Origin of the sequence: Vibrio sp. 11-4(1), from assembly GCF_013048625.1 — a bacterium.
Classification (GTDB): Bacteria; Pseudomonadota; Gammaproteobacteria; order Enterobacterales; family Vibrionaceae; genus Vibrio; species Vibrio diabolicus.
In genome coordinates, this window is sequence record NZ_VHSY01000002.1 from 173,014 (window position 1) to 288,356 (window position 115,343).

The 115,343-nt window shown below is 44.3% G+C and carries 105 protein-coding genes, 2 tRNA genes, 2 pseudogenes and 1 riboswitch (2 of these 110 only partly in view); of the genes and pseudogenes, 54 read left to right on the forward strand and 55 right to left on the reverse strand.

The window, feature by feature from the left end; all coding sequences use genetic code 11:
- The 8 genes from FKN16_RS04240 to FKN16_RS04275 all read left to right on the forward strand — a co-directional run.
- On the forward strand, positions 1-215 hold the 3' end of the coding sequence (locus FKN16_RS04240) for an iron-containing redox enzyme family protein (RefSeq protein ID WP_164666126.1). Its footprint begins 469 nt before the window's first position; 215 of the gene's 684 nt are visible here — the last part of the coding sequence; the start codon falls outside the window, past its left edge; its stop codon occupies positions 213-215.
- Positions 216-223: 8 nt separating this feature from the next.
- The gene (locus FKN16_RS04245) at positions 224-1,018 is read left to right on the forward strand and encodes an SDR family oxidoreductase (protein WP_170902076.1); all 795 of its coding nucleotides are present in this window, start codon (positions 224-226) and stop codon (positions 1,016-1,018) included.
- A gap of 14 nt (positions 1,019-1,032) precedes the next feature.
- Complete coding sequence (locus FKN16_RS04250; RefSeq protein ID WP_053807342.1) at positions 1,033-1,668, forward strand: tetratricopeptide repeat protein; 636 nt, start codon at positions 1,033-1,035, stop codon at positions 1,666-1,668.
- Between the two features lie 3 nt (positions 1,669-1,671).
- A complete protein-coding gene (locus tag FKN16_RS04255) occupies positions 1,672-2,328 on the forward strand; it encodes a response regulator (RefSeq protein WP_170902077.1) in 657 nt (218 codons plus the stop codon).
- Positions 2,318-3,730: an ATP-binding protein gene (locus FKN16_RS04260; RefSeq protein ID WP_170902078.1), complete on the forward strand. Its 1,413-nt coding sequence runs from the start codon at positions 2,318-2,320 to the stop codon at positions 3,728-3,730. The genes FKN16_RS04255 and FKN16_RS04260 overlap by 11 nt, the downstream gene beginning before the upstream one ends.
- Before the next feature lie 186 nt (positions 3,731-3,916).
- Positions 3,917-5,866 (forward strand): LTA synthase family protein, encoded by a 1,950-nt coding sequence (locus tag FKN16_RS04265; protein WP_170902079.1) that lies wholly within the window; start codon positions 3,917-3,919, stop codon positions 5,864-5,866.
- Positions 5,867-6,008: 142 nt separating this feature from the next.
- A complete protein-coding gene (locus FKN16_RS04270) occupies positions 6,009-6,374 on the forward strand; it encodes a VOC family protein (RefSeq protein WP_005393412.1) in 366 nt (121 codons plus the stop codon).
- Between the two features lie 100 nt (positions 6,375-6,474).
- On the forward strand, positions 6,475-6,858 hold the full coding sequence (locus tag FKN16_RS04275; RefSeq protein ID WP_005393414.1) for a hypothetical protein: 384 nt from the start codon (positions 6,475-6,477) through the stop codon (positions 6,856-6,858).
- Positions 6,859-6,949: 91 nt separating this feature from the next.
- Here the strand turns inward: FKN16_RS04275 and FKN16_RS04280 are convergent, their stop codons facing one another.
- Together FKN16_RS04280 and FKN16_RS04285 are read right to left on the reverse strand one after the other, a co-directional pair.
- Entirely contained in the window at positions 6,950-7,684 is a 735-nt protein-coding gene (locus FKN16_RS04280; RefSeq protein ID WP_046874891.1) for a hypothetical protein, read from the reverse strand.
- Between the two features lie 31 nt (positions 7,685-7,715).
- On the reverse strand, positions 7,716-7,874 hold the full coding sequence (locus tag FKN16_RS04285) for a hypothetical protein (protein ID WP_005377784.1): 159 nt from the start codon (positions 7,872-7,874) through the stop codon (positions 7,716-7,718).
- Between the two features lie 528 nt (positions 7,875-8,402).
- Positions 8,403-8,502, forward strand: a riboswitch (glycine riboswitch).
- A 122-nt stretch (positions 8,503-8,624) separates the two neighbouring features.
- On the opposite strand from FKN16_RS04285, the gene FKN16_RS04290 reads away from it, so the two are divergent.
- Positions 8,625-10,001, forward strand: coding sequence for a sodium:alanine symporter family protein (locus FKN16_RS04290; RefSeq protein ID WP_170902080.1), 1,377 nt, complete (start codon positions 8,625-8,627; stop codon positions 9,999-10,001).
- A 114-nt stretch (positions 10,002-10,115) separates the two neighbouring features.
- Here FKN16_RS04290 and FKN16_RS04295 read toward each other — a convergent pair whose 3' ends face one another.
- Together FKN16_RS04295 and FKN16_RS04300 are read right to left on the reverse strand one after the other, a co-directional pair.
- Positions 10,116-10,682 (reverse strand): hypothetical protein, encoded by a 567-nt coding sequence (locus FKN16_RS04295; protein ID WP_005393418.1) that lies wholly within the window; start codon positions 10,680-10,682, stop codon positions 10,116-10,118.
- Positions 10,682-11,317, reverse strand: a complete 636-nt coding sequence (locus tag FKN16_RS04300) for a LysE family translocator (RefSeq protein ID WP_164666133.1) — start codon at positions 11,315-11,317, stop codon at positions 10,682-10,684. Before FKN16_RS04300 ends, FKN16_RS04295 begins: the two co-directional genes overlap by 1 nt.
- A 223-nt stretch (positions 11,318-11,540) precedes the next feature.
- Between FKN16_RS04300 and FKN16_RS04305 the strand changes: the two genes are divergently transcribed.
- Positions 11,541-13,013 carry a carboxypeptidase M32 gene (locus tag FKN16_RS04305; protein WP_170902081.1) on the forward strand — a complete coding sequence of 491 codons (1,473 nt, stop codon included), beginning with the start codon at positions 11,541-11,543 and terminating at the stop codon, positions 13,011-13,013.
- A gap of 70 nt (positions 13,014-13,083) precedes the next feature.
- Here FKN16_RS04305 and FKN16_RS04310 read toward each other — a convergent pair whose 3' ends face one another.
- On the reverse strand, positions 13,084-14,034 hold the full coding sequence (locus FKN16_RS04310; RefSeq protein WP_041853039.1) for an LpxL/LpxP family Kdo(2)-lipid IV(A) lauroyl/palmitoleoyl acyltransferase: 951 nt from the start codon (positions 14,032-14,034) through the stop codon (positions 13,084-13,086).
- A gap of 696 nt (positions 14,035-14,730) precedes the next feature.
- Between FKN16_RS04310 and FKN16_RS04315 the strand changes: the two genes are divergently transcribed.
- Positions 14,731-16,158: an APC family permease gene (locus FKN16_RS04315; RefSeq protein WP_170902082.1), complete on the forward strand. Its 1,428-nt coding sequence runs from the start codon at positions 14,731-14,733 to the stop codon at positions 16,156-16,158.
- A 74-nt stretch (positions 16,159-16,232) separates the two neighbouring features.
- Here the strand turns inward: FKN16_RS04315 and FKN16_RS04320 are convergent, their stop codons facing one another.
- Both FKN16_RS04320 and FKN16_RS04325 read right to left on the reverse strand, forming a co-directional pair.
- Entirely contained in the window at positions 16,233-16,589 is a 357-nt protein-coding gene (locus FKN16_RS04320) for an SMR family transporter (protein ID WP_005393429.1), read from the reverse strand.
- 152 nt (positions 16,590-16,741) lie between these two features.
- A complete protein-coding gene (locus FKN16_RS04325) occupies positions 16,742-17,128 on the reverse strand; it encodes a hypothetical protein (protein ID WP_047008701.1) in 387 nt (128 codons plus the stop codon).
- Positions 17,129-17,468: 340 nt separating this feature from the next.
- Between FKN16_RS04325 and metA the strand changes: the two genes are divergently transcribed.
- The 7 genes from metA to FKN16_RS04360 all read left to right on the forward strand — a co-directional run bounded on the left by metA (position 17,469) and on the right by FKN16_RS04360 (position 27,575).
- Positions 17,469-18,410, forward strand: a complete 942-nt coding sequence (metA, locus tag FKN16_RS04330) for a homoserine O-succinyltransferase (protein WP_006741610.1) — start codon at positions 17,469-17,471, stop codon at positions 18,408-18,410.
- Between the two features lie 178 nt (positions 18,411-18,588).
- Complete coding sequence (gene pilW, locus FKN16_RS04335; RefSeq protein ID WP_053807335.1) at positions 18,589-19,314, forward strand: type IV pilus biogenesis/stability protein PilW; 726 nt, start codon at positions 18,589-18,591, stop codon at positions 19,312-19,314.
- Between the two features lie 268 nt (positions 19,315-19,582).
- A complete protein-coding gene (locus tag FKN16_RS04340; protein WP_150918590.1) occupies positions 19,583-20,512 on the forward strand; it encodes a phosphate/phosphite/phosphonate ABC transporter substrate-binding protein in 930 nt (309 codons plus the stop codon).
- Positions 20,512-22,671, forward strand: a complete 2,160-nt coding sequence (locus tag FKN16_RS04345; RefSeq protein WP_170902083.1) for a GGDEF domain-containing phosphodiesterase — start codon at positions 20,512-20,514, stop codon at positions 22,669-22,671. Before FKN16_RS04340 ends, FKN16_RS04345 begins: the two co-directional genes overlap by 1 nt.
- 145 nt (positions 22,672-22,816) lie before the next feature.
- Complete coding sequence (locus tag FKN16_RS04350) at positions 22,817-25,996, forward strand: response regulator (RefSeq protein ID WP_170902084.1); 3,180 nt, start codon at positions 22,817-22,819, stop codon at positions 25,994-25,996.
- Positions 25,997-26,005: 9 nt separating this feature from the next.
- Positions 26,006-26,482, forward strand: coding sequence for a hypothetical protein (locus FKN16_RS04355; RefSeq protein WP_005393443.1), 477 nt, complete (start codon positions 26,006-26,008; stop codon positions 26,480-26,482).
- A 1-nt stretch (position 26,483) separates the two neighbouring features.
- Positions 26,484-27,575 (forward strand): sulfate ABC transporter permease, encoded by a 1,092-nt coding sequence (locus FKN16_RS04360; protein ID WP_170902085.1) that lies wholly within the window; start codon positions 26,484-26,486, stop codon positions 27,573-27,575.
- Positions 27,576-27,619: 44 nt separating this feature from the next.
- On the opposite strand, the gene FKN16_RS04365 is transcribed toward FKN16_RS04360, so the two are convergent.
- The 5 genes from FKN16_RS04365 to FKN16_RS04385 form a co-directional block, all read right to left on the reverse strand.
- Positions 27,620-28,234 (reverse strand): sugar O-acetyltransferase, encoded by a 615-nt coding sequence (locus FKN16_RS04365; RefSeq protein WP_114322405.1) that lies wholly within the window; start codon positions 28,232-28,234, stop codon positions 27,620-27,622.
- Between the two features lie 208 nt (positions 28,235-28,442).
- Complete coding sequence (locus tag FKN16_RS04370; protein ID WP_170902086.1) at positions 28,443-28,754, reverse strand: hypothetical protein; 312 nt, start codon at positions 28,752-28,754, stop codon at positions 28,443-28,445.
- A 208-nt stretch (positions 28,755-28,962) separates the two neighbouring features.
- Entirely contained in the window at positions 28,963-29,397 is a 435-nt protein-coding gene (locus FKN16_RS04375) for an Mpo1-like protein (protein WP_012841889.1), read from the reverse strand.
- 77 nt (positions 29,398-29,474) lie between these two features.
- Entirely contained in the window at positions 29,475-29,828 is a 354-nt protein-coding gene (locus FKN16_RS04380) for an MmcQ/YjbR family DNA-binding protein (RefSeq protein ID WP_170902087.1), read from the reverse strand.
- 24 nt (positions 29,829-29,852) lie between these two features.
- A complete protein-coding gene (locus tag FKN16_RS04385; protein WP_005393451.1) occupies positions 29,853-30,335 on the reverse strand; it encodes a MarR family transcriptional regulator in 483 nt (160 codons plus the stop codon).
- A 109-nt stretch (positions 30,336-30,444) separates the two neighbouring features.
- Between FKN16_RS04385 and FKN16_RS04390 the strand changes: the two genes are divergently transcribed.
- The gene (locus tag FKN16_RS04390) at positions 30,445-31,332 is read left to right on the forward strand and encodes a DMT family transporter (RefSeq protein WP_170902088.1); all 888 of its coding nucleotides are present in this window, start codon (positions 30,445-30,447) and stop codon (positions 31,330-31,332) included.
- 173 nt (positions 31,333-31,505) lie between these two features.
- Here FKN16_RS04390 and FKN16_RS04395 read toward each other — a convergent pair whose 3' ends face one another.
- On the reverse strand, positions 31,506-33,002 hold the full coding sequence (locus tag FKN16_RS04395) for an EAL domain-containing protein (RefSeq protein WP_170902089.1): 1,497 nt from the start codon (positions 33,000-33,002) through the stop codon (positions 31,506-31,508).
- 390 nt (positions 33,003-33,392) lie between these two features.
- Here FKN16_RS04395 and FKN16_RS04400 point away from each other — a divergent pair, with 390 nt between their 5' ends.
- Both FKN16_RS04400 and FKN16_RS04405 read left to right on the forward strand, forming a co-directional pair.
- Positions 33,393-33,839 (forward strand): DUF3291 domain-containing protein, encoded by a 447-nt coding sequence (locus tag FKN16_RS04400; RefSeq protein WP_046874876.1) that lies wholly within the window; start codon positions 33,393-33,395, stop codon positions 33,837-33,839.
- A 222-nt stretch (positions 33,840-34,061) separates the two neighbouring features.
- A complete protein-coding gene (locus FKN16_RS04405; RefSeq protein ID WP_074191235.1) occupies positions 34,062-34,358 on the forward strand; it encodes a YkgJ family cysteine cluster protein in 297 nt (98 codons plus the stop codon).
- A 138-nt stretch (positions 34,359-34,496) separates the two neighbouring features.
- Here FKN16_RS04405 and FKN16_RS04410 read toward each other — a convergent pair.
- The 8 genes from FKN16_RS04410 to hppD form a co-directional block, all read right to left on the reverse strand.
- Positions 34,497-34,573 (reverse strand) — tRNA-Val (locus FKN16_RS04410).
- A 33-nt stretch (positions 34,574-34,606) separates the two neighbouring features.
- Positions 34,607-34,683: transfer RNA gene (locus FKN16_RS04415), tRNA-Val, on the reverse strand.
- A gap of 173 nt (positions 34,684-34,856) precedes the next feature.
- A complete protein-coding gene (locus tag FKN16_RS04420; RefSeq protein WP_005377830.1) occupies positions 34,857-35,195 on the reverse strand; it encodes a hypothetical protein in 339 nt (112 codons plus the stop codon).
- A 120-nt stretch (positions 35,196-35,315) separates the two neighbouring features.
- Positions 35,316-35,975 (reverse strand): DUF2726 domain-containing protein, encoded by a 660-nt coding sequence (locus FKN16_RS04425; protein ID WP_134646748.1) that lies wholly within the window; start codon positions 35,973-35,975, stop codon positions 35,316-35,318.
- Positions 35,976-36,169: 194 nt separating this feature from the next.
- Positions 36,170-36,838 (reverse strand): maleylacetoacetate isomerase, encoded by a 669-nt coding sequence (gene maiA, locus FKN16_RS04430; RefSeq protein WP_139060207.1) that lies wholly within the window; start codon positions 36,836-36,838, stop codon positions 36,170-36,172.
- A gap of 21 nt (positions 36,839-36,859) precedes the next feature.
- Positions 36,860-37,897 (reverse strand): fumarylacetoacetate hydrolase family protein, encoded by a 1,038-nt coding sequence (locus FKN16_RS04435; RefSeq protein ID WP_170902090.1) that lies wholly within the window; start codon positions 37,895-37,897, stop codon positions 36,860-36,862.
- 9 nt (positions 37,898-37,906) lie between these two features.
- The gene (locus tag FKN16_RS04440) at positions 37,907-39,037 is read right to left on the reverse strand and encodes a homogentisate 1,2-dioxygenase (protein ID WP_170902091.1); all 1,131 of its coding nucleotides are present in this window, start codon (positions 39,035-39,037) and stop codon (positions 37,907-37,909) included.
- Positions 39,030-40,103 (reverse strand): 4-hydroxyphenylpyruvate dioxygenase, encoded by a 1,074-nt coding sequence (hppD, locus tag FKN16_RS04445; protein ID WP_005377835.1) that lies wholly within the window; start codon positions 40,101-40,103, stop codon positions 39,030-39,032. The genes FKN16_RS04440 and hppD overlap by 8 nt, the downstream gene beginning before the upstream one ends.
- A 538-nt stretch (positions 40,104-40,641) precedes the next feature.
- On the opposite strand from hppD, the gene FKN16_RS04450 reads away from it, so the two are divergent.
- The 7 genes and pseudogenes from FKN16_RS04450 (at position 40,642) to FKN16_RS04480 (ending at position 49,420) form a co-directional block, all read left to right on the forward strand.
- A complete protein-coding gene (locus FKN16_RS04450; protein WP_170902092.1) occupies positions 40,642-41,748 on the forward strand; it encodes a M20/M25/M40 family metallo-hydrolase in 1,107 nt (368 codons plus the stop codon).
- A gap of 262 nt (positions 41,749-42,010) precedes the next feature.
- Positions 42,011-43,621: pseudogene (locus FKN16_RS04455) on the forward strand (peptide ABC transporter substrate-binding protein).
- Positions 43,622-43,765: 144 nt separating this feature from the next.
- On the forward strand, positions 43,766-44,686 hold the full coding sequence (gene oppB / locus FKN16_RS04460) for an oligopeptide ABC transporter permease OppB (RefSeq protein ID WP_005377838.1): 921 nt from the start codon (positions 43,766-43,768) through the stop codon (positions 44,684-44,686).
- Between the two features lie 9 nt (positions 44,687-44,695).
- Positions 44,696-45,628 carry an ABC transporter permease subunit gene (locus FKN16_RS04465; RefSeq protein ID WP_145532198.1) on the forward strand — a complete coding sequence of 311 codons (933 nt, stop codon included), beginning with the start codon at positions 44,696-44,698 and terminating at the stop codon, positions 45,626-45,628.
- A gap of 10 nt (positions 45,629-45,638) precedes the next feature.
- Positions 45,639-46,622: an oligopeptide/dipeptide ABC transporter ATP-binding protein gene (locus FKN16_RS04470; RefSeq protein WP_170902093.1), complete on the forward strand. Its 984-nt coding sequence runs from the start codon at positions 45,639-45,641 to the stop codon at positions 46,620-46,622.
- A gap of 9 nt (positions 46,623-46,631) precedes the next feature.
- On the forward strand, positions 46,632-47,624 hold the full coding sequence (locus FKN16_RS04475; RefSeq protein WP_170902094.1) for an oligopeptide/dipeptide ABC transporter ATP-binding protein: 993 nt from the start codon (positions 46,632-46,634) through the stop codon (positions 47,622-47,624).
- Positions 47,624-49,420 (forward strand): aminopeptidase P family protein, encoded by a 1,797-nt coding sequence (locus FKN16_RS04480; RefSeq protein ID WP_170902095.1) that lies wholly within the window; start codon positions 47,624-47,626, stop codon positions 49,418-49,420. The genes FKN16_RS04475 and FKN16_RS04480 overlap by 1 nt, the downstream gene beginning before the upstream one ends.
- Positions 49,421-49,580: 160 nt before the next feature.
- Here the strand turns inward: FKN16_RS04480 and FKN16_RS04485 are convergent, their stop codons facing one another.
- Positions 49,581-52,025 (reverse strand): collagenase, encoded by a 2,445-nt coding sequence (locus FKN16_RS04485; RefSeq protein WP_170902096.1) that lies wholly within the window; start codon positions 52,023-52,025, stop codon positions 49,581-49,583.
- Positions 52,026-52,327: 302 nt separating this feature from the next.
- Between FKN16_RS04485 and FKN16_RS04490 the strand changes: the two genes are divergently transcribed.
- Positions 52,328-52,762 carry a hypothetical protein gene (locus FKN16_RS04490; protein ID WP_150918561.1) on the forward strand — a complete coding sequence of 145 codons (435 nt, stop codon included), beginning with the start codon at positions 52,328-52,330 and terminating at the stop codon, positions 52,760-52,762.
- A gap of 120 nt (positions 52,763-52,882) precedes the next feature.
- On the opposite strand, the gene FKN16_RS04495 is transcribed toward FKN16_RS04490, so the two are convergent.
- The 7 genes from FKN16_RS04495 to FKN16_RS04525 all read right to left on the reverse strand — a co-directional run bounded on the left by FKN16_RS04495 (position 52,883) and on the right by FKN16_RS04525 (position 60,694).
- On the reverse strand, positions 52,883-53,731 hold the full coding sequence (locus FKN16_RS04495; protein ID WP_005393492.1) for an ABC transporter permease: 849 nt from the start codon (positions 53,729-53,731) through the stop codon (positions 52,883-52,885).
- Between the two features lie 2 nt (positions 53,732-53,733).
- On the reverse strand, positions 53,734-55,014 hold the full coding sequence (locus FKN16_RS04500) for an ABC transporter permease (protein ID WP_170902097.1): 1,281 nt from the start codon (positions 55,012-55,014) through the stop codon (positions 53,734-53,736).
- Entirely contained in the window at positions 55,011-56,132 is a 1,122-nt protein-coding gene (locus tag FKN16_RS04505) for an ABC transporter ATP-binding protein (protein WP_170902098.1), read from the reverse strand. Before FKN16_RS04505 ends, FKN16_RS04500 begins: the two co-directional genes overlap by 4 nt.
- 73 nt (positions 56,133-56,205) lie before the next feature.
- A complete protein-coding gene (locus FKN16_RS04510) occupies positions 56,206-57,120 on the reverse strand; it encodes a dihydrodipicolinate synthase family protein (RefSeq protein ID WP_170902099.1) in 915 nt (304 codons plus the stop codon).
- 56 nt (positions 57,121-57,176) lie between these two features.
- The gene (locus FKN16_RS04515; protein ID WP_170902100.1) at positions 57,177-58,151 is read right to left on the reverse strand and encodes an ornithine cyclodeaminase family protein; all 975 of its coding nucleotides are present in this window, start codon (positions 58,149-58,151) and stop codon (positions 57,177-57,179) included.
- An 87-nt stretch (positions 58,152-58,238) separates the two neighbouring features.
- Complete coding sequence (locus FKN16_RS04520; protein WP_170902101.1) at positions 58,239-59,312, reverse strand: ABC transporter substrate-binding protein; 1,074 nt, start codon at positions 59,310-59,312, stop codon at positions 58,239-58,241.
- A gap of 125 nt (positions 59,313-59,437) precedes the next feature.
- Entirely contained in the window at positions 59,438-60,694 is a 1,257-nt protein-coding gene (locus tag FKN16_RS04525; protein ID WP_170902102.1) for an FAD-dependent oxidoreductase, read from the reverse strand.
- 109 nt (positions 60,695-60,803) lie between these two features.
- Here FKN16_RS04525 and FKN16_RS04530 point away from each other — a divergent pair, with 109 nt between their 5' ends.
- The 6 genes from FKN16_RS04530 to FKN16_RS04555 all read left to right on the forward strand — a co-directional run bounded on the left by FKN16_RS04530 (position 60,804) and on the right by FKN16_RS04555 (position 67,330).
- Positions 60,804-61,805, forward strand: a complete 1,002-nt coding sequence (locus FKN16_RS04530; RefSeq protein WP_005389764.1) for a 4-hydroxyproline epimerase — start codon at positions 60,804-60,806, stop codon at positions 61,803-61,805.
- A gap of 21 nt (positions 61,806-61,826) precedes the next feature.
- Positions 61,827-63,359: an aldehyde dehydrogenase (NADP(+)) gene (locus tag FKN16_RS04535; RefSeq protein ID WP_170902103.1), complete on the forward strand. Its 1,533-nt coding sequence runs from the start codon at positions 61,827-61,829 to the stop codon at positions 63,357-63,359.
- Between the two features lie 152 nt (positions 63,360-63,511).
- A complete protein-coding gene (locus FKN16_RS04540) occupies positions 63,512-64,186 on the forward strand; it encodes a GntR family transcriptional regulator (RefSeq protein ID WP_005377862.1) in 675 nt (224 codons plus the stop codon).
- 30 nt (positions 64,187-64,216) lie between these two features.
- Complete coding sequence (locus tag FKN16_RS04545; protein WP_170902104.1) at positions 64,217-64,981, forward strand: transcriptional regulator; 765 nt, start codon at positions 64,217-64,219, stop codon at positions 64,979-64,981.
- A gap of 365 nt (positions 64,982-65,346) precedes the next feature.
- Positions 65,347-66,939 carry a S41 family peptidase gene (locus FKN16_RS04550; RefSeq protein WP_170902105.1) on the forward strand — a complete coding sequence of 531 codons (1,593 nt, stop codon included), beginning with the start codon at positions 65,347-65,349 and terminating at the stop codon, positions 66,937-66,939.
- A 70-nt stretch (positions 66,940-67,009) separates the two neighbouring features.
- A complete protein-coding gene (locus FKN16_RS04555) occupies positions 67,010-67,330 on the forward strand; it encodes a hypothetical protein (protein WP_053350410.1) in 321 nt (106 codons plus the stop codon).
- A gap of 72 nt (positions 67,331-67,402) precedes the next feature.
- On the opposite strand, the gene rlmF is transcribed toward FKN16_RS04555, so the two are convergent.
- Complete coding sequence (gene rlmF / locus FKN16_RS04560; protein ID WP_170902106.1) at positions 67,403-68,530, reverse strand: 23S rRNA (adenine(1618)-N(6))-methyltransferase RlmF; 1,128 nt, start codon at positions 68,528-68,530, stop codon at positions 67,403-67,405.
- Entirely contained in the window at positions 68,517-69,032 is a 516-nt protein-coding gene (locus tag FKN16_RS04565; RefSeq protein WP_005377870.1) for a M48 family metallopeptidase, read from the reverse strand. The genes rlmF and FKN16_RS04565 overlap by 14 nt, the downstream gene beginning before the upstream one ends.
- Positions 69,033-69,170: 138 nt before the next feature.
- Here FKN16_RS04565 and FKN16_RS04570 point away from each other — a divergent pair, with 138 nt between their 5' ends.
- Positions 69,171-69,401: a glutaredoxin family protein gene (locus tag FKN16_RS04570; RefSeq protein WP_005377871.1), complete on the forward strand. Its 231-nt coding sequence runs from the start codon at positions 69,171-69,173 to the stop codon at positions 69,399-69,401.
- 27 nt (positions 69,402-69,428) lie between these two features.
- Here the strand turns inward: FKN16_RS04570 and FKN16_RS04575 are convergent, their stop codons facing one another.
- Positions 69,429-70,298 carry a LysR family transcriptional regulator gene (locus FKN16_RS04575; protein WP_109168432.1) on the reverse strand — a complete coding sequence of 290 codons (870 nt, stop codon included), beginning with the start codon at positions 70,296-70,298 and terminating at the stop codon, positions 69,429-69,431.
- A gap of 106 nt (positions 70,299-70,404) precedes the next feature.
- On the opposite strand from FKN16_RS04575, the gene FKN16_RS04580 reads away from it, so the two are divergent.
- The 3 genes from FKN16_RS04580 to FKN16_RS04590 all read left to right on the forward strand — a co-directional run bounded on the left by FKN16_RS04580 (position 70,405) and on the right by FKN16_RS04590 (position 72,976).
- The gene (locus FKN16_RS04580; protein ID WP_170902107.1) at positions 70,405-71,628 is read left to right on the forward strand and encodes an MFS transporter; all 1,224 of its coding nucleotides are present in this window, start codon (positions 70,405-70,407) and stop codon (positions 71,626-71,628) included.
- 89 nt (positions 71,629-71,717) lie between these two features.
- A complete protein-coding gene (locus FKN16_RS04585; RefSeq protein ID WP_170902108.1) occupies positions 71,718-72,290 on the forward strand; it encodes a DUF1415 domain-containing protein in 573 nt (190 codons plus the stop codon).
- Positions 72,291-72,400: 110 nt separating this feature from the next.
- Positions 72,401-72,976 (forward strand): nucleoside triphosphate pyrophosphohydrolase family protein, encoded by a 576-nt coding sequence (locus FKN16_RS04590; RefSeq protein ID WP_005397767.1) that lies wholly within the window; start codon positions 72,401-72,403, stop codon positions 72,974-72,976.
- 68 nt (positions 72,977-73,044) lie between these two features.
- Here FKN16_RS04590 and btuD read toward each other — a convergent pair whose 3' ends face one another.
- The 8 genes from btuD to cobT form a co-directional block, all read right to left on the reverse strand.
- Positions 73,045-73,812: a vitamin B12 ABC transporter ATP-binding protein BtuD gene (btuD, locus tag FKN16_RS04595; RefSeq protein WP_170902109.1), complete on the reverse strand. Its 768-nt coding sequence runs from the start codon at positions 73,810-73,812 to the stop codon at positions 73,045-73,047.
- Positions 73,799-74,794: a vitamin B12 ABC transporter permease BtuC gene (gene btuC, locus FKN16_RS04600; protein WP_170902110.1), complete on the reverse strand. Its 996-nt coding sequence runs from the start codon at positions 74,792-74,794 to the stop codon at positions 73,799-73,801. The genes btuD and btuC overlap by 14 nt, the downstream gene beginning before the upstream one ends.
- 82 nt (positions 74,795-74,876) lie before the next feature.
- Positions 74,877-75,905 (reverse strand): succinylglutamate desuccinylase, encoded by a 1,029-nt coding sequence (locus FKN16_RS04605; protein WP_006741645.1) that lies wholly within the window; start codon positions 75,903-75,905, stop codon positions 74,877-74,879.
- 274 nt (positions 75,906-76,179) lie between these two features.
- Positions 76,180-77,976: a M3 family oligoendopeptidase gene (locus FKN16_RS04610; protein ID WP_170902111.1), complete on the reverse strand. Its 1,797-nt coding sequence runs from the start codon at positions 77,974-77,976 to the stop codon at positions 76,180-76,182.
- A gap of 128 nt (positions 77,977-78,104) precedes the next feature.
- Positions 78,105-78,719, reverse strand: a complete 615-nt coding sequence (cobC, locus tag FKN16_RS04615; protein ID WP_145532213.1) for an alpha-ribazole phosphatase — start codon at positions 78,717-78,719, stop codon at positions 78,105-78,107.
- Between the two features lie 11 nt (positions 78,720-78,730).
- Positions 78,731-79,264, reverse strand: coding sequence for a bifunctional adenosylcobinamide kinase/adenosylcobinamide-phosphate guanylyltransferase (gene cobU / locus FKN16_RS04620; RefSeq protein ID WP_170891361.1), 534 nt, complete (start codon positions 79,262-79,264; stop codon positions 78,731-78,733).
- The gene (locus FKN16_RS04625) at positions 79,261-80,067 is read right to left on the reverse strand and encodes an adenosylcobinamide-GDP ribazoletransferase (protein WP_170902112.1); all 807 of its coding nucleotides are present in this window, start codon (positions 80,065-80,067) and stop codon (positions 79,261-79,263) included. The genes cobU and FKN16_RS04625 overlap by 4 nt, the downstream gene beginning before the upstream one ends.
- A complete protein-coding gene (cobT, locus tag FKN16_RS04630; RefSeq protein ID WP_170891359.1) occupies positions 80,067-81,110 on the reverse strand; it encodes a nicotinate-nucleotide--dimethylbenzimidazole phosphoribosyltransferase in 1,044 nt (347 codons plus the stop codon). The genes FKN16_RS04625 and cobT overlap by 1 nt, the downstream gene beginning before the upstream one ends.
- Positions 81,111-81,356: 246 nt before the next feature.
- On the opposite strand from cobT, the gene FKN16_RS04635 reads away from it, so the two are divergent.
- The 7 genes from FKN16_RS04635 (at position 81,357) to purT (ending at position 88,959) form a co-directional block, all read left to right on the forward strand.
- Positions 81,357-82,046, forward strand: coding sequence for an NAD(P)H-binding protein (locus FKN16_RS04635; protein ID WP_005397784.1), 690 nt, complete (start codon positions 81,357-81,359; stop codon positions 82,044-82,046).
- A 200-nt stretch (positions 82,047-82,246) separates the two neighbouring features.
- Positions 82,247-83,620 carry an L-cystine transporter gene (locus FKN16_RS04640; protein WP_005377885.1) on the forward strand — a complete coding sequence of 458 codons (1,374 nt, stop codon included), beginning with the start codon at positions 82,247-82,249 and terminating at the stop codon, positions 83,618-83,620.
- A 156-nt stretch (positions 83,621-83,776) separates the two neighbouring features.
- Positions 83,777-85,198, forward strand: a complete 1,422-nt coding sequence (gene sbcB, locus FKN16_RS04645; RefSeq protein WP_170902113.1) for an exodeoxyribonuclease I — start codon at positions 83,777-83,779, stop codon at positions 85,196-85,198.
- Positions 85,199-85,253: 55 nt separating this feature from the next.
- A complete protein-coding gene (locus FKN16_RS04650; protein ID WP_005397786.1) occupies positions 85,254-85,628 on the forward strand; it encodes a CidA/LrgA family protein in 375 nt (124 codons plus the stop codon).
- A 1-nt stretch (position 85,629) separates the two neighbouring features.
- Positions 85,630-86,307, forward strand: coding sequence for an LrgB family protein (locus FKN16_RS04655; protein WP_170902114.1), 678 nt, complete (start codon positions 85,630-85,632; stop codon positions 86,305-86,307).
- A gap of 443 nt (positions 86,308-86,750) precedes the next feature.
- Positions 86,751-87,638, forward strand: a complete 888-nt coding sequence (gene cdd / locus FKN16_RS04660; protein ID WP_005397788.1) for a cytidine deaminase — start codon at positions 86,751-86,753, stop codon at positions 87,636-87,638.
- A 145-nt stretch (positions 87,639-87,783) separates the two neighbouring features.
- Positions 87,784-88,959, forward strand: coding sequence for a formate-dependent phosphoribosylglycinamide formyltransferase (gene purT, locus FKN16_RS04665; RefSeq protein ID WP_006741653.1), 1,176 nt, complete (start codon positions 87,784-87,786; stop codon positions 88,957-88,959).
- 71 nt (positions 88,960-89,030) lie between these two features.
- Here purT and FKN16_RS04670 read toward each other — a convergent pair whose 3' ends face one another.
- Positions 89,031-89,681 (reverse strand): thiopurine S-methyltransferase, encoded by a 651-nt coding sequence (locus FKN16_RS04670; protein WP_046874957.1) that lies wholly within the window; start codon positions 89,679-89,681, stop codon positions 89,031-89,033.
- A 316-nt stretch (positions 89,682-89,997) separates the two neighbouring features.
- On the opposite strand from FKN16_RS04670, the gene FKN16_RS04675 reads away from it, so the two are divergent.
- Positions 89,998-90,777, forward strand: a complete 780-nt coding sequence (locus tag FKN16_RS04675; protein ID WP_006741655.1) for a RelA/SpoT domain-containing protein — start codon at positions 89,998-90,000, stop codon at positions 90,775-90,777.
- 123 nt (positions 90,778-90,900) lie between these two features.
- Here the strand turns inward: FKN16_RS04675 and ihfA are convergent, their stop codons facing one another.
- Positions 90,901-91,197, reverse strand: a complete 297-nt coding sequence (gene ihfA / locus FKN16_RS04680; protein WP_005377899.1) for an integration host factor subunit alpha — start codon at positions 91,195-91,197, stop codon at positions 90,901-90,903.
- A gap of 570 nt (positions 91,198-91,767) precedes the next feature.
- Here ihfA and FKN16_RS04685 point away from each other — a divergent pair.
- Positions 91,768-92,457, forward strand: a pseudogene (locus FKN16_RS04685) (AEC family transporter); the annotation flags it as partial.
- Positions 92,458-92,674: 217 nt separating this feature from the next.
- On the opposite strand, the gene pheT reads toward FKN16_RS04685, so the two are convergent.
- From pheT to thrS, 12 genes are all read right to left on the reverse strand, one after another.
- Positions 92,675-95,080: a phenylalanine--tRNA ligase subunit beta gene (pheT, locus tag FKN16_RS04690; protein ID WP_150918536.1), complete on the reverse strand. Its 2,406-nt coding sequence runs from the start codon at positions 95,078-95,080 to the stop codon at positions 92,675-92,677.
- Positions 95,081-95,098: 18 nt separating this feature from the next.
- The gene (pheS, locus tag FKN16_RS04695; protein WP_005385470.1) at positions 95,099-96,082 is read right to left on the reverse strand and encodes a phenylalanine--tRNA ligase subunit alpha; all 984 of its coding nucleotides are present in this window, start codon (positions 96,080-96,082) and stop codon (positions 95,099-95,101) included.
- Between the two features lie 191 nt (positions 96,083-96,273).
- Positions 96,274-97,449 (reverse strand): hypothetical protein, encoded by a 1,176-nt coding sequence (locus FKN16_RS04700; protein ID WP_170902115.1) that lies wholly within the window; start codon positions 97,447-97,449, stop codon positions 96,274-96,276.
- A gap of 10 nt (positions 97,450-97,459) precedes the next feature.
- A complete protein-coding gene (locus FKN16_RS04705) occupies positions 97,460-98,251 on the reverse strand; it encodes an outer membrane lipoprotein-sorting protein (RefSeq protein WP_005395903.1) in 792 nt (263 codons plus the stop codon).
- A gap of 18 nt (positions 98,252-98,269) precedes the next feature.
- On the reverse strand, positions 98,270-100,648 hold the full coding sequence (locus tag FKN16_RS04710; RefSeq protein WP_104971560.1) for an MMPL family transporter: 2,379 nt from the start codon (positions 100,646-100,648) through the stop codon (positions 98,270-98,272).
- 247 nt (positions 100,649-100,895) lie between these two features.
- Positions 100,896-101,684 carry a TetR/AcrR family transcriptional regulator gene (locus FKN16_RS04715; protein WP_005395898.1) on the reverse strand — a complete coding sequence of 263 codons (789 nt, stop codon included), beginning with the start codon at positions 101,682-101,684 and terminating at the stop codon, positions 100,896-100,898.
- A 489-nt stretch (positions 101,685-102,173) separates the two neighbouring features.
- On the reverse strand, positions 102,174-102,983 hold the full coding sequence (locus FKN16_RS04720; RefSeq protein ID WP_006741660.1) for a helix-turn-helix domain-containing protein: 810 nt from the start codon (positions 102,981-102,983) through the stop codon (positions 102,174-102,176).
- A gap of 354 nt (positions 102,984-103,337) precedes the next feature.
- Positions 103,338-103,655 (reverse strand): heavy metal-binding domain-containing protein, encoded by a 318-nt coding sequence (locus tag FKN16_RS04725; protein WP_005377919.1) that lies wholly within the window; start codon positions 103,653-103,655, stop codon positions 103,338-103,340.
- Between the two features lie 189 nt (positions 103,656-103,844).
- Positions 103,845-104,198 (reverse strand): 50S ribosomal protein L20, encoded by a 354-nt coding sequence (rplT, locus tag FKN16_RS04730; RefSeq protein WP_004727974.1) that lies wholly within the window; start codon positions 104,196-104,198, stop codon positions 103,845-103,847.
- 40 nt (positions 104,199-104,238) lie between these two features.
- Entirely contained in the window at positions 104,239-104,433 is a 195-nt protein-coding gene (gene rpmI / locus FKN16_RS04735; RefSeq protein ID WP_005377932.1) for a 50S ribosomal protein L35, read from the reverse strand.
- 121 nt (positions 104,434-104,554) lie between these two features.
- On the reverse strand, positions 104,555-105,106 hold the full coding sequence (gene infC, locus FKN16_RS04740) for a translation initiation factor IF-3 (RefSeq protein WP_074191168.1): 552 nt from the start codon (positions 105,104-105,106) through the stop codon (positions 104,555-104,557).
- A gap of 3 nt (positions 105,107-105,109) precedes the next feature.
- A complete protein-coding gene (gene thrS, locus FKN16_RS04745) occupies positions 105,110-107,038 on the reverse strand; it encodes a threonine--tRNA ligase (protein WP_170902116.1) in 1,929 nt (642 codons plus the stop codon).
- A gap of 423 nt (positions 107,039-107,461) precedes the next feature.
- On the opposite strand from thrS, the gene FKN16_RS04750 reads away from it, so the two are divergent.
- Entirely contained in the window at positions 107,462-108,439 is a 978-nt protein-coding gene (locus tag FKN16_RS04750; RefSeq protein ID WP_167426678.1) for a DUF3187 family protein, read from the forward strand.
- A gap of 6 nt (positions 108,440-108,445) precedes the next feature.
- Here FKN16_RS04750 and FKN16_RS04755 read toward each other — a convergent pair whose 3' ends face one another.
- A complete protein-coding gene (locus FKN16_RS04755; RefSeq protein WP_134646802.1) occupies positions 108,446-109,189 on the reverse strand; it encodes a sporulation protein in 744 nt (247 codons plus the stop codon).
- Between the two features lie 247 nt (positions 109,190-109,436).
- On the opposite strand from FKN16_RS04755, the gene hutC reads away from it, so the two are divergent.
- From hutC to hutH, 5 genes are all read left to right on the forward strand, one after another.
- A complete protein-coding gene (gene hutC, locus FKN16_RS04760; RefSeq protein WP_046874833.1) occupies positions 109,437-110,144 on the forward strand; it encodes a histidine utilization repressor in 708 nt (235 codons plus the stop codon).
- Positions 110,145-110,273: 129 nt separating this feature from the next.
- Positions 110,274-111,524 carry an imidazolonepropionase gene (gene hutI / locus FKN16_RS04765; RefSeq protein WP_114322440.1) on the forward strand — a complete coding sequence of 417 codons (1,251 nt, stop codon included), beginning with the start codon at positions 110,274-110,276 and terminating at the stop codon, positions 111,522-111,524.
- Between the two features lies 1 nt (position 111,525).
- Positions 111,526-112,536 carry a formimidoylglutamase gene (hutG, locus tag FKN16_RS04770; protein WP_170902117.1) on the forward strand — a complete coding sequence of 337 codons (1,011 nt, stop codon included), beginning with the start codon at positions 111,526-111,528 and terminating at the stop codon, positions 112,534-112,536.
- Between the two features lie 73 nt (positions 112,537-112,609).
- Positions 112,610-114,307, forward strand: a complete 1,698-nt coding sequence (gene hutU / locus FKN16_RS04775; RefSeq protein WP_104971554.1) for a urocanate hydratase — start codon at positions 112,610-112,612, stop codon at positions 114,305-114,307.
- A gap of 11 nt (positions 114,308-114,318) precedes the next feature.
- A protein-coding gene (hutH, locus tag FKN16_RS04780; RefSeq protein ID WP_012841910.1) for a histidine ammonia-lyase crosses the window boundary here: on the forward strand, positions 114,319-115,343 show its 5' portion. Its footprint extends 511 nt past the window's final position; only the first 1,025 of its 1,536 coding nucleotides appear in the window; the start codon lies at positions 114,319-114,321; its stop codon lies off the right edge, out of view.

The window sequence follows — 115,343 nt, forward strand, 5'->3', positions numbered from 1 at the left end:
AGTCAACGCTAAGCCTACCGCCTTCAGCAATGACTTACCTAATTTCACACAGCGTGTTAGACCAAGATCATCTGCAATTTTTTGAATCACTGATGAACAAAATCACCAAAGTGGAAGATCAACAAGTCATCATCGACTCCGCAAGAATGGTGTTCGCATTGTACGGACAAATGCTGCGCTCTTTGCCTTCCTTCTCAACCCAACAAGCGGCGTGAGGTGAGGCATGAACATTAACAACAGCACCATTCTCCTGACAGGCGCAACGGGTGGAATTGGGCAAGCCATCGCGCAAGAGTTAGCAAAACGCGGTGTCAGCCTCATTCTTGTTGGACGAAACGAAGAAAGCTTGCAAGCACTACAGCGTGAACTGTCAAATCCAGAACGTCATGACGTAGTCGTTGCAGACATCACCTCATCAGAAGGATTAACAACGATTAAAGATCGAGCGCGTCAACATAAAAAAGTGGACGCACTGATTAACAATGCGGGTAGCAACGATTTCTCGTTGTTAAGCCACAAACGACCAACGCAGATTGCAGACGAAATCCAACTCAATCTCGTCGCGCCGATGCTGCTGTGCCAGTCGGCGTTAACGTGGTTAAAACAGCCTGGGGTGATTCTCAATATTGGTTCAACATTCGGCTCAATTGGCTACCCTGGCTATACCTCCTATTGCGCGGCAAAAGCGGGATTGCACCGGTTTACCGAATCGCTCGACAGAGAGCTGTTCGCAACCGGAATCCGTGCGCTGTATTTGGCACCAAGAGCGACAGAAACCTCACTCAATAGCGATGCCGTCAATGAAATGAATCGACAACTGGGTAACAAAACGGACTCGCCGCAAGTTGTAGCCGATCACGTTGTCACCATGTTGGAAAAAGAAATTTCCGCGAAATGGATTGGTTGGCCAGAAAAGCTTTTTGCTCGCATCAATCAATTGCTTCCAAACGTGGTTTATTCTGCGATTCGTAGGCAACAAGAAACCATTCACCAATACGTAAACCGGGTCAGTCATTGAAGAGGACATGGACGATGAATACCAAACAACTACTTTGCGCTTTGACGGTTTGTTCAACGTTAGCTTCGACCGCTGCGTTGGCAGGTAATGCTCCACTGCAACAGGTTCAAAAGAAATGGGCGGAATGTCAGTACAGCACGCCTGACGGTGACGAAAAGGAACAATGCTTCCATCGCGCGATTGCCAAAACCAGTATTTATCTCGACAGAGAACCGGGCAATCCCGAACTCACTGTTTGGCTGGCAATCAATAAAGCATCGCTGGCTGGTGCTCAAGGTGGCTTGGGTGCACTATCACTCGCCAAAGAAGCCAAATCTTTACTCGAAGGGGTAATTGCAACGTCACCGCAAGCGCTTGATGGATCTGCATACACCAGTTTAGGTTCTCTGTATTACAAAGTTCCGGGGTGGCCAATTGGCTTTGGTGATGACGATAAAGCCGAAGAAATGTTGAAAAAAGCGTTAGAGATCAATCCAAAAGGCATCGATCCGAACTATTTTTATGGAGACTTCCTTGCAGAAGAAGGTCGAGACAAGGAAGCGAAAGTGTATTTGACTCGCGCAATGCAGGCGTCACCTCGCCCTGACCGGCCTTTGGCGGATAAAGGTCGAAAACTGGAAATTAAAGCGACTCTTGGGAGTTTGAAATAATCCATGCGCTTATTACTCGTAGAAGATGACAAACTACTCGGTCAATCCATGGTGACTTCATTAAGTCGCCATGGGTACGCCGTGGATTGGGTGGAAAAAGGCTCTGGCGTGACTAGCGCACTCAAAACAGAAGCGTTCACCGCCGTAATATTGGATCTCACTCTACCCGATATCGATGGATTGGAAGTTCTGCGTAAGATTCGCAAAGGCGGATTTAAGCTCCCCGTGATGATACTTACCGCCCGAGACGACATTCGAGATCGCGTTCAAGGCCTTGATGGCGGCGCAGATGATTACCTCGGAAAACCGTTTGCACTCGAAGAGTTGTTCGCTCGCTTGCGTGTGTTGATTCGCCGTCAATCCGGTAGTGCAGAAGAAATCATTCAAGTTGGACAGTTATCTTTATCCTTATCGGAACAAAGCATTCGCTACGATGACGCGCCGCTTAAACTCACACGCAATGAATTTAAAATCCTCACCAGCTTGATGACGAACGCCGGACGCGTGCAAAGTAAGGAGCAATTGCAACAATCACTACACGGCTGGGATGAAGGTTCAAGCGACAACGCTATCGAAGTTCATATTCACAATTTGCGTAAAAAAGCGCCCAAAGTGGTCATTAAAAATATTCGCGGTGTGGGGTACATTCTTGAAAGATAAGAAGTCGTACTCGATCAAACGTCAGTTAACTCTATCAGTAGGCGTGTTGGTAAGTGTTCTCTTACTCATCTCACTTTATTTCAGTTTCCAATCTGCGAAGCACGAGGTCGAAGAAGTTTATGACGCTAGGCTTGGACAATCCGCAAAATTAATGTTGCTGACGCTCTCAATTTCAACGGAAGAGAGGACTCTCGCTAACCATCGAGAATTATTTAATGAGTGGATGGAAAACATTGAGTCAATGTCAAAGTCTGACGATGACAATGTCACAACGTTCGGCCACCCTTATGAACAAAACTTGGTTTTTCAATTCTATCGAGACAACACACTAATCTGGAGCTCTGATCAAAGCTTGCACGCACTCTCTACGTCCTTTGATAATAACGGCTACGCTGATATCGTAAAAGACGCTACACAATGGCGTACATTTCAGATTTCACTACCACAAACAAAACATGATAATGAATACGTCGTGGTTGCAGAAAAATACAAGATACGTAAAGAGATCATCCACGAAATTGCCCTATCCACATCAATAGAACAATTGCTGATACTACCAACTTTGTTGCTTTTGCTGTTTTGGTTGATCGATAAACATTTCCGACCGATTAACGACCTGCGCACCGCCATCACACAAAGAAACGTACACCGATTAGATCGCATTCATGTAAAAGACAACACCGTTGAACTCGCACCACTTATCGATTCACTCAACTCGCTCCTCTCTGAACTAGAGTTAGCCTGGCAAAGAGAGAAACGCTTTACACGTGCTGCAGCGCATGAACTAAAAACCCCACTAACAATCCTTCGTCTTAACGTAGAAAATGCACTTGAAAGTAATGATCCGGAGCAACTGAGAGGAGATTTACACAACATTCTGCAAGGCATTAAACGCACTGACCGCCTTATCCATCAGCTACTGACTTTAGCTAAAGTAGATAGCTTATCAGAACGTGTATTCGACACCGTTGAGCTAACCCCTTTGTTGCAAACCGTTGTTGCTGATTTGGCACCGTTAGCATTGAAGCAGAAGCAAGACATCAGTTTATCATCTTCCAACATCGCTATATCCGGTGATCGAATGTTGTTAGAGGTGTTATTTCGTAACCTCGTCGATAATGCGATTCGTTACTCCGGCGAGCACAGTGACATACAAGTCAGCGTCACTGAGAACAATAATACAATCAAAGTCTTAATTTCCGATACAGGCCCAGAAATCCCGAAAGAAACTCGTGAAAGAATCTTCGAACAGTTTTATCGGGGTCATTCCGAACTTGGCGACGGTGCGGGTTTAGGGATGTCAATTTGCAAAGACATTACAGTACTACACCGTGCAACACTTGAGCTCATTCCCAGAGAAAATAGTAGGAATACGTTTGTCGTCACTTTCCCAAAGTGCTAACAAAAGCGATAAAGACCATAACGTGTTTAATTTATGTTCCAGCCGAACATGAGCTTCATTCCACACTTACATAGACATACCAACACTTACACTACTCGACCATAAACCCACATTATAATTCACGTTTATTTCACGCTTGCTTTGTTAAAAACAACACAACATAACAATTAAACTATTCGAATAAATATGAAAAACTTATCTAAGGGCTCTGTGTGGGGGCCTTTGCAGCCAATTGCTGCTTTTTCTTTGTTTTCACTTATATTTTTGTCTATCTCACGCGTTTTGCTCGCCTTTTGGCAACTTGATCGAATTGACTCTTTCAACGACTTAATTTACATCCTAGGCCAAGGCTTACGCGTAGACATTGCAACATTGTGCTGGTTATTCATCCTCCCTGCACTGCTTTCAGCCCTAATGCCATTAAACGGCAAGATTGGGCAATACTGGAAATGGATATTGCGCATATGGATGGTTTTAGGGCTTTGGATTCTCGTGTACATGGAACTGGCAACGGCACCATTCATTCAAGAATATGACCTACGCCCAAACCGTCTGTTTGTGGAATACCTTATCTATCCGAAAGAGGTCATGGGCATGCTTTGGACTGGCTATAAGCTAGAGCTGTTTATTGGCGCGTTAGGCACGGCATTAACTCTAGTTTTGGGTTGGAAGTGGAGCAAAAAACTTACCGACAATGCACAGCAGATCAACTGGAAGTGGCGCCCACTATTAGCCATTTTTGTTGTGCTTCTTGGTGTTGCAGGCGCACGCTCGTCTTTAGGCCACCGCCCACTAAACCCAGCCATGGTGGCGTTTTCTAACGATCCACTGCTTAACGACTTAGCATTAAACTCATCTTACTCACTGCTGTTTGCTGTCAACAGCATGAAGTCAGAAAAAAGCGCAGAGCAGTTCTACGGCAAGATGGATAATCAAAAGATGCTGGATCTCGTTCGCGCTTCGTCAAGAAAGTCCGACTTTGATCCAACATTACTTCCAACCATGAACAGTAACTCTGCGACTTACCATGGTAAACGTAAGAACTTAGTGATCTTGCTACAAGAGAGCTTAGGAGCGCAATTTGTAGGTTCTTTGGGTGGTCTACCTCTTACGCCAAACCTGGATGAACTCATGGCTGAAGGTTGGCAGTTCACGCAAATGTACGCAACGGGTACTCGTTCTGTTCGTGGTATCGAAGCCGTAACCACGGGTTTTCCACCATCCCCTTCTCGCGCAGTGGTGAAACTAAGCAAAAGCCAAACAGGCTTCTTTACCATCGCAGACTTACTCAAAGCACAAGGCTATCACACGCAATTTATTTATGGCGGTGAAGCAAACTTCGATAACATGAAAACCTTCTTCTTCGGTAATGGTTTTGATCAAATCGTCGAAGAAGATGATTACAATAACCCAAGCTTTGTTGGCTCTTGGGGGGTCAGTGATGAAGACTTATACAACAAAGCAAACGAAGAGTTTGAACGCCTTTCAAAAAGCGACAAACCTTTTTTCAGCTTAGTTTTTACGTCAAGCAATCACAGTCCTTATGAGTATCCGAAAGGTAAAATTGAGCCATACGATTCCGAACACATGACGCGTAACAACGCGGTGAAATATTCAGATTACGCTTTGGGTACGTTCTTTGAAAAGGCGAAAAACTCATCCTACTGGGATGATACTATTTTCATTGTCATTGCAGACCACGATGCCCGCGTGTCTGGCGCTAACTTGGTTCCGGTTAAGCATTTCCACATTCCTGCCTTGATCATTGGTAAAGACATTCAACCACGTAAAGATGACCGTATCGCAAACAACATAGATATGCCGCCTACGCTGTTGTCTCTTATTGGCGTAGACGCCAAAACGCCGATGATTGGTCGTGATTTAACGAAACCACTGGCTCGCGAAGATGAACGCGCAATGATGCAATACGACAAAAACTTTGGTTATTTAACGCGTGACAACCTAGTTGTGCTTTCTCCTGGTGAAAAAGTATCGACCCTGGCGTACGACTTTGATAGCCAAACCATGAAACCGCTAGAAGTCGATGAATCCGTTATTGAACGCGCAAAAGCAAACGCATTGTTTGCATCTAAGGCGTATCAAAACAACTGGTACGCTTCGAAACGTACCAACTAATATCCGCTGATTCAGTGAAAAGGGAGCCAACTGGCTCCTTTTCTTTATTCTTACACTCTCCTTCGAATCTTCTACTGACAGAACTTGTCTTACCCTTCCGTTAGATTCAACCTCATACTTCTAGTAAATTGAGAAACAGACCATGCTAACTATCAATTCATTCGTCCTCTATGTTGAGGACATCCACGTAAGCCAAGCTTTTTACTCGAAACTGTTTGATTGTGAGGTCACGTTTTTGTCTCCAACATTTGCTTCTATGCCACTCGCAAATGGCTTAAAACTGACACTCAAGCAAAGTGATGTTCTTTCCCCTTCCAGCGACATCAAAGGTGGTGGCACCGAGTTATCATTTGCAGTGCGCAACCGCCATACGTTAGAGCACGTTTACAACAGTTGGAAAAACATGGGCGTTGAGTTTGCTCAACCACCAATGACTTCGGTGTATGGCTTAAATTTTGTGGCTACCGATCCGGATAAACATCGCATTCGCGTTTTTATTAGTGAATAAAAATGCGTTAAAAATGCTTTTTACCCATTCCCAATGTGACTTCAATAAATTAGACTCAGGGAAACATCAAAAGCTGCGTAGTATATAAGAAGGAATGCCCATGAGCTCAAGTATGATCCTTAGCGAATCTCTAATCGAGAGTGGAAGAGATATCCCCCTCAAAGAACTGCTTTATGCAAAGCGCGTGCTGGATAACTACATGGCGGTAGCAAAAGAGAGCAGCCCACTTGAGCTGTTGACAGAGATGAAATCGGCAGCAAAGCAAGTGGAATACTTTACCACTACGAGTAACCCGTGTGAGGCTCGTAATGTCATCAGTCAGATGATTGATAAAATCGACACCGCGGAATCTTTTGAGTCGTTCAAGGCTTTAGCAGGCAAGCCCTCACTAGCTCTCAATGAACTGATTGAAGATCGCGCCCAACTGATTAAACATGAGCGAGAATTGCTGCTTGCTTCAGGCTATGACGCCTCGCGTATCTAAGAATAAACGCTAGCTCCCGAGTTTAAAGCTAGCAACGAAAAAGGAGCTCTTAAAGAGCTCCTTTTACTTTCCAAAATCAGGTATAAAAGATCTAGAGGCCGATATCTTCAGTTATTGCTTTGATTTGCTTGAGATCCATTTTATAAACTTCAATCATTTGATCGACCTGACTTAGTCGTGAATTGGCTTCATCGTGTTTATCACACGCGTCCGATTTCACGTCCCAAGATTTACCTTCCAAAAATACATCACACTCTTTTTTGAGTTTCTCGATCTTAGGCAATAATTTCGCCCTTTCTTTCTCTAGAGACTCCAATTCTTGCGAAATTTTCAGCTCTTTTTGAAACACCTCGCGCGATCGTTCAAAGATAGTCGCTTGCATATCCGCTTGACGACTCAGCTTCTCATTTTCCGACTTCGTCGTGTTGATCTTATCTGCCTGTTGTTTCAATTGAGACTCTAGCGACAGGTTAACTTTCTCGACCTCAGTCAATTGCTTTTGTAACTTCTTAAGCGCTTTCTCGTGCGCTTCATCTTTCGCTGCGAGCAGTTCAGTGACTTTATCTTGTATTTCTTGGTCGAGCGCTTCTTCACGCACTTTTACTTGAGACACCAACTGCGTTTTATCTTGCGTCAACGCTTGGTATTTTTCTTCTAGCACATGATAAGTCGATTCCCACTTATTCGCAGTGACAATCGATCCAACAAGGCCACCAAATGCCAAGCCTAATACCGCAGCAATCGCGATATAGATATGAGTACGTTTGTCACGCTCTTCAATGACAACAACGTCGTCTTGTTCTTCCATCTTGTTCTGAGAACTCACCGTATACTACTCCAAGGACTCTTTTACTTTGCTAGCGGATCAATTCCGCAAACATAATCGATGCTGTATAAATCAGAAAGGCGCCAATTAATGTTATAACGGTCGCTTTTTGGACTTTTTCATTGGTTCGATAACGAAACAGCACAAATGCTACTGCAATCAACACCGCAATGGCTAATAATCTGGTCATACCGCCTCCTTGTCCACTCATGAAAAACTGCCTAGGTCCATAGACGGTTTCACAAAGATTTATTGTAACTCATTTATACGCCCCATAAGGTCAACTTAGCGTAGATTTTAAAATAAGTGCTTCGATTTTAATCAAATTTGTGTTCTCAATTGAATAACTTATGCCGTAATAATCGAAACACATTTATCGTTCTGAAGTGTGTTCTTGGTTCTATTCCCTAGCCCAATGAGTTTTGTTTGTGCAGTTGCTCACACAAAAAACTTGGTAAACATAGCTTCGTGAAAATAAGTGGGGTTATTTCGTTGAAAATAAATTGACATAGGGTGTTGAAATGGACCAAAAACATGATAGAGTTCACACGTTAATGATGACCAGCATCATTAACTAACCTTTACTCATTTAATTGAGTAATTGTTCCGATGAAGACTGCAGGAGAGTGGTTATTAATCAAATTTTAACATTTGATTAGCATAACTCGCCGAAGAATTAACTATTTCAGGTGCTACCTAGGTAGCGGGGACTGTAGTTGGAGGAACCTCTGGAGAGAACCGTTAAATCGGTCGCCGAAGGAGCAAGTCTTGCACTCACGCAAGGTGAAACTCTCAGGCAAAAGGACAGAGGAGTGGAAAGTTACAACCTAACTATTTTGCTTGGCCTTCCCGCCTACAACCAATAGCTTAGTTCTTTTAGAGATCGTTGATCTCGTCCTTTCCCTCTTCTCCTTATTAGTTGTTTTATTAAGGGGAAATCATGAACGACCTACAATCTTTACTACAAACCATCGATAATTTTGTCTGGGGTCCACCACTGCTTATTTTGCTAGTGGGTACCGGTGTTTACTTCACTTTTAGCCTCGGCTTGATCCAGTTTAAACATCTCCCAACAGCGCTAGCGATGGTATTCAGTAAAGATAAGTCATCTGATAAACAAGGTGACGTTTCTAGCTTTGCAGCACTTTGTACTGCGCTCTCAGCAACGATTGGTACTGGTAACATTGTTGGTGTTGCCACCGCGATCAAACTTGGTGGACCAGGTGCCCTATTCTGGATGTGGCTCGCCGCCCTTTTCGGAATGGCGACTAAATACGCCGAATGTTTGTTAGCGGTTAAATACCGAAGAGTAGATGATAAAGGCCAAATGATTGGTGGCCCGATGTACTATCTGCAATACGGTGTTGGCTCAAAAGCCCTCGCGATCATGTTTGCAGTGTTTGCTTTGGGTGTTGCTTGTTTTGGTATTGGTACGTTTCCACAAGTAAACGCGATTCTGGATGCAAGTGAGATATCTCTCGGTGTTGACCGTGAGCTCTCTGCCTTTGTACTGACTCTTTTGGTTGCTTTCGTGACTTTGGGTGGCATCAAATCCATTGCTAACGTTGCAGGAAAAGTGGTTCCTACCATGGCTGTATTTTATGTGTTGGCGTGTCTAAGCGTGATCATCATGAATGTAGACCAATTAGTCAACGCCGTTGAATTAGTGTTGGTCTCAGCATTTACATCAACAGCAGCGACCGGAGGTTTCTTAGGTGCAAGTATCATGCTGGCAATCCAATCAGGTATCGCTCGTGGCGTATTCTCAAACGAATCAGGTTTGGGTAGCGCGCCTATGGCAGCAGCGGCAGCGAAAACAGACTCTTGTGTGAAACAAGGCCTGATTTCAATGACAGGTACCTTCTTTGATACCATCATTATTTGTACCATGACGGGCCTAGCGTTGATCCTTACTGGCGCATGGCAAAGCGACTTTTCTGGTGCAGCAATGACGACTCATGCCTTTGCGGTAGGTTTGAATGCGGATACATTTGGCCCAATGCTGGTGTCAATTGGTTTGATGTTTTTTGCATTCACAACCATTCTTGGATGGAACTACTACGGTGAGCGTTGCGTTGTGTTCCTCTTTGGTACAAAAGCGGTGCTTCCTTATAAGCTGATTTTCGTTGGTTTGGTGGCATCAGGCGCGTTCCTCCATCTAGACATGATTTGGCTACTCGCTGATATCGTAAATGGTCTGATGGCGATTCCTAACCTAATCGGTTTGATCGCACTGCGTCACGTCGTGCTGGCAGAAACCAAGCTGTTCTTTAGCTCAGCATCGCAATCTGATGAAATTGAAGCAGTAAAAGCTTAGTGACATGACAAGTGTTCAGTAATGAACCGTCAATCGCTGAAAGTAAATTGGAAATGGTAAAAACATAAAGCCCGCTGGTATTCAGCGGGCTTTATTTTATCTTAAGCTAAGCGGTTAATCTCTCAACCATTGATGCTCAACCTTTTCTCCGCGTTCTTGAAAAAACTTCGCATTTTTTTGCTTGAATTGATCCGACTTCAGCTCTGATAGCGGCCAGTCTGAAAACGCCTCTGTTACGAACGAATCTCCAACCCCAACTTCAATCGATTCAAGATGCTTCCCGATGTAGCGATAAAAGTAGCTCTGCCCCAGTGCATCACAAACCATCGGCACATGTCTCATGCGCTGATGGTTGACGGATACTGAAGCCCAAGTTGTCGTTTTAGGTTCGCAGCTTTGCTCTTTTACAACATCAACTTCAAATTTATTGTCCATTGTTGTCGAGACAAAAACGACAATACCGTCATTCATATACACACGTCGAAGTAATAGCTGTTTCGTATCTTGAGTTCGCGTCTGTTGTATTCCATTGGAAAATGGCTCGAAATAGCCCCAGTGCCAAGACCAGGTCATGCCACGTTGCGCAAACTGTACCTGTGGCCATGTCTGCCAAACAATGGCACCAACCACGCCAGTAATAAACACAACGAGCAATATCAAAAGGTGGTAAATATTGCGCATTACACGGGCTTTTCAATCAATAACTTTACGCCAAGTGCGACTAAGACAGCGCCCGTCGCCCCTTCCATCCACTTCATAAAGCTTGCATTCTTTAACAGGCTCTTAGCTGAGTTAAGTGCGCCAGCCAAACCACACTGCCAAACCATCGCAATAATAAAGTGCAAGGATGCCATCATCATTGATTGAAGCAAAGGAGAACCTTCTGGATTCACAAACTGTGGCAAGAACGCCAAGTAAAAAACTGCCGTTTTTGGGTTCAAGACGTTAGAAAGAAAGCCCTCTCTAAAAGAGCGTTTGCCATTAAACACTTCATGAACCTGCTCAGTCACTGACAAACCATTCTTCGACGACATCAGGGCTTTTAAACTGCTCATACCAAGCCAAATAAGATAAGCTGCACCAATCATTTTTACGATTTGGAACAACTCTGCAGATTGCGCCAGAATGGCCGAAATTCCAACCGCTGAAAAGAAAGCATGCACAAATAAGCCAAAGCAAATCCCTAAACTGGTTGTACATCCGTCTTTTAAACCCGCGCGACTGGTATTACGGATAACAAGGGCCGTATCTAAACCCGGCGTTAGCGTTAAAATAGTGATGGCAATAATAAATGCCTCAAAATTCAAGATATCCATATTATCGTGATAATTAATTGTTAATCCGTCATCAATACCGTCAATCCACGAGATTCGCAAGCTTCTTTTTTAAGAGAGCTATACAACTGAGTGAATTTATGGACAATGAGTGACGATTAATTGTTAATTATTAGTAAATTAACGCAGGTTGTTTCGTGCAACTCGACGTAAAGGACCCGTTATCGGGTGTTTAGGGAAAGAACAAAAGAATAAGAGTAGTCACATGAAGGCATTTACAAAACTCATTGAACATTCCAAAAAAGTGGCAAATTTTGAGCACCTCTCTGCCATCATAGGTTGGGACCAAGCAGCGGTCATGCCATCTGGTGGCACTGAAGCGCGCTCCAATGCTATGGCAGAGCTTGATGTACACATCCACTCATTGATGACTCAGCCACACTTGGGCGAACTTTTCGCTCAGGCAGAAGAAGAGACGCTATCTGCAAGTGAAAAGTCCATCCTACGAGAAATGAAACGTGAATGGCAACAAGCTAACTTGCTACCAGAATCATTAGTTCAAGCTCAATCTCTTGCTGGCTCCAAATGTGAACATGCATGGCGTACGCAACGCGGAGAAAATGACTGGTCTGGCTTTGAAAAGAACTGGGCAGAAGTCGTCAAACTATCGCAAGAAGAAGCGCAAATTAGAGCCGAAGCAAACGGCACAACGCCTTACGATTCCATGCTTGATATTTATGAACCAGGCACAACGTCTGCATCGTTAGACACGCTTTTTGCTGACGTAAAAACGTGGCTACCTTCCTTGATAGACGAAGCGCTTGAAAAACAGCAATCAGACAACATCTTATTGCCAACTGCGCACTACCCTGCGGAAAAACAAAAAGCGCTAGGGCTGGAAGTCATGAAGCTACTTCAATTCGATTTTGAACACGGTCGGCTTGATGAAAGTGTCCACCCATTTTGTGGCGGTGTGCCAACAGATGTGCGTATTACAACACGTTATGATGAAAGCGAGTTTGTCCAATCATTGATGGGGATCGTCCACGAAACTGGCCATGCCAGATACGAGCAAGGGCTACCAAAAGATTTAGCAGGAACACCAGCTGGTCAAGCCCGCTCTATGGGAATTCATGAGTCACAGTCGCTCTTCTTTGAAATGCAAATAGGACGAAACAACGCATTTATCGACCACCTTGCTCACATAGCTTCCAAGCATTTTTCTGGGGATGAATTTGAAAAAGACAATCTAGCCAAAATCTACACTCGCGTAGAGAAAGGCTTTATTCGCGTAGATGCCGACGAATTAACATACCCTGCCCACGTTATTCTTCGATATGAGATTGAACGTGATCTTATGAACGGTGCCATCAAGCATACAGACGTACCAGAGCTCTGGAACGAAAAAATGAAAGCGTATTTGGGACTCTCAACGGAAGGCAATTTCAAAAACGGTTGCATGCAGGACATTCATTGGACGGATGGAAGTTTTGGATATTTCCCGTCTTACACTCTCGGTGCGATGTACGCAGCCCAGTTCATGGCCGCAATGAAGCAAACAGTAGATGTGGACGCGGTTATTCGCTCTGGCGATCTGACGCCGATATTCGATTGGCTGTCGAAGAACATCTGGAGTAAAGGCAGCTTATTAACAACGGATGATCTCGTAAGAGAAGCAACGGGTGAAACACTAAATGCTAAGCACTTCCAAGCGCACCTAAAAGGCCGCTACCTGTAAATAGAAAAAGAATAGAACGTAAAAGCCCAAGGTTCGTATGTTCCTTGGGCTTTGTTAAGCTCTTTCTATGCTATGCCAAGCTAGGGATAAGTCTGGGCTTGTACAAACAATCCTCGCCTTCAGGTCTGGTTTTAAACCGACGGTGAAGCCACATATATTGGCTCGGACTTGCCATGATTGACGTTTCAACTATCTTATTCACGAAAACTGCCGCACCTTGAGGATCTTCTTTCGGGAAACCGTCAACTGGCGCACTAATCGTCAAAGTATAGTGTCCGTCTTTTCCTCTTACCATCGTAAAAGGCACGATGGCACAATCTGTCGAATCAACCAGCAGACTTGTACCTGTCGTCGTGCAAGCATTTTTAACGGCAAATAATGGCGCAAACGTTGAGCGTCGGTTTCCATAATCATGATCCGGTGCATACCAGACCCGCTCACCCGTTCTAAGCGCTTCAAGCATGGCTTTAACGTTCTTGCGATCAATAAGCGTACGATTAGAGCGAGAACGCCCCTTGTATTGAAAGTAATCAAAACACGGATTGTTGTTTGGGCGATAAACACCAGTTCCAGACTTTTTAATGCCAAAAGCACGAGCACCTAACTCTAAGTTCATCGAGTGTACGGCCAACATTAATGCCCCTTTGCCTGATTTTTCTAAAGCCTCGAGGTGCTCCATTCCTTTTATCGTAACGTGTTTGTTTACCCGTTTATCAGACCAAAACCATGCCATCGCGGTCTCAAATAGCGCAATACCTGTATTGTCGATATTGTCTTTTAAAATTGCTTCGCGTTGGCATTCTTCCATCTGAGGAAAGCAAAGCTCAAGATTGCGTCTAATCGTAACTTGACGTTTTTTCATGATTCGCATGGCTAAACGGCCAATGCCACGTCCTAATGCTAACTGAACTTTGAAAGGAAGGAGACTGAGTAAGTACATCACGCTGATGATAATTAAGGTTCCCCAGTAACGAGGCAAAAGAAATTCAGCCTTGAATTCAGGCTTTTGGTATTTATTCATGTGAGTATTGTCAGATGTGCCCATCTATAAGTGATAAAAACAATGATAATGGACTGCACTTTTATCATTGATAGCGCTAATAACATAAATTAAAGCGCGCGGATTCTATGGTTCTTCGACACACTACACAATAAGAACTTTGCAGAAATATGTAGGGGGATGAAAAAGCAGCAAAGATGAATCACCACGTTAACATCGATTGGAGTGATTAATCTACCGCACTTTCATAAAGTTTGGACAAACATAACTTTGTGTTTTCAATGCTCTAGATAATGGTGTTTTTTTAACCCCATAATGCAGCTATCATGAAAATAACAATAAACATGATAACCATTACCCTGAACAAGTAGGACAACTTTCCGGTGCCACCTTTTGGCGCTTGGTTACAGCATCCCATTGTGTTTCTCCATCGTTTCATTTCGATATGGCGTTAATGTACTCCTTGACCTTAGGGGAAAGTCAAACCTTTACCCAAAGGTTCTAATTCACCGCTATAAGTGTTTATTTATCCGACATATCACTCGTTTATATCCCATGGAAATAAAGCGCGTTGTTTTCAGCTCATTTTCGGATAAATACATACCGTTTTTCGCTATATACCCACTATTTATGAGGAATCTACAATACGCGAGTCTTACTTGTAGCACGCTACTTTTACAACCTAGAAGTTGTGCGCTCATCCATTAAAGGTATCGAATGAGCAATATCGTTAAATCCGCCGTTAAATTGAGTGTTTTTTCTATCATCATGATCACCGTAACTTCGGTCGACAGCATAAGGAACATTCCTGGGGCGGCTTTGTTTGGTAGCCATGCCATCTCTTTCTTCTTACTTGCTGGGCTCTGTTTTTTTGTCCCTACAGCGCTAGTGTGTGCTGAGCTAAGTACCACTTATCCAGAGCAAGGTGGTGTATATCTTTGGGGCAAAGAAACACTAGGGCCAAACTTTGGCTTTGCCACCGTGTGGTATCAATACGCTGAAAATATTGTTTACTATCCACCTTTAATTTCATTCATTGTTGCAACGGGGGCCTACCCTTTTTTCCCAGATCTGGCGCAAAACAACATGTTTATGTTGGTGATGATTAATGTGATTTTTTGGGCGTTAACTTTAGTTAATATCTTTGGCTTGCGCCTCTCTTCCCTGATTACAAATGTATTCGGCACCCTAGGTTTGATATTTCCGATTCTATTGATTATCGGATTAGGCGGGTACTGGGCGTATACCCATCCTGGTGAGTCTCATATCTCGCTTCGCCACGTATCTGACTGGTTGCCGGACCTTTCTCAAGATGGGATCGGAGCGGGTTTTACTGCGGTAGTTCTGTCACTTACAGGCCTTGAAATCACGACCTCTTATGCAAGCGAAGTCGAAAATCCGCAAAAAGCCTATCCCAAAGCTCTGCTGATCTCCACAATCTTAATCTTGGTTTCTCTGACGGCTTGCTCACTATCTATTTCTTCGGTCGTCTCAAGTGACCATTCTAGTTTGAGTGAAGGAGTGATACTTGCCTTCAAAGCTTTTTTTGATGATCTGCACCTCTCATTCCTGCTGCCTGTCATTGCCCTTGCTATTGTTTTTGGCACGCTTGCAAGCCTGAATAACTGGATAATCGCCCCGACTAAAAGTCTGCATGTTGCCGCAAAAGATAGTTTCATGCCGATGTCGCTCGCCAAAGAAAACCGCAACCAAGCCCCCGTCTCATTGTTGCTCTTGCAAGGCACGATTGTTAGCGTGCTCTCTTTGGTTTTCATTTTTGTTCCTAACGTCAATCAAGGCATGTGGTTATTGAATATCCTGATGACTCAACTCTATATGGTGATGTACATCTGTATTTTTGTTAGCTTTTTGGTCTCACGCTACAAACACGCAGATATTGAGCGCCCATTTCGAGTTGCGGGCGGAAAAATAGGAATGTGCTTAGTGGCTGGGTTAGGCTTGATGAGTTGCTTGGTGACGATTGTTGTATCTTTTGACGTGCCAGCAGGCATTAGCGCAAAAACTGGTGCATATGCACTGATATTAGGATTTATCGCATTTAGCCTCCCAGCGTTCGCCGCCGTGATGTATCGCAATCGAAAACATCGTCAACAAAGCAAAATGCTTGAGGTACTAGTAAGTTAACTATTGGATTGACATTAAAAAGCCGCAGCAATTTCTCGCTACGGCTTTTTATTTGGCATCACAAGTTGTGTTAGTTATCCGTGTCCTACAGTCTTGGATAACAGGTTAACAATCATCACACCAGTGAGGATAAACCCAATGCCAACAAGCGCCGGCAAATCTAGCCGCTGTCCATAAACAAAGTAGCCAACCGTCGCAACTAAAACAATACCCGCCCCACTCCATATGGCGTAAACAACCCCAACAGGCATCGTTTTTACCGTGACGGAAAGCAAGAAGAAAGCAATGCCGTAACCAATCAGAACGACTGTACTCGGCATCATTTTCGTAAATTGCTCTGTTTTGGGAATATAGGAAGTGGCAATCACTTCACATACAATCGCGATCGACAGCGCCAACATTGGCGGCATAGAGACAAGCATTTTGAACATAAGGCATTAACGCTCAACAGAAATGTAACCGACAACACGTCCGGATAATTAGGTCGCGCATTATACCCAACTCATCTCTCGATGGAATACCTCTTACTCAAGCAGCTTCAAAATGCAGGATTCACAGCGTGATCACTTGAATATAGAGACATTCACACGCCATCGCTTTCACTCACTTCTTGATGAGTAAGCGACAGGCCTGCTTTTTGGTGCTGCCGAGCAATTTCAAAGTAGATGTGCATATCAATTGGCTCTGGTGTATTGAGCAGCATCTTGCCCACTTCTCGTTGAAAGTGACCATAATTACCTAACTCATCCGTCAGCCCTAGCTGCTCGTAAGAAGCTTCATTGGCAAACATTCCATAGGCATACTGATAATGACTTAGATCCTTGCTCTTATCATAACCAAGCTCTTGAAGGGCTTGATCAATTTCTTTCGGCGTATAAGTGTCTTTATCGCCAAACAAGCGCAATAGTACGCTAGGAACCTCTTGAGCGATGCTCTGAATTTTTGTCTTTCTTTTAAAAATACCGAACATAATGTCCTCCACTGACGATGTTTCCAAATACACACTTTAATGCATATTGGTGAGCTGATTGTTTTTAGTATGGCTCATTAATCTGAGACTTCCTTACAACGAAGTCACTTTCGCATATTAACGTGATCACATAATTACCAGCAAATAGTACGACCAGCGTTTCAAACATATCTCATCAGAAACTCCGCTCTAGTCACAATTGTGTGACAGCTTCGAGCTCGGTTTACCATAATGTAAAGAGTAGATTGAAAAGTCATATTTCGTATCGACATCTAAACTTAATTAAGCTAGCTTTAGAAGTATAGACGTCTAGATTGACTATACTTAGGGAGAGAAAGTCGTGCCAATTAGAATTCCAGATCAACTACCAGCTACCGATGTGCTAAGGACAGAGAACATCTTCGTAATGAGTGAAACGCGTGCTGCGAGTCAGGAAATACGTCCTTTACGAGTGCTGATCCTGAATCTGATGCCCAAAAAAATAGAAACTGAAACTCAGTTTTTGCGTCTACTCTCAAACAGCCCATTACAAGTCAATGTCGAGTTGTTACGCATTGATAACCGCCCAAGCAAAAATACGCCAACCGAACATTTGGATACTTTTTATCGTCAATTTGAAATGGTGAGAGATAAAAATTTCGATGGCATGATCATTACTGGTGCCCCACTAGGTTTGGTTCAATTTGAAGATGTCATTTATTGGGACCACCTAAAAACCATCATGGAATGGGCAAAAGATCATGTGACATCGACTCTTTATGTCTGCTGGGCAGCACAAGCAGGACTGAAGTTGCTCTACGATCTACCTAAAAAAACGCGTAAAGAGAAACTTTCAGGCGTGTACCATCACCAGATTCATCATCAATTCCATCCTATGTTGCGTGGGTTTGATGACACATTTTTAGCGCCTCATTCACGCTATGCCGACTTTTCACCTCACTTTTTAGAAGAACATACCGACTTAGACATCCTAGCCACATCGGATGTTGCAGGTGTTTACTTAGCGACAACAAAAGACAAGAGAAATGTGTTTGTTACTGGGCATCCTGAATACGATTCGCATACCTTACATAACGAATATATCCGCGATTTAAGCGAAGGCATGGAACCAGCCATTCCCGTCAACTACTATCCAAACAACAATCCTGATAATCCACCAATTGCCAGTTGGAGAAGTCATGGACATCTCCTCTTTTTAAACTGGCTGAACTACTGCGTTTACCAGCAAACACCTTATGATCTTGATCACTTCAGTGAAGACGCTTTTACTAAAGACGATTAACCTCAAAGCACGCAAACAAAGCGCTTATGATGCCTAAATGTAATATGTGAACCAAGCCGCCATATGGCGGCTTTTTCATACCAGTTTGCAAACCTGATCGCATAGTGTTTTTTCCTCAATAGGCTTTTGCTACGTAATTCATATCATGCTGGGAGATTCAGGGATGTAGGGACAAAGAATGAAAACAACAAAGCTCGGTGCACTACTATTAATCTCTCAGTTTGCACTTGTGGGCTGCGTGACGGTGAAAGAAGATGGTAGCCCTGTCGTTAAAGCCGATCCTGTAGCAATGGCAGAATCACGTATCGCACTTGGCCTAGGTTATTTAGAAGGCGGCAATATGATTCGCGCGCATGATAACTTGCAACAAGCCTTAACCCACGCACCTCAATACTATCGTGCTCAGTTATCGATGGCTCACTACTATGAAACGGTTGGTGAAGATGCTAAAGCCGAGCAAATGTATAAACGCTCTCTACGCCAACACACCAAAAACGGTAACGTGCTCAATAACTACGGCACCTTTCTTTGCAAGCGGGGTGACTTCGAGAAAGCCGATCAAATGTTTAATCGAGCCATTGAGCAGCCTTATTACTATCTCATTCCGGCCAGTTATGAAAACGCCGCATTTTGCGCGTTGAAGTCACAAGATAAAGACAAAGCGAAATACTACTTCGCCCGAGCTATTGATCATGACCCTCATAGGCCAAAATCTATTTTGCAGCTGGCCAAGCTAGAAATTGATAGCGGCAATTACACTGAAGCCAGAATTCGATTAATGAGATTTAATCAAATGTATGGCGTTAAGAAACCCTCTTTACAGCTCATGATTCAACTTGAACGTGCAGCAGGTAATGAAGCACTCGAGAAAAAATATCAAAAGCAATTGGAGAGATTTTCTTAACACGACGTCATGATAAAGAAGGTGTACTCGCTCGCAGACACTACTGAACTTGACTAAGAATCCAGTGAATTAAAACCCACGGTGAAACATTCATCCTGTACATAAACTTCAAATTCGGTACTATTTGAACGGAATAAGTGACCAAGTCACATTATAAAAGTGCGCTAGTAAAACGAAATTTGTACATCATACTGTTTCTACTATTGATTGGGGCGCATTGATAAATGCTAAATATTACTGACATGCACCAGAAGGAAGTTGAAGCCGGATGAAACCTGCCTGCACTCTGTTATCACTCACTTTGCTGAGTTCGCCTTTTGTCGTCAGTGCACAAGAAAATATTGAAAAAACATTCACGTTTGGCATTGTTTCCAATAAAGCTCAAAGCAAAATCAAAAAGTCGACGCCTTTTACGCAGCACGTGACCAATGGTTTGGCCGGATACGGATACACCAAGGGGGCTGTAAAAGTATTTAAAAATTATCGCCAGCTCGCGGTGGCACTTGAAAATGGCACCGTTCAAATTGCAACAGCCACCCCCTTCAATGCAATGACCCTCGAGGCAGAATCTGGCAGCCAAGTCATTGCCATACGCTGGAAAAAAGGTTTACAAAAATATCATACGGTATTCTTTACCCACAAAGAGAGCGGTATCGAGTCGATTTCTGATCTGCGCGGAAAAACACTTGTTTTTGAAAAGCGTACATCCACCAGCAGCTATTACTTACCTGCTATTACACTGCTTAATCAAGGGGAGAAATTAGAATACCTCCCCTCCTCCGATGACAAACCAGCCAAAGACAGTATTGGATATTTATTCCTTGACGAGCACTTGGCTCAATCAAATGAAATCAACCTTTCAGTATGGGTGTATAAGCAGAGAGTCGCAGCAGGAGCGTTCAGCAATTTCAATTGGAGCAACCCTAAAGATCTTCCAGAAAGCATGAAAGACAAACTAACGATTTTCGCTCGCTCGGTAGAAATACCTAGAGACTTAATTCTCGCCTCTCCGACCTTAAGCCAAGATCAGCAACATAAAATCACGTCAATATTGCTCGGTATGGAGACATCTCAGCAAGGTGCTCTAGCACTTAAACAGTTCCAAAACACGAAAAAGATCACCGCTCTAACGCCAGAAATGTCCGCGTCCTTAAATACCGTTCGAACATCTATTCACTTGTTACCGAAGGTGGATTGATGTTCCACAAACTCTCACTCGAAACTAAATACATTTGCTCGACCATTTTTGTTGTCCTGTTTGTCGTAGTGATAAACCTCGCACTATATATGCATGGTTACGATACGTACTCAAATAACTTAACCCGCCAAATCACCGAGAACTCACAAGAAAAAACAGAGTCTTACGTCAAGCAAAAAGGATTGGTTTACGCAGAGTTATTATCAAAGCAACTTTTTGACCCACTCTATACGGATAATATCAGCCAAGCATACGAGCAGATTAAAGCAACATTAAGCCAACCAGATGTCTCGAAGATACACGTTGTTGATAATGAAGGGCTAATCTTTCACGACGGTACGACTCAGCTGAGTATGTTTGCCCAGCCTCATTACCGTTCTCGCTTTATTTTGAAAGCAATAGAAGAGTCTAGAATTCTCATTTCTTTTTCTAAACATCAATTAGAAATTGCGGCACCGATTCAGCAATCGAATATCACACTGGGCGCTGTGTATCTTGAACTGAACCTAGCACATCTATTAGAAGAGAAAGAACAAAACATTGCGCAAGTACAAGCGCTTACCTCAAACGATAAGCAAAAGATGTTTAACTTGCTGCTCACGATCAGTGCGATATCCGTTCTGCTCGGAAGTGCCATCGCGTATGCTTTGGGTCGCTCATTAATAAAACCACTCAAACAACTTAAAGAACAATTTACAGAGTCAAATACTCAAGCACTGCCAATCACTGATATAAAAAGTAAAGATGAAGTGGGTGATCTTATTTCGGCGTATAACAAAATGTCCAACAAAGTGAACCGATACACAAGCCGGGTGGAGTTCATGGCGTATCACGACATTCTTACCTCCCTGCCTAACCGAGAAAAGTTGCTCATTGATATCCAAAAGCAAATAACGAACCGCAGATCTCCCTCACTCGCGGTTGTTTTTATTGATCTGGATGACTTTAAACATATTAACGATAACTACGGGCATAGCATCGGGGATAAATTGCTAGGTCATCTCGCCTCAGAACTTCAAGGTCGTTTGCCGAGTTACTTCCAGCCTCTTTACCGTCTTTCAACCATCGTAAGCCGAGTCGGCGCTGACGAATTTGTGCTGGTCTTTCCATGCAAAGACAGTCTCGACGCTAGAGAAAAAGTGGACGATATTCATCGCCAACTGCTTTCTCCTTTTAACTTGGAAGAGAACGATATTCAAATTACGGCAAGCCTTGGAGTAGCGGTGTATCCGGAATTTGGCTCAAACGCAGAGTCTCTTTTACAACTCTCCTCACTGGCGGCGCAAGAATCTAAACGACGCGGCAAAGATATCATGACGATATACGATTCCGCGTTTGATGAGACCGTGAAGCAGCGCTTATACATAGAAAAGGAACTGCGCCGCTCAATACGTGATTTATCTCAGTTCGAGCTTTGGTATCAACCCCAGTTCGACCTCAACACCTACCAGTTGATTGGTGTCGAAGCATTGGTTAGGTGGAATCATCCGGAGAAAGGTTATATTAGCCCAGAATTATTTATCCCGATTGCAGAACAAAGTGACTTAATTTTAGAGCTTGGTGAATACCTCATCGAGACAGCAATTAGCCAGCGAGCACAATGGGCGGGTCATTTCACTGCTGATTTTCATATCGCATTAAATTTGTCTCCTAGGCAGATCTACCGCCAAGATTTAAGTCAGCTCTTTTCGAAATATTTACAACAATATCAAGTCCCCCCTCAAACCATTCATGTTGAAGTGACAGAGTCTCTGTTTATTGATGATATTGAGAAAGCGCAGTACGTGCTCAAAAAATTACAAGCTAACGGCGTAGAAGTGTGGCTAGATGATTTTGGAACTGGGTACTCAGCCCTCGCCTACCTACAACAAATGTCGTTTGATGGGCTTAAAATTGACCGTTCATTTATCGCTCAAATCCAAAAAAATGAACAAGATGATTCATTAGTCCGTGCGATTATATCCATGGCTCATAACCTAAGAATGAGAGTGGTAGCTGAAGGCATAGAAACCCAGACCCAACTAACAAGGATGGAATCGCTTCACTGCGACGTTGTTCAAGGCTTTTTCTTGGGTAGACCGGTGCCGGCAGAAGAAATCATAGAGTTTGAGCAACAACGTCAAACAATAGATGATTCAACCGCCAGCAATTACGCTTAACTGAATAATTTATCGCGTTCATTGAATTAAAGGGGATTCGTTCTGCAATATCGGTCACACTTCGCCATCTCGCAAGTATGAATTTCCTCTTAAAATCTAACATTTGAGATAGGTAAACTACACTTTTCATATCAACTCTTTGGATATGGAAACGCGTGTGGTCGGGATATTTGCTTGGAACAACCTGTCTGTAAAGCAGAAACTTTTTGGATTGGTCCTACTACCAATCTTATTGTTATTGCTTCTTGCAGGTAAACATGTACAAAACCTCTCTATCCAAGCTCAAGAACTTCAAAAAGCACAACTCTTCTCCCAATATATAGATCGTGTTTCCTCACTGTATTATTTGACGAGCGATCCAAGGGTCGCGAATAACGCTCAAGAAACCCGCCAGCTCGTTCAAACTTTACAAGATACAGCTTCACCTGTTTTTGGTGACAATGCCGATATATTAAATCAGCTCACGAATTTCGAAGAAGCAACACTGTCAATGCTCTCGTCCAATAATACAGAAGATAAGTTAGATGCAGCTGAGTGGCGTGCCGACACATTCAAAGAGATTCTTTTGAGTTTGGATAGAGTCTACTTCAGCCATGTAAGTTATGAAACCAACACTCACCTCTCCTCATTGATGCAGCTTGAGTGGTTAATGTTTTGGTCAACAGAAGAGCATAGACTCAGCAAATACTTGGTGGAATCTACAGAGCAGGGGCAGATTTACGATCCAGCTATCCAAGCCAGTATTCAATCATTAATCCAGAACCAACAACTGCTGTTCGAACGCTTTGTCACACTTAATGCGAATAAGCAGCAAGTCAACCTCCTCATCGAAACCTTTACCGATAATGTCTTTGCTAAAAGCCAAGCATTTCGAGCCAATTTGTTGCAGCCATCAAACCTTAGAGTATTGACACCCACTCAAATAGATGACGGGTTATCTGCGCTTTATAAACGCTTAAGTTTATTACGTAACGTTGATGACCAGATGGAACAGCAACTTATTAAGGATATATCCAAGACGATCAGTGAAACAACACAGCACCGCATTGGCTTCATTGCGCTAATGAGCCTCGTGACATTGCTGGTTGTGAGTTTGACACTGAGGTTAGTGCGTAAGGTCACTGGCAACTTGAATTTAGTCCTCGAATTCCTAAGTCGAGACACTTACGAAGAGGACAACAATGAAAACTCACCACTGACAGAGTTGACCAAAGGGAAAGATGAGCTCAGTAAGTTTGCTAAAGAGGTAAAAAAACTGAGTTATGAACGTGAGCAGTCAAGACAAAAGTTAACTCAAGCTAAAGAAGATGCTGAAAAGGCGAAAGATGATGCCATCGAGGCAAGCAAAGCCAAAAGTAGCTTTCTGGCAAATATGTCTCATGAGATTCGAACCCCTTTAAACGGTGTTATTGGCATTTCAGAAGTTTTGTCAGACACGCCGCTAACGGCGACACAACGTGATTATGTCGACACGATAGAAACCTCCTCGCAATTACTGTTGAGCTTAATAAATGACGTTCTGGACTTCTCTAAAATTGAATCTGGTATGTTGCTTATCAGCCCTCATTCAACCTGCGTTCGTGAATCCATCTACGATATTGCTTCTATTATTTCCCCGAAAGCGAAAGAAAAAGGCATCGATGTTCAAGTCAGCATCAGCCGCAATACGCCCTATCACGTTATGTTGGATGATCACCGTATACGCCAAATTATCATGAACTTCATGTCCAATGCCGTAAAGTTCACTAAACAAGGCTGCGTTGAACTCTCTGTCATCACTAGAGAAATCAAAAATGATGAAGCGAGTATCGAGTTTTCAGTCAAAGACTCAGGGATCGGTATTGATGAGCAGCAACAAAAGAAGATATTTGCTCCTTTCGCCCAAGAAGATAACTCCACCACCCGACAGTTTGGAGGGACAGGGCTTGGGCTTGCAATTAGCACGCAGCTGGTAGAATTGATGGGCGGTGAGATTCAGCTTGAATCCGAGAAAGGCAAAGGTAGCCGATTTTTCTTCGAACTTACGGCTCCAATTGTGACTCAAGAGTTCAATGGCTATCACTCCCTTAATCACAACGATATATGGATAGTTTGCAACAACCCTACTTTGGAGCAAAAGCTGCGTGACGAGTTGAGCTTTTTCCACATCAATGTTCAGCAATCAGTAAATACACTGGATGCTCTGCCAACGTGGATTGATAACGAGCGCATCATTGTTATCAACGTAGAAACTTCTCCAAATACCGCAGCCAAACATCTAGGTGAAATGAAAAGACTTTGCATGCAAAATGTTCGAGTTTGTCTTATTAAACACCTTCATAGCGCCCAGCGTGATTTTGGTAACAGCATTAGTGCATTGGTCACTCAACCCCTCTTAGGACAGCGCTTAGTAAAAGCACTTGAAACTTGTGCTGCAAACTTCCCTCAAGTAAACAAAGAGAACACGACAACAGCCAATGCTAAGACTTTCCCAAAAATCTTGGTGGTCGACGACAACACCGTCAATCAAAAAATCGCTGGATTACACGTCACAAAAGCGGGCTTCGACTTTGATATCGCCGTAAACGGAGAAGAAGCCGTAGATATGTTTCAACAAAATCAATACTGCTTAATCTTAATGGATTGCATGATGCCTGTGATGGATGGGTTTGAAGCAACCAAAATGATCCGTCAAATTGAAGCAAAAGAAAAACGGACGTTCAGAATCCCAATTATCGCGCTAACAGCAAGTGTAGTCGATGATGACATTCAAAAGTGTTTTGATGTTGGAATGGATGATTATGTGCCCAAACCTTTTAAAGCGGGTTTGTTGAAAGAGAAATTAGATAAAGCCATTGGACTACGAATTTCCAATATTGTTTCTGATGAAAAGCGACAGGCAACGGACACTACTCACACTCCTGAAAAAACCTCGCATGCTGAACAATCAGAAGCGACCGTGACGCCTATTCGCTCAGAACGGATTTTGCTCGTCGAAGATAACCGAGTAAATCAAAAAGTCGCTTCGCTGCTTTTATCCAAAGCTGGTTATCAATTTGAAGTGGCCGAAAACGGACAGGTTGCGGTCGAAATGTTCCAAAAAGATGGTGGGTTCGACATCATTTTGATGGACTGCATGATGCCGATCATGGATGGGTTCGAAGCCTCGCGACAAATACGCGCCTACGAAGCAAGTAAAGGTCTTCCTAAGACTCCCATCATCGCGCTAACGGCTAGTGTTGTGGATGATGACATTCAACGCTGCTTCGATTCAGGCATGGACGCTTATGTACCCAAGCCTGTTCGTAGAGAAAAGCTGTTGTACCAGATTGAAAATGCGATATAGGTAGCAATGATGAGCGGCGACATTTCTCTCCTCTGTTTTCTTTTGCGCTGCATAAAACGCTACCTATTCATTGTTGTTTTCCTTCTACCCATAGATAGTCAAGTACTTGCTGCAGAGAGCTACGCCGTTTTCTCGTTTAATAGTGAGTTCTCGCCCCTAACCATCAATAAAGCGCGAAAGTTGTACAGAGGAAAAACGCAACTCTTACAAGGGCAGAGAATTGAGCTATCTGACTGGCCAGCGACATCAGCGGAGAGAGCGGAGTTCTATCGCTACCTTCTCAATAAAAACTTGGCGCAAATGAACGCGCACTGGGCGAGCTTGTCTTTTTCAGGCAAAGCGAGGCCACCCAAAGTGATTGCAAACTCTAGCATTGATGCGCTGATCACGTGGATGCAAGAAAAGCCCAATCGGATTGGTTATGCCCCTGCTTCGAGCGTGCCTGGAAATGCTCGTATTTTGTGTGTGGTGAGCTCGGAGGATTAATATGAAAAAATATTTGACCATGTTATCACTGAGTGTTGTCGCCTTTCCGAGCTTAGCCACCATTGAGTTATCAGATCACCTGTCTTTGAGTGGTTTTGGTTCGACATCTTGGTCTAAGTCGGATAACTCCACAACGGTTCTCGTCAACCGCTTTATTCATGATGAAGCCTGCTACGATTGTGACACAACCTTCGGCCTGCAGCTTGATTACTTTTACAAGGCATTTCGAGCATCCGCACAAGTAGTCAAGCGTCCGCAAGATCATTGGAGCTCGCCCCAATTAGAGTGGGCATATTTAGCTTATACCCATAAAAATATAGAGATACGTGGGGGACGATTGAGGCTGCCGCTGTTTTTGATGTCTGAGTATAATTATGTCGGTCACGCTTTTACCCAAGCTCGACCACCAAATGAAGTGTATGACAGCATATTAGGCATCACCGCTTACAATGGTTTATCCATTCGCTGGAATCACGACCTCAATGAGCAAATCATGCTTACTACAATGCCGTTTATAGGGTTTAAAGACAGCAGTGATGTCACCCTCAACGAAGATACTGAACTGAAGATCGAATCAGACAACACAGCCGGAATAAACTTAACACTCAGCGGAAATGCCTACCGTTTTAACTTTTCTTATCTACATGGCGATTATGACCAAACTACGGTTCTCTCCAATACCAAACAATCCACACCTGAAGGGGGAGCCATGTTAATTGACCGTTTGGTTCTAAAAGAAAAAGGCAATACGATTGACCAGTTTTCTCTAGGAGTAAGGTATGAGCTCGATAACCTTGTGATAATGGCTGAAGGACAAACCAGCAACATTTCCTCCTCTTGGTACGCAACAACGGGTTACAACGAGAATAAATTGACGCCCTATATAGTTTACGGCCAACAGTTTAATAACAATGATACAAAAAATGGGGACAGCTATCTGTTTGGGGTGAGATACGACCTAGATTATAACGTGTCACTGAATGCTGAATGGCAAAAGTTTAACGCCCACAATAACGATACTGGCGCGTTTTCATCGATACCAGAAGATAACAGCGCCAATCTTTACACCCTGATGTTAAATTTCGTTTTTTAACTTTTCTATACTGACACCGTATAAACCGTGGGCATTTACCTTTGTTATCGTTGATACATGTTGTGCGTGATTTGACGCTCTTTGTAATAGAATTCTTTGTCATGTTCGCCTATCTCTCGCAATACACGACACGGGTTCCCTACCGCAACAACATTACTTGGAATATCTTTTGTTACCACACTACCGGCACCAATTACGCTGTTTTCTCCAATCTTGACGCCAGGCAATACCACTGAGTTAGCGCCAATCCATACATTATCACCAATATGAATAGGGATATTGAATTGCGCAACTTCTCTTCTGAGCTCTGGTTCAATCGGGTGGCCTGCCGTTGCTAGTGTCACATTGGGCCCAATCATGACACTATTGCCAATGTAGATATACGTATCATCGACTAGGGTTAAGTTAAAGTTTGCATACACGTTATCACCAACGTATGTATGCCTCCCCCAATTCGCTCGAAGCGGCGGCTCAAAATAGCAGTTGTCACCAACAGCGCCGAGCAAACGTCGTAATATTTCTGTACGCTTTTCAGATTCAGAAGGCCGAGTTTGGTTGTAATCGTAAAGAACTTCTAAACACTGTGTTTGCTGCTCGACTAACGCTTCATCATTACAAAAATATATTTTCTGACTATGAAGCATTGATTCACTATCCATAATATCCTCCGTTCTATCTGACCAGTAGCTTCAGGCTGCTGGAACACCTCGCAATACGAGTTCCTGTCGAGATTGACTAACAGAATGTATGATGTCGTTTTTTGCAATAAGTTTAATGACATGCTTGCGAGGCCTAACGCAAAATACCGAATAACTTGAAAGAAATATGTGAATCAGACGAGTAAATAACACAAAGCTCGATGCAGAGTTAGCTTTGTTTATCTCGTTTCATTTTCAAGCGCTTTTCTTTACGTCGTAACGCTCGGAAAAACTTCGACTCCTCGTGATACCAGCCGATAACACTAACCGGGAAGCCCACTAGCATCATGATAAAAAGATCCGCGGGCAGTTGCTCCAAAATATCACTCAGGGAGTGCAGCTCACCAAAAATGAATAAACCAATGACTTTACCAAGCAATAGTGCGCAACAAATCATAAAAAAAGACTTCGTGATGTAATGCCTTTTGCCTTTTTTACGCTCTTCTCGCCAATAGGCATATTTATGTTGTCGGTCGTACATTCATCCCCCAAGTGACAATGTCACTAGCCACAAACATTCAGGCAAAGTAACAGGCTTTAGCTGCACTCTAATGATAGTGTGAATTAGAAGCGAATGCTTGTCATGGCAATGAGAAAGCGGCACATCATGCTGCGCATTTTACGACTTTATGGACGCTAGCATGATCGCGCAATACAGGGAGATATCAGCTTGTTAATTACGGAGTGAGTTAATGTTTTCGGAACACCCAAATTGGACCAATAAGAAGAAACTGCAAATCTTCGAAAAAAGACGGTTTCTTCCCTTCTATTTTGTGACCAATGAACTGCAAGATCCACAGTACACCGAATAGGAGCATCGAAATATGCAGTACGGGCAGCGCCAATACCTCCAAAGACCATATCAGGCCGATGCACGCTAATGTATACCCTAACATCATCATAAAGACGCTGAGAGACAAACGAAAATAGAAAACCCATACAGGTATGACAGCAATCCAGACCCAGTTAAACTCGAAACCCAAGATGGAGATTTGAGGAATTGACCAAATTAGACCTACCACAGATAGGTAAATACCCGGAACTGCGATTGTGTGAATCTTTTGGTTGATGGGGTTTTGATGGCTCTCCCCATATTCTTTTAGCCATTCAGATAATGCTCGCATATCATTCCTACTTTTCCGCCTACTTATTCTTATATAGCTTGAGGATGGAAAAGGTGCGAATTTTTCTGTAATAGCTATTACTGACCAAGCAATGCTCGTTGCACTTTTGGTAGTTTGGCAACGACGAGAGTATAAGAGCGTTCACATAAATCCTGAATCAATCCATCTTCCACATCACCATTAAAATAAACCGTTATCCAGTGACGCTTATTTAGGTGATAACCAGGAGTGATGTCCGTAAACTGCGATGCTAAGACTTCTCCATCTTCTGGTTTTACTTTTACGCTGACATACTCCCGACCGTTTCTCTCTGCAATAATCGCAAACATTTTACCTTTGATTTTGTATACAAGCGCTTCTGGACCAAATGGGAAATCACTCTCTGCACACATAAAGGTACTTAAATAACCTTCTAACTCTTTGCTTCTCATTCCGTCCCACCCTTCCTGTATCTTTTACTCAAACAAAGGCAATAGTAGCCTTAACGCCTGGTTAACCTGCGCTTTCTCATTGCCTTCTAAACCATGTAGCAGCGATTGCTGAACGTCCACATGCTCTAAGATCAACTTGTCAATTAAGGTTAAGCCCTTTTCGGTTAACTCAACGGTGACACTGCGTCTATCTTCTTTACTGTGTGTTCTGGTAATAAAGCCTTTCTTCTCGAGTTTATCTAATCGGTTCGTCATCGCGCCCGAAGTGAGCATCATCGAATCAATTAGCGCCGAGGGAGTAAGGCAGTATGGTGAACCTGCTCGGCGAAGTGTCGCCAACACATCAAATTCACCCATCTTAAGATCGTACTTCTTATGTAGGTCAGCGACCCGACACTCCATGTGCTTAGCAATTCGCATTAGCCGACCCATAATTGCCATCGGTTCAGTGTCGAGCTCTGGCTTCTCCTTAGCCCACTGCTCTACCACTCTATCAATTGCGTCCATGGTTTCTCTCCAAACGTCATTAATTTTTATTTTAACATAAAGATACTTTACAAAAAGTAACCTTACCGATATCTTTACAATTAATTATCTCAACGTAAAGATATTTAACATGAACATTTTGCTTGCAATGATCCCGGCTTTTTTTTGGGGGACAACTTATGCTGTTACTCAGTTTACGCTTCCGGACTGGCCTCCCGTTTTACTTGGTGCGCTAAGAGCATTGCCTGCGGGTCTTTTGCTCCTCGCAATAAAGCCATCTTTCCCGAAAAAGAGTGAATGGAAAGTGCTGCTTGTTTTAGGAACTATCAACATCGCTTGCTTCTTTGGTCTCATTTTTGTCATGGCGTTGACGCTTCCTTCTGCGATCTCAGGTGTCGGTATGGTATCAGTGCCCGTTTTTGCGATGCTGTTTGGCTGGGCAGTCTATAAGCGCCAGCCGAGCGCAATACAGGCAATAGGTGGAGCGACTTTGATTGCTTTGGCTTGGTTCTTATTTGATCCTAGCTCTATTTCGCTCAACCCTATGGGTTTGCTGGCGATGATCTCCGCCATCATGTGTATTGTGATAGGCAGTAGCGTAACGAAATCACTAGGAACGAAAATGCATTGGTGGACAGTATTAACATGGCAGCTCATTTTGGGTGGTGTGATTATGTCTGTCGCAACAAGCGTGCTGGCAATAAACAATCCAGAGCCATACGTTACGGCCGTTCAAAACTTATCAATGACGAACACCCTTGGGCTGCTGTGGGTGATCATTCTGAACACTGCATTAGGCTACGGCATGTATGTTTGGCTATTGCAGCGTATGTCGGTCGTTGACTTTACTTTTGGTGGCATTGCCAACCCCGTTGCGGGCATTGTGTCAGGTTTGCTGCTATTAGGTGAGACTTTCACCCCTCTCCAATACAGCTTGATGCTAGGGATGATTGTTATGTCATTGCTACCTCAATTAATCGCTTCATTAAAAACTAAAAAAGCCGCCCTTTCTTCCTAAGTAAAATCCTAACGCCCGATGCTAGAATCGGGCGTTCATATTCTCTGTAAACTCCGTTTGAATTCTAAGACTTCAACAGGTGTTTTATCGAACAGTGAACCCAAAAAGGTTCAGCAATAAAAAAGGTGCCGAAAGACACCTTTAATAATGAATACGCCCCATTATGCCTTGCTTTAAGTCATCACAAGGTTGTTAATAGCCTCTGGTTTAGCGTAGACATACCCTTGAATATGGTAAATAGAATGCTGAGCCAAATACGCGACTTGAGCCTCGCTCTCTACACCTTCTGCAATCATCTCACATTCCGCTTTCTGTGCTGCCGAGACAATAGAATCCAACACTTTCAATTTTTGGTCATCAGAGCCTATTGGGTCGATGAACATCTTATCCACTTTCAAGCATCGGATACCCAGATCTTGCAAATAAGAAAAGCCGCCATACCCAGTCCCAAAATCGTCAATTTTGAACTTGTAGCCTTTATTCGCCAGATACAAAATCTCTTTTTTCGCTGCCTCTGTATCTTTTACAGGAATTCGCTCGGTCAACTCAAAATGCACTCTCTTCGGACATGGCCAATTCAGTTCTGACAGTAACTTGGTGAGTTCACCTGACTCTAAATGGGAAGAAACAATATTGATGCTGACCCACACATGCTCAGGTAACACACTAAGATCTTGTATGATTTTACGAATAAGCTGATTCGTCATTGGGACAATCAGACCACTTTCTTCTGCAGCGCCGATGAACATGTTTGGGGGCACCATACCCTCACGGCGAGACCACCGAATCAGTGCTTCATACCCCACTGTTACACCATCACGGCTATCGACAATCGCTTGGTAATAAGGGACAAATTCCGCATTATTAATCCCATTCTGGATCAAGCCTTTGATAGACTTTCTCAAGCTCTTACTGGACACATATACAAACGCAAGAGCCAGCCCCATAAGCACACTGGCTAGGCCTCCCCATAGAAAGACTCTTTCCTGAGCATAGCTCTTCAGTTTCTCGCCACTGTGTATTTTGATGAGCATATTGGCTTGAGAATCAGCCGAGAAGAATAACTCCTTTGAAACTGCCGCTTCTTCTGCTGCAATGGCTGGTTTTCCTCGACTTATTGTTAAATCTCCAAATACAGGCTCATCATATATAAACTCGACGAACAAACAGTCTTCACAAGGCGTTTTGATCACTTCTTTAACCCAACTATTATCGAGAACCCAGACAACTTCAACATGTTCATTTTCATAAATGACCATCCACTCAACTTGATCTTGGTGTTCCGGTAAAATAAGTGATACAAAAAAGTTTTCGCCAAGCTGAAATCGTTGCGCATTGGATAAATGAGATACTTCACGACCAATCGTGGAGCATGTTTTACCGTCACTCGTTTCCATCGCAATAAAACGGATGTAATGGTTATAAAAACGTGGGTCGCGTAATGTTCTAACATCACTATTACTGCACGTGAAATCTAACTGCGCAACCTGCTTTACAATCGCCTCATCCAAATACATGGATCGTTGGTGTAAATAATCGACATAGGTGTCTATTTTAGTCTCTTTGATATAGCTGATGTAAAAATTGGCTATTGAATTAAAAGCCACAACAAAAACTGCAATGGGAACTAGGCCAAGCAAAATGGCATTTCTTGTTATCTTCGTAATCAAAGCTCCTCCTAACGTTCAGCCAAACAACTTAAATTAAAGAGTGACATGAACACTATCTCACGTTTACACACCAAAAAGTGAGGATCGAATCTCAATAAGAAGTATAGAAGTGCAAGGCTTGCCACAGAAAAAATGAGAGTACTGCTGCATATCCAAGATAGCAACTCTCTTGAATGAGACTTACCGACGATAATCGCGAGAAAAGAGGGGCTTATGCTCAACATAACCAATGTATAAAACGACTTTTTTGCCATCCAATGACTTGCCACAGTCACTAACTTTCTAATTGACCTTTGGAAGCACTAGCAACACACTGCATGATAAAATAGGAAAAGCTACTTAGAGCTTTTTACCAGCATTACAGGCTTATCGACCAGGGAGGGTCATGAAATGAAATTAGCTCAATTAAATATTGCGCTTGCTAAATACCCTTTGGATGCACCAGAAATTAAAGAGTTCGTAGACAATTTGGACTTAATTAATGGTATAGCTGAAGAAAGTGAAGGCTTTATCTGGCGTCTAAAAGACGACTCCGGCGATGCAACAAGCATTAAATTATTTGATGACCCGAACATGATTGTAAACATGTCTATTTGGGAAAGTACTGACTCACTTAAAAACTTTATGTTTCGTACCGGTCATAGAGATTTCATGCGCCGAAAAAGCGAATGGTTTCATCGTTTAGCGGAGGATAGCTATGTTCTGTGGTGGGTAGAAGACGGTTATATACCAACACCACAAGAAGCCTTGTTACGCCTTCAGCATTTGCGCGAAAACGGAGATACGCCATTTGCTTTCACATTTAAAACAAACTTTACAGAAGCAGATCTTGTGTAAAGTACGTGTATAACAAAAAATCGCGTTCAAATTTATACTGACTATAAGGTTAATTGGTGTGAATCACTGTCAGTTCTACCGACTTACTCGGAAAGGCGGGCAAGTGAACGCATAAAATGCGTTCACTTGGTTTATCGTTAATAGGGTGTTCTATTTCAGAAATAAAGTTCATTCGTGCTAAATTTACGGTACCATGCACAATTGACCAAATTGTAGTTATTCATGATTATACCAACTAAGACTCCCTCTCCCCTGCCCTCTGATGTATCTTGCTCTAACTGTAAGGCTTGTTGTTGCCGTCTCGAGGTTATGATTATTTCTGATACTGGCGTACCTGAAGAGTTTATTGCGCGTGACCAGTATGGAGGCGAAACAATGATGCGGCTAAATGATGGTTGGTGTGCAGCTTTAGACAGAGACACATTAATGTGTACGATTTACGAAAATAGGCCTTGGATTTGCCGCGAATTCGAAATGGGCTCCAATGAATGTTTAGATGAGCGAGTTAAATTCTTGTAAAACCACTCAAATTTACACTGATGGCAATGCGGAGTATTTGTAGAGGGTGTGCAAAGGAAAAATAAGGTGTTTAAATCTGAGTATCAACAAATTATGGATACAAAAAAGCCCACCGTTTGGTGGGCTTTTTCTAAAATTTGGTGGGTCCGGGCGAACTCGAATCGCCGACCCCTACCATGTCAAGGTAGTACTCTAACCAACTGAGCTACGGACCCAAATTTTTATGTTCCTATCCATTCAATTCAGAATGGTGCGTCCGAGTGGACTCGAACCACCGACCCCCGCCATGTCAAGGCGATACTCTAACCAGCTGAGCTACGGACGCATTTCTCTGGAACGACGAGGATATTAGCTATAAGCGAACGACGGTGCAAGCACAAATTTACCAACTTTGAACCGTTTGGCGAAAATGTAAACTCAACACGCGTTTTCAGATGATTTTATCGACAAGGACTGAGCCTGCAGGGTTTAAAAGTGTGATCTATATAACTTTTTCACTTAATTGTCGTAAGGCACTTCACTGAGCATCCAAATCTGTAAGGTTTGCGATACCTTAGGGCAAGTACCAAACAAAATCTGATATTTAGGTTTAAATGGTTCGCCGATATAGGTTGTACGGATCAACTCTCCTGTTTTGACGTCCACTTGAGTGCTCACCCTGCCTTTGAAGTTTTGAAATATAACAAACTGCTCACTGTGGTAAACCATTTGCTCTCGGTAAAACAAGAAATGATCTTGGGGTGTCTCCGTTAACTCACACTCCAGTGGTTTCAAATTAGGTATCGCACTAACATTAGATGCGATGAACAACGCTGACAAAATCCATCCGTATCGCATATGGCTTCCCTATTCTGCACTCTTTTTCAAAGTATAGGTCTTGCCTTGGGGACTGATACAAAAAAGGCTTTGATTATCTCGAATCAAAGCCTCATCCGTTTTGCTGTTCAACTGTCGTCTTTAGTCGTCCGAATCAAACACCACATTGTAATTCTCGGTGTAAGTACAATTTGGTTGGCGGCTGCAAGTAAAGAAGCGTCGACCTTTGAATTCACCTTGGCTTGCGGTTTTAATGATCATCGGACTGCCGCATTTTTTACAAAAGCGTACTTCCTTGTCAGGCTCAATCAAATCAATGTGTGCAGCAAGCAAACGACGTAATCGCCCGACTTGATAACTGTGCTTTACAGAAGCGCCGATTAAAGGCAGGTTGGCCGTCTTACAAACATGAATCAGTAACTTTTGTCTTTCTACCTTGCCCTTGCTTAACTCTTGCCCGTTATCCAATTCAACGATCACACGCGGCTCTAGCGTCCTAGGATCACAAATAACGTAATCAAAATAACTTCGAGATATGCGATTGTTCGCGACAAAAAACTGCTTCTTATTTTTGATTTCTTTTGGCGTAACCAAACTGGACATGTTTACTTTCGCGAATACCACCGCATGTTCACCTACCGCTGCCCTCAACGCATTATAGAATGCGCTCTCTTGCCCCCTGAGTAGCGGTCCTTTCGAGCGATAAGGATAATCACGCGTGTCGTCGTGCTTAATCACGTACTTTTGAATAACAAAGAAGAATAAAACCAGAAGAACAACAATGATAAAAATGTTGGTCATAAATAAAGTGCATCCAAAACAACTCGTTACTCAAAGCGTAAATGGAAATGCTATGCAGAGCAACAAAACCTCGCAATTTTGAGGAGCCACGACGATAGCGAGAAACAGAAAATTTGGATCCCCAATAAAAACGAGCCAATCACACACTCGGATTGGCTCGTTTAAATTTTGTTAATACATTATGATGCTAAGAATCAACTATTAGCGTCTGGCTGATTCTCTGGCATCGCATCAATAAATGCAGGCAATTGATTACATGCTTGTACAACAGCGTTAATGGTTGGGTAAAGAGAAGTATCTACACCAAAGCGTTGTGCGTTATAAAATTGTGGTACCAGACAAATATCGACAATAGATGGCGAGCTTGTCAGACTAAACTTACAATCACCATTTAGTTTACGATGCTTCTGAAGTTTCTCTTCTAATGCTGTAAAACCTTTGTGAATCCAGTGATGAATCCAAGCGACTTTGCGCTCTGGCTCGCAAGCTAACTCCCCCTCTAAATACTGTAGAACTCTCAAGTTATTCAGGGGATGAATCTCCATTGCAATATCCTGAGCCAAAGCTAGTGCTTGATATCGTAGCGGCGTTTGCTCGGGGATCACAGTGACATCCGGATAGCGTTCTTCTAAGTATTGAATGATGGCCAGTGACTGGGTTAACTGAACCTCCCCATCCACCAGCACAGGAACCAGTTCAGAAGCGTTTAACTCATGGTACTCGTCACTGTGTTGTTCGCCACCATTGCGCACCAAGTGTACCGATTTTGAATCATACGATAACTCTTTAAGATTCAAACAAATACGCACACGATACGCCGCTGAAGACCGCCAATATCCATACAAAACCATGCTATCGCTCATATCGTTTCCCATCTGGCGCTCTTAATGCTTGAGATATTGACTAACTTGTTGGTCAATCGAGCCAAAGATGTTGTTGCCATCCGCATCGAACATTTCCAGTTTGATTGAGTCGCCAAACGACATGAAGTTAGTCGACGGTTTACCATCACGAATGGTTTCAATCATGCGAACTTCCGCGATACATGAATAACCAACACCACCCTCCTCAATCGAAGTGCCATGTTCCGTTCCCTGCTTGTTGGATACCGTACCTGAGCCAATAATCGCCCCAGCAGATAGCGGGCGCGTTTTAGTCGCATGAACAATTAAGTCTGCAAAATCAAACGTCATATCGATACCCGCATTTGGGCGACCAAACGGCTTGTGGTTGTATGTCGAGACCAATGGTAAATGCACTTTGTTTTCGTACCACGCATCGCCTAATTCGTCAGGTGTTACTGCCACAGGAGAAAACGCAGAAGAAGGTTTAGATTGGAAAAAGCCAAACCCTTTAGCTAATTCTGCGGGAATTAGGCCACGCAGTGAGACATCATTCACCAGCATGATCAAACGAATCGACTCCTGAGCCTCTGCAACACTTGCGCCCATTGGTACGTCACCAGTTACCACAGCAACTTCGCCTTCGAAATCAATACCCCATTCATCGCTGGCAAACTCGATGTTGTCACAAGGACCAATAAAGGCATCAGAGCCTCCTTGGTACATCAACGGATCCGTCCAAAAACTTTCAGGCATTTCAGCGCCGCGAGCTTTTCTAACCAACTCAACGTGGTTTACGTAAGCACTGCCATCAGCCCACTGATAAGCGCGAGGAAGCGGCGACTCGCAGTAATGCGCTTCAAACTCTTCATACCCCGCGACCGTACCGTTGTTCAGTGCGACGTACAGCTCTTCCAGTTGCGGTGCTAGCGCATCCCAGTTATCAAGTGCCACCTGCATCGTCGCTGCCAAATTCATTGGGTGGAAAATTTCTGTCGCAGGTACGCAGCGCGTTAAGTCTTTGCTCACGACCATCAACAAACCGTCACGAGTGCCATTTTTCTTGGTTGCTAATTTCATCCTTGCCTCTTACTTCTCTTGCCAGCTATAGACGTATTCTTTGTTTTCTACTTTTTCCAGTTCATCCGAGAACTGAAGCGCGTGGCGCGTATCTATCATCACCGCGACTTCGTCGGTAAAAGTCTTCTTATGCTCTCGCCCTGCTTTGAAAGCTCTCGGGTGAGGACCATGTGTAAAACCTGCTGGATGGAATGTCACCATACCCGCTTCAATGTTGTCACGACTAAAGAAGTCACCTGCATGGTAGAACAAGACTTCGTCATAATCGTCATTGTTGTGATAGAACGGTACTTTGAGCGCTCCGGGATCACTTTCAATCGGACGAGGAACAAAGGTGCACACCACAAATCCTGCTCCTACAAATGTAGTATGTGCAGAAGGCGGTAAGTGGTAACGATGTGACATAAGTGGACGAATATCACGCCAGTTCACTTTTACTACCGCCAAATCACCATGCCAGCCAATCGCATCCAACGGGTTGAATGGGTAAGTGATAACACTGACTTTATCGTGGCGTTTCACCTGAACCTGTGTTTGATTCTCAGAATATTGAGCACGGAACTGATCGTTGATCGACGGCGTTTCCAAAACCGCTGGATCAAACACCGCGTGGTTTCCAACCATGCCTTTTTCGGGCAATGTATAAGCCGCATCGGTGTTTTCGATCATCAGAATGAACATCGGCTCGCTTGGCTCTAAACGCCAGCTCGTTGAGCGTGGGATCATGACATAATCCCCTTCGCTCACTTTCAAATGACCATAATCACAGTAGAGATCTGCCGTACCTTGGTGGATGAATAGCAGTTCGTCGCCATCAGCGTTTCTCACCAAGAAGTCCATTTTTTCATCCATACGCCAAACACGAACTTTACAATTCGCGTTGTGTAATAGATGCGGGACTGCCCAAGGGGTAATGTGGCTTGCTTTCTCGACTAGATTAAAATCGAATGCTCGTGGACGTAGCTCGCCCTCCCACTCAGACCACCCCGTTGGGGCATGTTGATGATGAAAATGTGTTGCGGGGCCAAAAAAACCACTTCGACCTGCCTCACGTTCATAAATTGCCTCTTCCGGGAAGTCAGCATGCGCTTGTTTAGAGCACACTCCCTCCCGGTGAGGGAATGTGATCCATTTATGCATCGCTCAATACTCCTCGGCGAATTTGGTCTTCTTCTATCGATTCAAACAACGCTTTGAAGTTACCCTCGCCAAAGCCTTCATTGCCTTTACGTTGGATGATTTCGAAGAACACAGGGCCGATAACGGTTTGAGTAAAGATTTGTAGCAAGATGCCATCTTTCGTTGGCGCACCATCAATAAGAATCTGCAAATCACGAAGCTTGCTTACATCTTCACCATGGCCTTCAACACGCTGATCGACTTTCTCGTAATAAGTATCTGGCGTTGGCATAAAGTCCATGCCTCGCTCACGCAAGGTTTTGACCGTTTCGTAGATGTCGTCTGTGGTCAATGCGATGTGTTGAATACCTTCGCCATTGTATTCACGGATAAACTCTTCAATCTGCGATTTATCATCTGACGACTCATTGATAGGAATTCGGATTTTGCCGCAAGGTGCGGTCATCGCACGGCTGACAAGACCAGTCAGCTTACCTTCGATATCGAAATAACGAATTTCGCGGAAGTTACCAATGCGCTCATAGAAACCAGACCAGACATCCATGTTGCCTTGCTTAACGTTGTGCGTTAAGTGGTCGATTTCGTAAAGACCAACATTCGCTTTTGATAAACGCTCATCAGCATCATCATAAAAACGAAAATCGACATCATAAATGCTCTGCTTTCCATAACGATCGACAAAATAAAGCAAGCTTTCACCGATGCCATAAATAGCAGGAATGCTAAGCTCCATCGGCCCAATTTCCGTTTTATATTCTTTACCGCCATTCTCTAACGCATGCGCCAGAGCAACGGTGGCGTCTTTCACACGAAATGCCATGCCACAAACCGACGGACCGTGAACTTTGGCGAATCCCTCAGCTTGGCTATGCGGCTGCGCATTCACAATAAAGCTAATGTCACCTTGTCGATATAACCATGCTTCTTTTGAGCGATGCTTTGCGATTTCCGCAAAACCTAACGATATAAACAGATCTTTAAGCTGTTGAATGCCTTTGTTGTCTGCAGCGGTATATTCAACAAACTCAAATCCGTCTGTTCCTAGTGGGTTATATGCATCAACCATGACTTTCTCCTTGTCTCAGTAGCTTTTGTTTAGACTTATTTTTCTAACTTGGCGCAGGTCTTGAGAAATTGGAATACGTGGGGAGAAATCTTTACCTTGGCGATTTTTACGCATAATTGTAAAATATATGTTACACACAGGAGGCGCGTCGAATCCACTTTCGTAAACATCAAATAAACTGCTTATTTTCAATATATTAGATTGATATTTTCGGCTTTACGTCAACACATAAAATGTAAATAACTTGTTACTTTGGCATTTTATCTTGGCAACGTAACTCAAAAAGTAAAAGGGGATGGAAAATCTATTGCACCCTATCTCTATCCGATTTATTCATTTGCTCCTGCAAAACATCAAAAGTAATGTTTCGTGACGCTTCATACAGTTCGAAAGGCTCATCGGTCAGAATCGTGTCATGGATACCCCTTTATTGATTCACCTCAGTTTTATTCAAAAGTAACTGTGCCATAAGTGGTGCTCTGTTCCCTATCGAGCCGAGCCACAAGGCTTCACGCTCGATCAGAAAAAGAGACATCTAATGACACACATCAATCAAGAACGCTTAGTTGAACATTTTTGCCAACTAGTACGTATCGACAGCGAATCAAAAAACGAAAAACAAATTGCAGAAACACTGGCAGAGCAGCTAGGCGACCTAGGCTTTACCGTGCACAAACTTCCAGTGCCTGAGCACATTTCTAACGGCTTTAACCTGTACGCCCGTTTAGACGGCAAAAAAGACGGCTCTATCCTAATGAGCTGTCATATGGATACGGTCACTCCAGGTATTGGCATTGAGCCAATCATCGAAGACGGCGTTATCCGTTCAAAAGGCAATACGATTCTTGGTGGCGATGATAAATCTGGTATTGCTGCCATCATGGAAGCCGTTCGTTGTATTCAAGCGGAAAACCGTGAGCACAAAACGTTAGAGCTTGCTTTTACCGTGTATGAAGAAGGCGGTTTATTCGGTTCACAATACTTCGATATGTCACACGTCACTTCAACGGAAGCAATCGTGTTAGATACGGGTGGTCCTATTGGCACTATTGTGACCGCAGCCCCAGGCCAGCAAAAAATCGTGGCAACAATCAAAGGTCGACCAGCACATGCAGGGCTTGCGCCAGAAGAAGGCATCAGTGCGATCATGGTGGCGGCAGATGCTATCAACCAAATGAAGCTGCTTCGCATCGACGAAGAAACGACAGCCAACATCGGTATAGTGAACGGCGGTCAGGCCACAAACATTGTCATGCCTGAATTAAAAATCGTGGCAGAAGCACGCTCCCTGAATGGTGATAAACTAGATGCTCAGGTCAATCATATGATCTCAACATTAGAGTCTGTCTGTGAAAAACACGGTGCAGAAGTCGACATTGAATCTAGCCGAGCCTACGATGCATTTGTTATTGAAGAAAACCACCCACACGTTAGCGCTATAAAAGCGGCGTTTGCAGAGTTGGGAATTGAGGCTTTCACAAAAGGCACTGGCGGCGGTAGCGATGCTAACAACTTTAACAAGAAAGGTCTCACAACGGTCAATCTTTCAACTGGCATGGCAAAAGTACACACGACAGAAGAGTTTATCGCGGTAAGTGATATGGTCAAAATCACTGAGTTCGTAAAACATTTCCTAGTCAGTTAACGTCGTACCTTTTGAAGAGCAGACGAACTACCCTCCCCTTTTAGCGCGCGCTTGAAGGGGATTTTTTATTTGCGCGAAACAAAGCCTACCCCGTAATGCAGACTTAACACCAGCTCCATATCAATCCCCCCCAGCTCACTTTTTGAGACCAAATAGCCCAACATTTGGCACCCTGTTACAACATTGTTAAAACTCGATTGTGTGGACAATTTATACAATATACATTTCTAGCATCTTTCAGGATGAAAAGAGTGAGACAAGGATGAAATTACCTAAGTTGCTTTTGTTAGCGTCGATGATGAATCCAATACTGGCAACATCAAGCTATGCCGCGCCGTATCCCGCAGGTGTGACCCTCGATGAGACACAGGAAATTACGCTAAACAATGGGGCTGAAGTTACTTCTATTGACCCAGCCAAGCAAGCCGCAGAGCCCGCTTTTAATCTCGGCCGAGACCTGTTTGAAGGTCTGGTAATTCAAGATAAGCAAGGTAAAACCATTCCTGGTGTTGCTGAGTCTTGGTCAATCAATGACAACAATACGGTTTATACCTTCCACTTACGTGATGCAAAATGGTCAAATGGCGAAACGGTCACTGCGCAAGATTTTGTCTACAGCTGGCAACGCTTACTGAATCCAAGCACTGCTTCACCGTACGCTTGGTTTGCCGCCATTCCAAATATCGAAAACTCGCAAGCCATTATGAAGGGCGAATCCGATCCTGAGTCCTTGGGCGTGAAGGCGCTGGATGAAAAAACGTTCCAGGTAACACTCGAAGCGCCTATTCCCTTCTTTACGAAACTATTAAGTCATCCCGTGCTTGCACCCGTTCATAAAGCGACCGTAGAAAAACATGGCAACCGCTGGACCCAGCCTGAGCATATCGTTACAAATGGTGCGTTTACTGTCTCTGAATGGAAAGTTAACGAAAAAATGGTGATGGTTAAAAACCCACATTACTGGGACGCAAGCAATGTAGTGCTGGAAAAAGTCACCTAGCTACCAATTGGTGATGCAAACGTAGTGCTAAACCGCTACCTAGCCGGTGAGATAGACCAAGCGGTTTCCATTCCTGCCGCTCAGAAGAAAAAGTTAATTCAACAACGCCCACAAGAAGTGGCAAGCACCAGTGCGTCTCTTGGCTCCACATTCTATTACCTCAACACTCAACAAGGACCAACAAAAGACGTGCGGGTCCGTAAAGCCCTCTCATATGCCATTGACCGTCAACTGTTAACGAGTGCTATTTTGAGAAACGGTGGGGTTCCAATGTATACCCTTGTGCCACCTCAAACAGATGGTTTTAAATCTCACACTCCTGAGTTCGCAACTTGGAACCGCCATAAACGTATCGAAAAAGCGCAGCAATTACTGTCAGAAGCTGGATACGATAAAAGCAATCCGCTTAAGTTAACGTTTACCGTACCAACTTTCTCGATGGACGTAAAAATGGCAACGACCATGGCAGGTATGTGGAAAAGCCGTTTGGGTGCGCAAGTCACAATAAAACAGCTAGAACCGAAAGTGTTCTACGCACTTAAAGAGCCGACCGACATTACTCGCGGCGGCTGGACGGCCGACTACAATGAAGCCTCTACATGGTTGGATATCTTCATTTCTAGTGGCGAGTACAACGATTCTCGTTACAACAACCCGCAATACGACGAGTTAATGGCTCGATCAAAGACCATGAGCAATCCATCAGAACTGTATCTACAAGCAGAAAGCATGCTGATTGAAGACATGGCCATTATACCTATTTATCGTCCGGGTAACGATCAATACCTCATCAAGCCTTACGTGGGCGGCTACGAACTGACAAACCCTGAGTCGTCGTACTACCGCAAGAATGTCTATGTAAAAGCCCACTAAAAGCATGTTTTCGGTCTGAGTCGGCAAGTTCAATGTTTACTTGTCGTTCCTCATATCTCTCGGTGGAGAAGGCAACCTGAGCTCAGACCATTTTTTAATCATAACCGTTCGAAGTGATTTCGGATGACCAAAGGATGATGGATCATGATTTGGTACATTGTTAAGCGATTAGCTATCGCTATCCCCACGCTTCTATTCATCGCACTCGTATCATTTTGGCTGATGCACATTGCACCAGGGGGACCATTTGATATGGAACGGCCTATGCCAGAAGTGGTACGTGCGAATATCGAAGCAAAATTCCATTTGGACCAGCCCTTCCTTACTCAGTTTTGGATTTACATTGGTAATTTCATACAAGGGGATCTCGGTCCGAGCTTCGTTTATCAAGACTTCAGTGTTACACAGCTCGTCGCACAATCATGGCCAGTTTCAGCAGTATTAGGCGTACTCTCTTTTTGTATCTCCGTTCCACTTGGCATGTTACTTGGCACCATTGCGGCATTGAACCGAAATAGCCGCCTAGATTACGGCCTGATGACACTTTCGATGACAGGAGTTGTGGTTCCAGCTTTCGTGCTTGCTCCGGTTTTAGTCATGATTTTCGCTATTCAGCTTGGCTGGTTCCCTGCTGGTGGTTGGGAAGGAGGAAAGCTGGCTTTTCTTGTTCTTCCCGTGCTCAGCTTAGCGATTGGCTCCATTGCGAGTATTGCACGCGTCATGCGTGGCGCAATGATTGAAACGCTCAACCAACCATACATTCGAACGGCAAAAGCCAAAGGTTTGTCCACAACCTACATTTTATTCCATCACGCTTTGCGACCATCCCTGATTCCCGTCGTTGCGATGCTCGGCCCTGCGTTTGTGTCTGTTGTGACAGGATCGGTGATTATCGACATTTTCTTTGGTACAGGTGGCATGGGACAACACTTTGTGTCTGGGGCTCTCAACCGCGACTACGGCCTAGTAATGGGTATTACTCTGATTGTCGCTTCACTCACTATCTTCTTTAACCTTGTGGTCGACTTGCTATACACGATTATCGACCCTCGTATACGCGTTTAGGAGTCCGGCATGTTAACGATCAAAAAACTGGATACACAAGCTCTTCAAGATCAAGTCGTCGACAATATTGAAGCCGTCGAAGGTCGCAGTCTTTGGCAAGATGCATGGACTCGATTTCGTAAAAACAGAGCCGCGATGACATCAGTGTATGTTTTGGCGTTCATTACCTTATGCATTACCTTCGGCCCCTCTCTTGCCGCTTTTGGCCATGATGAAATTGACTGGGAAATGCTCATCGATCCATACGAGCTAGGAAAACCTTCACTGAGCAGTGGCCATTACTTTGGTACTGATGACCTCGGGCAAGATGTCTTTGCTCGCACGATGCAAGGCGGCAGGCTTTCTATTTTGGTAGGTTTTGTTGGCGCCTTAGTCGCCGTTGTTATTGGTACGATTTGGGGAAGTATTTCCGGCTATCTTGGCGGCGTTGTCGACAGCGTAATGATGCGCATTATTGAGGTGCTCGATTCGGTGCCATTTATGTTTATGGTTATCCTGTTTGTTACCCTTTTTGGCAACAACATCTACCTGATTTTTATCGTGATCGGAATGGTATCTTGGCTGGGCATTGCCCGTGTTGTACGTGGTGTCACCTTCGGTCTCAAAAAGCGAGAGTTCATCGAAGCCGCACACTCTATTGGGGTTTCTAAATTGACAATTGTCCGACGCCATGTTCTGCCGAATGTGCTTGGGATCGTGATGGTTTATTCCTCCTTAATGGTACCAGGATTCATTATGTTCGAATCGTTTTTAAGCTTCTTAGGGCTTGGTGTTCAACCACCCGACACGAGCTGGGGAATCCTAATTTCCGAAGGCGCAAAAACGATTGACGTTGCATTGTGGATGCTGCTTTTTCCATCTCTGTTTTTAGTTGCCACCCTCTTTTGTTTTAACTTCATCGGCGATGGCTTACGTGATGCTCTTGACCCGAAAGACCGATAAGGACAAACCCATGCTATCTATTGAAAACATGAACGTGCGCTTCGATACGCCAGATGGGCAAGTGCAAGCGGTCAGTAATCTCTCCTACTCGATTAAAGCGGGCGAAACTCTTGGGATTGTTGGGGAATCAGGTTCGGGAAAAAGCCAGTCTGTTTTCGCATTAATGGGGTTAACCGCGGACAACGGCGCCGTGTCTGGCAGCGCGATGTTCCACGGTGATGATTTACTCGCGATGTCGAAAAAGCAGCTCAACCGCATCCGTGCAGAGAAAATCGGAATGATCTTTCAAGATCCGATGACGTCACTCAATCCATTCATGAAAATTGGCAAACAGCTTTGTGAAGTTCTCATGATTCATAAAGGAATGAGCCGAAAACAAGCAAAAGTTGAATCGATTCACATGTTGGATGCGGTGCGTATTCCCTCTCCCGAAACTCGGATGAATCAATACCCTCACGAGCTATCTGGCGGAATGCGTCAGCGAATCATGATAGCGATGGCGTTGTTGTGTAAGCCCAAGTTGCTAATTGCAGACGAACCAACCACCGCGCTGGATGTGACCGTTCAGGCTCAAATTTTGACGCTATTACGAGACTTACAACAAGAGTTCAACACGGCTATTTTACTGATCACTCACGACATGGGCGTCGTCGCCGAGATGTGTGATCGCGTATTGGTCATGTATGGTGGTCAAAAAATGGAGCAATCCGATACCGAGACATTGTTCGCTCAACCTGCGCACCCCTATACTCAAGGCCTGCTAAAGGCTATTCCTTCTATCACTGAAGATATGCCACGTTTACCAACCATCCCAGGTAACCCACCAAGTGCGTTGATTAACCATAAAGGGTGTCCGTTTAGAGAGCGGTGCGAGCATCGAGAGACGCGTTGCCAATACGAAACCCCACGGTTTTCTCCATTAAACACGAGCCAGTCCATTGCCTGTCACGTTAACGCACCCAGTGTTATCACTCCTATTCAAATAAAAGCTTAAGGAGGCGTTATGAATAAAAAAGAAGTCCTCATGTCTGCTCGTGATTTAAACGTCCACTTTCCTGTGTCGCGTCACCTTATTCCAAGTCGACGTAAAATCGTGAAAGCGGTCAATGGTATCGACTTAGATGTTTATCGAGGCGAAACACTTGGCATTGTGGGGGAATCAGGCTGCGGAAAATCAACGCTTGCACGCGCCTTACTTCGCTTAATTGAACCTACACATGGCGAGTTGACTTGGAAAGGTCAAGACATGCGCGGGTTTAGTAAGAAAGAGCTTTCCTCTCGACGTAGAGAATTTCAGATGGTGTTTCAAGACCCATCCGCTTGTTTGAATCCGAGATTAACCATCTCAGAATGCATCGCCGAACCACTGCTCACCCACGAGCCACAACTTAAACGGGCAGAGGTAGAAAAGCGTGTCATCGCTATGATGGATAAAGAGGGTCTCTTGGCGAGCCAGCGAAACCGCTATCCACATGAATTTTCCGGAGGTCAATGCCAGCGTGTGGGCATTGCAAGAGCGTTAATTCTCAATCCAGATTTGGTCGTGTGTGATGAACCTGTTAGTGCGCTAGATGTATCCATACAAGCTCAGGTCATCAATCTTCTAGACGATCTTAAACAAGAAATGGGGTTAACACTGGTGATGATTGCGCACGACTTAAGCGTGGTGCGCCACATCAGCGACCGCGTTATGGTGATGTATCTTGGTAAACCTATGGAAGTAGGACGTTACGATAAAGTATTTGATGATGCTCAACACCCCTACACTAAAGCACTGTTATCTGCTGTCCCGATAGCTAATCCGCAATTAGCACGTGACCGCGAGATACAACTATTGCCCGGCGATCTCCCTTCTCCACTTAACCCACCGAGCGGTTGCGTTTTTCGTACTCGATGCCCAGAAGCCACAGAAGTATGCGAGCAACAGAGCCCAATAAAAACAGGCTCGGAGCAGCATCATATCTATTGCTCAAATATAACTTTAGGAACCATTTAATGAACAATACTAACTCAGTAAACCAACGCCTTACGTTATTGCGTGAGGCAATGTCCTTTCACAACGTGTCTGCATATATCGTGACCAACAATGACTCGCATAACAGCGAATACTCAGCGGATCATTGGTTAGCGCGAAGCTGGATTTCAGGTTTTACCGGCTCAGCAGGCGATGTCGTCATTACCCAACAAGGTGGTGGCCTGTGGACTGATGGTCGTTACTATATTCAAGCTGAAGAACAGTTACACGGGACAGGACTTGAACTGTTTAAAGCCAAACAACCAGAAACGCCGACAATTGCCAAATGGCTGGCTACCACGCTCCCAGAAAACAGTATTGTCGCGGTTGACGGGCGCGCCATCAGTTACGCTTTTTATCAAGGCCTCAAACAAGCCTTTGAAACGAAAAGCATTAAGATCATTCTCGACCTGGATTTACTCACACCGATTTGGCTTGAACGACCACCTCGCCCAAGTGCTCCCGTATTCGAGCACCCCACCGCTTTTGCTGGCGTTGACACAGAAAATAAGTTAGCGAGAATCCGTTCTTGGTTAACCGAGAACCAAGTAGATAGCTTATTAGTGTCAACGCTAGATGATGTCATGTGGACAATGAATATTCGAGGTGGTGATACGAATTACTGCCCAGTTTCTGAAGCCTATCTAATCGTAGAGCAATCACTTGCGACGCTGTTTATTGATAAAGCCAAACTGCCTCAAGACGTTGAAAAGTCGTTGACCGAGCAAAGTGTACACATTCGCCATTACAACTACGTAAGTCAGTATTTGAATCAGCAATGTGAGGGATTATCGCTCGCTTTTAGCCCGACCCACACAGACAGCTTATTGGTGAGTTCGATTGAACGGAATGTGAATCTAAAGCCAATGGCTTGCCCTGTAACGGCAATGAAGGCCATAAAAAATGCGACCGAGCTAACTAGCCTAGAACAGGCATTAACAGACGATGGTGTGGCAATCGTAAGGTTTATGAACTGGCTAGAAGAGCAAGTTCCAAGCGGACTCGTTACAGAATTGTCTGCTGAGGCACAACTGAATCACTATCGCCGTCAAACCCGACATTATGTAAGTGACAGTTTCCGCACTATTGCAGGCTTCGCAGCTCACGGGGCAAAAATGCATTATGCCGCCGATGAAGAAAGCAATGCAGTAGTCAATGAAAGCAACTTCTTTCTCGTCGATTCTGGTGGTCAATACCTTGGCGGGACAACAGACATCACCCGTACTTTCCACTTCGGGTCACCGACCATTAAGCAGCGCAAAGATTATACCTTGGTGCTCAAAGCGGTCATCCGACTGACTCAGACTCGATTCATGAAAGGCTCTACGGGTGCCAATCTTGATATCATGGCGCGTGGCGTCTTATGGCAACATGGTATTGATTACAAGTGCGGCACTGGACACGGCGTGGGCATTTGCTTGAATGTTCACGAAGGCCCACAAAATTTCTCGCAAAGCCACCGCGAGGTTGAGCTAAAACCGGGTATGGTCATTACTAATGAACCAGGCGTGTATCGCGAAGGTGAGTACGGAGTAAGAATAGAGAACATTCTTAAAGTTGTAGAAGTAGAACAAAATGAGTTCGGCACGTTCTACGGTTTTGAGACCATCACTCTTGCTCCAATTGCGACCAACGCCCTTGATTTATCAATGCTAGATCAAGCAGAGCTAGACTGGCTCAATCATTACCATTCACGTGTCTATCAAGCGCTTAGCCCTTTTCTTTATGCGCAAGATAAAAACTGGCTTCAAAGCACAACCCAACTTATTGAGAAATAGAATATAAGCAAGTTTTATAACGTTTTCATTTTCATCTCAAACTCCTTGTTTGCCAGCCTTCGGGCTGGTTTTTTTATAGAGATAACGGCGTGAAAAACAAAAACGCCCCGCAATGTTAGCGAGGCGATCAATTAAATTAAAGTGATGCAGTTAAAATGCCCTACTGACGACACTTCTGAGCATCAAAATCAACGACGATGGCGGCATTCTCAAAGTCACCAGATACTTTAATGTAGCCCCAGTAGTTACTCTGATTTGACAACGTAATACACTCTCCATTACCAATATTATCTGACCACCCGTGAAGATTAGTACCATCCGGCCAACCAGAGTTACTGTATTCAAGCTTTAGGTTGCCCGTACCGTTCCCCGTCGTTATCGCCAGATTTGAGCTCTCATTCACCGCTGGCACGCTCAGCCAAATGGTTTGTTGATTTGCCAAGCAAACGGGCTCTCCTGCTGTTAGGCGCCCACCGCTTACTTTACTTTGCACCGCGCAGTCTTGTGGCAATGTGTCATTACCGCCCAACGTTGAGATAACAACACTATGAGTGGCGGTTGCCGTCAAGCCTTCACTGTCTGTCACACTTAGACTGACCGAATACTCCCCTTCACTCCCATATTGGTGCGTCGGCTTGGTTTGTGTACTTGTCGAGCCATCACCGAAGTCCCATAAGACGCTGACGATCTTCCCGTTTGGGTCTGTACTGTTTTCACTGCTAAATGTAATGCTTTCACCGACTTTCCCCTTGTTGTTTGCGGTTATGACTGCATTAGGTGCACCATTTGAGACAAGGGCTTGCTGCCACTGCTCAAACTCACTTTGATATAAATTCGCCCATTGGGTGATCGTTGCTTTGTAATAGCTCCAATTCCCTTGGCGTGTTTCCACCAGCATTTGGTTTACGTCATCTTTATGATTTTCAAACATAAAACGTACAGCTAAGTACCCCCAACGATAAATTCGATCGACATCAAACCCATCATAAGTAGTCTCGAAAATCTCACTTAAGGTATATGTCGAACCGTCTAGAATCGTCTCAAGTGCTGCTTGGTTGTCATTTTCTTGAGCGACATACTCTGCAATGCCTTCACTCCACCACACTATTCTTTCAGTTGGATGACTAAACCCTCCATAGAGATCAAATCGACCATCTAAGTAATGCACGTATTCGTGCTCTAAGTTCCAGACAAAGTGATCCGCGTTCGCATAAGAGGCTTCATAAGCAATAAAGTTGGGAATATTCCCCGGCTGGGAAGGATCACCCTCCAAGTACATACCGCCATTGTCAGTACTAATATCGAAAATTGGCCCTGCGTACTTACCATAATCGGTGCTTGAATCGAAGATATTAACTTGGAGCTGAGTATTGTGGTCATCTTTTACTGGCTGTTCACCAGTTTCTAATGACTGATGAAAGTAACCCTCTTCGTAACCCATTTTAGAACATGCGGCCGCGTGTTGCTCTTGCGTCATATTCTGAGACAAAATTCGGATTGTCGGGCTACAAGTATAAGTTTGCGATAGCACCAAGCCTTTTAGCTCAGTTTCGAAATTACAAATTCCGAACTCACTACAATCTGCGTAATATGAGGCGGTGTCCGCCGCCGCAAGCCAAACCGCGTCACCCCGACCATACATTTCATACTGTTCAAAGATTCGACTCAGCTGACTCTTAACAACAGAACTCGCGTTACCCGTATACTTGGTCAGACGCCCGAGCTCTCGCCCCGCATTCGCGGCCATAAACTCATCTTCAGCACCGATTGATGACGCCCTTAGAGCAAAATCGCCTAAAGCTTTGGCAAGGTCTGTTTGGTTACCAATTACTTGCACAAATTGCTCGTTCCACTGCCCACCAAACAAAATAGTGAAAACACCGTTAACCGCATTGCGCATATACCAGTGCTGGGCGTATTGATCATTCCAACGTGTAAGCCACTGGGTCACTTGCGGTAAGTACGCGTGCTGCAAGCCCGCACTATCCATAGTGATGATGACCTCACTAAGCACTTTGCCGTGACGGTCGCTGTTCTCGTAGAAGTTTGCGTTATTAACAAACGCATCCACTGATTCTTTCACCGCTGGTGTGACCCATTCAATAAATGAGATGTTGTCATTGTAAAACTCGGCGTAATAACCCGCGCGTAAGTATAAGAACAACGTTTCGAGTTCATCGCTCCCGCCACCCGTATACCCCTTCGCCAACGTCGTAGTGTGCTTAGCGATGTTGTACATATGATCGGAGCTAAATACCGACTCCTGAACCCGACTTTCAGCAGAGAATAACTGGTTCACGCACGTCGCGCCCTGACTTAAAATTTCGCTGATCAATTGGTTACTGCTTTCGGTAACCAATGCCTCCAAATCACAAGCAGTGCTCGACTCATCAAGGCTTTCAAGTGACTGTACTCGAGTTGCCTTGGAGGGCTGAATAGGGAGAGTTGCGGTTGGTTGGTATTCAACTCGATTGGATTCAACACCGTGTGTATGAGCCGAATGTGCATGATGCTCTGTAACTTGAGAAACTGGCTCGTTTAACGCAAATACGCCAGTGCTGGTTAATGTTGTCGCAATCGCGACACTCAAAATCTTCAGTTCCATCTAATTTCTTCTATATTGAGTTTTCCTTAGATGCATTACGTCTTTTGCATCGCCACTGCCCTTATTACTGCAAGAGCATCTCCATATAATCTACTCGCAAGACAAGAAGAAACATTTTGTTAACAACCGAATGTGGCGGTATCAGTTTTTAGTACTTGAGTTGCCGTTGCACGAGCTTGCCAGAAATCGATTTGCTTTAGTAATATTTATCAACTAGTTGTTTATCTTTCCATTCAAATATCTTTTATTGCTCCTCACAAAAGCGATAAAATGGTTTCTTTTCTTTTTGCTAAACAACTCCTATGACCGACGCTGATATTGAGCTACAACACCTTTGGTTAGAAGTCCAAGCCGAACGCTGGCAAAACCTGCCACGCTTTTTATTCAGTTACTACTGCTACAAGCACAACCTTGTCAGTAAAACCAACAAAGTTTGCTGGGAGACGGCACGTGCAAGACTGCCCGCTTCAACATCAATAAAAGAGCGAAAAAACGCGGTGGTTGAACCGTTAGTCCCTGAGGAAGCCGTCGTTGGATTATTGAAAACCATCAGCAAAGATGGGGAAATGACGTTTGACGTGATGGGAACCACACTTGATGCGTTTTTACACTATGTTGTGATTAGCAAGGAAGAAAAAGCCCGACTTAAACCAAACATGCCAGCTAGTTGGTATCAGCAATCGAACAAGTCGCCTTTGGCACGTTTCGAGCAGGCTGGCATTAAGCTACAAGAGTGACATGTCAGTCATCGCTGACGATAAACACAAAAGACAAGCGCCTACAATGAGGCGCATTTGGTCAAAAATTGAGGAGCCCCTAAACAAAAGTGCATAGCGAGCAACAAAGAAAAAGTTTGGTTATTCTTGAATGCCTCGAATGCGTACATTACGCCTACGTAGAACTTCTAAAGTCACGAGCAAACACACCGACATAAAAATCAGCAACGTAGCGACCGCCAATATGGTCGGACTAATTTGCTCTCGAATTCCTGACCACATCTGCCTCGGAACGGTTTTTTGTTCTGCCCCAGTCAGGAATAACGCCACCACAACCTCGTCGAACGATGTGCCAAAAGCAAACAAGCCGCCAGAAATCATCCCCGGACGAATCAGCGGAAAGGTAATGTGTCTGAAAGTATAAACAGGGTTTGCTCCTAAGCTAGCCGCCGCTTTTACCAGGCTATGATCAAAGCCGCTTAAGGTCGCAGTAACGGTAATGACAACAAAAGGCGTACCTAACGCGGCGTGTGCCAAAATGACGCCTAGATAAGTTTGTGATAAGCCAAGGCGTGTGTAGAAAAAGTACATCGCAGCAGCAGAGATAATGACTGGTACGATCATAGGTGAGATCAACAGCGCCATAATCGTATTGCGAAAAGGCAAATTACTACTGGCTAAACCCAACGCCGCCAGAGTTCCTAGCCCTGTTGCAACGAGTGTCGCCATAAAAGCAATGAACGTGCTGTTTTTCAGCGCCAACAGCCACTGATCACTAGTAAACATTTCTTGATACCAGCGAGTAGAATACGCTGCCGAATCAAGGTTTAGCATCCCCTCGGTAAAAGTAAAGTAAGGCGTTGCATTAAACGATAACGGGATGATGGTCAGAATTGGAGCGATTAAAAAGAACAGCACCAACCCACAAAAAACTAAGTAACCTGCGTAAGCGACTCGCTCTACTTTTGATGCATAGTTTGGTAATGCCATGGTTATCCCCCTACCTTAAGGTTATTCATACCAACCACACGGTTGAATATATAAAACAGAACCAGTACAACGAACAAAAGCAGTCCACCCAATGCGCCAGCCATCCCCCAGTTCAGTGATGTCTGCATATGATAGGCAATCATATTGGATATCATCTGTCCGCTTCTTCCACCAACCAAAGCGGGCGTAATGTAGAAACCAATAGAAAGAATGAAAGTGAGCAAGGCCCCCGCACCTATCCCCGGTAACGTAAGCGGCATATAAACTTTGATGAACGCAATGAAAGGCGTCGCGCCTAGAGAACGAGCGGCACGGAAATAAGTTGGGCTAATTCCTTTCATTACGCTGTATAGAGGCAGGATCATAAACGGCAGCAGAATGTGAACCATAGACACCACCGTTCCGAAGGTATTGTGAATCATCTGAATTCGTTCGGAAGTAAAACCCGACCAAATAAGGAGATCATTAATGACCCCTTGGTTTTGCAGCAGAACAATCCAAGACGTGGTTCTGACTAATAATGACGTCCAAAATGGCAGCAGCACAATGATTAAAAGTAAGTTCGCGCGCTTATCAGGTAAATTGGCAAGCAGGTAAGCAACGGGGTACGCCATCACCAAACAAATTAAGGTGATTGAAATAGACATCCAAAAAGTTTTAAAGAAAAGGTCGACGTATATTTGGCGTTTTTCTGGTTGGGGCTCAATGTCTCCAAACTCATTCACTTGCAAGTCTAGCGCAGCAAGATAATGACTGAATGTTAATGCGCCACTAAGATTCTTAAACGCCGCCCAATATTTAGGATTAGCCCATCGCTTATCCAGCTTAGCCAGCTGTGTCACCGAGCTCGGCAGCGACGTCAAACGAGACAACTTTCTACCTGTTTTCATCAATAAGCTGCGCATACCAGACACTTCAATATTCATTCGGCTGGCTATTTTCGGTAGCTCTTTGCTTTGATAAAGCGCAAGTACTTCAACAGAGAATGCCTCAATGACTTCTTGATGAGGCTGACCTTGATAATCCCAACTTTCTAAGGCTTGAATAGTTTGTGGTAGTGACTGGGATATTTCTCGGTTATCCACGCTTCGATAAAGCATATCGAGGATAGGAAAAGCAAACGTAAGCAGAATAAAACACACCAATGGCATTGTGAGCATGATGGAGCGAAGCTTTTTTCGGCGCTCTGCCTTTTGCAACTGCGCTTTCAGATTGGTTTCTTGTTGATGAACTTGACGTTCGATTTCCAATACAGAATCTAATGCGGTTAGCTCTCGACTCATGCTGCTACCTCGCTACTTTGAGTTTGTGTCCCATCAAGAGCATGGCAATCGTCACTTTGCCAACCAATACGACAAATTGAGCCAGGCGTTAACTGCAAGTGTTTACGATTATCGTTAGGTACTTTAACGATGAAGTGACCAACGCTCTCTACTTCGACGACCAGACGATAATGATCACCGTGATAAATCAATTCTCGTAGGACGCCTGAGACTTGGTTCTCACAAGACGCTTTCTCTGGTTGAATAACAATCTTTTCTGGTCGAATGGAAAGTGTTGTCCTCTGCCCTTGCTCAGAGACTCTGACAGGTTTCGCAGTAAATAACTCTTTCCCAACGAGCACTTGGCAATACTTTCCGTTCCACTCTTTGACTAAACCTGAGAGTTGGTTGTTTTCTCCAATAAACTGCGCAACAAACGTATTACTCGGAGATTCATAAAGCTCGGTAGGTGTCGCGAGTTGTTGCACTTCGCCGTGATTAAAAACCGCAATACGGTCGGACATAGTGAGAGCTTCGTCTTGATCGTGCGTCACATACAAAATGGTGATGCCAAGCTTTTCATGCAAATGTTTAATTTCCATCTGCATTTGCTCACGCAGCTGCTTATCTAATGCGCCTAGCGGTTCATCCATCAACACGAGTTTAGGCTCAAACACTAATGCTCGCGCTAACGCAACACGCTGTTGTTGACCACCTGATAACTGCTTCGGGTATCGAGTCGCAACATGCTCAAGCTCTACCATTTCTAATACACTCTGAACTTTGCTTAGAATCGTGTCACTGTCGAGTTTTCGCACCTTTAAAGGAAACGCAAGATTCTCGGCAATGGTCATATGTGGAAACAACGCATAGTTTTGAAACACCATACCGATATCGCGCTTGTGCGGCGCGAGATGATTAACGGGAACGCCATCGATATAAATGTCTCCACCGGTCGCGGTTTCAAAGCCCGCTAGCATCATTAAGCAAGTGGTCTTGCCCGATCCTGACGGCCCCAACATAGTAACGAACTCTCCAGGAGCAATATCTAAGTTGAAGTCTTTCACCACCAAATTCGTGCCATCGTAGGTTTTCTTAACGTGTTGAAAGCTGACATAGTCCTTGTTTTCCGTGCTCATGACTTCCCTCTTCTCATTTTTTGAATATTACGAATGAGTAGAGCGTCAGTTAACGCTCTACTAAACAGCACAATTACAGATTGTATTTGGATAGGTCTAAGCGGGTTTCTAACGCATGTTCAACCATTTGAATGACTTGTTGACGCTCTTCACCTTGTAAAAGTTGGCGTGGCGCACGAACTTGTTCAGATCCACGTCCGCAGACTTGCTCGGCCAGTTTAATGCACTGAACCAGCGTAGGAATGGTGTCTAAACGCAGTAGCGGTAAGAACCAACGGTAGATTTCTAACGCTTCAGCATAACGACCTTGGCTTGCCAGTTTATAAATCGCGACGGACTCTTCTGGGAATGCGTTGGTTAAACCAGAAATCCAGCCGGTCGCGCCTAGCATCAATGATTCAAGAGCGATGTCATCAACACCACTGAACACGGTAAAGCGGTCATCAAATTTATTGTAAAGCTCAGTGATACGACGAGTATCAGTGGTCGACTCTTTAATAGCTACAATGCTTTCAAACTCAGCCAGTTTCGCCATGATATCGAGGTTTACATCGACACCATAAGCAACCGGGTTGTTGTAAATCATGATTGGCATTTCTGGCGTTGCTTTTGCTAGCGTGCGGTAATATTCGAACGTTTCGCTCTCAGACGTGCGGTAAACCATGGCAGGCATCACCATACAACCATCGATACCAATTTTGTACGCATCCTGCATGTAATCAACAGCTGCTGTGGTAATAGACTCTGCTGTACCAGCAATCAAAGGCACACGGCCATTTACGACTTCGTTTACCGCTTGCAAGACCTGGCGTTTCTCCTCCGGGTACAACGCGCAGTTCTCACCGACGGTACCCAAGCAGATAATGCCATTCACACCATCTTTAATCTGGTTGTCTATAACGGTTTGCGTTGCGTCTAAGTCGATTGACTGATCTTGACGAAATTGCGTACTGACCGCCGGATAAACACCTTTCCAATCAATTTTCATGAACTACTTTCCTTATATGTATATTGTATGCAATTTAAATGAACGAGCGAAAATGCTCAGACATGGCTATCTATGCCATTTTCTAACAACACCGCCTTTACAGCGGCCAAGTCAGCCAAAGCACTGCCAACTGATTTGTATAAAGTAATGACCTCATCGTTTTGACGTCCTGAGATTTGTTGGGCGCAAAGCTGCGGTAATTCCCCTTTGATATCATCTGACGTGAACACGCCCTCTTGAATTGGAATGAGAAGATCGCCCGCTTCGGCTAATACGTTAATGCGGCTATCAACATACACCTGTGCTCGTTGCACTGCTTCGGAGTCGCATTCACGCTTATCCAAGTCATGATTACCGACCAAATCAATATGGGTGCCCGGCTGCACGTCCGCGCCATTAAACAAAGGCTCAGCTGATGCGGTAATACAGCTGATGATATCAACGTGTTTGATAACGTGGTCCACACTTTCAACGACTGAAACGCGAAACCGACGCTCATCTGGAAGCGACTGATACTCTGAAGATGACACAATGGCATCTACCGTCGCCTCGGCTTTGTCTGAGTTTCGCCCCCAAATGTAAACCTGCTTAAGTGGGCGAACCGCAGCGTATGCCCACGCAAAATAAGGCGCAAGATTGCCCGTTCCGCAGATCAACAGACGATCAGCATTGGGGCGCGCTAAATAGTCCGCTGCCAACGCAGAAGCTGCGGCGGTGCGCCAAAACGTTAAAACTTTACCGTCTACGAGTGCGATCGGCTCACCATCGTTTCGTCTAAAAACAAGCAGCTTAGATGCAAGCGTATCTTTGCCGTGCTCAGGGTTATGCGGGAAATACGTAAAGGCTTTCACCGCAATCAACTCCTGGTTCCAAGCTGGAAGTAGCGCAAACGCCTCGTATTCTCCCTCTTCTAAGGGCATGACTCGGCGTTGAGGTATTGTCGCTGGCCGCGAGTACATTTCACGCATCGTTTCAATAAGAGACTTCATTGTTAAACATTGCGCGACTTGCTGTGCTTCGATGACTTTCATCATTTCTCCGAAAACATAAATACAGTTGAGGAAAAGTACGGAACCTCGCTTATGGATGAAAACTCGGCCCCATACACAATTTAACGCCTAGTTAAGCAGCCAGGTATTGAACTCTTCATTTAGTTCATCCGCGTAGTCTGACCACCATTCATCGTTAATCAGGAAGGCGGTTTGGAAGTTTTGAGGTGCGGTAGGAAGGTTCGCTAAAATGTCTGGGTTCACCTCCGCCGAAGACGACTTACGCGTAGGCCCATAAGCAACGTACTTAGCTTGATCAGCTAATGGTTTTGTTCCTGAAGAAAAAGCGATGAAGTCCAATGCAAGCTTTGTGTTCTCACTACCCTTAGGTATCGCCCATCCATTCATGTAACCCATTTGACGGTCCCATATAATTCGAAATGGTTGACCTTCATCTTTACGGGCATTGTGAATTCGGCCGTTAAACGCCGAGGCGATCACCACTTCTTTGTCAGCAAGCATTTGAGGTGGCTGGGCACCTGTTGTCCACCACAGCACTTCTGATTTGATCGTATCCAACTTAGCAAAAGCACGCTCACGCCCCGCTTCGGTTTCGAGCAGGCTGTAGACATCTTCTGGCTTTACACCATCAGCCAATAGTGCCCACTCAAGATTGCCCTGAGGTTGTTTTTGCAATGCACGTCGACCTGGAAAAGTTTTTAGGTCAAAAAGATCGGTCAACTTGCTTGGCAAAGCCTGACCTTTAAACGCGTCTTCGTTCACCGCTAATACTGTGGACACAACGATGGTATTGATTGCGCACTCGTGAATCGCACCATCAATGAAATCCTCTTGTGCTGGTGTTCCATCTGCGCCCGGAGGCAAAATACTTGGGTTCACTGGCTCTAATAACCCTTCGGCACAACCACGAACAATGTCCGGCTTGTCGAGAGACACCAAATCCCAGCGCACGTTGTTCGCTTCCACCTGCGCTTTAATTTCGGCTAATCCGCCGCTGAAATCCTCGGATACGATCTCAACACCTGTTTTTTTAATGAAAGGCTTGTGATATGCCTCCACTTGGCTCTTGGTGAATGCACCACCCCAAGATACGACCGTCAATTTGTCTTCAGCATAAGCAGAAGTCCCCAACAGCATTCCTGAAATCAACAGTGCCAATGGTGCTTTGGTCATTCGTGACATGTATTACTCCTTTTGGTTGTTTTTCTGGAGGCATCCGAGTACGGCTGTTGGACACCAGTTTTTGTTAAAATTAAGTTAACATTAGCATTTAATATATTTTATACAATATTTAATATTAAATTTTTTCAGGCAAATCGTTGTAGTGAAAAAGGTGAAAGATCAATCGATGTCGGCTTTCCTTCGATAAGCTCTAAAAGGAGATCTGCCGTAATCGCCGCTTGAGTTAATCCAAGGTGTTGGTGGCCAAATGCCAGTAATACATTTCCATCCCAAATGCTATCAATAACCGGTAACGAGTCGACTGTTGAAGGCCGATTCCCCATCCACTTTTCTCCTTGCCTGAGTGGATGTAACCCCGATTCAAACATCTCATCACCTAACTGAAAAAGCATTTCTGAACGTTTCATATTGGGTGGTGATTCTACATCGGCATACTCAACAGTGCCTGCCAAGCGTAGCCCACCAGACATCGGAGTCATGATGAATTTTCTATCGGCAGAGCTAATAGGAAATGGCAGTACATCACGCTTGTCATCCACCATTAGGTGATAACCACGCTCGGCTTGAATAGGCACTTTAACTCCGGTTAGTTGCCGTATCAAAGGCTTAGAATGTACACCAGCGGCAACAATGATTCGGTCAAATGAATGTGTTTGAGACTCAACCAGCACATCGCCATGTTTCGCCAACGCAGATACACCTTTTTGTAAAACCTTACCGCCAAGCTCTTCAAAGGCTTCACTTAGCTCAGCACAGAGCTGATAAGGGTCTAGCGTATGACCGGTTTCGGGAAAAAAGACGCCGACACGAACCTTATGGCTGAGATCAGGTATCCGCTCTCGAATCTCCTCTTGTGTCCAAACTTGATGCGTCACACCGTTTTTAGCCAGTGAGTTAAGCGTGCTTTGATAATTCTGAAACAGTTTCTCGTTTTCAAAAGTGAGCAATGAACCATTCATTTTTATTAGATGCGCTTTTCCGATTGAATCAAGCACGCCACGCCAACTTGCCACTGACCGCTCGTTAAGACTCTTAATCGCGTTTTTTGCCCGCTCCGCGGCTGATGGCTTTGTTTGTAATAGAAAACGAATCATCCACCCGATTGTGTTTGGAATATCTTGCCAACGGATCGAAACCGGACTTTTGGGATCTAGCAGCATTTTAGGTAATTGTGGAAGCAGCGCTGGCGTTGCAAGAGGGAAGATTTGCTCAGTCGCGATATGGCCTGCATTTCCCTTAGAGCATCCATTCCCCACGCCATTGGGATCAAAAATCGTGACTTGATAACCTTGCTGCTGCAATTTCAAGCCAATTGATAAGCCAATAATCCCCGCACCTATCACAGCGATCCTTTCCTTTTTAGTTTCATCCTTGACCAACATAAATATGCTCCGAGTCACACTTGAAAACGTAGATTGCATACAATATATTTTACATTACGTTAACATCACTATTGTTTAATTCAACCATTTTTTCAGCAAGGAGCGAAAAATGAGGCAAGGAACTTTTTTCTGTATTGATGCCCACACCTGCGGCAACCCAGTTAGGCTGGTAGCAGGCGGTGTGCCTCCACTCGAAGGCAATACCATGAGCGAAAAGCGCCAATACTTTCTTGAGCATTATGATTGGATTCGTCAGGCACTCATGTTTGAGCCTCGCGGACACTCAATGATGTCGGGGTCAGTTGTCTTGCCTCCTTGCAGTGATAACGCAGACGCTTCTATTCTGTTTATTGAAACCAGTGGCTGCTTACCAATGTGTGGCCACGGCACCATTGGAACCGTCACCACCGCTATCGAAAATCGCCTTATCACTCCCAAAAAAGAAGGTCGTTTGATACTTGATGTCCCAGCAGGACAAATCGAAGTGCACTACCAAACAAAAGGTGACAAGGTCACGTCGGTAAAGATATTTAACGTACCGGCTTACCTTGCCCACCAAGACGTAACCGTGGACATAGAGGGCTTAGGTGAGCTCACTGTCGATGTTGCTTATGGCGGAAACTATTACGTAATCGTCGACCCTCAAGAAAACTACGCCGGACTTGAACACTACTCTCCAGATGAAATTTTGATGCTTTCTCCAAAAGTTCGCGAAGCGGTATCTCGAGCGGTTGAGTGCGTACATCCAGAAGATCCGACAGTGTGCGGTGTTTCTCACGTGCTATGGACCGGAGAGCCCACTCAAGAAAACGCCACCGCTCGAAATGCTGTGTTTTACGGCGACAAAGCGTTGGATCGCTCGCCATGTGGTACGGGCACTAGTGCACGCATGGCGCAATGGCATGCAAGAGGCAAACTCAATCAAGGAGAAGACTTTGTTCACGAAAGTATCATCGGCAGCCTATTTCAAGGACGTATAGAAGGCATTACCGAAGTGAATGGCAAAGCAGCTATTTTGCCAAGTATTGAAGGATGGGCACAAGTATACGGTCACAACACGATATGGGTAGACGATGAAGACCCATATGCGTACGGATTTGAAGTGAAGTAATAAGGATAGTAAGGAAGAATGATGAACCCACAAGAACCAACCACTTTTTACGCAGTCAACGCCTTTACTGGTGAGCCTCTACCCACAGCGTTTCCGGTACATGGAGAGCAAGAAGTTAATCAAGCCGCCTCAGCCGCCCAAAGGGTTGCGCGTGAGTTTCGCCAACTAAGCAATGCAAAGCGAGCGAGCTTACTTTGCTCTATCGCCTCTGAATTGGAAGTGAAGAGTGAAGAAATCGTTGCTCGAGCTCATTTGGAAACTGCTCTTCCCGAAGCACGTTTAAGCGGTGAAATAGGACGTACAGCGAGCCAATTACGACTATTTGCCGAGGTTGTGAGATCGGGTAATCACCATCAAGCAATTTTCGATACGCCAAACCCAAACCGTCAACCACTGCCAAAACCAGATATTCGCCGTCAACAAATCGCAATTGGCCCTGTCGCCGTGTTTGGTGCGTCTAATTTTCCGCTCGCATTTTCTACGGCTGGTGGTGATACGGCTTCGGCACTGGCAGCTGGCTGTCCTGTGATTGTAAAAGGCCATACCGCCCACCCTGGCACCAGTCAACTTGTTGCTAAGTGTATTGAGGCTGCACTTGAGAAAGAGTGCTTACCGCAAGCCATCTTCACGCTATTGCAAGGCAACAAACGCGCACTTGGCCAAGCACTCGTTACCCATCCAAAAATTAAAGGGGTTGGTTTTACAGGCTCAGTCGGTGGTGGCCGTGCGCTGTTTAACCTAGCTCAGCAAAGACCAGAGCCAATCCCTTTCTATGGCGAACTAGGGGCGATTAACCCAACATTTATTCTCCCTTCAGCCATACGAGAAAACGCATCATTGGCTGAAGAGTTTGTGGCTTCTATGACTTTGGGCTGTGGACAATTTTGTACAAAACCAGGCGTTGTATTTGTCTTGAATAGCCCAGAAACGCAAGCCTTTATCGAAACCGCTCAAGGGTTAATTCGACAACAATCAACGGCCACTTTGCTAACGCAAGGAATCCGAGAAACGTATGAATCAGAAGTTAACAAGCGAGCTTCCGAAACGGGCATTAATGTAACTCGCTCTGAACAAGCAGAAGTGACCAATGTCGCACCAGTACTGTTCGTGACGGACAGTAAAAACTGGCGTAAAAACCCACAATGGGAGGAAGAAATATTTGGTCCTCAATCGTTAATCGTAATCTGTGAAGATTTCGATGACATGTTGAAACTGAGTGATTCACTGACTGGCTCGCTCACCGCAACCCTTCACGCTACCGCTGAAGACGAAGAACAAGCCAAGCAACTGCTTCCAAGTTTGGAAGAAATCGCCGGACGCCTTGTATTCAACGGTTGGCCAACTGGCGTCGAGGTTGGTTACGCTATGGTTCATGGTGGACCATATCCGGCTTCAACCAATTCTGCCTCAACATCTGTCGGGGCAGAGGCTATTCATCGTTGGTTGCGTCCCGTAGCTTATCAAGCTTTGCCAGAATCTTTATTGCCGGATTCATTAAAAGCGTCGAACCCACTGGGTATTCAACGCGCCATAGATGGCAGTGTGTCCCAATAAGATCACCAAATGGCTCAAAAAGGCATCAACTGATGCCTTTTATTTCACTCTACTTCTCAAAACCTTCTTTCCTAGTTGGTTTGTGCCAGAAAAACAATAAACTACTAAAGTAAAATGGATTGGATACAATATTAATTTCACGGGAGACTTCAATGTCACAGAAACCTGTTTTTAAAACGCGCACTCAGCTCGTTGAGGAAGCAATTCGAACTCAGATCTTGAAGGGCGAGTTAAAAACTGGTCAACCTTTACGTCAAGATGCGTTAGCAAAAGAGTTTAATGTTAGCCGCATTCCTGTGCGTGAAGCGTTAGTTCAATTGGAAGCACAAGGACTCGTTAGCTTTGAACCTCACAAAGGTGCGACGGTCACCGAGCTATCTCCAGAGAAAATCAATGAGCTATTTGAACTGCGCGCTGTCGTGGAGTGCCACATTTTAGAGCGTGCGATTCAGAACATGACGGACGCTGACCTTGAACGCGCGCGAGAAGTTCGCGAACGTTTCGAGTCTGTAGTGAACAGTGGCGACGAAGTAGAAGAATGGAGCAACTACAACTACGAATTCCATAAAGCCCTATATGCTCCTGCTAACATGCCTGAAACTATGGACGTCATTTACAACCTGAACACAAAGTGTGACCGATACATACGCATGCAGCTATTGTTTACAACAGGCATTAAAAAGGCAGAAGAAGAGCACTTAAGCTTGTTTGAAATGTGCCAGAATCGTGATATAGAAGGCGCCAAGTACCTGCTGAAAAAACACATTCTAGAAGCAGGCACAGCGATTCGAAACCTGCTGCTTGAAAGGCAAAATATCAGCCAGTAAACGGAATAACGAATAAGGTGATATTCAAGGATGAATGTTGGACCAAAGTTTTTACTCGCAGCGCTACGACAAAAGATTAAAGAAGAAGGGCTTTGCTATAATTCCTTGTCAGAGAAAAGTGGCATCCCTTTATCTAGTATTAAACGCCACCTACATAATCCTGCTTTAGGTTTGGATAAAGTACTTGTTTATCTGAACTACCTGAATACCGATCTCATCGAACTCGCAACCTTAGCCAACGAGCTTCAGCACCAAAACGAGCAAATGCTAACAGATGAAGAGAGTGCCCTTTTCGTTGAGCATCCTTATTTACTTGATTTTATTTATATGCTGACTTCTCGTGATATTAAACCGCAAGAGATAGCCCAAACTTACGGACTTTCTGATACAAGCTTACGATTCTATTTGCGTATCGCGGAAATTCTAGGATATGTCGAAAACTTCGGAGACGGCTTGTTTTACCGTTCTGGTCGTCGATTTATTATGGAAGAAGGTACCGCATTGGACACCTTATTCAAAGAGCGATTTCAACAAGAGTCGCTTTCTCATAACATCAACCCAGGTGTGTGTGTGGGTCGTATTAGGCTCACCGAAGAGCAAAAAGTGCAAATAGAGGACGAGCTTTGTAATAAATTAGCGAAACTTAACGCAGTTAACACTTCCAACAACGAAGGTGAACTAACAAATATATTAATGCGCTGTACTCCTGGCGCTCAGATATTTTTCGCAGATGACTTACCGGATATTGATGGAAGCCTGTTAAAGCACGTCGCCCAATTGACTAAAATAAATTAAAACATCAGATTAAAAAATTCACTCCAAACCTAGAACGCATCATTTATTCCTGCTAAATCTCTAATAAATAGAATTTCCCGACCCAAAACTTACTTTCTATTTAGCAAACAACAATTAGTCGACAAAGAGAACCCTCCATTTCATCTTTGTTTTTTCCTTATTATTACGTTGAAACTGCTAAGGAACTTAAGGAATAACTAATGGATTTATTAAGAATAAAAGATAACCATTTTTACGTTATTTACCTCACACTCTTTAAATATAAATTTGCAGACGAACGAATTAAATTAATACATTCACCTAGCTAATAAAAACAAAAGCAAAACAGATAATTATAATTCTATTATTTATAAGGACATAGAAAAGTGAAATTTAAGTATTCTTTAGCAACGGCAGTCACTCTCGCATTATTACAAGGTTGTGGCGGTGGCGGCGGTGATGATTCATCTACTCCATCAACTAGCAGCGCAACCGGACCAACATGGAAAGCCGGTGATTTTAGCCAACCATCAAGCTCGTTTGTCAACCAATGTGAAACCCCACGAGTGGGTCGAGACCCATATAACAATTATGCTGCCTATCCAGATAAATTAGGTTCTGCTTTACACGAAAAACTCTTTTTAAGAGCTTTTACTAACGAAACTTACCTTTGGTATGACGAAGTTCCTGATAATAATCCAGCAAACTACAAAACCGTGACGGATTACTTCAACACACTGGTCACCTCTGCTACTACCACGACTGGTAAACCGAAAGATCGCTTCCACTTTACCGTCCCTTATGAAGATGATATGAAGTCATCGCAATCTGGTTTAGTCGCTGGGTTTGGTTTTAACTGGGCATTCCTACGTGGCGTACAACCTAGAGACGTTCGTATCTCCTATACTGAAGAAGCTTCTCCAGCTGATAGAAACGGCATTGCTCGCGGTGATAAGCTTCTAAAAATCAATAATATTGATGTGGTTAACACCGGTAGTCAGTCCGACATTGATTTTATTAATAAAACGCTTTTTAACCCTGACATCAATCAAGATTACACCTTCACATTTGAGAGTGTTGACGGCCTAGAGAAAACCGTGACGCTTACCGCCTCTGATGTCATGACTTCTCCAGTTAAAAATGCCAAAGTGATCGCACACAATGGTATGCAGATCGGCTATCTACAATACAACTCATTTGAACCAAGCGCTCAAGCCCCACTTATTGAGGCGTTCAGTACGCTCTCGGCAGAGAATGTTGACGAGATCGTCGTTGATTTACGTTACAACGGCGGTGGCTTAGTACTTCAGTCCTCGCAAGTAGGCTACATGCTAAGCGGTGCTGGTCAGAACCGAGTCTTCAGTGAGTTGATTCACAACGACAAAGTGATGCGTACCATTAAAGATGGGGATAACATCTATCGCTTTACGAATCTAGCAATAGACTGGGCAGCACAAAAGTATTCGGACCAAGTGCTGCCGACACTGAACAAAAAGCGCGTATATGTGCTGACTTCAGGAGGCACGGCTTCCTCAAGTGAACTGTTGATCAACGCTTTGCGCGGCATTGATGTTGAGGTTATCCAAATAGGCTCAACAACCACAGGTAAACCGTATGGGTTCTCAGCAGAACAAAACTGCGGCACTATGTACTACACTATTCAGTTCAAGTCAGCGAACGAGAAAAAATTTGGCGACTTCTCTGATGGTTTTATTCCTACTCCAAAGAGCCAAATCAATACCGAGCTAGGCTTAAACAATAGAGTGGAAGGTTGCTGGGTCAATGATGACCTAACAAAACCATTAGGCGATCCGTCTGAAGGTATGCTTTCTGCGGCACTAAACTACATGGAAACGGGAACCTGTCCGCCAGTCTCCTCTTCAAGTTTCAATGCCATGCCGCGTAACATTTCATCTCCGGAGTTAAGCGATCTTCGCTCTCCGCTACGAACAGAGGCAATTCATGTTGAGATCAACTAACTTTTTACGAATGCTGATTCGGGTTGCGCTTTTCTTAGGCACTTCGATTTCTTTGATAGGATGTCAAGCTATGTCACAAGAACCCGTTGAAGCATTGAGTAAAAAGAACTCTCCGGAAACAGTCATAGAGATTCAAAATGCGATCGCAGAAATCCAAGGGACACCAGCACCTAGAATCGCAAATAACGTATTTGAATCTTCACCGCATTTGTTGATTGAAAAAGGACGAGTAAAAGGGAATAACAATCAACTGTTGGATGGCAGCTATACGGATCTTCCAGACCAATATACGTTGCAGATAAGAGGTGAAACCTGTGGCTTGTACTACGCCAAAACAGATACCTTTGTCACTCTCAGTTCACTAGATTGTGAGCCCATCATTAAGTTTTAGATCTCCCAAAAAGAGAAGCCCGCTGATATCAGCGGGCTTCCTACTTTATTGTTCAGTGTGAAACGGTCAACGTTACTTTAGTTCAATCCATGCTTTGCGCTGTTGCTTATCCATGTATGACCAAGCTACAAAGCGGCTCACTTTCTGTCCTTGGCTCATTTCAACCACACGAATGGCTTTCACACCCAATTTTTCAAGCTGCTTGCGCATCGGGCGAACGTTGTCTTTTTTGGATATGAGTGTTGTAAACCACAAGACCTGCGCGGCAAAAGCTTGGCTTTCATTCGCCATTTTTCGGATAAACGCCGCTTCTCCACCTTCACACCACAATTCAGCGTTTTGACCGCCAAAATTCAACGCCGGCTTACTTGTCTTTACTTGTGTGGTTTGAGGTTTTAGTCCTTTCTTACGCTTGTTTGCTTTTAGATTATCGATTTTACGCTGGCTGCCCATAGCGGCATCTTCCGCCGAACGGTGGAATGGCGGATTACATGTCGTCACATCATAACGATCATTCGGTTGAATGATACCTAGATAAATATTGGCATCATTGTGTTGCTGTACCAGTGCAATTTTTCCCGTCAAAACACGATTGTGCTCTACGATCGTTTGAGCCGATTGGATGGATTTTGGATCGACATCGCTGCCCGTATAGTGCCAACCGTATTTTGTTACACCAACAATCGGATAAATACAGTTTGCTCCCACGCCAATGTCCAACGCTTTCACTTTTTGGTGCGCGTACTGACCTTTTACTTCACTATCAAGTAGTTCTGCCACTCGGTGAATGTAATCAGCGCGGCCCGGAATCGGTGGGCAAAGGTAGGTGTCGGGAATGTCCCAGAACTCGATACCATAATACGCAGCAAGCAATGCTTTATTGAGCATTTTAACAGCGTTAGGATCAGAGAAGTTTATGGAGTCTTCCCCTTTCGGATTTTTGATAACGAATGGCTTTAACTGTGGTTCACTTTCCACGAGTTTTTTAAAATCGTAACGACCTCGATGAACATTACGCTCATGCAAACCATTCTTCGCTATTTTTATGAACTCGACTTCGCTCTTTACTGCAGGCTGCGGGGATTTGCGCGCAACTTTGTCTTTAACACGCTTCGGCTTGGCTTTATTCGCGTCTTTATTCTGAGCCGCCTTTGAAGTCTTTGGCTTTGCTTGCTTCGCGTTGTGATTATTGTTCTTCATTCAAATTCGCTTTTAAATCGAGGTAAATCATAAACAAACGAGCATCAAATTCGAGTTGGTGATACTCAGGCTCCATGTAGCAACATAGCTGATAGAACGCCTTGTCGTGGTTTTTCTCACGAGTATGCGCCAACTCATGTACCACCAGCATTCTTAATAGTGGCTCGGGCGCATCCTTAAATACATTGGCAATGCGAATCTCGTTTTTCGACTTCAGCTTACCACCATGGTTTCTACTGATAACACTGTGCAAACCAAGCGCATTGTTTACCGCGTGAATTTTCTTATCGTAGACAACTTTACTGATTGGCGCGGCTTTCTTCATGTAGCGGTTTTTGATTGCCATGGCGTACTCATAGAGCGCCCTTTCGCTTTTGATTTGGTGCCTATCGGGATAACGCTTTTCGAACCAAGGAACAAACTTGCCACTCGCTATCAATGAGCTCACCTGCTCTACGATGTTTTGTGGGTAACCTTGAATGTATCGAAGTGACGGATGCATAGAATTAACGTCTGTTATGACAAAATAAAGGCGCTCAATATACCTGAGATAAAGGACAGTTTCACCTTAGCTTTCGCCTTTCATTTATGGTGAAAGGCCGTTAAACTTCGCCTCCCAATGATAATGGAGAGAAATTCAATGAAACGTGTCGTTCTTTACGTCAAAGATAAATGCCCTCACTGCAAAGATGCTCAACGTTATCTGGATTCGAAAAATATTAACTATCGTTTGTGCAATGCTAAGATGCAACGCGGTCGCAAAGAACTTGATGCGCTTGGTGCTCGTTCAGTGCCAGTTTTAAAAATTGGTGATCGGGTAATGATTGGCTGGAACCCAAAGAACTTCGAGAAGATGTACAAAGGCGATTAGTGCTCGGACGATGAATCTGCGCTGCGTTTAAACGTAGCGCTTGATAAAGTCGATAAACGTTCGATCTGCTATTGATAAATACCCCTGCTTGCGCCAAGCAAGTGCCAGATCCAGCGTAACTGGTGGTTCAAACGGTAGGCCAACAACGCCCGACTCATGTTGAGTCACCAATTCCAGTAACGCGGTAATCGCAAACTCTTGTTTCACAATACTCAAAATCAAAGGCAGTAAATTGGTCTCGAATGATGACTTCATGGTAAACCCATGCTCCTCACTCACCTGATCCAAAAATTCACGGTGAAAATAGCCATGCTGAAACATAACCAAATCGTGTTCAAAGAACTCATCAAAAGTAAGAGCGTGTCGCTGGGCTAACTCATGCTCAGGTGAAACAACTGCGACCATTTGGCTAGTAAATAAATGGTCAGTTTCTAGGTCATCAGGCACGTTATCACAACTGATCACACCGATATCGAGTTGACCATTGAGCAGCATACGACGAATCGATTGAGTCCCAGCTTCGACCAAGGTCAATTTTAACTCCGGGAACTGGCTTTTAAACGCCATCACAATTCGTGGAAAGAAATAACTGCCCATCATTGATGGCGTCCCGAGTCGTACTTCGCCTTTCGCTAAACCTTTCAACTCATCAATCGCGAGCTGCGCGTCGTGCAACTGTTGAATCACCCGCTTGGCATGTACAAGTAGCGTTTCGCCCTCTTTCGTTAAGCTGATTTTTTTATCATCACGGCGAAATAGGGTAACGCCCAAAGACTGCTCAAATTTTTTGATAGAAATGCTTAATGCAGGCTGGGCAATATGCAGGGCTTTCGCCGCATGGGTAATGTTTCCATGTTCAGCGACCGCCAGAAAATGTTTAAGTTGTTTCGATTCCATCAGATCAAAAATATATGGTGTCCATATTTTTAATATATTTTTTTAATTTACAACGAACTGATAGATTGATCACAGTCTCTCCATTTGCTCACATTAGGCAGGATTCATGGTCAGTTTTGGCACACCGGAATACAAACGCATTACGCTCTCGCTAGCGCTTGGTTCCTTCTTGGTTTTTTCAAATTTATACCTACTACAGCCAATGCTGCCCACTTTTTCCCAAATTTTCACGATCTCAGAAACGCAAGTGAACTGGTTATTTGCGGCCTCAACATTTGCTCTCTCTTTTAGCCTCGTCCCAATGGCTGTGTTATCAGAATCAGTGGGACGAAAGCCAGTCATGATGGCCGGTCTGTTTTCAATTCCTACCCTTTCTGCTTTGATGCTATTTGGTGACTCATTCCTGTTTTTAGTGGTATGTCGAGCACTGATCGGTGTCGCGCTCGCGGCTTTTGCTGCGGTCGCCGTGGCTTACATGGCAGAAGAGCTCGACAAGCACGCTTTCTCGATGGCAATTGGAACGTACATTGCGGCTAACTCATTAGGTGGTATTGCAGGGCGTATTAGCGGCGGCTTGTTGGCGGACAATTTCAGTGTTGATGTCGCCATTGAAGTAATGATGGTATTCACTCTTCTTGGTGTCATTGGTGTTCACTATTTATTGCCAACACAGCGCAACTTCACCCCGTCATCAAGCAGTTTGCGCCATCAAAATCGTGCGCTTATTGGTCATTTTAAAAACCAACGCGTGTGGTTCGCGATGCTGATAGGAGGACTCAACTTTGCTTTGTTCGTCAACCTTTATTCCGTAATGGGTTTCCGTCTGGTGAGTGAACCTCACAATGTGCCCGTCGGGTTGGCCTCACTGATCTTTATTTGTTACTTGGGAGGGACTTTCTCCTCTCGTTGTGCAGGCCACTGGAGTAAACGTTATTCCTCAATCCTAGGTATGTTCTTAGGCGCGATAGTGAGCATGACGGGAATGTGGATTGCTGCGGTTGAAAGCCTGACTGCAATGCTAGTTGGGTTGTTGCTGATAAGTTTTGGTGCCTTCTTTACTCATACCCTCGCCTACGGTTGGGTCGGTCAGAATGCCACTCGTGCCAAAGCCACCGCGACAGCGCTCTACTTAGTACACTACTATGTAGGCGGCAGTTTGGGAGGATTCTTACTTCTTTATTGTTGGCAACATGGTGGTTGGTCGAGTGTTCTTATGGGGGGGAGCGCAGTCTACCTAGCGATGTTTGCTGCGATTGCGTATTTGAAACACATTGCCGAAAGAAAGCATACTGACCAAACACCTGACGCAGCGAGTTTAAAGAGTAGCTAAGGTACGCTCATTTGCGTAATACCTCTCTGATTACTTGGATAACCAACTCTGCTATGCTTGCGCTACTTTAATAAAAACCAGAAAGTCGTATGTCAACGCGTTCAACACAAAACACAGATATCGAAGCGATCACTCAACAGGTCGATCAATGGCTCAACGATGTGGTAATCGGACTCAACCTTTGTCCGTTTGCTGCCAAACCGCAACGTAATAAACAAATCAAAATCTTTGTTAGTGAAGCGACTCAAGAAGAAGCGCTTCTTGAAGATATTTTATTGCAGCTGATTGAGCTGAGTAACACAGCGCCCGAACAACTTGAGACAACGTTGGTTGTGGTTCCCAACATGCTACAAGATTTCTGGGACTACAACTTTTGTATCGATTGGGTTGAAGGATTAATTAAGCAGCAAAACTGGGAAGGTGTTTTCCAAGTAGCGACTTTCCATCCTGATTACTGTTTTGGTGGCGCAAGGCCTGAAGACGACGAAAACCTGACCAATCGTTCTCCTTACCCGATCTTCCATTTGATTCGCGAAGAGAGTATGGAAAAGGTACTAAAACACTATCCTGATCCTGAATCCATTCCCGATACGAACATCGCTCGTGTTTCCGCCCTTTCAGAGGAAGAACGTAAAAAGCTGTTCCCTTACCTATTTCGTTAAGCACCACCATTACCCAAAGGCAGATTTATCACCAGTTGGATGCAATGCCCTTGGGGTTCAAAGTGCGGTTTGGTATCATTGCCGCTTCAATCGATTCAATGGAAATTAGAATGCAACTGTCAAAGCTAACCCAAGAGATTTTTGATCACTTATACCGTGATATCACCGAGTTCCGTAGTACGTTCGACTTACCAGTCGCAGACGCTGCAAGCCTTGATGCACAAGCAGATACACTACACACCTCTTTGGCGATCGAAGAGCTAACAGAGCTAGCAGAAGCAGATTGTAAAACTGAGCAAGCAGATGCCATCGTAGACAGCGTGTATGTATTAATGGGCCGTCTCGTTCATCTTGGCCACAGCAAAGTAGAAGACAACCTAGCGATCAGCTACTTAATTGATCTTCTATTAAACGTTGCAGTAAACCGTGGTATTGAATTTATTCCTTGCTGGGATGAAGTGCACTCAAGCAACATGAGCAAAGTATGCCGTAACGAGCAAGAGTACTCAGAAACAGAAGCATTCTACGCGGAACAAGGCATCAAGTTGATGGCGGTGCAGAAAGGTGAATACATCATCGCGAAATGCGCCGAAGATTTCGTATCGGAAGGTAAAACTATTCGTAAAGGCAAAGTACTCAAATCTGTTTACTACCGCCCAGCAGATCTAAAACCGTTAACTCAATAAGCGTTGAGTTTGGCTTTCTCGATTAAAAAAACGACCTCAAGTAGGTCGTTTTTTATTGTCCCTAAATACTAATCAAAGATTAAATAAGGTTGCTCATCTACGATGACCTTTTTGACTTGAGTATTGAATACTTCCCCAAGGGCTTCTTCCGTTAGCACAGTATCGGCATTTCCTGATGAGTGCAGCACACCGTTGTTAAGCAGCAATACTTTATCTGCGTGCTTTAATGTGCGGTTGAGATCGTGATTAGCAACCAATACTCCAATTCCCTGCGCCGCCATAGCGTTAATCAATTGATAGAGCAGCCCCTCTTGCGCAATATCTAATGGTGCTGCTGGCTCATCCAAAATTAAAAACTGCGAAAAAGGATTAATGGTACGCCACACCTGCAAACATACGCCTGCTAATCGGACACGTTGCCACTCACCACCGGATAATGTTTGAATACTGCGATGAAGCTTATCTTGAAGTTGTACCAGCTCCACCACCATATTGACGGCATCACGCACTTTGATATCCGCAATCTCAGCACCACTTGGCAGAGATAAAGCGAGATACTGAAACACATCAACATTAAACGCTGGGCGTGATTGCTGACACAAATAACCTCGAACATGAGCTTGCTCTGACAACGGTAAAGTAAGCAAGTTTTTGTCGCCAACGCACACTTCACCACTCATACCCTCTCGGTGGCTTAACGTACCAGAAATCGCAGCCAATAAAGTACTCTTACCTGAACCATTAGGCCCAACGACATGTACGATTTCGCCTGCTTTGCATTCAAAAGAAAGAGGCAATAATCGACTACCAACCGACATATGTTTAACGTGCATCATGACTCTTCACCAGCATCCAGATGAAAATAGGTGCGCCAATCGATGTTGTCATGACACCCAAAGGTAGCTCAGCGGAGTCTAATAACAGCCTTGCGCCGATATCCGCAAATACAAGCAACGCAGCACCAGATATTGCAGAAAGTGGCAATAAATAACGGTTTTCCGTACCAAAAGCCAAACGCAACAAGTGCGGTACCACCAAACCAACAAAACTGATGATGCCACCCAAAGCGACTGAACTACCCACCAAAACAGAAATGGCGAGGATCAGTTTCCAACGCATTTGATGCACATCGACACCCAATTGGGTCGCATGAACCTCACCCAGCATCAATTTATCAAGCGACTTGCCTTTACAACACAACCAGATAAGCACAGGCAGCATCACCAAGGTAACGGTATGTTGATACCAACTTGCGCCACCAATGCTGCCCATTAACCAATACATCAGTTGGCGTAGGCTAAGATCATCACTGAAGTAAAATGCCCACGTCACAATCGCGCTCGATAAAATACCCAATGCGACACCAACCAAAAGCAATCGAGCCGTCGTCAGATGCATTGCCCTTGCTATCGCCACCAAAACAAACGTGAATACCATCGAGCCTGCAATCGCTGCCAACATAAAAACAATCGGGGTGGGAAGAACAGGTGACGCGAACATGATTAAGACCATTGCTAAGCTTGCACCACCAGATATACCAAGCACGCCGGGTTCAGCCAAAACGTTCCCAAGCAACACTTGTAACGTCGCGCCAGATACCGCTAACGCAGCACCAATAATTGCCGCAGACACCAACCTCGGTAAACGTAAGTCCACCAGTAGCTTATGTTCAAATGCAGATAAAGATTGAAAAGGAGAAAGGAAAATTTCTCCGACCATCAAGTGGATGGCAGAGAGTACAGCGAGCACGACCGACATAACCATCAGGTTACGTTGCCAGCGTCGTTCCTTGTTCAGGATAAGTTGTTGAAAATCCATAGCGGCCGATAAAAACAAACGAGGCTTAACCTTACAGTTAAGCCTCGGTAAATTGCAATTAACTTCTCAAAGCAATGTTGGATTAATCGTAAACCAACTCACCCTCTTCAAAACGGGTTTTCACTTCACAAACCATCAGAGCTGCACGTTGACCTATTGCGACGTGGCGGTTCGGGAAGACAATCGCTTCGTTTTCATTCTTCGCCATTAATGGTTTGTCGCCATCATGACCAAACACTTCGCCGTGAACAAATGAAGTGAAGTTTTCAACATTGTCGTCGAACATAAAGTCAAAATCTTCGTTCAAGCGAACGATTGTGCGACTTACTCGATATTTAATGCATGGTTTTGGTAGGTGTTCTGGCTTCGTTTCCGCAATCAAATTACGTAAAGACAAATCAAACGCAGTCAATTTATCAAGGTCATTTTCACCAATACGAGCCACACGACCAAGCTCCATCGTCAGAGCCTGCGCACCAAAGTTCTCGGCACTGTACCAGCTAAACGTACTCGATGGTGAGTTTGATAAGAGCACAGCTTCAATGTGTGCACTGTCCAAGAAATCGATTAATGCCTTGCTTCGCACAGGATGACGAGTCTTAGGACTCACTGCAAACGTATAGTGCTTCGAACCTCTAATCGCGCAGTGTAAATCAAGGTGCCAGCGTGTTGTCGGGTCGGTATCCTGATAAAAATCTCGAACAAGCAGCTTAAGCGTATCAGCGATGACAAGCTCTTTTGTCTGTTTGTGTTCTTTTTCGTCAAACAGACGGTTGAGGTTTTCTTCAAGGAATCGCGTGTGCGCCAGAGTGGATTCTGGATGAGCGATAATGAATAGACAACGGGTATCGACCGTCTGGAACCCAGATTCTATGTCTTGAATAATGGAATCCACCAGCTCCATCGGTGCCGTTTCATCTCCGTGAACCCCACAAGAGATGATGACGTTCTTCGTATCCTGAGTATAGTTCTCAGGGATCACTTCTAGTACACCACGCTGATAGAGTTTAAGTTTTACACCGTTAGAAAGCACCTGCTCCGCTGGTGCAACATCGATATGAACATCTAACGTGTCAGTTAAAAACGATTGGCGAAAGAGAGACTTCGTCATGCGTTACTCCTTAATAGCACGGCGGGTATGTTAATAAATTGTACAAAGGATTTTTGTTGCTGCGATCTCACTTATGAGTAGAAATCACTATTTCCCTCGAAAATCCGATACCTTTTCGCGCCAGGCACTCAAATCAAGCATTGAGGCGTTTAATTTTTAAACAATTACAAAGTGTTAGGGCTGTGAACTTTACCACAGCCCTGATTAAGATCATTATGATTTGATCAAATTTTTGTAGCTATAAAGCAGATTATGCATCAACAATGCGAAAAACTTAGCCGCGCTGTGCGAGCAAACGCTCAAACTCATCGACTTTTTCACGCACTAGCTCAACGCTCTGCTGCCAAAACGTTGGTTGGGTTAAATCCATCGACAGATGCTTTTCGACAACATCTTCCGCCATCATGCAGCCGGTATCGCGCAGCAAATTGATGTAATCGGTGTAAAACGCTTCGCCTTTGGTTTCTCGCTGTGCATAAATACCCTTGCTGAATAAGAAACCAAACAGGTATGGGTAGTTATAAAAACTCACACTATCGATAGAAAAGTGCAGCTTGCTTGCCCAGAAGTACGGATCCGGCTCGCTCATTACGTCGCCATACCATTCTTTCCAAGTTTCAGACATCAACTCACAGAATTCATCTGCGGTTAACTCTCCATCCTGGCGGCGTTCATAGAACGATTTCTCAAACTCGTAGCGAACCGGAATGTTGATCATTAAAGCTAGCGCAGATGACAACTCTTCCCACAACATCTCTAGCTTTTCATCGACGCTCTCCGCTTTCGAAATCAAATGATCACGAACGATGTTTTCTGCAAAAATAGAGGCGGTTTCTGCTAACGTCATTGGATAGTAAGTTTGGCAAAGTGGCAAATCGCGAATAACCCAGTTATGGAACGCATGGCCAAGTTCATGTGCCAGAGTCATCAGGTCTGAGCGGCTACCACTCCAAGTCATAAACACAAGTGGTGTTCGCGTTGCTGGTAGTTTGGTGCAGTATGCACCAAGGCGCTTGCTGGCATTTGGCGCGGCATCAATCCATCCGTTTTGTACCATCAAACGGACAAACTCCGACATCTCAGGGTTTACTGTTTCAAATGCTTCACAAATAACATCAATCGCTTCATCAAAGTCGTAAACCTTCGCTTCACCGCTCAAAGCAGGCATAGCCGCCAGATGATTCCAAGGTTTCATCTCATCCAGACCATGTACTTGCGCCATCAATAAACCCGCTTTCTGACCAATAGCTCGACTGTCTTTGGCTACTGTCATCATCGCATTTAAAGTTTCAGCTTGGATTCGGCTACCATGCAAACTCGGCTCGAGGAAGTGAACTTCACGCTTCGTCGAACGCTTTTTGTTTTCAGTTAAACGCCATCCTGCTAACGCATTCAAAATTGCAGCGAATGATTCTTGGTGCGTTTGCATTGCATCTTGTACGCCTCGCCACGCGGCTTCTTGACGCTCGAATTCAGAACCATAAAGAATGCTTGCCGCTTGAGAAAACCCAAGCTCTTCACTCTTACCATCTGTGTACTCAAGCTTCACTTTCAATGAGCCAGTCAGGTTATCATATAGGTTACCCCAAGCCGATTTACCATCCACACTCATCGCAGCCAGTAACTGTTCTTCTGCGTTGCTAAGACGAGTATCCGCCAACTTTCTGGAGTTCAAGATAGAAAAAGCTTGCCCACTGATATCAGGATTCTCATGATCTAACACGCGCAAGATAAACTCTTCGTCGGCATGCGTTAATGTCAAATCAAAGGGACTGAACGCTTGGGAAAGCTCCGAAAAGATGCGGGTCATTTTACCAAGTAACGATTTCGCTTCGGCGTTTGTTGCATCAACAGAAGCATAACAACTCGCAAAATTTGCAACTGTGCCCGCTAAACGACTCGCTGCTTCATTGGTCAAAATCGCATTTTGCATGATCTCTACGTTGCCACAATCTGCTGATTGTTTATTCAAAAGATCAATACATTGTTCAACAAGAGCAATATCGTCTTGAATTCGTGGGTCAGAAAGGTCGTTATAAACGATGGACAAATCCCAACTCGGCGTTGTCATTTCTATATTTCCTTTTTATGTAACTGAGTCAATTTTCGCTTCCTGCACCTAGCAGATGGGCTTCCACTGACATCTTCCGTGACTATGCCCGTAAGCAATATCGTTCTGGGCATTTTAATATTTATAAATTAACGAGTTAAAAGAGGTACGCCAATCGAACGCACCGAGGCGTAAATTTGCTCATCGATGGTCATAGTTATATGCGTGACAGAAGCGTTTCCTATCGACAACGTCGAATACCACTTGGGGTTACGCCAATCTAACTCCAATACATGAGCAAGAATCATACGAATGACGCCACCATGCGTGACGATAAGTAGATTGTCATTGATATCGTTGATGATTTGAGACCACACGCGACATATGCGCTCAGAAAATGTGCTTAAGCTCTCAGCGTTCGGCAACGTATGTTGTGCTGGCGATTGCCAAAAAGCATCTAGCTTTTTCCACTGCTCAGTGAGCATATCAAAAGGCATACCATCAAAATCACCAAATGCCATCTCTTGTAAAGATTCATCCGTCATTACTGGTAATAATTGCTGTTCAGCAATTATATTTGCCAGTTCTTGACAACGTGAAAGAGGAGAACAAATCACTCCACCCACACCTCGTCCACTCTCGATCCAAGCCCGAGCAATGCTTTCTTGGTCAGCAGGCGTAACTTTTACATCTGTTTGGCCATGGAGTCCTGGTGGAGCATCTACTTTTCCATGACGCACAAGATAGATATTGAGTGTTTTCATTTTGTTCCATCCTACTCTTTAAGAACCAACGGCAAACCAGCAGCAACAAAGGTAACACGATGGCAAACACTGGCTAGTTTTTGATTCATCCGTCCGGCATTATCCACAAAGTAACGACTAACCGCCCCCAAAGGCACAATACCCATTCCAACCTCGTTAGAGACGAATATTAACGTCGCATCTGAACCACGTACCACCTGTATAAGCTTTTCAATTTCTGCTTCTAGCTTCTCATTGGAACATTTATCACCTAACTCAAATATCCAATTATTGAGCCACAAGGTTAAACAATCGACCAGTACAACATCGGTGTTAGCGAAATTTGTCAGTAACTCAGATAAATGAAGGGGGCATTCATGCTCTTGCCACTCGCCCCCTCGTTGCTTCTGATGATGCGCTATTCGCTCTCGCATTTCTTGGTCAAATGGCAGCGCGGTTGCAACATAATGTAATGAGTGTTGAGAAGTGGTCGATAATTGCTTGGCTGTTTTTTCCGCCAAATGCGACTTCCCAGAGCGCGCGCCACCGAGTATCAATTGCTTCATGAGATGTGATAAAACCCAATCATAGTGAGATAAACAAGCAGTTCCGATAGCTGCTGCGCTGCGCCAAGACAATCCCCCGTAAAGCCGCCAATTCGCTTGGTTAACCAACGTTTGAACATCAAACGAAATACCACGAGAACAAGCGATATAAAGATCGCCTGCGTGATACCAAGCACAAGCAATGTTATGCCACCAGTAAACAACAAAATGGAGACTTCTAAAGAAGACTGGCTATTTGCCAGCGGTTTACTTTTCGACGTATCACTGTCACTGACATAAGGCATGTCATAAATAAGCGTCGCGGCTAGTGCTCGGCTTGCGGTATAAGCGACGACAATGACCAACCAAAACTGCGGCAAGTTAGCCAGTTCACTCCAAAAAACATACTTAGCCAATAACGCCATAATGAGAGTGGCTGCACCATAAGTGCCAATGCGGCTGTCCTTCATAATAGAGAGGCGTCGCTCTACGGTCATGCCACCGCCAATGCCATCCGCCATATCAGTCAAGCCGTCTTCGTGAAATGCCCCTGTTAACAATAAGCTAAACACCATCGTTAATACTACGGCAACCGATTCTGGGAAAAGAATTGAGGTGAGCGAAAATACCAGAGCACAAAGCGCTCCAAGCACGAGACCAACTAACGCGAAATAACGTCCGGCCTGATTCATGCGTTCTTCACTGTATGGCAACGCGTGGGGTACGGGTAAGCGACTAAAAAAACTGATAGCTAATAGAAACAACTCCCACTGGTATCTTAACGATGATGGCGTGACGTTCTCAGAATTATCAGGGACTGACACTATACTGTAACTCCTGCACTCTCAAAGCTCGCCATCTTGTTGTAAAACTGGGCAGCAGCTTTTAACAAGGGTAAGGCAAGAGCGGCTCCGGTTCCCTCCCCTAATCGTAAACCAAGATCGAGTAGAGGTTCTGCTTTTAGGTACTCTAATACAAACTTATGTCCATTTTCTTCGGAGCGGTGGGCAAACAACATGTATTCGCGTGCTTCTTCGTCTAGCAACGTTGCAATATACGCAGCAACCGATACGATAAATCCATCCACTAAAACTGGGGTTTTAAGCCGCTTGGCTTCTAAAAATGCGCCCACCATTTGTACGATTTCAAAGCCTCCAACCTGTGCGAGAATCGCTTTAGTATCAAGACCTCGACATCGGTTCACGCCCTGTGCCACTAGTTTATATTTACGGCTCAACTGCTGTTGATTGATTCCTGTACCGACACCAACACAATAATCAATATCTAATGAACTCAGCGCCGATAACAGTGCGGAAGCCGAACTGGTGTTACCAATGCCCATCTCACCGAACATCAATAGATTTGAGCCAGACAAAATGGTTTGCTCAGCAATCTTCGCACCATACTCTAAACCTAGCGCCACTTGTTCTGTGGACATCGCTGATTGTTTAGAAAAATTAGCCGTACCGTTACCCAACCGTTGTTCAACCAAGTTTGGATGAAACTTAAATTCTGGAACCAGCACATCAATAGGTGCCAACATGCCGCAATCTATTACTTTGAGTTGGATGCCATTGATGTCGCAAAAGCAGTTGATGGCTGCGCCGCCGGCGAGAAAGTTAGCCACCATTTGCTGAGTGACTTCGCTTGGCGCAATGCTTACGCCTTCCTCTGCAACGCCGTGATCTCCAGCAAATACCAGCATGCTCGGTTTACAGATAGCGATGGAATCAACTGGCTGAGGTTTATCCTGACTTTGAATAAGAGCTAGCTGTAGTGCCACCTTTTCCAATAAGCCTAAAGAACCGACGGGTTTGGTTTTGTTATCTATGCGCGCTTGTATCTCCGCTGCAAAAGAGTCATCCATTTTTACGTTCCTTTGATGTTGTCTGGGTGAGAGGTGTTCCATTGATTAAGAAATCTTGCTCAGCCCCAGTTTTGAGCGTCCACTATTGTATACCCTTGCATCCGCTTGGGGCAGCGCTAATCAGATTTCTGTTAGGAAAGTCTACTGAGTTCGCAGAGCGTCTCACCTTTCGAGCATTCGATTATAAGTAACTCCTTGAAATCCGCTACAATAGCTTAGGCTATATTCCCATATAGGAGAAAGGACATGGATAACAACACCTGCGCCATCATCGCTGGGGCGACTGGCTTAGTCGGTTCAAAAGTCATTACAAACCTCATAAATCAATCAGGTGTTGGTACCTTATATTATCTTTCTCGCCGCCCACTCGATGGCGTCCTAGATGCGGACAATAAGCTTGTTCCTCTCATTGATGCCGACCTCTCTATCCACCAATGGGATGATAACCAACCAACACCGACCATCGGCTTTATTTGTTTAGGCACAACTCTTAAGCAAGCAGGCAGTAAGGATAATTTACGTAGAGTAGATGTTGATCTGGTGTGTAAAGTCGCCCAACAGATGAAAACGATCGGAGTCAAACGCCTTGCGGTTGTTTCTAGCCTTGGTGCAAATAGTAAATCACCATCCCATTACTTAGCCTGTAAAGGACAAATGGAACAAAGAATCGAAGCTATGGGTTTTGAGGAAATCGTGTTTGTTCGCCCAGGCCCGCTTGTTGGTCAACGTCAAAGCCCAAGAACGGACGAGAAGTTAGTGCAAACTCTGTTTAAGGTAATTCGCCCATTCATGCTTGGCAAACTGTCCAACTTTTTACCTATTCGAGCGGAAGATGTCGCCAAAGCGATGATTTATCAACTTTTCAGTTATCAAGAAGACTCGGTGGTTTACTTACAAAGGCAAGAAATGCGTGACTTACTGCATCACTACGAATAACCATTTTGTACATTTAACGTGCTAATTCACACTCTCACGCGACTTAGATCTCGTTTTTATATTCATTTTAGATCTAGCTAATACCCGTTTGTCATTTTTAAAGTTATATCGCGAGCGTTATCTTACGCCCCATAAACAAATCCGTATAAAACCCCGTATAAAAAACAACCGCCATTTCGGCAGGTTGATAAGGTCAGATTATGAATTTTGCAGTGATAGCCTCTCTAGCCGTCTTTGTTGGCATATTGTTCTTTCTTTTTAACCAACAACAAAAGAAACACACACTTTCTCGTCTCGTTTTAATCGGTCTTGTTACTGGTTCTCTTTTTGGTCTTGCTTTGCAACTCATTCACGGTGAAGGCAACAGCGCAATTGCTCAAACACTTGAATGGGTAGGCATTGTAGGCAGTGGCTACGTTGGTCTACTGAAAATGGTCATCATGCCACTAGTATTGGTATCGATGATCTCTGCAGTTGTTAAATTGGAGAAAGGTGGATCATTAGGTAAAATTTCTGGCCTGACCATCTCTGTTCTTCTAGTAACGACTGCAATTGCTGCACTTATCGGTATCTTGGTGACAACAACATTTGGCCTGTCAGCAGAAGGGTTAACTGAAGGTGCTCGTGAAACCGCTCGTATCGCCGTTTTAGAAAGCCGTGCTGGTACAGTAAGTGACCTAACTATTCCTCAAATGCTAGTTAGCTTCATTCCAACCAACCCATTTGCTGATCTAACAGGTGCTCGCTCGACCTCAATTATCGCTGTCGTTATCTTCGGTGTATTAACCGGTATCGCCGCTCGTAAGGTGATGATGGAAAAAGCAGAGTTAGAATCACCGATTCGTACTTTCGTAGAAGCAGCTCAATCAATCGTTATGCGATTAGTGAAGATGATCATGGCGTTAACGCCATACGGCATCGCAGCACTGATGGCAAAAGTGGTAGCGACATCAAGCGCAGGCGACATCCTAAACCTACTTGGCTTTATTGTGGCGTCTTATGTTGCTATCGCTCTGATGTTTGTTGTTCACGGCGTATTAGTCTCGTTTGTCGGCGTTAGCCCTGCGGAATACTTTAAGAAAATCTGGCCTGTACTGACCTTCGCGTTTACATCTCGTAGCTCAGCAGCAACGATCCCACTAAACGTAGAAGCGCAAATCACCAAGCTTAACGTTCCACCAGCAATTGCAAACCTATCAGCATCGTTTGGTGCCACTATCGGCCAAAACGGATGTGCAGGTATCTATCCTGCAATGCTGGCAGTGATGGTAGCTCCGACAATGGGCATCAACCCACTGGATCTACACTTTATCCTGTCATTGATTGCGATTATCACCATCAGCTCATTTGGTATTGCAGGTGTAGGCGGCGGTGCAACGTTTGCAGCATTGATTGTTCTTCCTGCAATGGGCTTACCTGTCACCATCGCGGCGCTGCTTATCTCTATTGAACCATTGATCGATATGGCACGTACCGCACTGAACGTTTCAGGATCAATGACTGCGGGTACAATTGCTAGCCGAGTGCTGAAGTCACCAGAAAGTGAAGCAACATTGGAAGAAACACGAGCATAGAACTCAAATTCCTTCCAAAGCGATAAAACGTAAAATATCAAGCCGATGGTTCGCCATCGGCTTTTTCATTTTCAAAAATTCAACTTGCATCTTTCGTTGCTAGTCAAGGCGTTGAATGGTCTAATACTGTCATCGGTTTTGTAAACGGTAAGCAGAATGCACCAAGATAATCATCCCACTTTTTTCTTCTTTGATTATGAGACATGGGGAACCAACCCCGCGAAAGATCGCCCAAGCCAGTTTGCTGGTGTTCGTACAGATGAAAACTTCAATATCATCGGCGAGCCTTTAGTCATGTACTGTCAACCACCGGCTGATTATCTTCCGTCTCCTGAAGCTGCGCTTATTACTGGTATTACTCCGCAAAAAACGGTTCAAGAAGGCCTTTCTGAGCCTGAGTTTATCGCTAAGATTCACGCTGAACTCGCGAAACCAAATACCACCAGTTTAGGCTACAACAGCATTCGCTTTGATGACGAAGTGACACGTTATACTTGTTATCGCAACTTTATCGATCCATACGCATGGAGTTGGCAAAACGGTAACTCGCGTTGGGATTTACTCGATGTATTACGCGCGTGCCACGCCCTTCGCCCAGAAGGCGTAGAATGGCCAGAAAACGAAGATGGCTTCACTAGTTTTAAATTAGAGCACTTGTCTGTTGCTAACGGCATAGAACATAGTAACGCGCACGATGCGATGGCAGACGTGGTTGCGACTATCGAAATGGCAAAGAAAGTAAAAGCAGCGCAACCAAAATTGTTTGACTACTTCTTTTCTATGCGCCAAAAGCGTAAGCTCAATGAATTAGTCGACATCGTCAACATGACGCCTTTGATGCACGTTTCAGGCATGCTAGGGCGCGAATGCCAGTACACTAGCTGGATTGTGCCTGTTGCTTGGCATCCAACCAATAATAACGCCGTTATCACTATCGATTTAGCGAAAGACCCTCAACCTATTCTAGAGCTATCCGCAGAAGAGCTACACGAAAGACTCTACACTAAGCGAGAAGATCTTGGTGACTTGCTACCAGTACCAGTTAAGTTGGTTCATTTAAACAAATGCCCTATTCTCGCCCCTGCAAAAACGTTAACGGCTGAAAATGCGGAGTCTATTGGCATTGATCGCCAGCAATGTCTCGCTAATCTCGCTTTGTTGCGCCAACATCCTGAAATTAGAGAAAAGCTGATTAGCCTATTTTCTGTGGAGCGTAAATTCGATAAAAGTGATGACGTCGATACGCAACTTTACGACGGATTCTTCTCTCCGGCCGATCGCGCAGCCATGGATATCATTCGAGAAACCGACCCGAACAATCTTGCCGCATTGGACATTGAATTTGATGACAAGCGCATTAAACCTCTATTGTTCCGCTATCGTGCGCGTAACTTCCCAGGCACATTAGACGAGCAAGAACAGAGACGCTGGGCATTACACTGTCGAGAAGTGTTTGAAAGCCAAATTGAAGAGTACATGCTGAATTTAGAAAACTTAGTTCACGAACATGAAAGTGACGAAAAGAAGATTGCGATATTAAAATCCGTGTACCGTTATGTAGAGAGCTTAGCTTCTTAACTCCTCCTAATACAAGCGCACCTTATGGTGTGCTTGTTGTTTATATACTGTCAAAATGATTAAAGAACGATTCTTACAACTGATCCAACTGCTCATTTCAATCTTCCTCATCATGGGGGCACTTGGCATCGGAATTACCATTCAAAAGTTCACTGGCGTTTCCGTCCCAGGAAGTGTCATAGGTATGCTCGTACTGTTTTTCTCCATGACTCTTGGGCTTGTAAAAGTCGATTGGGTCAAACCGGGCGCCACGCTATTTATCCGCTACATGATTTTGTTGTTCGTTCCTATTAGCGTGGGATTAATGCAACATTTCGATATGTTACTCGCTAATGCCCTCCCTATCATTGCTAGCGCAGTTGGAGGCTCACTCATTGTACTGGTCAGCCTCGCTTGGCTGCTGGACTACTTGCTAAAGGAGAAGCACTGATATGTGGTTAGTTGTTACTATTGCGGTTTTTCTTGTCGCGCGCCAAATCGCAATCAAAGTGAATAATCCTCTAGCAAATCCTTTGCTGATCAGTATTGCAGCGCTCATTCCTTTACTTACTTACTTAAATGTACCGTTTGAAACGTATTATGCGGATAACGAAGGGATCAGTTTTTTACTTCAACCAGCCGTAGTTGCTCTGGCTTACCCGCTATATGAACAACTACCACAGATTAAAGCAAACTGGCGAATCATCACTTTTGCTTGCACAGTAGGCAGTGTGATGTCGATGATGACAACCACCTTGATCGCAGTCGCTTTCAAAGCAGATATCAGTTTAATCGCAAGTCTAGTGGGTAAATCCGTCACTACGCCAATAGCAATGGAAATTTCGAGTCACCTCGGTGGTGAAGCTGCCGTTGCGGCGATCTTGGTTCTGATTGTTGGTTTATTGGGCGCGATTTTGGCATACCCAATTTACAACTTAATTGGAATTAAACACCCGATTGCACGTGGCCTAACAATGGGTACCGTGTCTCATGCCTTAGGCACCGCGACATGTGCAGAGAAACAGCCCATTGATGCCGCGTTCTCATCACTCGCATTGGTTTTATGCGGCATCATCACTTCTATTTTGGCTCCAAGCTTTTTTGCTTTGGCTGTCTGGCTATATCAATAGTTAAGCGCTCTCGGTCTGCCCTCCTTCCGGCAGGCCGTGGCCTTCCCGTTTCTTCCTTATCCCTTCCAAAATTCTGTATTACCTCATCTAACAACCCGTTCTAGTAAGATCGTTAAGGCACTCTGACGAGGTACACACTAATAACTTCAACATTCAGTGCAATATTACTGACTCAACGTTGCTTAGATATCTAGGAATAACGTTGTGTGGACATGTAGGCATCGTAATTAACATATCCCAGCGTCTTGGTTATATGAATATATACTGATATGGTTAATTGTGAGACGGAGATAACGCTTCACGTCAGTGCAATCGAATACATGTGTGAGCTCACTCTAATTATGTAACAGAATTATCAATTGCATTATTTATCGTGATCTAACGCACGGAACATTTCTATCCTTCACATAGAATAACTGTCCATGCAATAACAAGGATTCAACATGAAAAGTCGCATTGAACAGGCGCTAGCAGGCGCTCCAGAAGCACTTTCCAAACAACTTGCTCCTATCATCCAAGCTGATGATTTTGATGCTACGCTTTCAGTTCAACAGTTTGAGCAGTTGCTTTCAGCTACCGGTCTATCAGATAAAGAGCTTCGTGTTGCTCTACTTCCTTTTGCCGCAGCATATTCCTATGCTCCTCTTTCTGAATTTTATGTCGGTGCTATCGTTCGTGGTCTCTCAGGTCGCCTTTACTTCGGTGCCAACATGGAATTCTTTGGTGTTCAGTTAGGTCAAACAGTTCACGCTGAGCAGTCTGCAATTAGCCATGCTTGGATGAAAGGTGAACGTGGTATTAAAGATATTACTATTAACTTCAGCCCATGTGGTCACTGCCGTCAGTTCATGAACGAGTTATCTACCGCAAACGAGCTTAAAATCCAGCTACCAGAACGCGAAGAAAAGTCGCTGCATGAATACCTACCTGAAGCCTTTGGACCAAACGATCTCGGTATCGAATCCGGCTTAATGGCAGAAGTAAAGCATCAGTTCTCATGCGATGATGAAGACACTCTAATTCAAAGCGCTGTTGAAGCGATGAACATGAGCCACTCACCATATACCAACAACCTGAGTGGCTTAGCATTAGAAATGGCTAGCGGCCGTGTATTCCAAGGTGCTTATGCGGAAAATGCGGCGTTTAACCCTAGCTTGCCGCCGTTACAAGTTGCGTTGATACAAGTACTACTTGCGGGTGAAACTTTTGACAATATCAAAGCCGCTGCATTGGTAGAGAACTCAGAAGGTAAGATCAGTCATTTGGCTGATACGCAATCAACGTTAGAAGCGTTGAATCCAGATATTCCACTCAGTTTTGTCAACGTATAAGCGACAATTTCAGTATAAAAAGCTCTACGGCATGTAGAGCTTTTTTATTGCCTAAAAACCAAAAGCAAACGTTTGTTTTGTCATAAAACTTCAGTATGATCTCCTGCAATTTCTGTCTCACCACTCTATTTTGTAAGGGAACACTATGTTTGGCACTGCAACCAGCGCAAATGCTACCCGTGTATTACTTTTAGGCTCTGGCGAACTCGGTAAAGAAGTCGCAATTGAATGTCAGAGACTTGGTTTAGAAGTGATTGCTTGTGATCGCTATGCTAATGCTCCAGCGATGCAAGTTGCTCACCGTAGTTACGTCATCGATATGTTAGATGGAAGCGCCTTAGAAGAAGTTATTACAAAGGAACAACCTACTTACGTCGTACCTGAAATCGAAGCTATCGCAACCGACAAACTGGTAGAGCTTGAAGAAAAAGGGCTGAATGTTGTTCCAACCGCTAAGGCAACCAAGCTAACAATGAATCGTGAAGGTATCCGACGTTTGGCTGCAGAAGAACTAGAACTGACGACATCACCTTATCGTTTTGCAGATACTTTTGAAGACTTCAAAGCCGCGGTTGAACATGTAGGCATCCCGTGCGTAGTAAAGCCAGTTATGAGTTCTTCAGGTAAAGGGCAAAGTGTCATCAAGACCGAAGACGACGTAGCAAAAGCATGGGATTACGCACAGGAAGGCGGACGTACGGGTGCAGGTCGCGTGATCGTGGAAGGTTTTATCGACTTCGATTACGAAATCACTTTATTGACCGTAAGAGCCGTTGACGGTGTTCACTTCTGTGCTCCAATTGGCCATCGTCAGGAAGATGGCGACTACCGCGAATCATGGCAACCGCAAGCCATGTCAGAAAACGCAGTAAAAGCAGCAGAATACACGGCAGAGAAAGTAGTCAACGCACTCGGTGGCTACGGCATCTTTGGTGTAGAGTTATTTGTTAAAGGCGATAAGGTCATTTTCAATGAGGTCTCTCCTCGCCCACACGATACAGGCATGGTCACTATGATTTCTCAGGAAATGTCAGAGTTTGCTCTCCACGTACGTGCATTTACCGGAATGCCGATTAATAATATCGTACAATATGGTCCATCTGCGTCGGCCGTTATTCTTGGTCAAGGGACTTCCACAAACATTCGCTTTGACAACCTAACCAAAGCCTTAGCTCAACCTCAAACGCAAGTTCGTCTATTCGGCAAGCCAGAAATCGATGGTCGCCGTCGTTTAGGTGTTGTCCTTACGCGACGAAAAACCACCGAAGAAGCCGTTCAAGATGCTGTTGAAAGTGCTTCAAAAGTTAATATCACTTATTAAATACGAACCACTTATACAAAAATAGCGCAGCTCAAATTGCTGCGCTATTTCGTTTTACAAACCAAAAAAACCTATTCACTCTCGATTAGGTACACTTCTTCAGAGAAGCGACTTAAGCCTTTTTTCGCAATTTTAGGATGGTTTTCATCAGCTTCATCTACGTTCAAACAGGTAACTTTGTAACCTGAAAATAACTGCTCAATCTCTTCGACTGGCACGCTAAATGGAGGCCCTGCCATCTCTTCTTGAGGATAGTTGAGTGTAACAAGCAAAATACGACCGCCTGGATTCAAAAGTTGCTTGAGACGCTCTACATACTCCTCTCGCATATCTTGCGGTAAAGCAACCAACGCGGCGCGATCATAAATGATATCGGCTTGAGATACTGGTGCAGTGAAAAAGTCCCCAGTATAAATAGAGAGCTCATCAAATTGATAAAGCTCGTGCATACCATTAACAGGCGTCACGGTTGGCGTATAAAAATGTTCAGCAAAAAAGGCACGAACAGCGATATGGCTCAGCTCAACACCTTCAACTGAATCATGCTTCATCGCCAACCAAATCAAGTCTTCTGACTTTCCACACAAAGGCACTAACACTTTGTCTTCACGCTTTGGGTTTGTGTGTTGCCAATATGCAGGTAATAGCGGGTTTACATCTTCCAAGTGAAATCCGATTTGATTACTGGCCCATTTATTATGCCAAAACTCTTGGTCTCTCATTTTACTTTCTACTTGTCGGCTGATTTTCATTTTGAGAAGTAAGACTAACGATTTTTTTCAATTTGTCTATGCCGTTCATCTTTGGTTAATACAGCGGTGATAGGATGTAAACGTTCTTATAGGAACCACGCCTTTATCTGATAAACAGAATAAAGAAAAGAGAAATGGTGATCTAACGCACGATTCCACTTCAAGACAAAACTGAAACCTTGGAATCTTTCGTAATGACCCCATTAATAAGTTAGTACCTGATTTGCCGAACTTAGCGACCTTTATGTTCCCTATTTTCTAAGTACAAGCAAGTTAAGGAGAGTGAATGAGCTTATTTCTTCGTACTACAGCATTGATGCTTTTGGTACTTAGCCGTGCACCGGCATTTGCCGCACTTCCAATTACCCCAGCGCCGAGTGGCGATCAAAATCGTTCAACAAGTCAAAACGAAGTTTGTTCGAAACTCTTTAAACATAGCCTTAGCGGCTTGTATGGTATTCAGTCAATCGACGCAACTCCAACTCAGCCATACACTGACTTCGACATTCTTTACAGCAAAGCTCACCAAGCACAATTTGAGCTTGAAACTATCTGTAAAAGTACCGCACTTCTTAATGATGCTCAGCCATACTTCGCAGGCGTAAAGTCCAAACAACGAGCAGAAGAAAAAATAGCTTTGGAGTTAGATGGAAAAGTCGAACGCATTACTGACCTAGCCCGTGCCACGATTGTTGCTGAAGACGTCGCGAGCTTAGTCTCCATTTATGAAACCTTAGAGCGTGAAACAACAATTGTTAAAGTAAAAAATCGCTTCAAAAAACCTGGTCCTTCAGGCTATAGAGACTTGAACTTACTCGTTCGTTTACCAAAGACAAATCTAGTTGCCGAAGTTCAACTGCACTTAAAAGCCATCGCAGATGTGAAGAGCGGTCCTGAACACGACCTATACGAAAAAATCCAGAAACTAGAACGCCAAGCGATGATGGAGAAACGCGAACTAAGCGAACTAGAACTCGCTTCTATTCGCAACATGCGTGCACAGTCTAAAAACTTGTACCAACAAGCATGGCAACCATACTTAACAACGCACCTAGAAGCAGCGTAATCCATATCATTAAGATATACTCAAAAACAGAAAAACCACCGCATTGCGGTGGTTTTCGTTTATATGCGACACAAGTTTTACGCAAAAAAAAGACCACGCCTTAGCGTGATCCATTTATTCGGCTTACTGTACTTTCTTCAGGTTTTCTACACGAGCTTTTAACTTCTGACCCGGGCGAAAAGTCACTACACGTCGAGCAGTAATTGGAATATCTTCACCGGTTTTCGGGTTACGACCAGGTCGTTCATTCTTGTCACGAAGATCAAAGTTACCAAAACCTGACAGTTTTACCTGTTCGCCACTTTCCAGTGCCTTACGAATCTCTTCAAAGAACACTTCCACCGTTTCCTTGGCGTCCCGCTTACTAAATCCTAATTTATCAAACAGGTTTTCTGCCAGTTCGGCTTTTGTGAGCGCCATAAAACTTTCCTCAAAGCTATGTTAAACAATGCTACGTTAGTGTAGCGCCAGAGCAGTTTTACCCTACCAATTCAACAACATATCGGGGTTACATCAGGAAGTGTATGACAAGCTTATGATTTTCGCCAACTTTTTTCTTGGCGAACAAAAGGAATAGCACTATGTAAATTATTGTTAAACGCCAACATTTTGATATTTTTGTTTTTGTTTTCTCTTTAATAGGAAAAACATCCAGCTGATAAAACTAAAAGTAGTTAAAATATCAACATTAATCACTATTTAATAAAAATATCAGAGATTGGTTATTTAACAGACACTTGACATAGAACTTGTCGTAAATTCAGTGATTTGTATGTAACTCGATACGTAACAATTGAACTAAATGGTATGACCACCTGGCTTTGTAACTGTGCTTAGAAAGCTTGATTAAACCCACGCTTCTCACTGTTCAGCGATGACGCAATATATAAAGGTTGATAATGTGTTTCTTCGTGTATCTCCACATTAGTTCCTTACACTTCATCTAGGCGACCATGATTAATCAAATCATAAATATTCTTTTCCCTTTTTGCAGCAATTGTCGCGGTTTTGGTTCCCGCACTACTCATACTCCCTGTATGTCGATTGACGTCACTGTCGTTTAAAACCTGGGCACCACCACATATGTTTCGCAATAGCGGAAACCTTGCTATTCCTTTGTTTACCTATACGTTTGGAGAAACTGCGCTATCCTCAGCAGTACTGCTATTTGTCGTGTCAGCATGCTTGCACATTAGTTTAGGTGTAATGCTACTTAGTCATGGCAACCCTTTTAAGCAAATAGTCAAGATGCCAATCTTTTTAGCTGCGTCGTTGGCTCTGTTTCTCAACGTGACAAATGTGGGTGTATGGGCACCTTTATACGAAGCGACTGCTCTACTTGGCCAAGCGGCAGTACCCGTGATGCTTTTATCCCTGGGGGCGCAAATGTGTCATTTAAGAGTGGACGGTTTAAAGGTTGGTGTATTGTGTACCGTGCAGTCGCTTGCAACTGGGGCGGTTGCATTTGCACTTATTTATTGGTTAATTCCCCTTCCAACGATGCAATTGCAAATGATGGTACTCTTCACAATGCTGCCACCAGCCGTCATGAATTACCTATTTGCGGAAAGGCTGAATATAGAGCCCATGAAAGTGGCGTCAATGGTACTATTTGGCAACTTTTTCAGTATTCTTACGCTCCCACTTCTGCTTAGCTATACCCTCTCACTCGCCGCCTAGCTGCCAATAAACTTGCGTTAGCGTCTGTTGGCGGAAAAACGATATATGCCAAATCTCGATTAAGCGTTACCTCAAGTTTGGTCCAGATTTTTGAGGTTGTGGGAGTTGACGTAAACGGCCTAGTACGTGAATCACAATAAGATAATGCTCAACATAAAAAAACCCTGCCGATTTGACAGGGTTTTTAGTTTCTTAAGAGAGATAGTTCGTCTAACGATTAGTCACGTAGAGCAGCACCAAACTTCTCAGAAACGTGAGCAACGATAGCGTCAACCGCACCTGCGATATCTGCATCTTCAAGCGTGCGCTCAACTGATTGTAGAGTCAAAGCGATTGCTAGGCTCTTCTTACCGTCTTCAACGCCTTTACCTACGTACACGTCGAACAGTTTCGCATCTTTAAGGAACTCACCACCTTGCTCTAAACAAGCATTAACGATGTCACCAGATGCTACCGCTTCGTCCACAACTACTGCGATGTCACGACGGTTTGATGGGAATTTAGAAAGCTGAACCGCTTCTGGAATCACTTTACTGTTGATTGCAGACCATTCGATTTCGAATACGATAGTACGACCGTTTAGACCGAACTTACGCTCAAGCTCAGGGTGAACGGTACCGATCACCCCCACTTCTTTACCATCTACGATGATTGCCGCAGATTGACCTGGGTGAAGTGCTGGGTTAGCTTTTTTGCTTTCAGGTGACAGTGCAGCGAAAGAGTACGCTTTTTCGTTAGCAGACAGTTCTAGAACTGCTTCTAGGTCGCCTTTAAGGTCGAAGAAATCAACAGTGTTAGTTTCGATATCCCAGTGCTCTTCACCACGAGTACCAGCAATAACACCTGCAAGCATAGGCTCTTGGCGCATGCCGTTTTCTGCAGATTCACATGGGATGAAACGTAGGCCGTATTCGAATAGACGAACGCGTGGCTGTTGACGTTTCTGGTTGTGAACAACCGTGTTCAACAGCCCTTGGATAAGACCAAGACGCATTGCTGACATGTCTGCTGAAATTGGGTTTGGAAGCACTAGAGGCTCAACACCAGGTACAACTAGCTTTTGTTGCTCAGGTTCAACGAAGCTGTATGTAATTGCTTCGTGGTAACCACGGTCAACAAGAAGATCACGAACGCGTTTCAGTGGAAGATCCGCTTCAACGTGGTTGTGCATCTTAAGTGCTGCGGCTGGGTGTTGGTTAGGAATGTTGTCGTAACCGTAGATACGGCCAACTTCTTCAATCAGGTCTTGTTCGATAGCGATATCGAAACGCCATGTTGGCGCTACTGCCACCCAACCTTCTTCTGAAGCTTCAACAGTCAAACCTAGGCGCTCTAGGATTTCTACTACGTCAGCATCAGCGATGTGGTGACCTAGTAGGTTGTCTAGCTTAGTACGACGTAGAGCAACTTTGTTTGGCTTAGGTAGGTCTGCTTCAGACTCTACTGCAACAACAGGTGCTACTTCACCACCACAGATCTCAACTAGAAGCTGAGTTGCACGCTCCATTGCGCTCACTTGTAGTGCGTAATCCACACCACGCTCGAAACGCATTGAAGAATCAGTGTGCAGACCGTAGCTACGAGCGCGGCCACGGATGTGGTCAGGTGCAAAGAATGCACACTCTAGTAGAACGTCTTTAGTCTCAGTTGTTACACCAGACTCTTCACCACCAAAGATACCTGCGATTGCAAGTGCTTTGTTGTGGTCAGCAACTACTAGTGTATCTGCGTTTAGTTCTGCTTCGCTGCCATCAAGAAGTGTTAGCTTCTCACCTTGCTCAGCCATACGAACTACGATGCCACCTTCGATCTTCGATAGATCGAATGCGTGCATTGGTTGACCTTGCTCTAGAAGCACGTAGTTAGTGATGTCTACTACAGGGTCGATCGAGCGAATACCACAACGACGCAGTTTCTCTTGCATCCATAGTGGTGTTTCAGCTTGAACGTTTACGTTCTTAACTACACGACCTAGGTAACGTGGACACGCTGCTGGCGCTTTCACTTCAATAGACACTTTATCGTCGATTGAAGGCGCAACTGCTTCTACTGATGGCTCAGTCACGTCAGCACGGTTTAGTACGCCAACTTCACGAGCTAAACCACGGATGCTGAAACAGTCAGCGCGGTTTGCTGTTAGATCTACGTCTACCGTTACGTCATCTAGACCTAGGAATTCACGGAAATCAGTACCGATTACTGCGTCTTCTGCTAGTTCCATGATGCCGTCTGACTCAACATCAATGCCTAGTTCAGTGAACGAACAAAGCATGCCGTGAGATGGCTGGCCACGTAGTTTCGCTTTTTTGATTTTGAAATCGCCTGGAAGAACAGCACCAACTGTTGCTACCGCTACTTTCAGACCTTGGCGACAGTTAGGTGCGCCACAAACGATGTCTAGAAGCTCTTCTTCGCCTACATCTACTTTAGTAACGCGAAGTTTGTCTGCGTCTGGGTGTTGACCACATTCAACAACGTGACCCACTTTAACGCCAGTGAAAGAACCCGCTACAGGAAGAACGTCGTCTACCTCTAGGCCGGCCATTGTAATTTGATGAGTGAGTTCGTCAGTAGTAACCGCTGGGTTTACCCACTCACGAAGCCATGATTCGCTGAATTTCATGTTGATGAACCCTCTGGATTACTTGAACTGTTTTAGGAAACGAAGATCGTTTTCGAAGAACGCACGTAGATCGTTCACGCCATAACGAAGCATCGTTAGACGCTCAACACCCATACCGAATGCGAAACCAGAGTATTTTTCAGGATCGATGCCTACGCTACGTAGTACGTTCGGGTGAACCATACCGCAGCCTAGTACTTCTAACCATTTACCGTTTTTGCCTTTCACGTCTACTTCAGCTGAAGGTTCAGTGAATGGGAAGTAAGATGGACGGAAACGTACTTCTACTTCTTCTTCGAAGAAGTTACATAGGAAATCGTGCAGGATACCTTTCAACTGTGCAAAGTTTACGTTCTCATCAACCAGCATACCTTCCACTTGGTGGAACATTGGGGTATGAGTTTGGTCGTAGTCGTTACGGTATACACGGCCCGGTGCGATGAAACGGAATGGTGGTTTACCATTTTCCATCGTACGGATCTGTACGCCTGACGTATGAGTACGAAGCATCAAATCTGGATTGAAGAAGAAAGTATCGTGGTCAGTACGCGCTGGGTGATCAGCGGCAATATTTAGCGCATCAAAGTTGTGGAATGCATCTTCGATCTCTGGGCCAGCTTCGGTGTTAAAACCAAGTTCGCCAAAGAACTTCTCAATACGCTCTACAGTACGAGTTACTGGGTGTAAACCACCGTTTTCAATACGACGACCTGGTAGTGTTACGTCGATTGTTTCTGCTGCTAGTTTCGCTTCAAGCTCTGCACGTTGTAGTGCGTCTTTACGAGCTGCGATAGCTTGCTGAACGACGCCTTTCGCTTTGTTGATTTCTTGACCAGCTTCACGGCGTTCTTCTGGTGGTAGTTTACCTAGGCTTTGAAGTTGAGCAGTTAGCTCACCTTTTTTACCCAGATACTGAACACGCACTTCATCAAGTGCGACTAGCGATTCGGCAGCTTCAATTGCAGTGCTCGCGCTAGCAATGATCTCTTCTAGATGTTGCATCGTTTCCTCATCTACCTGTTGGTAGTGTCCATAAGGGAGTGATTGGTTTTTTGATAGCTGTACATAGTAGCCAAACCGGGCACCAATGCCAAATTGAATTACGAAAAGAAGAGGTTATTGAATAAAAAGAGCACAAAAACGTCAAAAATGTCATCTTTCATTAATCTGACGTTAAGTTGTGCCCTTTTGTTTTAGAAATAGTATTGAATAGATAGCTCGATAAAATCGTCATCTCGGGCGAAATAGAGCAAATCGTTTGGCGTTTCATTTTTGAACAACCAAGCATCAATTTGCCACTTAAAGTTATTCGATATTCGGCTCGAGGCTTCTAACTTGGCATTGTAAACATCGGCGTTATCTAAATCCTTTGTGATTCCCGTCAATACTTCCGTTCCGTCCTCGTCGTTGAGCGCCCAACGAATGCCTGCAAACACATCATTTTGACCGATAGTTTGTGCGTTATTCCCACGACTGTCATAGAGGTACTCACCAATAACCCCCACATCCCAAACCGTGTCAAATGCACCGACGAAGGTATACTCAAAACCCGTCACAAGACCGACATGATTATCAGCACTATCTCGATAAACACTTTCCAGTTTCCATAACCAATCGCCAACGATTCCTTGTACATCAAGACCGACATGACTCATCAGAGCGTAGTAAGGCTTTAATTCTCCGTACTCAAAACGAAAGTAAGGATCCCGGTTTGTTCCATATAAATAGCTCAGGCCTACGTCCCAATCGCCAAGCATTTTCGAATATCGAAAAGCCACATCTACCTGCTTTTCTTCTCTGCTTGATTCATAGATAGCATCATCTGAGACAACAGGTTCGGTTCGCAAGCGCCCGTCAGTACCCGCAAACGTTCGTTCCCTAAAGTAAGGTAATAACATTGCATGGACGGTGCCCCAATCTTTGAATGAGGTAAAATGCAACATCGGCTGACCGAGCTTATCTTCACCATCGACGGCTTCAATGGCGTCTGTCTGGTTTACTACATCAACCAAATGGGCGGATTCCGTCACTCCCCAAAAGACCTTACTAATCCCAACTCGAAGCTCATAATCATCCCAATAAGTCAGATAAAGCGCCTCTCTTATGTCTCCATGACTTCGCTCATCGTCTAGACTATCCAAACGATAGAAAGGTGTGAGGGTTAAGCTCGCATCACTATTTTGCATCTCCCAGTAAAATTCTGGCTGCAAAACCAATGACGTTTGCGCTTTTCTCTGACCCTGAGAGCCCGTTTCAAAAAACTGACGATGCTCAATATTGACTTGTCCAGCAAGCTCAACGGCAGCAAGAGGCATCGAGTAAAAAGAGGTTGCTGCGCTAAGCAACAACCCAACATTTGATCGGTTCATTTCTCCTCCACTACCTCACTCGCTTTAACACATTCTTATGAAAATCATTGTCTTCGAGCCCAGTGTTAAAGCGCATTTCACTTGTTGTTAGCTCAGTGCTTTTTCCTGTTTGATGATTTGTCATCGCCATGGTGTGCGCTCGCCAATATTGGTTGAGGTACTGCTTGTAATCTGAGAAAGAAAGCGTTTTTAACAACGACCCTTTGCGATCGTAAAACTCAACTTTCAGTGGGCGGTAATGCGCTTTATCTAACCACACCGTTTGCTTGGTATAACCTGAATTTTTGTCGGTCGGGATTTGCTCTATGACGAAAACATCTTGCCCATTTATGGTGTCATCTTTTAAGTAATTGAAACGATACTTTTCGATCTCAAAAGAACTGAGATCCTCATACGCAAATTCACTGCCCATAAAAGGGCCTGATTTGTTACGCGAGGAAATACGTTTCACACGCTTCAGTGCTGGAAGGTAAAGCCACTGGTCATCGGCCCCCACCGTATGAGAGTGGTTGAGAAACGCGGTGCCTTTCACATCTCTTGGTTCATCAAATATTGTGAGTCCTTTGTCACCATCGTCCTCAACTTCGAGTGATTGGAGGCGCATTAAACGTGTGCTGCTTTCTCCTTGTGCGTTCCGCAGAATCATTTTCATGGTAGCAACAGAATCCCCCCACCCTTCATCACGGGCTTTGCGCTCTTGAGCAATTTCTAATCCTTTCGCTTCATCCGCTAACACCGCATGACTCATAAAAAGCGAGACAGAAAGTGCAGATACTTTTAAGGCATTTTTTAGTAAATTCATGTTCAATCCTTTGATTCGTTATGACTGAATAACAGCCGTGGTTTGAGAGTCAGTTGATTTAAGCTTGTTTCGGCGGTCCACCTCGTCGTAGACGCCTTTGTCAAACAACATCAGTAGAGTCGGTAGAAAGATGAAATCCACAACAAGAGCAATGAAGATAACAATGGCACTCAACTGCCCCATATCGGCATTTAAGCGGAAGCTCGACATCGCCAGAACGGAGAAACCAGCAACAAGCACGACAGTCGTAATCCAAAGCGCGCGCCCCACGGTGCGAAAAGCGTAACGAACCGCTTGTTCAGCGCTATGGCCATCTTTACGAGCGTGTTGGTATTTAGAGAGAAAATGAACGGCATCATCAACCACAACGCCAAGCGTCAACGTCACAACAACAGACAACCCCAAATTAATTTCACCAGAAACCAGCGCCCAAATACCAAAACCAATAAGCGCAGGGGCGATATTCGGGACCAGGCTGATTAAACCGAGCTTGAACGAGCGTAAGGCAAAGATCAGTAATGCCGAAATTAAGACCAGAGTGATAGGCAAGGTTGACAGCATGCTAGCCATATTCGTTTCGCCAATATGCGCAAACATCAGTGATGGACTAGAAGCAACAACATCATACTGAGGCGCGTTTTCGTTAAACCATTGGTAAATACGATTTTCCAAATCAACAAGCTCGACGCTGCCCAAGTTCTCCACAGTGAGAACCATCTTGATTGACGACTTATCAACATTGATTTGGTTGTTCAAATCTAAGCCATACGGTAGTGACATTTCATAAAGCAGCAGATATTGAGCCGCTAATTCTCTGTCTTGAGGGAGCGAGTAATAAGCCTGATCATCTCCATGCATGTTCTTGTTTAGACGCTTATAAACATCGCTCAAGGTCGCAACATGGTCCGTTTCTGGCTGCAACCTTAGCCAGTCAGTAAATTTACCCACGGTATTGAGAAAATTAGGATCCGCAATACCCTGCGATTCGTTAGTTTTTATCGCGATACTGATATTCGCCATGCCACTGATTCGCTCTTCCATAAAATCAGCCGCTCGACGAAATTCATTGCTATGACCAAAGTACTCGACGGATTCATCGTTGACTTTGTTCAGCGGAATCAAACTCGCACTCGCGACAATAACAAGCACCGACAACGGCAATAACGCATGTCGCTTTGACACCACGAAATCCCCTAAGTGATCCATAAAGTGCTTTCTTTCATCAGCAGTGTCTGACTTCACCCTAACAGGAAGGATATGAAGTAACGCCGGAAGTAATGTGATGGAAAGGAAGCAAGCAATCATGACGCCAAGGGCTGATAGGTTGCCGAAATCTCTCAGGATTGGAGAATCCGACATATTCATCATTAAAAAGCCGATCGCGGTGGTAATGGAGGTAATCAGGATGGGCATGAAATTGAGCGCAATACTTCGTTCAATAGAATGGGCTTTACTAAAGCCGTTTTGCATTGACTGACGCATCGTCGCTATGATGTGTACACAGTCGGCGACGGCAAGCGTCATCACCAAGGTAGGCACATTAACTGTCGCCGTGCTTAAGAACATACCAGCCCATCCTGATAAGCCCATTGTCACCATAACTGAGCCGATAATAACGATGAGTGTCGCGATAACGCTAAGCAACGAGCGCAACATGAGAGTCAGGAAAACCAATATCACTAGTAGCATGGTCGGCACTAATGTTGCGCTGTCATCTTGAGCTGCGGTCATAAACGCGTAGTTCATTGCAATAATACCGGCCTTGTGGAACTCAGTATCCGGGTACACTTGCTGATAACGCTCAATCATTCCGTTTATGTAGGCAACCACTTCTTGTACTTCAGCGGTTTTATCGACCTCAGGGAGTTGGACCGTAATATTCACGACCGTGACATCCCCTTTTTCGGAAATCAGTGAACTTTTCAAAACCGGCTCACTCAACGCAATACTTTTGACTTTCTCGATTCGCTGAGGCGTCAATTCATATTCGCTATACAGTAAATCTTCGACAAGAAGATCATCTTCAAACGCTTCGGTATGCTGGTAGTTGGCAAGGGAATCAACACGGGTGGAGTATGGGACTTGCCACGCCTCGTCAGTGATCTGCTGAATAAGAGATAAGGTGTTAGGAGTAAAAACAGTGCCACTTTTTGGCGCTATGACCAAAGCAAGACTGTCAGATTTTGCAAAGGTAGTCTGAATTTCATCAAACGCAAGTAACTGCTCATTTGTTCCATCAAAAAAGATGTCGTAATCCCCTCTAAAGTAAAGATTTTTTCCTCCAATAGTTGCTATAACAATCAATAAAACGGTAGCAAGCACAACCAACACACTGTAATTCGTTGGTAGCTTGACCCAGCTCATTCGGGCTTGTTGTTGAACGTTGTGATGTGGCATCACACTCTCCTTTTGTGACGTTTCGTCAAATTTAAAAACTAAAAAAAACAGCGAATGCTGTGATAACCAGATAACTTCAACATATAAAAATCAGATCGAATTTATTTGGTTATATAAGTTAGTTTTTGAGTAACTTCCTATACTTCTCGAGATCGGTAACTTGAGTACCAATTTCTAATTTTTTGACGATTCGTCACAATGGTGTAATAAAAAAGCCAACTAAAATATTAGATGGCCTCTATAACGATTAGCGATTCACAGACTCTAAATAAGCAAGCTCTTCGCTGAACAATTCCTGTTCCACTCGACGCCACGTTTTACGGTAATCCCACTCTGTCGATAAAGGTGACCACCCTAAACCATCAAGTAACATATTCGCGTTATGCAGTACTGAGAATGGATCTTGAATTCGCTGAATACATCGACTGTTCGATGCATTTTGCGCTAGAGCGTTTGAACCGAAGGCAATAGACCAGTTAGCAAATACGATGGCATCAGAACCAATTGCGGGAGAGAACTTAAGGTCTCCACATTCCACCGCATTATTCACCAACGCATCAGCACCATCTATTACTTGTTCTTCTAAGTTGTTCAATTCATTCACACGCTTAGGCGAAGCTTTCTCTAGGACCCAAGGCGTCTTTGCAACAATCGCACAGGTTGATAGTACAGGCTCCATACGAGCGTAAATACGATAACCTACATGCATAGCAATGATTTTTTCTCTGGTATTGCCATTGAACTTAGCGGTACGTTCGAAAAATATTGCCTCGCTTCTCAGCGAGTGAATACAAAGCGCAAGAATCACATCTTCTTTGCTGCAAAAATGATTGTAGATCGTTCCCTTCGAGTAAGGGCTTGCCGCTGTGAGCTTGTCCATCGTTAAGTTGGCAAAGCCTTGCTCTTGAACCAGAGACTTAGCCAATTGAATAAGCTCTATTTCACGATCAGCAATCGCCTGTTGTTTTTTAGTTAGCCCTGAAGACGTACGACATCCGTCTTGCTTGCTATCTTTTTTACAGCGAAAGTTAAACATAATCCTTTGATCCGTATACCAACACACTCCCAATAATTGTAACACGATTCTTGAATACAGGAACGCCACTAAATTTGACGAACCGTCACAAATGACACTTCGTCATAATAGATCAAAAAACAAACATTGCAAGTATGAATTTATAGCTAACCGAAAAATAAGCTTTAATTATATATAACCAAGTAACATCAAGATGCTTGGTTCAGCGAGAATGATTTGATTGTAAGGAAAGGCTAGAGTGGAGTGCGGGGACATAACCCCAAAAATCAGAACCTTAAAAATTGGACAACGAGTGATATTGAAATGATGTTATTCAAAAAAGCCCAAAACACTTAAAGTTTGGATTCAAAACAGTAACTGATAGATGCTCTATTTACAAAGTGTGCTCTGTCTTGGGCTTTTCTTTTACTGCTTCCTTTCAATATTAGAGCTGCAAAACTCAATAACATAATGAGAAAAGCGATTCTCTTTAAGTAAAAGACTGAATTTCTAAATCGAGAGGCTTGGTTTATCACCTGCAGATGCGATGGCATAACGAATATCGTCAATAAATCGCCCTTCTGTCTCGATAATTCCATCAGAGAATGTGACTGGTTGATGTGGCCCTGCAAGTAGAACAATATTAGTAAAATCAGAGACGTTGAAGTTCTCTGCCACAACATTTTTGGAATGAAAATCGATAACCGTTTTTGCGACTTGATCTTCCAATTGCAAAAGCTGCTCTTCGGTAATTTTCATGCGTGCCAAAGCCACACGAACGCATTTATCGTGGGTTGTTGTCTGTTCTTTTATGATTTCCGTATATTTATCATTGAGCTTGGAGTTTTCTGCATAGCTGTAATATAACGGCCCGTGCAACGTTATATTTTTATCTTCATCAACGTAAACAAGATCCAATAACTCCAAAGCTTTTAGGTAATCAGACATGCTCTGCTCAGACAAATCATACTTTTTCTTTAAAATGGAATATCCATCTTTGCCTCGCAGCATTCTCAATTCACGATAAAAATCGTAAAGATGGGGAAATTGAAAAAAAACTTCATCTTGCGTACGGCTAAAGTAATCCTCGTCTTCGCCTTGTAATTGATTCGCAAGCTTTTGTAGTTCATCTAACGTGCAATCAACAGCTCTACAATATTCAAGCAGTTTATCCAAAGCGAGATTTGTGCTTGTTAAGTGTCTCTTAAAAGTGGACAGCGGCATGCCCATTTTCTCAGATAGCTCTCGATATGTTAGCCCTTTTGTTTTAATCGCTTGGCGTAATGCGGCTAGCAAGTATTCGGGAGTCAGATCTCTCATCTACAATTCCTTTTGGCAATGTTACAGCTGTATAGTATTTGTAACAATTTAGAACCGCTTGGCAAGGTATAAGTTCATATTTTTATAAGAAAAACATGAATTAATATATCGAAATCAAAATTCACACGATAAATGGAAAATTCAATATGAATTCAATTTCATTATGAATATAAAATGATACACAAAACAAAAGTGAAGCAATTACTCTAAATTATTAGGATTAATTTTAATAGTAACGTAAAGTTAAGAATATAAGCCTATTCGCTCTGCGAAAATCTAGAATAATTAACCTAAAAAGAAAAAACGACAAATGAATAAAAATTCACCATACCTAGCAACGCTTTTCCTCGTATATTAGTCCGCAAGTTTCACCGCAGTACCAAATGCCAAAATTTCCGAAGAACCATCTACGATTGAGCTCGTGGTAAATCGAATCCCTACAATCGCATCTGCACCTTTAGATTCAGCGTCAGCTACCATGCGCTGTATAGCTATATCACGCGCGTCGGTCATCATTTCCGTGTAACCGCGAATTTCGCCGCCAACAATGCTTTTGATACCCGCCATGAGGTCACGGCCAATATGCTTTGATTGAACAACATTACCAGTTACAACCCCTCTGATTTCAGAGATCTGCTTGCCTGGAATGCTTTCGGTCGTTGTGTAGATCATTTTTAATCCCTTATAAACGTAAAAATTTATACCCAAGCTACCTTATAACTAACATAAGATGCTAACCAATAAGTTGAGAAGACTGATAAACAATACTCTAAATAGCCAAGCTAAAAGTCATTTGGGTATATATTTTAGCAATAAAAAAGGAGAGCTAATGCTCTCCTTCTCTTAATCCTAAACTGCTAATTAAAGAGCAGCTTTCGCTTTTTCAACTAGAACTGCAAATGCAGCTTTGTCGAATACTGCGATGTCCGCAAGGATCTTACGGTCGATCTCGATAGATGCTTTCTTAAGACCATTGATGAAACGGCTGTAAGATAGACCATTTTGACGAGATGCCGCATTGATACGTGCAATCCATAGTTGACGGAATTGACGTTTCTTAGCGCGACGGTCACGGTAAGCGTATTGACCAGCTTTAGTAACTGCTTGGAAAGCTACGCGGTAAACACGTGAACGCGCACCGTAGTAACCTTTAGCTTGTTTTAGAACTTTCTTATGACGTGCACGAGCTTGTACACCACGTTTTACGCGAGGCATTATGCTTCTCCTAAACTAAACGATTGATAACTAAAAAGAATTAAGCGTATGGCAACATACGGATTACTGCAGCCACTTCACATTTTGGAAGGATTGCATTCGGACGTAGTTGACGCTTGTTCTTAGTAGTACGCTTAGTCAGGATGTGACGTTTTGTAGCGTGCTTGTACTTAATACCACCAGCAGTTTTCTTAAAACGCTTAGCAGCACCTTTGTTGGTTTTCATCTTAGGCATGATGAATAACTCCGCATTGAGTAGGTTTAATAAACAACGTAATTAGGGCGAACAAAACCCAGCCGTTATGCCTTTATCGAAAGGAAAGCGGCTAGGTTTTAATTACTTGATGAGCCGTTAATTACTTCTTTTTAGGGGCTAGCACCATGATCATCTGGCGACCTTCAATCTTCTTAGGGAAAGATTCAACTACAGCAAGTTCTGCAGTATCTTCCTTAAGACGATTTAGAACGTCAACACCGATGTCTTGGTGTGCCATCTCTCGGCCACGGAAGCGAATTGTTACCTTCACTTTGTTGCCTTCTTCAAGGAAACGCGTCAGGTTGCGTAGTTTTACCTGATAGTCTCCAATATCAGTTCCAGGACGGAATTTTACTTCCTTGATCTGGACCTGCTTTTGCTTCTTCTTTTGCTCTTTAGCAGTTTTGCTCTTCTCGAAGAGGAACTTACCATAGTCCATCACACGACAAACAGGTGGCTCGGCGTTAGGACTGATCTCAACGAGATCCATACCAGCTTCTTCAGCAGCTGCAATGGCTTCTTGAATCGATACAACACCAACTGATTCACCGTCAGCGCCTGTTAGTCGAACTTCACGAATACCACGAATTTCACCGTTGATACGGTGCGGGTTTTGTTTTACCGGCTGTTGGCCACGTCTTCCGCCTTTAATAGCTTATTCCTCCAGATTGAGCTTACGGCTAGAGATCTCGTCTTGGATGTATGCAATAAAATCATCCACTTTAAATTTACCAAGATCTTTACCTTTACGAGTACGTACTGCAATTTCGCCAGCTTCCATTTCTTGGTCACCAACAACAAGCATATACGGTACACGCTTCAAAGTATGTTCGCGGATTTTAAAGCCAATCTTCTCATTTCTCAAGTCCGCTTTAGCTCTAATTCCACTTTTTTGTAGTTTTTGTACTATTTCTTGAACATAACCTGACTGTTTATCTGTAATGTTCATAAGAACTGCTTGTTCTGGCGCCAACCAAGTTGGGAAGAAACCAGCATATTCTTCGATAAGGATACCAATGAAGCGCTCTAGTGAACCTAGAATCGCACGGTGAATCATTACCGGTACAAGACGTTCGTTATTTTCACCTACATAAGTAGCGCCTAGGCGATCTGGTAGGTTGAAGTCTAGCTGGACAGTACCACACTGCCAAGCGCGGTCTAGACAATCGTATAGTGTGAATTCAATCTTAGGACCGTAGAACGCACCCTCACCTTCTTGAATTTCGTATGGGATATCCATCGATTCAAGAGACTGCTTCAATGCTTCTTCAGATTGATCCCAGATTTCATCTGAACCTACACGTTTCTCTGGACGAGTAGACAGTTTCACTACGATGTTATCGAAACCAAATGTTTGGTACGTATCGTACACCATCTTGATGCAGTTTGTTACTTCTTCTTGAATTTGGCTCTCAGTACAGAAAATGTGAGCGTCATCCTGAGTAAAGCCACGTACACGCATAATACCGTGTAGTGCACCAGATGGTTCGTTACGGTGACATGAGCCGAACTCTGCCATACGTAGCGGTAGGTCGCGGTACGATTTTAGACCTTGGTTGAAGATCTGTACGTGACCTGGACAGTTCATTGGCTTAATTGCGTATTCACGGTTCTCAGAAGAAGTTGTGAACATTGCATCAGCGTATTTATCCCAGTGACCTGAGCGTTCCCAAAGAACACGGTCCATCATTAGCGGACCTTTTACTTCTTGGTAACCGTACTCATCTAGCTTAGCGCGGATGAATACTTCCAGATCACGGAAAATAGACCAACCATTGTGATGCCAGAACACCATACCCGGTGCTTCTTGCTGCATGTGGAATAGGTCTAGTTGCTTACCAATCTTACGGTGGTCACGCTTCGCTGCTTCTTCTAGGCGAGTTAGATGCGCTTTCAGTGCTTTCTTATCGTGGAAAGCCGTACCGTAGATACGTTGAAGCATTTTATTGTCGCTGTTACCACGCCAGTAAGCACCTGCCACATTCAATAGAGTGAAGTGTTGGCAGAAGCTCATGTTAGGAACGTGAGGACCACGACACATGTCGATGTATTCTTCATGGTGGTAAAGACCTGGACGATCATCACGAGATACGTTTTCGTCTAGGATTTCCACTTTGTATGGTTCGCCACGTGATTCAAACGTATCACGCGCTTCCTGCCAGCTTACTTTTTTCTTAACAACTTCGTACTTGGTTTTCGCTAGCTCTTTCATACGCTTTTCAATCTTTTCAAGATCTTCTTGCGTTAGAGACTCATCTAGGTCGATATCGTAGTAGAAGCCGTTGTCGATGGTTGGACCAATCGCCATTTTAGCTTGTGGGTAAAGCTGCTTAAGAGCGTGACCAAGAAGGTGAGCACAAGAGTGACGAACGATTTCTAGACCGTCTACTTCATCTTTTACGGTGATGATTTCAAGGCTTGCGTCTTCTTCAATTAGGTCACACGCATCAACGCGGTTACCGTTTACACGACCAGCGATCGTTGCTTTTGCAAGACCAGGACCGATCGATTGCGCAACTTCCATAGTAGAAACTGGGTTGTCAAATTGGCGCTGACTGCCGTCAGGAAGAGTAATAATAGGCATGCTATGTCCTTTACAGTGGTGTTGCACACCAAGCAACACATGTTATTCAAATTAGAAGCTATTTGTTGAAAATAGTTGAGAGTCAATAAAGGCCTCTCGGTAACACGAATACCGGACCGTTATCGAGAGTGGGATTGTACCTAGCTCACATTTAGATTGCAAAGCGCGATTTTGTTTTATCATAAGAACTTAACCTCAACCCTCGTGGCAACAACTCGTGGCAACAATCTGATGATTCTTCTTAAGGGCTCACATCACTTGTAAACGGAGTTACCCCCTCCCAATAGAACTTGAATACACAACTGGTATAATAGTTCCTGATACATATTAACCAACACAGGACCCAGCACACCTAGTTCCACCTCAAAGTGCAATTTAGGTATATAGTTGTTTTATTGAGTAGTTTGCATGTAGGTGTTCATCATGATCTATTTCAAATCTCGCTTTATGGGGCTTCTAAGCACTTCGATATGCTGTGTACCAGCCATGGCATCAAACGACCTGTATGGGCCGCTACGTTCTTACGCACAATCTCCGATGCAAGTGGTTAGCCATACCAATATACTGCGCTCAGGGCATAGCCTTCCCTCTGATTTTGTCGAAACCTATGGCTCAGGAACCGTGGCCAGTGTTTGGGCTCATACTGATGAATACGCACTGGATTATTACCACAACCAAATCGAAATTGGCAGCAAGTGGCAAATCAACAGCCGTTGGCAATGGGAACTCAATTATCGGTGGGTTTTTGCCGCTGATAACCATTTAGATGGACTGACGAAAAGCTTCCATAACCTTTTCGGTATCGGACAGAATGGCCGAGACAAAGTAGACAGAGATCGTTTTTACATTTCAATGCCGCAATATGATGTGCTAGAAGATGATTTCGAAGGACAAACGCTTGCCAATAACTTATCTACTTATTTGCAGTATCAAGTGTTTCAGAATGAACATCACGGCCTATCTATTGGTGGCAGCTTATATTTTAATGATGTTGCTCACGGGACTTTTCAAGGCAGTAATTTCGAGCAAGGTTTCCAAATAAATTACAGTTATTTGAGTGACGCCCATGCATTTTACTCGATGGTTGGCATGACTTTTCGCTCAGATGATCGCGCCTTGCTGGATCTACCCTATCGACATAATACGATTGCCGTTGCAGCTGGGTACCGTTATGCGTTGGAAGATAACCACCACCTGATGTTTGAATACCATTGGTATCAAGGATCGACAGAAGGACCCGCAGAGTTTGCTGATGCCTCTAATGAACTGGTATTAGGCTATCGATATCTAATGGAAAACTCCGCGCTTGAGTTTTTAGCCGTAGAGAACGCACGAAACATGGATAACAGTACCGATATCGCTTTCACAATAGGATATCGGTACATATTCTCATCAAGTTGATGAGAACTATAGATTTAGCGTTGGTGCAACCGCGGCAGCGACTTGAGCATCAGTTGCATTGATCGGCAACGTAAACGAGCGATATTGGTCCCCAGCCAAGCTGAGCGAACGGTCAATCTCCGCCAAACAATGCATGACCTGCCCTTCCAGAATGAAAGAAAGCTCAATTTCTTTTGATGAGATAAAGCCGTTATTTCGGAACTCTAGCTCTTGATAAATTCCAGAGCGAGAGGCAAACGAGCCACCGCGCAAAAAGCCTTTTTCAACATCGGCTTTAACCATAGTGAAGCCAGCTTGCTCGATCGCTTGAATAACCCGAGATGCTACTGGTAGTGGTTTCACTTCAATATAGTCACGGTCACGCGGGTCAATCGCAAAATCAATATCTAACGTCGTTTCAACCCAAACATGGCATTGATTCTTAAGTGCGCTAACCGCAGTAATTGGCGTTTCATCATGCAGTTTTAGCTCAAACGGAATCTGCTTCTCTTCATTAGGTTGAATCACAAAGGGGTCTACCGCCTTCAGCTGATCAATAGTGAACGTTTGGTAACTTACGCTATCATCCACTTCGACTTTCATCTCTGTGTTCAACTTAATAGTAATAGCATCAATTTGTTGTTCGACGTCTCCGCCTTTGATATGAACATGCCCTTTCAGCGTCGCTCCTTGAAACACGCTCATTTCGTCTAAAATCGTATCTACTTTTGCAGAACCGATCCCCAGTGATGCTTTCAATTTTTTAAACATGTTTTTCCTTTTTAGCGACTTTTCTTCTAATAATCGTTTGTTTACACAATTGTTTTATACTCTGCAAGCAATAGACCACAAGAAAATGTTCGAATTCCATCATCAATCCAAATAATACTCAGCAGCAAGAGTCATTCAGCCCCACAATAGGATTGTTCTTTCACTAAGTGGGGCGTTCGTCTAGAAATGTTTGCAATTTGTACCTAAATTAAGCAGTATTTGTATAGTCAAATAAAAGGGAACCATTATGTCTGCACCACTCTACATTCAAATCAAACAATTTATCCTCGATAAAATTGATGCTGGAGAGTGGATAGTCGGTCATCGTATCGCCACAGAGATTGAGCTTACCGAGCAATTTGGTGTCAGTAGAATGACAGTGAACAAAGCAATTCGGGACTTAGTTAATGAGGGCCGATTACAACGTCGCCCACGCTTAGGTACGTTTGTGTGTGATCCTGGTGAAAAGTCAGAATCTCCTCTGTTAGACATTCGAAACATTGCCGAAGAAGTCAGCGACCGAGGGCGACAATATAGCAGTAAAGTGCTCAAACAAGTTGCCATAAAAGCAGATGACAGCATTGCGACAAAACTCGGCGTCATGCTTGGCACAACGGTGTTTTACAGTGAAATCATTCACTATGAAGACCAAACGCCTATTCAATTAGAACTCCGCTGGGTGAACAGCCAATATGCCCCGAGTTATTTAAATCAAGACTTCACACAAATCACTCCGAATCAATACCTGTCAGATAATTGCCCACTCAACGCTATTGAACATACTGTAGAGGCAATTGTGCCTGACGGCCGTATTAAGCAAGACTTAAAAATGCAAGCCAATGAGCCTTGCCTTCTCTTGAATCGCAGAACGTGGAGCCAAGATAAGTTAGTCAGTACCGCCCTACTTTATCACCCTGGTAACAAATATAAGCTGAGCTCAAAAGTGCTCATTTAATGACAAGATCGGTCCTCTAGATCTACGTTTTGATCACATTTTAGCAACATCAATCTTGTCAGTGTCCTTATTTTGCTCTATTTATTTGTATATACATTTAATAATACAAATAAACACAGGGACACAAAAATGGATTTGCTGATTGAAAACGCACGTCTGGTCACCATGCAGTCGGGAGAGCGCGGTTATCTGCCAACTTCTCCTGCTCGTATTGGCATTCAATCTGGAAAAATCGTTGCGATCAGCACCTGTGCAATTGGTGAAGACGAACCGCAAACCGAGTCTCTGCTGTCTGCCCAACATTACGCTCAGAGTATCGACCTTCAAGGCAAGTTAGTTCTGCCAGGTTTGATCGACTGCCACACTCATCTTATTTATGCGGGCAATCGTGCCAACGAATTTGAAATGCGCTTAAACGGCGTGCCATATCAAGAAATTTCCAAACAAGGCGGTGGGATACTTTCAACGGTGCATGCGACGCGTTCAGCAACCGAAGCGCAATTAGTTGAGTTAGCGTTGCCACGTTTAGACGGGCTACTCGCGAGCGGCGTCACTTCTGTCGAAGTGAAATCAGGCTACGGATTGACACTGAATGACGAAGTAAAAATGCTCCGTGCAGCCAAAATGCTTGAACAAGAGCGCAAAGTTAAAATCACCACTACACTTCTTGCCGCTCACGCCATTCCGCCGGAGTTCCAAGGCCGTGCAGATGATTATATTGAGCACATTTGTCAGGACATAATCCCTGTTGTCGCAAAGGAAGAATTAGCCACAAGTGTCGATGTTTTTTGTGAATCGATTGGTTTCAATCTTGAACAAACAGAAAAAGTGTTTGTAGCTGCAAAACGCCACGGCTTAAAGGTTAAAGGGCATACAGAGCAACTTTCGAATCTCGGTGGTACAGCCCTCACTGCGCAATACAACGGTCTGTCAGCGGATCACATCGAGTTTTTAGATGAGCAAGGTGTTAAAGCACTTGCTCGATCAAACACCGTCGCCACTCTACTGCCTGGCGCTTTTTATTTTCTAAGAGAAACTCAGTTACCACCGATTGAGTTGTTGAGAGAGCATAACGTGCCGATGGCAATTGCTACGGACGTCAACCCAGGTACATCACCGTTTTCTGATCTCACACTCATGCTGAATATGGCGTGCACACTATTTCGCCTTACACCGCAAGAAGCACTGCGTGGTGTAACGCAACATGCAGCCAAAGCTCTAGGTTATCAAAATTCACGTGGCGAAATCAAAGTAGGGTTTGATGCGGACTTCTCTATCTGGGATATCGAAAGCCCTGCAGATTTAAGCTATCAAGTCGGAGCAAAACGTCTGGTAGGTCGTATAGTAAATGGTGAATACATTTCACACGGAGGCCAATAATATGTCTCAATTCGACTTACACTCTCCCCTATTTCATTGGCAAGGCCGTCATGATGCCGAGGACGGCAAACTTGGTCAGCGAATTCATCACGTGGTTCAACGCCAGAAAGCAGATGAGTTAGGGGCAGTTGCGCATGGCGTCTCATTACTGGGTTTTGCTACCGACGCTGGCGTAGCCAGAAACAAAGGACGCATTGGTGCGAAAAAAGCGCCAGATTTAATCCGACGAGCACTAGCTAATTTAGCATGGCACCAAGACGTCCCACTATATGACTTAGGCACCGTGGTGTGCGAAGACGACTTACTGGAAGAGAGCCAATCTCTATGTGCGGCAACCATTTCAAGCGCACTACCTCATACGCCAGTCATCGTGTTAGGTGGTGGGCATGAGATTGCGTGGGCCTCGTTTTCCGGCTTAGCGGAGTATTTTAAAGCGCACCATCCAGAAAAGAAGCCTAAAATCGGTATTATCAATTTCGATGCGCATTTCGATTTACGCGCATTCGAGAGCAGCATCGCCGACATCAAACCAAGCTCTGGCACTCCCTTCAACCAAATTCATCATTTTTGCCAACGCAATGATTGGGACTTTCATTACGCTTGCATTGGCGTAAGCCGCAGTAGCAACACTAAAGCGCTGTTTGAAAAAGCAGATGCGTTAAATGTTTGGTATGTAGAAGACAATCAGCTTTGTTACCTAAACCACAGTTATCACTTAACTCAGCTTCAACATTTTATTGACGACTGTGATTACCTCTATTTGACCATTGATCTGGATGTATTTCCTGCGGCAACCGCACCTGGGGTCAGCGCCCCTGCGGCTCGAGGAGTAAGTTACGACACAATTGCACCATTTTTAGATCGAATTCTTCATTACAAAAATAAGCTCATGCTGGCTGATATCGCCGAATACAACCCTAATTATGACGTCGATAGTCAAACTGCACGCTTAGCTGCCCGTTTGTGTTGGGATATCGCCAACGCGATGGCGGAAAAGCAACACAAACCATAACGCATCCTAGATGCCACTTATTATTACGACCAAGCAAGTACTTGGTCATCACGAGAAACTAAAGGAGTCTGAAATGACACAGCGCCAGGGACAAGATCCACGACTTGATACAAGCAGAACAATTCGTGCACCTCACGGAGATAAACTGCGCGCAAAATCTTGGCTAACCGAAGCCCCTCTTCGTATGCTGATGAACAACCTTGATCCTGATGTTGCAGAACATCCACACTCGCTGGTTGTATATGGAGGCATTGGCCGTGCAGCACGAAACTGGGAATGTTACGACAAGATTGTTGAAGTACTTGAAAGACTCGAAGATGACCAAACGCTTTTAGTTCAATCAGGCAAGCCTGTTGGTGTTTTCCCTACCCATAAAAACGCCCCACGCGTGCTTATCGCAAACTCAAACCTCGTTCCTCATTGGGCAAACTGGGAACACTTCAACGAGCTCGATAAACAAGGCTTGATGATGTACGGCCAAATGACCGCTGGCAGCTGGATATACATTGGCTCACAAGGCATCGTCCAAGGCACATACGAAACATTCGTATCTGTTGCGAAAAAGCACTTTGACGGCGAAGCAAAAGGCCGATGGATTCTAACTGGCGGTCTTGGTGGTATGGGTGGTGCTCAGCCTCTAGCTGGTACGATGGCGGGCTTCTCCATGATTGCGGTAGAGTGTGATGAATCGCGTATCGATTACCGCCTACGTACAGGCTATGTCGATAAGAAAGCGACATCTTTAGATGAAGCGCTTGCTATCATCAAAGAATCAGACACACCAGTATCAGTTGGTCTACTAGGTAATGCAGCAGACGTTTTCTCTGAGTTGGTAGAACGTAATATCACGCCTGATGTAGTAACAGACCAAACGTCTGCACACGACCCGCTCAATGGCTACTTACCACAAGGCTGGAGCATGTCTCACGCTGCAGAAATGCGTTTGCAAGATGAAGCAATGGTCGTTAAAGCAGCCAAAAAATCCATGGCAGTGCAAGTTCAAGCCATGTTAGAGCTACAAAATCGCGGCGCCGCAACACTCGACTACGGTAACAACATCCGCCAGATGGCCTTGGAAGAAGGCGTAGAAAACGCATTTGATTTCCCTGGCTTTGTTCCAGCCTACATTCGCCCTCTATTCTGCGAAGGTATCGGTCCTTTCCGTTGGGCAGCTCTCTCTGGCGATCCTGAGGACATCTATAAAACCGACCAAAAAGTAAAAGAGCTAATTCCAGATAATCCGCACTTACATAACTGGCTAGATATGGCTCGCGAACGCATCCAGTTCCAAGGTTTACCTGCGCGTATTTGCTGGGTTGGTCTTAAAGATCGTGAGCGTCTTGGTCAAGCATTCAACGAAATGGTGAAAAATGGCGAACTTAAGGCGCCTGTTGTCATTGGTCGTGACCACTTAGACTCTGGCTCCGTAGCAAGCCCGAACCGAGAAACCGAAGGCATGATGGACGGTTCTGACGCCGTATCAGACTGGCCACTATTAAACGCACTACTCAATACGGCGGGCGGTGCAACTTGGGTTTCACTGCACCACGGTGGCGGCGTAGGTATGGGCTTCTCGCAACACTCAGGTATGGTTATCTGCTGTGACGGCAGTGAAGATGCCTCAAAACGTATTGCCCGCGTGCTGCATAACGACCCAGCAACAGGCGTGATGCGTCATGCTGATGCGGGATACGATATTGCTAAACAATGTGCAGCAGATCAAGGGCTAGATTTGCCAATGCTCAACGAAGAACTGAAGAAGCTCAAGTAAGGATGAAAGAGATGTTAAATTTAACGCTAAAGCCAGGTCATATTAGCTTAAACGAACTACGCCAAGTGAGCCGTTCACCAGTCAACCTTACTTTGGATCCTGAAGCCATTCCGGCCATTGAAGAAAGCACGCAAGTCGTGGATCGTGTCATCGCGGAAGATAGAACGGTTTACGGAATTAACACTGGTTTTGGACTATTGGCTAACACACGAATAGCACCAGAAGATTTAGAAACACTGCAACGCAGTATCGTTCTTTCTCATGCAGCAGGTATCGGTGAGTTTATGTCAGATGAAACGGTTCGTCTGATGATGGTATTAAAAATCAATAGTCTGTCTCGTGGTTTTTCTGGTATTCGCCTAAAAGTCATTAATATGCTGACCGACCTAGTTAACGCACAAGTTTACCCTTGCGTACCTAAAAAGGGCTCTGTTGGCGCATCAGGTGACTTAGCTCCTCTGGCCCATATGAGCACAGTATTACTAGGTGAAGGACAAGCTCGTCACAACGGTAATATCATTTCTGGGCAAGAAGCATTAAAAATCGCAGGTCTAGAACCCATAACTCTGGCACCGAAAGAAGGCTTAGCGCTGCTAAATGGTACCCAGGCATCAACAGCGTTCGCATTAGAAGGTCTGTTTATCGCGGAAGATCTTTTCGCTTCGGCTACAGTATGTGGCGCAATGTCTGTCGAAGCCGCTCTCGGCAGCCGACGTCCATTCGATCCGCGCATTCATCGTGTACGTGGTCATCGCAGCCAAATGGACGCTGCACTGGCCTATCGTCATCTATTGGATACATCAAGTGACATTGGTGATTCGCATACTAACTGTGAAAAAGTGCAAGACCCGTATTCTTTACGCTGTCAACCTCAAGTAATGGGGGCGTGTTTGCAGCAAATCCGCAACGCTGCAGAAGTATTGCAAGTAGAAGCAAACTCCGTATCAGATAACCCGTTGGTATTTGCTGAAGATGACGACATCATCTCTGGCGGTAACTTCCACGCTGAGCCTGTTGCAATGGCAGCTGACAACCT

Coding starts and splice junctions, on each gene's coding strand:
- FKN16_RS04575 (WP_109168432.1), bottom strand. CDS start 70,298: ATGGAATCGAAACAACTTAAACATTTTCTGGCGGTCGCTGAACATGGA.
- FKN16_RS04270 (WP_005393412.1), top strand. CDS start 6,009: ATGCTAACTATCAATTCATTCGTCCTCTATGTTGAGGACATCCACGTA.
- maiA (WP_139060207.1), bottom strand. CDS start 36,838: ATGAGCGATAGCATGGTTTTGTATGGATATTGGCGGTCTTCAGCGGCG.
- FKN16_RS04490 (WP_150918561.1), top strand. CDS start 52,328: ATGACCGACGCTGATATTGAGCTACAACACCTTTGGTTAGAAGTCCAA.
- sbcB (WP_170902113.1), top strand. CDS start 83,777: ATGCACCAAGATAATCATCCCACTTTTTTCTTCTTTGATTATGAGACA.
- FKN16_RS04520 (WP_170902101.1), bottom strand. CDS start 59,312: ATGTCACGAATGACCAAAGCACCATTGGCACTGTTGATTTCAGGAATG.
- FKN16_RS04255 (WP_170902077.1), top strand. CDS start 1,672: ATGCGCTTATTACTCGTAGAAGATGACAAACTACTCGGTCAATCCATG.
- FKN16_RS04440 (WP_170902091.1), bottom strand. CDS start 39,037: ATGCATAAATGGATCACATTCCCTCACCGGGAGGGAGTGTGCTCTAAA.
- FKN16_RS04605 (WP_006741645.1), bottom strand. CDS start 75,905: ATGACGAAGTCTCTCTTTCGCCAATCGTTTTTAACTGACACGTTAGAT.
- FKN16_RS04325 (WP_047008701.1), bottom strand. CDS start 17,128: ATGTTCGGTATTTTTAAAAGAAAGACAAAAATTCAGAGCATCGCTCAA.
- FKN16_RS04510 (WP_170902099.1), bottom strand. CDS start 57,120: ATGAAAATTGATTGGAAAGGTGTTTATCCGGCGGTCAGTACGCAATTT.
- rpmI (WP_005377932.1), bottom strand. CDS start 104,433: ATGCCTAAGATGAAAACCAACAAAGGTGCTGCTAAGCGTTTTAAGAAA.
- FKN16_RS04420 (WP_005377830.1), bottom strand. CDS start 35,195: ATGCGATACGGATGGATTTTGTCAGCGTTGTTCATCGCATCTAATGTT.
- FKN16_RS04250 (WP_053807342.1), top strand. CDS start 1,033: ATGAATACCAAACAACTACTTTGCGCTTTGACGGTTTGTTCAACGTTA.
- hutC (WP_046874833.1), top strand. CDS start 109,437: ATGTCTGCACCACTCTACATTCAAATCAAACAATTTATCCTCGATAAA.
- pheT (WP_150918536.1), bottom strand. CDS start 95,080: ATGAAATTCAGCGAATCATGGCTTCGTGAGTGGGTAAACCCAGCGGTT.
- FKN16_RS04245 (WP_170902076.1), top strand. CDS start 224: ATGAACATTAACAACAGCACCATTCTCCTGACAGGCGCAACGGGTGGA.
- FKN16_RS04585 (WP_170902108.1), top strand. CDS start 71,718: ATGTCAACGCGTTCAACACAAAACACAGATATCGAAGCGATCACTCAA.
- FKN16_RS04465 (WP_145532198.1), top strand. CDS start 44,696: ATGTTAACGATCAAAAAACTGGATACACAAGCTCTTCAAGATCAAGTC.
- FKN16_RS04475 (WP_170902094.1), top strand. CDS start 46,632: ATGAATAAAAAAGAAGTCCTCATGTCTGCTCGTGATTTAAACGTCCAC.
- FKN16_RS04345 (WP_170902083.1), top strand. CDS start 20,512: ATGTTCCACAAACTCTCACTCGAAACTAAATACATTTGCTCGACCATT.
- FKN16_RS04570 (WP_005377871.1), top strand. CDS start 69,171: ATGAAACGTGTCGTTCTTTACGTCAAAGATAAATGCCCTCACTGCAAA.
- hutI (WP_114322440.1), top strand. CDS start 110,274: ATGGATTTGCTGATTGAAAACGCACGTCTGGTCACCATGCAGTCGGGA.
- FKN16_RS04390 (WP_170902088.1), top strand. CDS start 30,445: ATGAACATTTTGCTTGCAATGATCCCGGCTTTTTTTTGGGGGACAACT.
- FKN16_RS04405 (WP_074191235.1), top strand. CDS start 34,062: ATGATTATACCAACTAAGACTCCCTCTCCCCTGCCCTCTGATGTATCT.
- FKN16_RS04470 (WP_170902093.1), top strand. CDS start 45,639: ATGCTATCTATTGAAAACATGAACGTGCGCTTCGATACGCCAGATGGG.
- FKN16_RS04640 (WP_005377885.1), top strand. CDS start 82,247: ATGAATTTTGCAGTGATAGCCTCTCTAGCCGTCTTTGTTGGCATATTG.
- FKN16_RS04315 (WP_170902082.1), top strand. CDS start 14,731: ATGAGCAATATCGTTAAATCCGCCGTTAAATTGAGTGTTTTTTCTATC.
- FKN16_RS04710 (WP_104971560.1), bottom strand. CDS start 100,648: ATGCCACATCACAACGTTCAACAACAAGCCCGAATGAGCTGGGTCAAG.
- FKN16_RS04715 (WP_005395898.1), bottom strand. CDS start 101,684: ATGTTTAACTTTCGCTGTAAAAAAGATAGCAAGCAAGACGGATGTCGT.
- FKN16_RS04495 (WP_005393492.1), bottom strand. CDS start 53,731: ATGGCATTACCAAACTATGCATCAAAAGTAGAGCGAGTCGCTTACGCA.
- FKN16_RS04355 (WP_005393443.1), top strand. CDS start 26,006: ATGAGCGGCGACATTTCTCTCCTCTGTTTTCTTTTGCGCTGCATAAAA.
- FKN16_RS04565 (WP_005377870.1), bottom strand. CDS start 69,032: ATGCATCCGTCACTTCGATACATTCAAGGTTACCCACAAAACATCGTA.
- FKN16_RS04295 (WP_005393418.1), bottom strand. CDS start 10,682: ATGCGCAATATTTACCACCTTTTGATATTGCTCGTTGTGTTTATTACT.
- FKN16_RS04700 (WP_170902115.1), bottom strand. CDS start 97,449: ATGAACCGATCAAATGTTGGGTTGTTGCTTAGCGCAGCAACCTCTTTT.
- FKN16_RS04530 (WP_005389764.1), top strand. CDS start 60,804: ATGAGGCAAGGAACTTTTTTCTGTATTGATGCCCACACCTGCGGCAAC.
- FKN16_RS04655 (WP_170902114.1), top strand. CDS start 85,630: ATGTGGTTAGTTGTTACTATTGCGGTTTTTCTTGTCGCGCGCCAAATC.
- FKN16_RS04500 (WP_170902097.1), bottom strand. CDS start 55,014: ATGAGTCGAGAGCTAACCGCATTAGATTCTGTATTGGAAATCGAACGT.
- FKN16_RS04365 (WP_114322405.1), bottom strand. CDS start 28,234: ATGGATAGTGAATCAATGCTTCATAGTCAGAAAATATATTTTTGTAAT.
- FKN16_RS04635 (WP_005397784.1), top strand. CDS start 81,357: ATGGATAACAACACCTGCGCCATCATCGCTGGGGCGACTGGCTTAGTC.
- FKN16_RS04505 (WP_170902098.1), bottom strand. CDS start 56,132: ATGAGCACGGAAAACAAGGACTATGTCAGCTTTCAACACGTTAAGAAA.
- FKN16_RS04590 (WP_005397767.1), top strand. CDS start 72,401: ATGCAACTGTCAAAGCTAACCCAAGAGATTTTTGATCACTTATACCGT.
- FKN16_RS04675 (WP_006741655.1), top strand. CDS start 89,998: ATGAGCTTATTTCTTCGTACTACAGCATTGATGCTTTTGGTACTTAGC.
- FKN16_RS04670 (WP_046874957.1), bottom strand. CDS start 89,681: ATGAGAGACCAAGAGTTTTGGCATAATAAATGGGCCAGTAATCAAATC.
- FKN16_RS04545 (WP_170902104.1), top strand. CDS start 64,217: ATGAATGTTGGACCAAAGTTTTTACTCGCAGCGCTACGACAAAAGATT.
- FKN16_RS04725 (WP_005377919.1), bottom strand. CDS start 103,655: ATGATCTACACAACGACCGAAAGCATTCCAGGCAAGCAGATCTCTGAA.
- btuD (WP_170902109.1), bottom strand. CDS start 73,812: ATGATGCACGTTAAACATATGTCGGTTGGTAGTCGATTATTGCCTCTT.
- FKN16_RS04400 (WP_046874876.1), top strand. CDS start 33,393: ATGAAATTAGCTCAATTAAATATTGCGCTTGCTAAATACCCTTTGGAT.
- hutG (WP_170902117.1), top strand. CDS start 111,526: ATGTCTCAATTCGACTTACACTCTCCCCTATTTCATTGGCAAGGCCGT.
- FKN16_RS04380 (WP_170902087.1), bottom strand. CDS start 29,828: ATGAGAAGCAAAGAGTTAGAAGGTTATTTAAGTACCTTTATGTGTGCA.
- FKN16_RS04450 (WP_170902092.1), top strand. CDS start 40,642: ATGACACACATCAATCAAGAACGCTTAGTTGAACATTTTTGCCAACTA.
- FKN16_RS04755 (WP_134646802.1), bottom strand. CDS start 109,189: ATGTTTAAAAAATTGAAAGCATCACTGGGGATCGGTTCTGCAAAAGTA.
- FKN16_RS04705 (WP_005395903.1), bottom strand. CDS start 98,251: ATGAATTTACTAAAAAATGCCTTAAAAGTATCTGCACTTTCTGTCTCG.
- FKN16_RS04485 (WP_170902096.1), bottom strand. CDS start 52,025: ATGGAACTGAAGATTTTGAGTGTCGCGATTGCGACAACATTAACCAGC.
- FKN16_RS04535 (WP_170902103.1), top strand. CDS start 61,827: ATGAACCCACAAGAACCAACCACTTTTTACGCAGTCAACGCCTTTACT.
- FKN16_RS04480 (WP_170902095.1), top strand. CDS start 47,624: ATGAACAATACTAACTCAGTAAACCAACGCCTTACGTTATTGCGTGAG.
- pheS (WP_005385470.1), bottom strand. CDS start 96,082: ATGCAACATCTAGAAGAGATCATTGCTAGCGCGAGCACTGCAATTGAA.
- oppB (WP_005377838.1), top strand. CDS start 43,766: ATGATTTGGTACATTGTTAAGCGATTAGCTATCGCTATCCCCACGCTT.
- FKN16_RS04515 (WP_170902100.1), bottom strand. CDS start 58,151: ATGAAAGTCATCGAAGCACAGCAAGTCGCGCAATGTTTAACAATGAAG.
- FKN16_RS04720 (WP_006741660.1), bottom strand. CDS start 102,983: ATGAGAGATCTGACTCCCGAATACTTGCTAGCCGCATTACGCCAAGCG.
- FKN16_RS04435 (WP_170902090.1), bottom strand. CDS start 37,897: ATGAAATTAGCAACCAAGAAAAATGGCACTCGTGACGGTTTGTTGATG.
- hppD (WP_005377835.1), bottom strand. CDS start 40,103: ATGGTTGATGCATATAACCCACTAGGAACAGACGGATTTGAGTTTGTT.
- FKN16_RS04290 (WP_170902080.1), top strand. CDS start 8,625: ATGAACGACCTACAATCTTTACTACAAACCATCGATAATTTTGTCTGG.
- FKN16_RS04580 (WP_170902107.1), top strand. CDS start 70,405: ATGGTCAGTTTTGGCACACCGGAATACAAACGCATTACGCTCTCGCTA.
- ihfA (WP_005377899.1), bottom strand. CDS start 91,197: ATGGCGCTCACAAAAGCCGAACTGGCAGAAAACCTGTTTGATAAATTA.
- FKN16_RS04540 (WP_005377862.1), top strand. CDS start 63,512: ATGTCACAGAAACCTGTTTTTAAAACGCGCACTCAGCTCGTTGAGGAA.
- FKN16_RS04610 (WP_170902111.1), bottom strand. CDS start 77,976: ATGACAACGCCGAGTTGGGATTTGTCCATCGTTTATAACGACCTTTCT.
- pilW (WP_053807335.1), top strand. CDS start 18,589: ATGAAAACAACAAAGCTCGGTGCACTACTATTAATCTCTCAGTTTGCA.
- FKN16_RS04425 (WP_134646748.1), bottom strand. CDS start 35,975: ATGACCAACATTTTTATCATTGTTGTTCTTCTGGTTTTATTCTTCTTT.
- rplT (WP_004727974.1), bottom strand. CDS start 104,198: ATGCCTCGCGTAAAACGTGGTGTACAAGCTCGTGCACGTCATAAGAAA.
- FKN16_RS04375 (WP_012841889.1), bottom strand. CDS start 29,397: ATGCGAGCATTATCTGAATGGCTAAAAGAATATGGGGAGAGCCATCAA.
- FKN16_RS04385 (WP_005393451.1), bottom strand. CDS start 30,335: ATGGACGCAATTGATAGAGTGGTAGAGCAGTGGGCTAAGGAGAAGCCA.
- FKN16_RS04300 (WP_164666133.1), bottom strand. CDS start 11,317: ATGGATATCTTGAATTTTGAGGCATTTATTATTGCCATCACTATTTTA.
- btuC (WP_170902110.1), bottom strand. CDS start 74,794: ATGGATTTTCAACAACTTATCCTGAACAAGGAACGACGCTGGCAACGT.
- FKN16_RS04360 (WP_170902085.1), top strand. CDS start 26,484: ATGAAAAAATATTTGACCATGTTATCACTGAGTGTTGTCGCCTTTCCG.
- FKN16_RS04320 (WP_005393429.1), bottom strand. CDS start 16,589: ATGTTCAAAATGCTTGTCTCTATGCCGCCAATGTTGGCGCTGTCGATC.
- FKN16_RS04305 (WP_170902081.1), top strand. CDS start 11,541: ATGAAGGCATTTACAAAACTCATTGAACATTCCAAAAAAGTGGCAAAT.
- purT (WP_006741653.1), top strand. CDS start 87,784: ATGTTTGGCACTGCAACCAGCGCAAATGCTACCCGTGTATTACTTTTA.
- FKN16_RS04370 (WP_170902086.1), bottom strand. CDS start 28,754: ATGTACGACCGACAACATAAATATGCCTATTGGCGAGAAGAGCGTAAA.
- FKN16_RS04285 (WP_005377784.1), bottom strand. CDS start 7,874: ATGACCAGATTATTAGCCATTGCGGTGTTGATTGCAGTAGCATTTGTG.
- rlmF (WP_170902106.1), bottom strand. CDS start 68,530: ATGAAGAACAATAATCACAACGCGAAGCAAGCAAAGCCAAAGACTTCA.
- cdd (WP_005397788.1), top strand. CDS start 86,751: ATGAAAAGTCGCATTGAACAGGCGCTAGCAGGCGCTCCAGAAGCACTT.
- cobU (WP_170891361.1), bottom strand. CDS start 79,264: ATGAAGCAATTGATACTCGGTGGCGCGCGCTCTGGGAAGTCGCATTTG.
- FKN16_RS04350 (WP_170902084.1), top strand. CDS start 22,817: ATGGAAACGCGTGTGGTCGGGATATTTGCTTGGAACAACCTGTCTGTA.
- FKN16_RS04750 (WP_167426678.1), top strand. CDS start 107,462: ATGATCTATTTCAAATCTCGCTTTATGGGGCTTCTAAGCACTTCGATA.
- FKN16_RS04525 (WP_170902102.1), bottom strand. CDS start 60,694: ATGTTGGTCAAGGATGAAACTAAAAAGGAAAGGATCGCTGTGATAGGT.
- FKN16_RS04265 (WP_170902079.1), top strand. CDS start 3,917: ATGAAAAACTTATCTAAGGGCTCTGTGTGGGGGCCTTTGCAGCCAATT.
- FKN16_RS04310 (WP_041853039.1), bottom strand. CDS start 14,034: ATGAATAAATACCAAAAGCCTGAATTCAAGGCTGAATTTCTTTTGCCT.
- hutU (WP_104971554.1), top strand. CDS start 112,610: ATGACACAGCGCCAGGGACAAGATCCACGACTTGATACAAGCAGAACA.
- cobT (WP_170891359.1), bottom strand. CDS start 81,110: ATGGATGACTCTTTTGCAGCGGAGATACAAGCGCGCATAGATAACAAA.
- FKN16_RS04275 (WP_005393414.1), top strand. CDS start 6,475: ATGAGCTCAAGTATGATCCTTAGCGAATCTCTAATCGAGAGTGGAAGA.
- thrS (WP_170902116.1), bottom strand. CDS start 107,038: ATGCCTATTATTACTCTTCCTGACGGCAGTCAGCGCCAATTTGACAAC.
- FKN16_RS04650 (WP_005397786.1), top strand. CDS start 85,254: ATGATTAAAGAACGATTCTTACAACTGATCCAACTGCTCATTTCAATC.
- FKN16_RS04555 (WP_053350410.1), top strand. CDS start 67,010: ATGTCACAAGAACCCGTTGAAGCATTGAGTAAAAAGAACTCTCCGGAA.
- cobC (WP_145532213.1), bottom strand. CDS start 78,719: ATGAAAACACTCAATATCTATCTTGTGCGTCATGGAAAAGTAGATGCT.
- FKN16_RS04340 (WP_150918590.1), top strand. CDS start 19,583: ATGAAACCTGCCTGCACTCTGTTATCACTCACTTTGCTGAGTTCGCCT.